The sequence below is a fragment of the Blautia sp. AM28-27 genome, assembly GCF_003480905.1.
In the GTDB taxonomy this organism is placed as follows: domain Bacteria; phylum Bacillota; class Clostridia; order Lachnospirales; family Lachnospiraceae; genus Fusicatenibacter; species Fusicatenibacter saccharivorans.
In genome coordinates this window covers 1-115,343 of the sequence record NZ_QUJK01000006.1, presented here as the reverse complement: position 1 = coordinate 115,343, position 115,343 = coordinate 1, and the positions used below count along the sequence as shown (strand labels likewise).

The window sequence follows — 115,343 nt, the reverse complement described above, 5'->3', positions numbered from 1 at the left end:
CAGACTCTGGATGACTATATCGGATCTACTTCCGTGGCAGGTATGCCTTGGACTATTCCGATCTCTGCACAGCACAAAGAAGCAGCCATGAAATTCCTGAATGAATGCTACAGCAATGCCGATGTTGCAAACCTTCTGGCATGGGGCATTGAGGGAACTCACTATAAAATTGGTGATGACGGACTTGCTACTTACGCAGACGGCGTAGACGCATCCAACTCCGGATGGAACCACTCCATGGGATGGATGATGCCGAACCAGTTCCTGACCCATGTATGGGAAGGAAATGATCCGGATCTGTGGGATAAGATGAGAGATTTCAACAACAATGCAAAAGTTTCCAAGGCAAGCGGCTTCTCCTTCGACAGCACAAACGTTGCAAACGAGATCACAGCAGTACAGAATGTATACAACGAGTATCAGACCAGCGTAGAGTACGGCTTCGTAGATCCGGAGACCGGAATTGCCGAAATGAATGACAAGATGATGGCTGCAGGACTTCAGAAGATTATCGACGAGAAAGCAGCACAGCTTGCAGCATGGCAGGAAGCAAACAAAAAGTAAAGAAAGAAAAATGCTGCGCCGTCCGAAATAAGGGCGGCGCAGAGTATAAGAAGTAAAAAAGAAGAAATCTGTCAAAACCGGAACGACAAGGACCGGCTGCGGATGAGAGAAAAGGAGAATGAAAACATGGCAAGAGTGAAAAGTCAGAAGAGCCAGAAAAGACGAAAAGCATTTGTACGCTTTCTGCCGATCTATATTCTGATGCTGCCGGGCCTCATTTATCTGTTTATCAACAATTACATGCCTCTGCCGGGCCTTGTAATTGCATTCAAACAGTACAATGCCGGAAAAGGCATCTACGGAAGTCCATGGGTAGGACTGAAAAACTTTGAATATCTGTTTACAACAAGCGATGCCTTTGTTATTACACGAAATACCATTCTCTACAATGTGGCATTTATCGTAATCAACACAACACTGGCAATCGCAGTAGCTATTATCTTGAGTGAGCTGGAAGGAAAACGGAAAAAAGTTTACCAGAGCGCCATACTTCTTCCGAACCTCCTCTCCACCGTTATCATCGGATATCTTGTTTTTGCATTCTTCAGCGTAGAAAACGGATTCATTAACAACACGATTTTAAAGGCGCTGGGAAAAGATCCGGTTTCCTGGTATTCGGAACCGAAATACTGGCCGTTTATCCTGGTTTTTGTCAGTGCATGGAAGTCGGTTGGTTACAACTGTATTGTATATCTGGCAACACTGATGGGATTTGATAAATCCTTCTATGAGTCAGCCAAAATCGATGGTGCGACGAGATGGCAGCAGATCAAATATATCACCCTGCCGCTTCTGCGTCCGACCATTATCATGCTGACCATGATGGCAATCGGAAGAATTTTCTACTCTGACTTCGGACTCTTTTATCAGGTGCCGATGAACCAGGGAGCCCTGTATTCCACAACAAACACAATTGATACCTACGTATACCGCGGACTGCTTCAGATGGGCAACGTTTCGATGTCTGCCGCAGCCGGTGTTTACCAGTCTATCGTAGGATTTATTCTGGTGCTTGGCGCAAACCTGCTGGTACGTAAAATTGACCGCGACAGCGCGCTGATCTAGGAGGAACGGTATGAAAACAAGAGAAGATAAAATTTATAGCTTTTTCGGTCATCTGGTCATGACAATCCTGACACTGCTCGCGATCATTCCGATTCTGCTGATGTTCATTTCCTCATTGACTGACAATGCAACCCTGTTACAGAATGGCTACTCTTTTCTGCCGGAAAAGTGGAGTACCTACGCTTATGAGTGGGTATTCACATCCAGCAGCTCCATGGTAATCAAAGCCTATGGAATGTCCTTTATCCTGACCGCAACCGGCGTTGTATGCAGCCTTGCATTGACAACCTGTCTGGCCTACGGCCTTTCGAAAAAGGGGCTGCCGGGACGAAATGTCCTGACTTTCCTGGTATTCTTTACCATGTTGTTCAATGGAGGCCTTGTACCGACTTATATCAATTACACGACCGTATTTCATGTGAAAGATACGTTCTTTGGACTGCTGGTTCCGTCTCTGATGATGAGCGCATTTAACGTTCTCCTGATGAAGAGCTACTTTGTCACCGGTGTGCCGGATGAAATTCTCGAGGCTGCCTACATTGACGGTGCAAACGAATTTCAGACCATGTGGAAAATCGCGATTCCGCTGTCCAAACCGATTATCACAACGGTTGCCATGTTCTCCGGTATTGCTTACTGGAACGACTGGAACAATGGTTATATCTATCTGACAAAGAGAACGGATCTCTACAGTATCCAGAACCTGCTGAACCGTCTGATGCAGAACATTCAGGCGCTGACGCAGAACGCCAACAACATGGCGCAGGCAGGCGAAGGTCTCTCCCAGATTCCATCCGGAACGGTTCGTATGGCGATGGCAGCACTTGGTATTCTGCCGATCATGATCATTTATCCGTTCATTCAGAAAAACTTTGTAAAAGGTATTACCCTTGGCGGTGTTAAGGGCTGATAAAAAAATGTGAGTGACTCCAAAAAATCCGGCTTTCCGATATGCAAAAGGAAAACCGGATTTTTTTAATTTTTAAACTGCCGTGGTGTCATGCCCGTCGATTTTTTGAACTGGCGGGAGAAGTACGAAATATTCTGGAAGCCGCAGGTGATGGCAATGTCACGGATGCTCATTTCACCTTTGGCGAGAAGCTCTTTGGAGTGCGCAATCCGGCGGTCGATGATGTAGTTGATCAGAGAACTGCCGGTATCCTTCTTAAAAAGATGGGACAGATAATCGGCGTTCAGGTACACCATGGCTGCAAGCGTATCGCGATCCAGCTCATCGGAGAGGTGCGATTCGATATATGCTTTCACGGTGGCAACAGCTGTATCCTGGGAAGCGGCTGCCTGACGGCTTTGTGTGAACAGCAGAAGGCTGTTGGAAATCCATTCTCTTAAAGCACCAAATGAGGAGAAGGTCTGTTCCGGGGAAGCAACGGTAATCTGGCGGCGGAAGGCTTCGTCTTCGCTGCCCGGATGATCCATCTGGCGGAACAGCAGCTGCAGGAACTGATAGTAAAAGCCGGTCAGAAATTCCCGTGTGGCTGTTCCGGAGCTTTTTAACTGATTCAGAAAAGCAAATACTTCAATCTGAAGCTGTTCTGTTTTTCCGGCAAGAAGAAGATCGGACCAGCGGTCGGATGGGATTGGCTGTGAAGAAGCCGGAACCGCCGTCCGGGTCTCCTGGGCAAGATCAAAAACATGGTTTTCATACGTGACATTTTTGGCAGCAAACTGTTTCAGGGCAAGAAAAGCATCCAGCAGACTTTCCGGCAGACAGATCTTCTGGAAAACAAAAAAATTGATGGAAAACGGAAAATGTGTCACAAAATCTGTCAGCGCCTGGCGGCATCGTCCCACGACAGAATCGCGGGTGTGTGTGGAGACCGGGAGAAGCAGAAGATAAAAACCATCGAGCACGCGGATCGTCAGCGGCAGCTCGCCGGGTTCAAAAAAATATTCCCGGGCAATATTTTTTAAAGCAAATTCATACAGTGTGCGGTTGTCAGATGCTGCAAAAACACTCTTTTGTCCGGTCTGGATCAGAAGCGGACAGAAGGGCTGATGAATCAGTTCGACATTCAGACGGCGATAGCGGATTTCATCCATCACTTCGGAAGGAGCAGAGGAAATACTGCCATTTAGCAGGTCGAGGAAGAACTGCTCTGCAAGCGGGAGCTCACTTTCCTTCCAGTAATTAGCATGAAGGGTGTTGACGCGGTCCTTCTGCTGCTTTTCACATTGCGCACAGGCTTTGTCAAGGGCTTCCAGAAGGGCATGGTCATCCAGCGGCTTCAACAGATAGTCACTGCTGGAAAGCTTCATGGCGCGGGAAATATATTCAAATTTTGCATAGGCGGTCAGAAAAATACAGACCGTTTCGTAGTGTGCCTGACGGATCTGGTCCAGCAGTTCGAGGCCGGAACCGCCGGGCATCTCGATATCACAAATCATCAGGTCAATCGGATGTGTGGAAAAGATTTCCAATGCCTGCGTCAGATTGTAGGCACAGAAAATCTCAAAAAAGTCCGGCCGCAGTGTGCGGATTTTGTTGGAAATGCTTTCGACGGTATAATATTCATCGTCTACGATTAACAGGTTCATGATAACCTCCCAAAATATATTTTTTTACCGTTCCGGTTATCCGTCGATGCGGAAAAAGGGAACGTAAGGAAAATCAATGGTAATCTGAGCGCCTGCGCCGGAACGGTTGCAAAAAGTAAAAGCCGCGTCGGGAAAAATCTGGCGGAGGCGGAGTACAACGTTTGTGATGCCGATGTGTTCCTGCTCGGAATTTACATAGGTATCAAGATTTTGCAGCACGGCAAGCATATCCTCCGAAAAACCGCGTCCGGTATCCCAGATACAGATATGAAGGCGGGTGCACTGATTTTTTTCTCTGGCGGTGACGTCGATATGGATGTCCAGAACTTTCCCCATAACGACCTCATATTTGACCGTGTTTTCCACAAAGTTCAGAAGCATCAGCGGCACAACCGTTGCATTGTGCAGCGATTCCTCGCAGGAAGGGAGCAGGCGCAGCGAGCCGGGATAGCGGATGGAGGAAAGCTCCACGTAGTTTTTTACAAGCTTCAGCTCTTCTAAAAGCGAAACGGTCTGACCGGAGGAAAGCGTATAGCGCAGATGCACACTCAGGTTCTGAAGCATCTGCCGTGCCAGGTCCGCGTGGTTATTTTCAGTCAGCTGATAAATGGTGTTCAGGCAGTTGATCATAAAATGCGGTGTGATCTGCTGCTTCAGGTAAAGCGCCTCCAGCTTCTGACGGGAGAGCTGTTTTTCGTAATTCTCAATTTTCAGATCATCGATCTCCTCGACCATATCGTTGAAAGCGGTCGTCATTTCCCGGAATTCATCGAGCATAGCGTCGTCGGGGATACGCACCTTGAGATCTCCGCCGCGGAGCTGCTCCAGCGCATGCGTCAGCATGTGAACCGGGTGAAGAACCCAGCGGTACAGGGAGGCAGACAGAAGCAGCCAGACTACGAACAGACCGAGCGAAACAATAAAGGCAATGATATAAAAGTTTGTCTGATATTTGGTATATTCCGAATCCTTCAGAAGCAGGGTCAGCGACAGCGGTGTTTCCTTCAGTTCATGTGAAACCGCCATCCAGGAGGTTCCGTCGATTTCGTAGGAAGGATACCGTCGCCATTTCAAGCGGGGAGCCTCCAGGCGGACATCGTTTGACGGGGTGCGCAGAAGAAGAGAACCATCGGAAAAATACAGAAGGCTGTCCTGCGTTTTTGTATCGACCAGAGTGCCGAGGAGTGTATCCGTGGAAATGTACGCGCCGAGCAGATATCCGTTTAGGTTCAGGATACGGACAAGGTAATATTTCCCGTTGATTTCGTTGAGATTCCATACAGAGGACGGAGCCTCTGTATTGGCGATTCCGCGGATATAGTTCCAGAGGAGCGGTGGCGGGTTGCTGGTCTGGTCGTAGAGAACGAGGGCATCTGTGGCTTCCTGATAACAGAAAAAGCCGTCTACGGTATAGTTCGGTGCTGCGTTTTCAAAGCTTTTTTTGATTCGGTTTAATGTGGTATACCAGCTGGTTGTCTGTGGTTCCGCTGCGCGGAGCGAAAGGAGATCGGTATCATTCAAAGCAAAAACATAGAGATAGGTTTCGGGGCGGGAAAGGTTTTCATCCAGGCTTTTCTGGTACAGAACCAGTGTATTTTCCGAGTTCTCATGGATCCGCTCCAGCATCAGACCGAAAGCGGCTGTGTTGTTGTACACGACAAGCGCGCAAAAAAAGACGATCATGACTGCAAGCAGAACAAAAATACGAAAACCAAGTGAGTGTATGGAAATTTTGGAAAACCGTTTTTTCAAAGAAACATCTCCTCTCCGATACATGTTAGATACATGCTGAATTTTGAGCCAGATAAGAAGAAAAGGCCGGAACTGTTCAGCAAAAGATCCGGCAGACTCTATGGGAAAGTTTACAATAAAAGTGAAAAAACGTCAATAAATACAAGGAAAAAAGAAACGGATACCGGCAAAAGTAATAAAAAAATAACTGAATTATTGTTTAAAAATTAAATTTAAAAAGATTGACTATTCAAAATGTATTTAGTAAAATTAAATTATCACAATACGAAGCGATACTTATTTCAGAAAGGTGGAACGTATGTTACAGTCTTATACCGAACATGTAAAACGATATGGAATCGCAGAGCTGGTTTTCCAGGGACCGTCCGAGGGAAATCCATTTGCGGAGCAGTGGGTGAAAGGAACGATGGCAGGTCAGGCAGAGGAAAAGCATGCCGAGGGCTTTTATGACGGAAACGGCGTATACAAGCTTCGCTTTATGCCATCCGGCGAAGGAACGTATGAGATCACCGCAGCAACAAGCTGGGGCGATGAGGCGAAAGTGACGGTGGAGGTCGGTGCAGCTGATGAAGGCTGTCACGGTCCGGTCCGTGTGGCAAACACCTATCATTTTGCTTACGATGACGGAAAGGAATACTACCCGTGCGGTACGACCTGTTATGTGTGGGAGCTGCAGAGTAAGGAGACACAGGAGAAAACGTATGAGAGTCTTGCGTCCTCTCCGTTTAACAAGATCCGTTTCTGTGTTTTTCCGAAACACTATGTCTACAATTTAAAAGAGCCGGCACAGTATCCGTTTGAAATTCGTGAAAATTCTCCGTGGTCTCCGTCTGACTTTGAGACAGAGAAGCTGGAAAAAGCGCCGCGCAATATGTTCGGCGGCATTGATGCCATGATCGAAAACCCGGATGAAGTATGGGATTATACCCGTCCGAATCCTTCTTATTTTGAACACATTGAAAACACGATCGCACGCCTTGGCACCATGGGAATCCAGGCCGATCTGATTCTGTTCCATCCGTACGACCGCTGGGGCTATTCCCGCATGAATCTGGAGCAGCAGAACTTTTATTTAAGATACGTTGTCAACCGTTTCAGTGCATACCACAATGTATGGTGGGCTATGGCAAATGAATTTGACCTGTTCCGCTGGAAACCGGTATCCGAGTGGGAGTCCAATGCAGAAACCGTCTGCCGTCAGGATCCGTACCGCCATCTGCGCTCCATTCACAACTGTATGACCATGTACGATCATTCCAGGGGATGGATCACGCACTGCAGTCTGCAGAGAATCGATCTGTACCGTACCGCAGAAAATGTGGAAATCTGGCGCCCGCAGTATGGAAAACCGTGCGTACTCGATGAGATTGCATATGAAGGAAATCTTCCGTTCGGCTGGGGAAATATCAGCGGCGAGGAGATGACACGCCGGTTCTGGGAGGCATATACCAGAGGTGGATATGGCCAGCACGGCGAGACGTATGAAAATGAAAACGGTGTGATCTGGTGGTCACACGGCGGAGAGCTGAGGGGCGGCAGCCCGGCGCGTATTCAGTTCCTGCTGGACATTATGGAAGAAAACGGAGGCTATATGGAGCCGCTTCCGGCATTCTTTGATGAGACTTGCTGCACGAACGGCGCAAGCCATCCGAGAAAAGACTGTATCATGTACTATTTCGGAGCCAACCGCCCATGCCGTCGCCCGTTCCACATGCCGGAAGGCCAGGAGTTTGATGTGGAAGTCATCGACACCTGGAACATGACCATCACCCCGGCAGGCCGCCACAGCGGAGAATTCACGATCGACATGCCGTCAAGACCGTATATGGCTGTGCGACTGGTGAAAGTGAAATAAAAATGTGGGAGAGGAATCTTGAAATTCGATTCGGCATATGATATAGTATATGTAGCTAATAAGAGAAATAAGTGACATGTGTTCACAAAGCGAACCCCCAGCAGCGGCAACTGCTGGGGGTTCTTCCCTATTTTACGGAAGGGCATCCGCCTGTGCTAATTGTCACCATGTTTTCCGTCTAGCCACTTGCAGATATAGTAGCTGATTACACCTGCTACAACGGAAACGATAAGAGAAATAAGTATAGACATGCGCTCACCCCCTTCCTGTTGCCAGTTTGGGAGGCGACAACAACGTAAGTATAACATGGTATAGGAAGAAACGGTTTGAAAAAATAGAACGCATATTTTGATGAAGTTGCACAAATATGAAAAAAGTCTATTTTGATCTTGACAACCCTCCTCACATATGATATCATACCACCTGTATCACGCCGAAGACAGCAGGTGCCGCAAGGCGTAAGTTTCAAACGCCTGCCGAGGAGAAGTTACACAAGGTTCATGTTATGGAATTTTGAGATCTCTTCGCCAATCTTCGCGAAGAGCTTTTTTTATACTTCCAAAGCGTAGGTACGAAATACTACAAGGAGGTGCAATCATGGCAATCAATGCAAAAATCGATCTGAAGAAGCCGGTCCTGGAAGAGATCAGCGCACAGGTAGAAGGCGCACAGTGCGTGCTGCTGGTAAACTACAGCGGATTAACCGTTGCTCAGGATACTCAGCTGCGTAAAGAGTTAAGAGAAGCAGGCGTTCATTACAAAGTATACAAAAATACAATGATGAAACGTGCATTCGCTGGTACTGCTTTCGAGTCTCTTACCAAAGACCTGGATGGCACAAACGCTATCGCAATCAGCAAGGACGATGCAACAGCTCCGGCAAGAATCATCGCTAAATTTGCAAAAACCGCTCCGAAGCTGGAGATGGTTTCTGGTGTTGTAGAAGGAAACTACTACGACAAAGCTGGAATGGAAGCACTGGCAAACGTTCCGTCAAGAGAAGAACTTCTTGGCAAACTGCTTGGAAGCATCCAGTCCCCGATCGCAAACCTGGCTCGCGTCCTCAACCAGATCGCAGAGTCCAAAGGCGGCGCAGCAGAGGCCTAAGCCTCAAGCGGGCAGCGTGAAATACGCAGCCTGAGAACATTATTCAGAAAATATCCAAGGAGGAAAATAAAATGGCAAAGTTAACAACCGCAGAGTTTATTGACGCTATCAAAGAGTTATCTGTATTAGAGTTAAACGATCTTGTAAAAGCATGTGAGGAAGAGTTCGGCGTATCCGCAGCAGCAGGCGTTGTAGTTGCAGCAGCAGCAGGCGATGCAGCAGCAGCTGAGGAGAAAGACGAGTTCGACGTAGAGCTGACAGAGGTTGGCCCGAACAAAGTTAAAGTTATCAAAGTTGTACGTGAAGCTACAGGACTTGGCCTGAAAGAAGCTAAAGAAGTAGTTGACGGTGCTCCGAAAGTCCTCAAAGAGGGTGCTTCCAAAGCAGAAGCTGAAGAGCTCAAAACTAAACTTGAGGCTGAAGGCGCTAAAGTTACTCTTAAATAATTTAAGCGTAAATCAGAATCTATGGACGCACGGCGGGATTTCCTGCCGTGCGTTTTTTTGAACTGAGTCCATACTTTGTGGCAATAAAGTTAAAAATTGCCGGAAGGTATGGTGATGCCATGTGGTATCAAAATGTAATTGCGACCGTGGAGATGAAATTGAGAATGTGATCTATTCATACAAGACATTTACGGAGGAGTATAAGGGCTAAATATCCTCATGACAGAAAGACTCCGAGAGTACAGAAAGAGAAAACGGGAGGAACGAAAAATGCAGGTACATTCCGTTCTGGAATCTTTACAGCAGGGAATCCTGATCTGCGATCAGCACAGCAGGATTGTGTTCTTCAATCAAGTCTACAGCGATTTCATCGGCGTTCCGCTTGAAACCGCGAAAGGTCATAAAATCACGGAGTACCGAAAATCTGCCATTGCTCCGGAAGTTATTTGGAGCGGCATCCCGGTCGAGGGAATGGTGCGGAGAGAGGGAACACAGGAATACTTTGCAAGTGTTTATCCGATCTGGGAAGAGCATCAGATCCGCGGAAGCATCTCAATTGTGACGAGTCTCGTACAGTTTGAAAAACGGGAATCAGAGGCTCACATGACGCTGGAAGAGCGGGTGCGCCGCTTTGAACGGCAGGAGATCAAAAATACGTTGTTGCTGTACGGACGGGATATGGAAGGGAAGCAAAAAGCGGCAAAGGAACTCGGAATTTCGCTGGCAACGTTATACAATAAAATCAAAGAATAAGACAGAAGGAGAATGAAATGCCGGAATTTCTGCAGCTTTGGAGCTTTGTGGTATTTTCTGTCTTTGCTGTAACAGAACTCACATAAAAGAGGGATCATGATTTCTAAAATTTTAGAAATTACGATCCCTTTTGTAGTATCTGCCCGGATATCGCATTACAATGATCTCAGATCAAAGAAAGCGAGGCCATAGAACATGAAAAAAATCAGAATCGGAAGCGGCGCAGGCTATGCGGGAGACCGCATTGAGCCGGCAGTGGAACTGATGGAAAAAGGAAATCTGGACTACATTATTTTCGAGTGTCTGGCGGAACGCACCGTTGCGATCGGGCAGCAGGACAAAGAGAAAGATCCGTCGAAGGGATACAACCAGCTGCTCGACTATCGAATGGAAAAAATTCTCCCGCTGATGGCGAAAAACAAAGTAAAAGTTATTACCAATATGGGAGCTGCCAACCCGGTATCTGCTGCAGAACGGACGTGTGAAATTGCCAGAAAACTGGGTGTCAGTGGATTGAAGATTGCCTGTGTGACCGGCGATGATATTACAGACGAGCTGGACAAGTATGAAAATGAAACAGTGCTGGAGGATGGCACGCTGTTAAAAGAGAAAAAAGATGTTCTGATTTCTGCGAATGTCTATATGGGTGCGGAGGGCATCACAAAAGCGTTGGAAGAGGGTGCCAATCTTGTCATTACCGGTCGCGTTTCCGATCCTGCACTGACGATCGGACCGCTGGTATATGAATTTGGATGGAACATTGACGACAACCCGGATCAGATGGGACAGGCGGTTCTGGCAGGCCATCTGCTGGAGTGTGCCGGACAGGTGACAGGCGGCTATTTTGCGGATCCGGGCTACAAGGATGTGCCGGATCTGTGGAAACTTGGATTCCCGCTCATTGAGATCGACGAGACAGGCGCATTTACCGTGACAAAAGTCGAGGGAAGTGGCGGACTGGTGAGTGTGGATACCTGTAAAGAGCAGATGATCTACGAAATCCACAACCCCAAGGCTTACCTGACCCCGGATGCAACAGCGGACTTTTCAAAGGTGACGTTCCGGCAGATCGGGGAAAACCAGGTTTGCGCCGAGCATGCGACAACGCATGGAAGACCGGAAACTTTGAAAGTGAGTGTCGGCTACAAGGACTGCTTCATCGGTGAGGGTGAAATTTCCTATGGCGGAAGCAACTGTATGGCACGGGCGGAGCTGGCGGCGGAGATTCTGGAGAAGCGGATTGAACTGACAGGCATCGAGCTGGAAGAGTACCGTACTGATTTTATCGGATGCAATTCCCTGTATCGTGATGCAATTTCCAAGGAGATCGGAAGTGGAACTCCGTGTGAAGTGCGTCTCCGCGCCGCAGGCAGAACGAAAGACCGGAAAAATGCCGTTCTGCTGGCAAACGAGGTGGAGGCTCTCTATACCAACGGTCCCGCAGGAGGCGGCGGAGCAGTGAAACGGGTGTCCGAGATTGTCTCGGTCTGCTCAATTTTTGTGCCGCGCGATGCAGTAGAAGCAAAAGTTACATTCCGGGAGGTATAAGGCGATGAAATTAAAAGAGATTGCACATGCAAGAACAGGCGATAAAGGCGAGATCTCCAATATTTCGGTGATCCCATATGATGAGAACAATTATGAAATGCTGAAAGAAAAAGTAACAGAAGCACGCGTAGCAGAATACTTCCGCGAAATCTGTCACGGAAAAGTAACCCGCTACGAACTGGACGGAATCCATGCGCTGAACTTTGTCCTCGACAAGACACTCGGCGGCGGTGTCACAAGATCGCTGGCGCTGGACAAACATGGAAAGACACTCGGTATGGCACTGCTGGAAATGGAGGTTTAGGGCAATGGCAGAAGATTTTATGACGGCTGCGGTAAAACGCGTAGAAGCACAATTTGCGAAAAGCGGCGTTTCCGAAAGCTGTGCAGCATTTGAAAGAAAAGACAGCCAGATCGAGATGCGCGATGGTGTGAAGCTGCATACAATCTATTATTTTCCAAGGGAAGGCGGATCAGGAGAAAACAAGAAATATCCCGTCATCCTGACTCGTACCTGCTATCCGGGCAACGACCGTATTCACCGTGCCTACGGCGAGGGACTGGCGCGCAGGGGTTATGTGTATGTCTACCAGTATTGCCGCGGCAGAGAGCAGTCGGAAGGAAAATGGGAGCCAAACATTAATGAGCGGAACGATGGCATTGACACCATGGATTACCTTGTGGAGCAGCCATGGTGCGAAATCTTAGGCTACTGGGGCCATTCCTACACAAGCATGACCGGCTGGGCGTTCGCTGATGCCGCGGAGGGGAAAGTTGCCACAATGTTTCTGGAGGACTATGGAACGGATCGTTTTGTATCAGCCTACGAGAAGGGCTGCTTCCGCCACGATATCCTGACCGCATGGTCGATGGAAAATGCGGAAAAACCAGTGAATGCTGACTATCGCGAAAGCTGCCGTTATCTGCCGCAGATTGAAGTGGACGAGGCGCTGTGGGGACAGCGTGTTCCGTCCTACCGCGAATACATCACAAGCCCGAGCCCGGATGCGGCACTCTGGCAGACGGGCTGGTGGAAACAGTTACGGGAAATTCCATCAAAAACGAAGGTTCCGATTTATCTTTTAAGCGGCTGGTACGATCATCACCACGGCAGCAGTATGAAAACGTGGGAGCGGCTGAACGCGGAAACAAAACAGCACAGCTGGCTCGAAATCGGCGCCTGGAACCACTTTTTCCAGATCTGCCTCGAGGGCAAAGAGGTGCTGCACCCGCAGAATGAAGAAATTCCAAAGATGCTGGAATGGTTTGAGCTGACGCTGAAACAAAAAGAAATCCCAACACAGCGGATCCGTGCCTATGAGATCGGCTCAGACCGTTGGATTGATAGCGTGTCCGACGGACTGGGAGAAGAAGAAACTGCGGGAAGCATGACGCTGTATCTGGATGAGAAAACACTGCGGGAAGACGCGCCGGAACGGGAAAAAACGAGAAACTACACGTTTGACCCGGCCACTCCCGTCGAGAGCATCGGCGGAGAAGCCCTTCTGCATACGATGCCGCAGATCGGCAGCCATCTTCAGCCGGAACCGGATTATCGTGAGGATGTCCTGAGCTTTGTATCAGAACCGCTGGAAGAAACTTTCACGCTGAACGGAAAAGCTTCCGTCCGTCTGTTCGTGGAAAGTGATTGCGAGGATACGGTATTTACCGCTAAAATCATGGAGGTAACGCCGGAAGGAAAAGCGTACAACATTCGTTCCTCGATTGCAACATTGGAGCAGGGAAAAACGGAGGCCGGAGCCTATGAGGCGGGCAGCGTGGCAGAGGTACAGATTACTATGTGGAATATTGTATACACGATTCCAAAGGGTTCCCGCATTCGTGTAGATGTTTCCTCCTCCGACTTCCCGCAGTACCATGTCCACAGCAATCAGAAAGGGCTGTGGTCGGAAAAAACGGAAAATAAAATTGCACATCAGACCATTCATATGGGCAGAAAAGCTGCTTCCTGCGTGATTTTGCCGCTGATGAAAAAACAGTGAACCGTAACGGTAAAGCGGACATCGGGAAAAATCAAAAAGAAAAAGTAGCATAATCCATTCTTTTGTGATATAGTGGAAACACTATAGGTTTTGCGGTAAACCTAAAGAACGGCCCGCATTATAAAAACAAAATGAACAGGAGAAGAGTAATGGAGAAAAAGTGGTGGCACAAAACGGTCGGATATCAGATTTACCCGAAGAGTTTTCAGGATACCAATGGAGACGGCATAGGAGATCTGAAAGGCGTGATCCGTCATCTTGACAAAATAGAAAAGCTGGGAGCCAATGTCATCTGGCTCTGTCCGGTGTTTGCATCCCCGATGGTGGATAACGGATACGATATTTCCGATTACATGGATATCGACCCGTCGTTTGGAACGATGGAGGACATGAAGGAGCTGATTGCGGAGGCAAAAAAACGCGGCATCCGCATTCTGATGGACCTTGTCGTGAATCATTCCTCTGACCGGCATGCGTGGTTTCAGGCGGCACTCAAAGATCCGTTTGGAAAGTACGGAAAGTATTATGTGTTCCGGGAAGGAAAAGACGGCAAAGAGCCGAACAACTGGCGGTCGATTTTTGGCGGCAGCGCGTGGGAGAAAGTACCGGGATATGATAAACTGTATTACCTCCACATCTTCACAAAAGAGCAGCCGGATCTCAATTGGGAGAATCCCAAATTGCGGGAAGAAATTTATGAGATGATTTTAAAATGGATGGATCTGGGACTTGGCGGATTCCGTCTTGATGCGATCAGCCATCTGAAAAAGAATTATCAGTACACCAACCTTCCGCCGGATGGACCGGACGAGTACAATATGGCGTTCGAGTATTTCAACAATGTAGACGGTCTTGCCGATATCTTGTGTGAAATGAAGGAGCGCACCTTTGCACCGACCGATGCGCTGACGATCGGAGAGTACGATCACATGGGACCGGAGGATGTGGAGGATGTGATTGGGGAAAACGGCAGTTTCTCGTCCGTTTTCGATTTTTGTCACACCCTCGACAATGTGCGTAACCCGAAATGGGGCAATACCGTGGCGCTGTTTGACGATTATCGCGATCAGCTTTTTGCGGCGCAGAAAATCGTGGATGGCCGCGGCATGCTCTGCAACTTTCTCGAAAACCATGACAAAACGCGCATCATCGACCGGTTCCTGATGCCGGAGGACCAGAACCGCTACAGCGAAAAGATGCTTCCGGTCACCAATTTCTTCCTGCCGGGTATTGTATTTCTGTATCAGGGACAGGAGATTGGCATGCGCGACAACCCGAAACAGTCTATTCAGGGATTCGTCGACAAACCGACCTTTGCTATTTACGACCGTCTGATTGCAGAAGGAAAAACGGATGCGGAAGCGCTCGAGCAGATCAACCGCGAGAGCCGCGAGCACAGCAGAACTCCGATGCAGTGGGATGCATCTGCCGAGGCGGGATTCACAACAGGTACGCCGTGGTTCCCGGTGAATAAAAACTATACGGAACTGAACTATGAGGCCGAGGAAAAAGATCCTGATTCCCTGCTGTGGTTTTACCGCAAAATGGTGGCAGTAAGACGACGTGAAGATCTGGAAGAAACCTTCCTCTACGGAACGCTGATTCCGGAATACGAGACGGTAAGCGGCGTTCTGGCGTACCGCAGGAAGGATGAGAAGAATAATATTCTGATCCTTACTACTTCTCTTGCGGATGGCATTACATTGCCATTTACAGACACAATCGAAGAAGTACTTCTGAATAACTATGACACCTGCGAGGCAGGCGAGGAAACGATCCGTCTGCAACCGTATCAGTGTCTGGTGCTGAAGGTGAAGGAATAATTGCAAAAACTAAAACAAAAACCGAAAAATTGGTCCCACAAAAGGAGAAGATCTTTTTGCGGGACCTTTTTTGTGGTACAATACAACAAAAAAATCTATCATGAGGTGTGAAATGGAAAGAGACAACAGAGACGAAGACATGATGCTGAAAGGAACAAAACAGGAAATGCCGGGATTCCGTTTTCGGCTACTCCGGCCGGAGAAGAAACGGGAACTGTGGAATCCGGATTTTGAACTTTTATTTCTGCTTCGTGGGAGTGGAAGAGTCAGCTACGAGGACGGGGAAGTTCACAATCTCCCGATGGGATCTATCTTTGCGATCAACCGGTTTCAGATCTGTGACCTGGATCTGGACGAAGACGGACTTGCTCTGTCGCTCTGCGTTTCAGCGGAGACGATTGATTCATTTCACATTAAGCTGCTGAAATGTGAAGTCAAATGTCAGTCGTTTTTTTATATGGAAGATCAGCAGGAAAAATTTGATTTGATCCGGCGGGATATGGCACGGATCTTTCTTGAGATGTACAAGAATAATGAGGAACAACCGATCTATATGAAAAGCCGTGTGACGGCGCTTCTGGAGGATCTGCTTTTTTACTTTACATCCGGGGAAAAGGTGGAACAGGGCCGGGGCGGAAGGGAACGCATTCAGCGGGCATCAGACTATATTCTGCAGCATTGCCGGGAAGAGATTACGCTGGAGGATCTGGCGGATCATCTTTATCTGAGCCGTGCCTATATTTCACGGAGCTTTCCGCAGTATTTCGGTGTATCATTTCGGGAGTACGTGACGCAGGTGCGCCTGGCGCATGCCGTACAGGAAATGCACAGCGGCGCAACGCTGACGGAGATTGCCTATCACAATGGATTTGTCAATGAGACGGCGATGATCCGCGCATTCCGCAAATACCGCGGTATGACACCGAGCGAATACCGGAAGCAGATGGAATATACAGTAAAACAGCGTGAAAAGAAAGGAAAAGAGCGGGAAGAGGCGGCGGGAGACCATGATATTTTCCAGAGTCTCCTGCAGTATGCAGCGGTCACGGAGCAGGAGATTGAGACGATAAATGAGAGTGCCGTTTCCGTGACAGCGGCAGTAAACGGACGGAAACCAAGAGTGGCAGGCCACTGGAAGCGCGTGATCAATGCTGGCTATGCGGCAAGTGTGCTGAACCGCGAGGTGCAGGATGAGCTGGAACAGCTGGTGCAGGAGCTCGGCTATGAGCTGATCCGCGTAAAAGGAATTCTTGATGATGATATGTGCGTACTTCGGCGGAATATGTGGGGCGAGATTCAGTTCTGCTGGAACTATATTGATGAGGTGATCGATTTCATCCTTTCCACGGGAGCGAAGCCGTTGCTGGAATTCGGCCATATGCCGTTGCTGCTGGCAAAAACAGACCCGGGAAGAACGATGCGTCCGGCGCTAAGCAGCTCTCCGCGAGATCTGGCTGAGTGGCGCATGCTGATCAAAAACCTGATGGAACATCTAAGGGAACGGTATGGAATCAACCAGATGCGGCGCTGGATTTTCAACCCGTGGATCAGCGGAGACGTGATCACGATTGATGGAGGAGATGAGTTCTTTGAGACGTGGAAAGCATCGTACGAGGAGATGAAACGTGTGAGCCCGGATCTTGTAACATGTCTTTCCTTTGGTCTTGGACCGGAGGAACATCTCAAAGCCTTTATCGAAACTATGAAGGAAAAGGAATGTGTGCCGGAAATTTTTGCATTCCGCTCGTTTGGCACGGTGATCTATGGAGAGGAAGAGGAGAAAATGAATCTGATCCAGAACAACGAGAGCGTCAATATGATTGTGAGCCGCGACCCGGATTTTCTGCGGAACCGCGGGGAGAAGGTAAAAGGTCTGCTGCAGAAGGCTGGGCTTGGTGCACTGCCGGTTCTGGTGGATGAGTGCAGCAGCAACATCTGGCAGAGGGATCTGTGCAACGATACCTGTTATAAAGCGGCATGGCTGTTTAAAAATCTTCTGGAAAATGAAGAGGCGCTGCAGGGAATTGCGTATTTCTCGGTCAATGACCGTTTGGATGAAGTATTTCCGGCGCGGGAAACGTATCATGGAGGTTTTGGGCTGTTCACGATGAACGGCATTCCAAAGGCGGTCTGCACTGCGCTGCGGCTGCTCGGCAGAATGGGATCTCGTCTGGTGAAGCGTGGGGACGGCTATTTTATCAGCACGGAGCCGGAGAAAAACCAAAGCCAGATTTACCTGTACAACTATGTTCACTACGATATGCTGTACCGCTACCGCCATGCCGTGAATATTTCCCGCACGGACCGTTACCGCGTATTCAATATGGGGGAAATCCGGACCTTTTCAGTGAAACTGACCGGACTGGAACCGGGAAAATATTGCCTGCGGCTGTATAAAGTGACAAAAGAGCACGGCAGCAGCTACGATGCGTGGGTGCGGATGGGAGCTCCGGAGCGGATGAACCGGATGGAGCGCGCGATGCTGTGCCACAGTGCGGACCCGGAATACCGTGTCTGGGAGCAGGAAACCGACCCGGAAGGCAGCCTCACGGTGCAGGAACGCCTGGAGCCGCACGAGACGGCGCTGATTGAGGTGGAGCAGATTCTGTAAAATCTTCAAAAAATTGCACTCGCGGTGGGAGAATACAGAGAAAGAGTGGAAAAAAAGCAACAATATAAGAAGATCTTGCGACAATTCGAGTAGAAAAGGACGAAAATATTGTTTATACTGAAAACAACATAAATGCTAAATTCTACAGAAAAGAGGTATTTCAAAATGGGGAAAATATTTGATTACGATGGCGTGCCGGTGCTGCATACCACATCCGGCGATTTAAAAGGTTATTTTTATGACGGTGTTTACATTTACAAAGGAATTCCGTATGCATACGCAGACCGTTTCCAGATGCCGGTTCCGTCCAAATGGGATGGCGTGAAGGATGCGACAAACTACGGCTTTGTATGCCCGCTTCAGAACCAAGATACACCGAACGGCGAGCTTATGGTTCCGCACCGCTACTGGCCGCAGGATGAGCACTGCCAGTCCTTAAATATCTGGACAAACAAACTTGATCCGGAAGCCAAAAAACCGGTTCTCGTATGGTTCCACGGCGGTGGATACGCAGCGGGATCTTCCATCGAGCAGGTTGCGTATGACGGCGTCAGCATCGCAAAGAAAGGTGATTCGATTCTTGTTTCTGTCAACCACAGACTGAATATTTTAGGATATCTGGATCTGTCTCCGTTTGGGGAAAAATACAAAAACTCCGCAAACGCAGGCCACGCCGATATGGTGGCAGCCCTGCAGTGGGTACATGACAATATTGCCCTGTTCGGCGGCGATCCGGAGAATGTAACCATTTTCGGCCAGTCCGGCGGCGGAATGAAGGTGATTGACCTGATGCAGATTCCATCAGCAGACGGCCTGTTCCAGAAAGGCCTTGTCATGAGCGGTGTTATGGAGGACGATCCGCTCGGCGCAGGAGAGAAAGACGGCACGGAGATTATTACGGCAATGATGAAAGCGCTCGGCTTTGACGATGTGGCTCAGCTGGAAACTGTACCGTATCCGCAGCTTGCTGCTGCATATGCAAAAGTGGCTCCGGCGATTGCACAGAGTGGCGGCTACATCGGCGGCGGCCCGAAAAAGGGCGATTACTTCTATGGAAATCCATTCGACGCAGGCTTCCGTGAGCATGCACATCAGATTCCGATGATGATCGGAACCGTATACGGCGAGTTCGCAACGTTTGCACCGGCAGCTTATGATAAGAACAAACTGACAGCGGAAGAGATTCTGGAAATCCTCAAAAAGGTTTATGGAGACAATGCCGAAAAGGTTCTGGACGCTTTCAAAGAAGCATATCCGGAGAAGAACGGCGTAGATGTTCTTGCCATCGACCGTGCAATGCGTGAGCCGACCGTAAAACTTGCCAAACTGTTCGCAAAAGGCGGCGGCAAAGCATATCTCTACAACTTCGCTCTGGAATTCCCGTTCCAGCACGGCAAGCCGGCATGGCACTGCTCCGATATCCCATATTTCTTCGGAAACGCAGATCTCGTAGAAATTTGTGGCATCCCGGATGTCAGCGATAAACTGGAAAGCGAAATCTTCGGAGCACTTCTTGCCTTCGCAAAGAACGGCACCCCGGATCATGCCGGACTCCCGCACTGGCCGGAAGTAGAAGCAGAGGATGCGGATACCATGGTGTTTGACCGCAAAACGGAAGTAAAACACAACTACGATGATAAAGTGTTTGCAGAGATCAACAAAGTTCTGAAACCATGGAGCTTTATGGACATGATGGCTGACAATATTCAGCATTAAAAAGAACGATTCGACGCGGCATAAGCGAAATCGGGATGGAGCTCTGAAATATTAAAAAATTAGAATAAAAAAACCGCCTGTTTGATTTGAAAAATAAAAAAATCAAACAGGCGGTTTTTTCTGAAAATTCGGTGCTTTCAATCACATCTAAAGTATTATTCTAACAGGGTCACGGAAGAAAAACCAGTAAAAAACAGATTGTACTGAAAAAAATACAATCTGTTTTGTTGACACACTTGAAAAAACATGATAATCTAGAAAATGCACTATTATGGCAAGATATGCCTAAAACCTTTTGTTCAGGCATGAGCGGTAATAAATATATTATAACACAAGGGGTGACAACGTCAATGGAGAAAAACAGAATACGTCCGATACCTACCGGAAAAAGTATGCGAATGAGTTACCAGAGACAAAAAGAAGTATTGGAAATGCCCAACTTGATTGAAGTCCAGAAGGATTCCTATGACTGGTTCCTGAGAAGCGGACTCAAGGAAGTCTTTGATGACATTTCACCAATCTCCGACTACGGCGGACGGCTGAGCCTTGAATTCGTAGACTTTACACTGTGTGAAGATGACGTAAAATACTCAATCGAAGAGTGTAAACAGCGTGACGCTACTTATGCGGCACCGTTAAAGGTAAAAGTAAGATTATATAATAAGGAAAAAGACGAGATCACAGAGCACGAAATTTTCATGGGTGATCTGCCGTTGATGACAGCAACAGGAACATTCGTTATCAATGGTGCAGAGCGAGTAATCGTCAGCCAGCTGGTACGTTCCCCTGGTATTTATTACGGCATCGCACATGATAAGCTCGGAAAGAGACTGTTCTCCTGTACCGTAATCCCGAACCGTGGAGCATGGCTGGAGTACGAGACCGATTCCAACGACGTCTTCTATGTCCGCGTAGACCGTACCAGAAAAGTTCCGATCACAGTCCTCATCCGTGCACTTGGAGTAAGCTCCAATGCAGAGATCGTAGAGCTGTTCGGTGAAGAGCCGAAGATTCTTGCAAGCTTCACCAAAGATACTTCCACCAACTATCAGGAAGGTCTTCTCGAGCTGTACAAGAAAATTCGTCCGGGCGAGCCTCTCGCAGTAGAAAATGCAGAGAGCCTCATCATGAGCATGTTCTTTGACCCGCGTCGCTATGACCTGGCAAAGGTAGGCCGTTATAAATTCAACAAGAAACTTGCACTGCGCAGCCGTATCCGCAACCAGATCCTCGCTGAGGATGTTGTAGATCCGTCCACCGGTGAAATCCTTGCAGAAAAAGGCACCACCGTTACTCTGGAACTCGCAGACAAGATTCAGAACGCAGCAGTACCGTATGTATGGATTCAGACAGAGGAGAGAAACGTAAAAGTTCTTTCCAACTTAATGGTAGATCTGAAAGCATGGGTAGATGTTGACGAGGAAGAACTTGGCATCAACGAGAAAGTATACTATCCGGTTCTGGAAAAGATCCTGGAGGAAAATACCGATATCGAAGAGATCAAACAGGCGATCAAACGTGACATTCACGACCTGATTCCGAAACATATCACAAAGGAAGATATTTTCGCTTCCATCAACTACAACATGCATCTGGAATACGGCGCAGGAAATGCCGATGATATCGACCACCTGGGCAACCGTAGAATCCGTGCCGTAGGTGAGCTGCTTCAGAACCAGTACCGCATCGGTCTGTCCCGTATGGAGCGTGTGGTACGTGAGCGTATGACAACACAGGACATCGACGGAATTTCTCCGCAGTCCCTGATCAATATCAAACCGGTTACAGCTGCAATCAAAGAGTTCTTCGGATCTTCCCAGCTGTCCCAGTTCATGGATCAGAATAACCCGCTTGGAGAGCTGACGCACAAGAGACGTCTTTCCGCCCTTGGACCTGGCGGTCTGTCCCGTGACCGTGCCGGATTCGAGGTTCGAGACGTACACTACTCCCATTACGGAAGAATGTGCCCGATCGAGACTCCTGAGGGACCGAACATCGGTCTTATCAACTCTCTGGCATCGTATGCGCGCATCAACGAGTATGGCTTCGTTGAGGCTCCATACAGAAGAATTGACAAATCAGATCCGAAAAATCCGCGTGTTACCGACGAAGTAGTCTACATGACCGCAGATGAAGAGGATAATTACCATGTAGCACAGGCAAATGAGCCGCTGGATGCAGAAGGACACTTCCTCAACAAGAACGTTTCCGGACGTTATCTGGATGAGACCCAGTCCTACGAGCCGCACATGTTTGATTACATGGACGTGTCTCCGAAGATGGTATTCTCCGTTGCTACGGCGCTGATCCCGTTCCTTCAGAACGACGATGCGAACCGTGCGCTGATGGGATCCAACATGCAGCGTCAGGCCGTACCGCTGATGATCACCGATGCTCCTGTTGTAGGAACCGGTATCGAAGCAAAAGCAGCCGTAGACTCCGGTGTCTGCGTTGTTGCGAAAAAAGCAGGAACCATTTCTTATTCCTGCTCCAACGAGATCCGCATGAACAACGATGACGGAACAAAAGATGTCTACCATCTGACCAAATTCATGCGAAGCAACCAGAGCAACTGCTACAACCAGAAACCGATCGTATTTAAAGGTGACCATGTAGAGGCCGGCGAAGTAATCGCAGACGGTCCGTCTACCTACCAGGGCGAGCTTGCTCTTGGTAAAAACCCGCTGATCGGATTTATGACCTGGGAAGGATATAACTACGAGGACGCCGTTCTTCTTAGCGAGCGTCTGGTACAGGATGATGTTTACACTTCCATCCACATCGAGGAGTACGAGGCAGAGGCCCGTGACACCAAGCTTGGACCGGAAGAGATCACAAAAGACGTTCCGGGCGTCGGCGATGAAGCCTTAAAAGACCTGGACGAGCGTGGAATCATCCGCATCGGTGCAGAGGTACGTGCCGGTGATATTCTGGTCGGAAAAGTAACTCCGAAGGGAGAAACCGAGCTGACCGCAGAGGAGCGTCTGCTCCGTGCCATCTTTGGCGAGAAAGCAAGAGAAGTACGTGATACTTCCCTGAAAGTACCGCACGGTGAGTATGGTATCATCGTGGACGCCAAAGTATTTACCCGTGAAAACGGCGACGAACTTTCTCCTGGAGTAAACCAGGCAGTCCGCATCTACATCGCACAGAAGAGAAAAATCTCTGTCGGCGATAAGATGGCTGGTCGTCACGGAAACAAGGGTGTCGTTTCCCGTGTACTTCCTGTAGAGGATATGCCGTTCCTGCCGAACGGACGTCCGCTGGACATCGTGCTGAACCCTCTGGGTGTGCCGTCCCGTATGAACATCGGACAGGTGCTTGAGATCCACCTGAGCCTTGCAGCAGCAGCTCTTGGATTCAACGTTTCCACTCCGATCTTCGACGGCGCAAACGAGAAAGATATTCAGGATACCCTGGAACTGGCAAACGATTATGTAAACATGGAATGGGATGCATTCTCCGAGAAATATAAAGATATTCTGCTTCCGGAAGTATATCAGTATCTGGAAGAGCATCTGGATCACAGAGAACTGTGGAAGGGTGTTGATATCGCAAGAGACGGTAAGGTACAGCTCCGCGACGGACGTACCGGTGAGCCGTTCGATGGAAGAACGACAATCGGACACATGCATTACCTGAAACTGCATCACCTGGTAGACGATAAGATTCATGCCCGTTCTACCGGCCCATACTCCCTCGTTACACAGCAGCCTCTGGGTGGTAAAGCTCAGTTCGGTGGACAGCGTTTCGGAGAGATGGAGGTTTGGGCTCTTGAGGCGTACGGTGCATCCTACACGCTGCAGGAGATCCTGACTGTGAAGTCTGACGATGTGGTTGGCCGTGTGAAGACATACGAAGCCATCATCAAGGGCGACAATATTCCGGAGCCTGGTATTCCGGAATCCTTCAAAGTATTGTTGAAAGAGCTGCAGTCCCTGGCACTCGATGTCCGCGTACTGCGTGATGACAATACCGAAGTTAAAATTATGGAATCAGTTGATTACGGTGATACCAACCTGAACCACATCATCGAGGGAGACCGTTACTCTGACAGAGAGGACGAGAGATTTGGTGACTATGGATTCTCCAAGAAAGAATTTGACGGAGAAGAAATGGTAGATGTGGAAGAGGATGAAGAAGAAGACTCTTATCTTGATCTGGATGAAAGTTCAGATGATGACATGTAACTTGTAGATCTTCGCTTTGCGAGGAAAGGGGTAATCAAATGCCAGAAACAGCAAAAAAAGAAAATTACCAGATGAGCTTTGATGCCATCAAAATAGGACTTGCCTCCCCGGAGAAAATCCGGGAGTGGTCCCATGGCGAGGTAAAAAAACCGGAGACTATCAACTACAGAACGCTGAAACCGGAAAAAGACGGTCTGTTCTGTGAAAGAATCTTCGGACCAAGCAAAGACTGGGAGTGCCATTGCGGTAAATATAAGAAAATTCGCTACAAAGGCGTAATCTGCGACCGATGCGGCGTAGAAGTAACAAAATCCAGTGTGCGCCGTGAGCGTATGGGACACATTGAGCTGGCAGCTCCGGTATCCCACATCTGGTATTTCAAAGGAATTCCGTCCCGTATGGGACTGCTCCTGGATCTGTCTCCGAGAACTCTGGAAAAGGTTCTGTATTTCGCAAACTACATCGTTCTTGATGCAGGCGATACCAAATTACAGTACAAACAGGTTCTGACCGAGAAAGAATACCAGGATGCCAGAGAGGAGTTCGGAAACAGCTTCCGTGCAGGTATGGGTGCGGAATCCATCAAAGAGCTTCTGATGGCAATCGATCTGGAAAAAGAGTCTGCTGAATTAAAGGCAGGTCTTAAAGATTCTACCGGACAGAAGAGAGCCCGCATCATCAAGAGACTTGAGGTTGTTGAGGCATTCCGTGAGTCCGGAAACCGTCCGGAGTGGATGATTCTTGATGCGGTTCCGGTTATTCCGCCGGATCTGCGTCCTATGGTACAGCTTGACGGAGGACGTTTTGCAACATCCGACCTGAATGATCTGTATCGCCGTATCATCAACCGTAACAATCGTCTGAAGAGACTGCTGGAGCTCGGTGCACCGGATATCATCGTGCGCAACGAGAAACGTATGCTCCAGGAGGCAGTTGATGCCCTGATCGACAACGGCCGCCGCGGCCGTCCGGTAACCGGTCCTGGAAACCGTCCTCTGAAATCTCTGTCCGACATGCTGAAAGGTAAATCCGGCCGTTTCCGTCAGAACCTTCTTGGTAAACGTGTTGACTACTCCGGCCGTTCTGTTATCGTCGTAGGACCGGAACTGAAGATTTACCAGTGCGGTCTGCCGAAAGAAATGGCAATCGAGCTGTTTAAACCGTTCGTTATGAAAGAGCTGGTTTCCAACGGCACTGCACATAACATCAAAAATGCAAAGAAAATGGTCGAGAAACTCGAGCCGCAGGTATGGGACGTTCTCGAGGACGTCATCAAAGAGCATCCGGTTATGCTGAACCGTGCCCCTACCCTGCATCGTCTGGGTATCCAGGCGTTCGAGCCGATTCTGGTAGAAGGTAAAGCGATTAAGCTGCACCCGCTGGTTTGTACCGCATTCAACGCCGACTTCGACGGTGACCAGATGGCTGTCCATCTGCCGCTGTCTGTAGAAGCGCAGGCAGAGTGCCGTTTCATGCTTCTTTCTCCGAACAACCTGCTGAAACCGTCCGATGGTGGTCCGGTAGCCGTTCCTTCCCAGGATATGGTTCTTGGTATCTACTATCTGACACAGGAGCGTCCGGGCGAGAAGGGCGAAGGAAGCTTCTTCCGCGATATGAACGAAGCCATCCTGGCATACGAGAACGGATACATTACCCTGCAGACCAAGATTACCATCCGCTGCGAAAAAGAGATGGAAGATGGTACTGTAATGCAGCAGAACGTAAGCTCCACACTCGGAAGATTCCTCTTCAATGAGATTCTGCCGCAGGATCTGGGATACGTAGACCGTACGGTTCCGGGTAACGAGCTTGCGCTTGAGGTTGATTTCCTCGTTGCAAAGAAACAGCTGAAACAGATTCTGGAAAAAGTCATCAATACACACGGAGCTACCAAAACCGCAGAGGTTCTGGACTATATCAAGGCAACCGGATATAAATACTCCACCCGTGCAGCCATGACCGTATCCATTTCCGATATGACCGTGCCGCCGCAGAAGCCGGAGATGCTCGCCGAAGCACAGGCAACGGTAGACAAGATTACAAGAAACTTCAAACGTGGTCTGATTACAGACGAAGAGCGTTACAAAGAGGTTGTAGATACCTGGAAGAAGACCGACGATGCGCTGACAAAAGCATTGCTCGACGGACTGGATAAATACAATAACATCTTCATGATGGCTGACTCCGGAGCCCGTGGTTCCGATAAGCAGATCAAACAGCTGGCCGGTATGCGAGGACTGATGGCCGATACAACCGGACACACCATCGAGCTGCCGATCAAGTCAAACTTCCGTGAAGGTCTTCAGGTACTGGAATACTTCATGTCCGCACATGGAGCACGAAAAGGTATGTCCGATACCGCGCTTCGTACCGCCGACTCTGGTTACCTGACCCGTCGTCTGGTAGACGTTTCTCAGGACCTGATCATCCGTGAAATCGACTGTGCCGAGGGCAAGGACGAAATTCCGGGTATGTGGGTCAGCGAGTTCACAGACGGAAAAGAGCAGATCGAGAGTCTGCAGGATCGTATCACAGGCCGTTTCTCCTGCGAGACGATCAAAGACAAGGACGGCAACGTCATTGTAAAAGCAAACCATATGATCACCCCGAAACGTGCTGCCCGTGTCATCAAAGACGGCATCAACGAGAACGGTGAGCATTATACAAAAGTAAAAATCCGTACCATTCTTACCTGCCGTTCCGGTAACGGAATCTGCGCAAAATGCTATGGTGCCAACATGGCAACCGGCGAGGCAGTACAGGTTGGTGAGTCTGTCGGAATTATCGCAGCACAGTCGATCGGTGAGCCTGGTACACAGCTGACCATGCGTACCTTCCATACCGGTGGTGTTGCCGGTGGAGATATCACACAGGGTCTTCCTCGTGTCGAGGAGCTTTTCGAGGCAAGAAAGCCGAAAGGACTTGCCATCATCACCGAAATCGCCGGTGTTGCACAGATCAAAGACACCAAGAAGAAACGCGAAATCGTTGTTACCAATCCGGAAGACGGCGTATCCAAGACATACCTGATCCCTTACGGATCCCGTATTAAGATCGCAGACGGAACAGTTCTGGAAGCCGGAGACGAGCTGACCGAGGGTTCTGTCAACCCGCATGATATCCTGAAGATCAAAGGTGTACGTGCCGTTCAGGATTACATGATCCGCGAGGTACAGCGAGTTTACCGTCTGCAGGGTGTAGAAATCAACGATAAGCATATCGAGGTTATCGTTCGCCAGATGCTGAAGAAGATCCGCATCGAGGAGAACGGAGATACCGAATTCCTTCCGGGCGACATGGTAGACTTCCTGGATTACGACGAGACCAACAAAGCTCTGATCGCAGAAGGCAAAGAGCCGGCAGAAGGAAAACAGGTACTGCTTGGTATCACCAAAGCATCCCTGGCATCCGATTCCTTCCTGTCCGCAGCATCCTTCCAGGAGACCACCAAGGTTCTGACCGACGCTGCTATCAAGGGTAAGGTTGACCATCTGGTAGGCCTGAAAGAGAACGTTATCATCGGTAAACCGATCCCGGCCGGTACCGGTATGAAGTGCTACAGCAACATTCATCTGAATACCGACAGCATGATCGAGGAAGAAGAGGACGAGGATCTGATTCTGACCGAAGATCTTGAGGACGATGCTCCGGCAGCTCCGATGGCAGAAGCTCCGGTTGAAGAGCCGTCAGCTGAAGAGGAAGAGCCGATGCTCGACTTCGACTTTGAGGAAATGATTCCGTCAAAGGATGATACCGAGGAGTAAACCCTTCAACAAATAATAGCAAGGATTCTCCCACCTCTATAGGTGGTGAGATGAATTGCAAATAAGAAAGTTAACGGCAGTGGCGGGCGGAGAGAAATCGGTATCCCCCACTGACATGAGGCAAACCACAGTCAGCATTCTGCTGACATGTCAGACTCTGTGAAATTACCGACTGTGGATTGAAACAAGGTTAAAAAATAAATATGTCATTTGTGAAAAGCAGAGAATTTTCGGTTCGCCGGGGTCTCTGCTTTCCTTGTGTTTTCGGGAGCATTTTGTTACAATGGAGACAGAAAAGAGGGAAGCCTATGTGGATAAAAAAATTACCTGGCATCGTGGCAAATGCGGCGGTACTGATTCTGGATATATTTGTGATTCTGATGATTGCAGCGCTGTTTCTCCACCAGCAAACGGCGGGAGAGCGTGTGAAAGAGACGATTACGCGTTTTTCCACGACATCGGAGGAGTATTATTCCGAGGGAGAGGCATACAGCCAGAAGAGCGACCGGGTGCATACGTATGCGGTGAAAGAACAGTCTAAATAAGAGGAAAAGATGAGGTAAACTATGCTCCAGAAGTGGAAAAGAAAAGGAAAAAGATTCCGCCATGTGGAAAAAGACGGAGAAGAGACGACGGAGCTTTCTGTGAAAATACGGGCGGCAAAATTTCGTGATCTGCCGATGAGTCTGCGGATTCTGATCGTGAATCTCAGTCTGTTTCTGATTCTGTGCGCCGTATTTTTTATGGCAGGCGCGTATCTGTATGCGCCGCAGGCGGCAGGACGGAATTACGTGGAAGCATGCCTGGCAGGAGACTGGAACAGCGCGTACGATGTATGCCAGTTCCCGGACAGCACGTTTCTGTCGCGGAAGAACTACGTCAATGCAATGACCTGGAAAGCAAAACAGGACGGCACTGACGGGCAGGAAACACCGGAGATCAAGAGCTTTTTCATGCGCAGAAAACAGAATCTTGAGACCGGGGAAAACAGGATTTATACTGTGCGGTACACGTTAAAAGGCATGAGCGACTCGCAGGAAGAAACATTGGAGATCGCCGCCGGGGATACCGTAAAATGGAACTTCAAAGAGTGGTACGTTGTGCCGAAAGACAGCTGCGTGACGGATGTCGAAATCACCGTCCCGGCGGATGCCTCGTTCTATCTGGACGGCGTGCAGGTCGGGAAAAAGTATTTAAAAGAGACGGCAGATAACGTCAGCATCTACAAAATCCCGTATCTCTTCCTCGGCGGCCACACCATTGAACTGACCGAAAAACAGAAAGACCCATACCGCGAGATCGTCCTCGTGCAGGACAACAGCAGCATGGAATTCCTGCCGGATTTAAAACTCAACGATTCCACCGGCAAAACCATCGCCGACCGCGCAGAAGAGTCCCTGGACAAGGTATTCACAGCCGCAGCCGCCGGAAAATCCTTCAGCACCATCAAAAATGAATTTTCCGCCGACACCGCCGTACAGAAAACCGCCAAAGAACAGTACCAGCAGCTCTGCGATGCCTACCTGAACAGCGACACCAACACCGGAATCACCAGCATCACTGTGAGCAGCGTCTCCACAACCGTAACCAACGAATCCAACCAGATGAAGATCGAAACCAACGTGACCGCTGCGATCGAGCGACGAACCCGTTTCCTCCATTTCTTCCGCAAAACCAAAATAGAGACCGTCACCTGGAAACTCGAGTCCGTTGTGACGCTGGAAAACGAAAAATGGGTGATGGGCAGCGATTTCCTGACTAAAATAGGACATGAGGCATAAGGTGTTTGCTTCCGTTGTTCTGGCAACGTTAAAACTTTGCAGTTACTCTTAAGCAGAGAGGATAATCAGGCTGGACAGGTGGAAGACCTGTGATTTGGTGGCAAAGCACCAGAAAGAAACCAGGTTTTTTAAAAGAGAGTGACAAAGAGTGATTTTGTATCCGCTTTTACCATGGGTGCAGAGTCACTCTTTTTTTGTGACAAGATGTTAAGAAACGATAAACATTAATTTACCAGAAGTGGAAAAATGTAAGAATTTGTGCCTTGCATCTTAGGTCAGATCACGTTATGATAGTAAGTAGAAAAATGTCGAAAAACGTTTGTGTTACGATGGAAGAAAGTTCCGCAAAGGGGCGGGACGATGGAGTATAAACAGATCATATGGAAAGAAAATCATTGAAACAGAGAAGAAAGCAGATGCGCCGCAGACAGATGATGCAGAAAGTATCACGGATTTCCCTGTGTGTGGTAATCGGCCTTCTTTTTCTTGCGCTTATCTGGAAATTTGCGGGAGCGCAGCTTGCGAAAAAAGGAATTGTACTGAGTAATGACACAGCCGCAAAGACGGTGAGCGAGACGGCGCCGGAGGCGGAGGACGGATCGGGAAATGCGGGAATTAAGAAGCTTGCGGAGACCACGCCGCCGAATGAGACGCCGGGATGGCAGTACAGCTCGTCGGGCTGGTGGTACGCAACGGATGCCACAACGTACTACGTCAACGGCTGGGCAGATATCGACGGAAACCAGTACCATTTTGATTCCAATGGTTACATGGCGACCGGCTGGAAAGCGATCGGCGGAAAAGGCTGTTACTTTGATGACCAGGGTGTTTACCAGCCAGACCGCAACGGCTCGATGATGGTAGCCCTGACCTTTGATGACGGCCCAGGCGTCTATACCAGCACGCTTCTCGATACGCTGGAGCAGTACGGGGCACAGGCGACGTTCTTTATGCTCGGCAGCAATGTGGAAAAATACGGTGCAGATGTGATCCCGCGCATGGCGGCGATCGGCTGTGAGCTTGGAAACCACTCCTATGCGCATCCGAATATGAAAGAACTGAGCACCGACGACGGCCTTGCCCAGTTCCAGATGACGGATGATCTGATCGCCCAGTACAACAACGGACAGGGTGCAACTGTCATCCGTTTCCCGTATGGAAACAGCACCGATGAACTGCTCGCATCTATCGGCCGCCCGAGCATCATGTGGGATGTCGATACCCTGGACTGGCAGACAAAAAATGTACAGGCAAACATCAGCGCCGTTCTCGACAGTGTAAGCCCGGGAGACATTATCCTGATGCATGATATCCACGAGACGACCGTAGAATCGTGTGCAACGATCGTGCCGGAGCTGATCAACCGCGGGTATGAGCTTGTCACGATTCATACTCTTGCAGCGGCAAACGGCGTGGATCTTGCAGCGGGAGAGACGTATTACGGCTTCCATGGCGGAACGACAAACGAATAGAAAACAGAATAGAAAAACGACAAAGAACCGCCGGTTTACTCTCAAATCAAGAGTGAACCGGCGGTTCTTATGTCATTTTATGAAAATTTATTTCATTGCCGCTCTCTTACGAAGTCTGGAATCCAGCTCTTTCTTACGGATACGTAAGGAAACCGGAGTAACCTCAAGAAGCTCGTCCTTGTCGATGAAGTCCAGAGCCTGCTCCAGGGAAAGGATTCTCGGCGGAGTCAGACGCAGTGCCTCGTCGGAAGAAGAAGTACGGGTGTTGGTCAGGTGCTTCGTCTTGCAGACGTTCAGCTCGATATCCTCGGCCTTACCGTTCTGTCCGATAACCATACCGGCGTAAACCTTCTCGCCAGGTCCGATGAACAGAGTACCGCGCTCCTGTGCGGAGTACAGACCGTAGGTAACGGACTCGCCTGCCTCGAAAGCAATCAGGGAACCCTGTTTGCGGTATTCAATGTCGCCCTTGTACGGTGCGTAATCTTCAAACTCGGTGTTCAGGATACCAGTTCCTTTGGTGGAGGTCATGAAGATTCCACGGAAACCAATCAGGCCTCGTGCCGGGATTTCGAACTCCAGACGGGTGGAACCATCGCTTGCGCGGCTCATGCCGTGAAGCTCGCCTTTACGCTCGCTGAGGAGCTGGATGACAGTACCGGAGAACTCGTCCGGAACGTCAACGTATGCGATTTCCATTGGCTCGAGTTTGCGTCCGCGCTCGTCCTCTTTGTAGATAACCTCTGCCTTACTTACTGCGAACTCATATCCCTCACGGCGCATGTTTTCGATCAGGACGGACAGATGCAGCTCACCACGGCCGGAAACCTTGAAGCAGTCTGCGGAATCAGTCTCCTCGACGCGGAGAGAAACGTCAGTGTTCAGCTCACGCATCAGACGGTCGCGCAGGTGGCGGGAAGTTACGTATTTACCTTCTTTACCGGCCAGCGGGCTGTCGTTTACGATGAAGTTCATGGAAATAGTCGGCTCGGAGATTTTCTGGAACGGGATGGAAACCGGGTTGTCCAGATCGCCGCAGAGAGTATCTCCGATGTGGATATCCGGGATACCGGAAACAGCAACGATAGAACCGATGCCTGCCTCAGTAACCTCTACTTTTTTCAGTCCGTCAAATTCATACAGTTTGCTGACCTTTACTTTTTTCTTCTTGGTCAGATCGTGGTGGTTGACCAGCATAACGTCCTGGTTCACGCGGATCGTTCCGTTTTCAACTTTGCCGACACCGATACGTCCAACGTATTCGTTGTAGTCGATGGTACTGATCAGAAGCTGTGTGCCAGCTTCCGGATCGCCGGTCGGAGCCGGGATGTATTTCAGAATGGTCTCGAACAGAGGTGTCATATCCTTCGGGGTGTCGTTCAGATCGAGTACGGCATGACCCAGCTTTGCGGATGCGTACAGGAACGGACAGTCAAGCTGCTCGTCGGATGCGTCGAGATCCATCAGAAGCTCAAGCACTTCGTCGATGACTTCGTCCGGGCGTGCCTCCGGGCGGTCGATTTTGTTGATGCAGACGATAACGGAAAGATTCAGCTCAAGTGCTTTTTTCAGCACGAATTTGGTCTGCGGCATAGCGCCCTCGAATGCGTCTACAACCAGAATAACGCCGTCTACCATTTTCAGAACTCGCTCAACCTCGCCGCCGAAGTCCGCATGGCCTGGGGTGTCGATGATGTTGATTTTCGTTCCTTTGTAGTAAACTGCTGTATTTTTGGAAAGAATGGTGATTCCACGCTCACGCTCGATATCGTTCGAGTCCATGACACGTTCCTGAACCTCCTGATTGGCACGGAAAACGCCACTCTGTTTCAGAAGCTCGTCTACCAGTGTAGTTTTACCATGATCGACATGGGCGATGATGGCAACGTTTCTTACATCTTCTCTCGTTGTTTTCATTTCTTCATTCCTCTTCCTATGGGTTGACCCTGCCGGGTTCAATTTTTCAAAATTTCAAGCCGGCCGGGAATGTTTATCACAGCACAAAGGCAGGTGCCTTGCCGTTTTGTCTCTGCTGGATGCCTGCCTATCTGAACTATTATAGCACAGAACAGAGAAAAAAAACAGGGAAGATGTGACATTTTTTGTATTGCAATGGTAGAAAATACGAAGCATGTGGTGCGGTTTTTACAGAAACATATACAAAAAATTGGGCAGAATGCTGATTTGAATAGAAATAAAAAAATCTGGAAAAAAGTGGTTCTGAAAAAGAAATGTGGTTCATACATTAGGATTATAGATCAGCAAAGTACCGATCAGAAATCAATATTCAGAAAGAAAAGACAAAGGAAGGGGATTTTCATTATGGCAGACAAGATGATTGAAAACAATCAGGTGGTTATCATGGGAGAGATTGTCTCCCCGTTTACATTCAGCCATCAGGTATTCGGAGAGGGCTTTTACCTCGTCGATGTGATGGTCAAGCGGTTGAGTGAATCGCAGGACATCATTCCGGTGATGGTCTCCGAGCGGCTGGTGGACGTATCACAGGATTACCAGGGTGAGTGGATCTGCATCAGCGGTCAGTTTCGGTCCTACAACCGCCACGAGGAGAAGAAGAACCGTCTGGTACTCTCCGTATTTGCGCGGGAATTAAGCTTCGTGGAGGAAGAGGACGATTCCGTCAAATCCAACCAGATTTACCTCGATGGATACATATGTAAACCGCCGGTCTACCGGAAAACACCTCTGGGAAGAGAGATCGCCGACCTTCTGATCGCGGTCAACCGTCCGTATGGAAAATCAGATTATATCCCGTGCATCTGCTGGGGACGGAATGCGCGGTATGCCTCTGCGTTTGCCGTGGGCGGCCACGTTCTCATCTGGGGACGGATCCAGAGCCGGGAATATATGAAGCGGCTGAGCGAGACGGAAATGGAAAAGCGGACCGCGTATGAGGTTTCGGTGAGCAAGCTGGAATATAGTGAGAGTTAAAGCGCGATCCGCTGTTGACAAGAAAATTTAATGATGCTATAGTAAAAGCAGAACTGAAGTGGATAGAGGTCGCATTACTTCAAGAGTACCTTTTCGGATGCCTCAGCAGCAAAAGAAGAAGAGGAAAAGGGAAGAATGCCGAAGGACATCCGGCGCTGAACCGGTATGCTCCTGGGCGCAGGTTGAAAAAATCTGCGACTGTCATCGAGAGATGGAGAGCTATCTGATCATAGATACTGCGTATGTGTGAATTTGGAGGCGATCTTATCTGGGATGAGGCGCCTCTTTTTTAAACGGAAAGTGAAATTTTCCGTGGGAGATAAGCTCCGGCGACTGATTTCTTATGGTTTTATCTGACACAACATACAGGAGGAAAAGAGAATGTCTATTTTTAAAGGTGCAGCTGTTGCAATTATCACACCGATGACCGAAACACAGGAAGTGAATTACGAAAAACTCGGAGAACTGATTGAGGAGCAGATCGCCGGCGGAACCGACGCCATCGTTATCTGCGGAACCACCGGTGAGGCTTCGACCCTGTCCCATGAGGAGCATCTGGATGCCATCAAATATACCGTGGAAAAAGTAAATCACAGAATCCCGGTAATTGCAGGAACCGGCTCCAACAGCACGGAGACAGCAATTTATCTGTCTCAGGAAGCAGAAAAATACGGCGTGGACGGACTTCTTCTCGTTTCTCCGTATTACAATAAAGCAACACAGAAGGGCCTGATTGCACACTTTACCGCAATCGCAGACAGCGTCAAAGTGCCGGTCATCCTTTACAACATTCAGGGCAGAACCGGCGTAAACATTGCACCGGAAACGATCGTCTATCTGTTCAACAACGTTGAGAATATCGTTGCAGTCAAAGAGGCTTCCGGAAACATTTCCCAGGTCGCAAAAATTATGCAGCTGACCGATGGAAAGATCGATCTGTACTCCGGAAACGACGATCAGGTTGTGCCGATCCTTTCCCTTGGCGGAAGCGGTGTAATCTCCGTTCTTTCCAACGTAGCACCGCGTGAGACCCACGACATGGTACAGAAATTCCTCGACGGCGATGTGGCCGGATCCAGAGAAATCCAGCTGAGAGCACTGCCGCTCATCGATGCGCTGTTCTGCGAAGTAAACCCGATTCCGGTAAAAGCAGCGCTGAACCTGATGGGCAAAGAGGTTGGCCCGCTTCGTCTGCCGCTGACCGAGATGGAGCCGCAGAACCAGGAGCGCCTGGCAAAGGCTATGAAAGATTTTGGAATCAAACTGGCTTAAGTTAAGAATACACGAAGTAAAGAAGGAAAAAGACAATGGTTAAAATTATTATGCATGGCTGCAACGGCCATATGGGACAGGTCATCACCGGCCTGGTAAAAGAAGATGCAAATGCAGAAATCATAGCCGGAATCGATATGAACGACAACGGCCAGAACGATTATCCGGTATTCAAAAGCCTGGCAGAATGCGATGTTCCGGCAGACGTAGTCGTTGACTTTTCTTCCTACAAGGCAGCCGACGCACTGCTCGATGCCTGCAAGGAGAAAAAACTTCCACTCGTCCTCTGCACCACAGGCCTCACCGAGGATCAGCTCAAAAAAGTGCAGGAGACCAGCAAAGAAATCCCGGTTCTCCGCTCTGCAAATATGTCCCTTGGTGTGAATACGCTGATGAAACTGGTACAGGCAGCTGCAAAAGTGCTTGCCGAAGCAGGCTTTGATATGGAAATCGTGGAGAAACACCACAAACTGAAATGCGATGCCCCGAGCGGAACCGCCATCGCCCTGGCTGACAGCCTGAATGAGGCAATGGACAACCAGTACCACTATGTTTATGACAGAAGCCAGCGCCACGAGCAGCGTGATCCGAAGGAAATCGGAATCTCTGCCGTACGCGGCGGCACGATCGTCGGAGATCACGATGTCATCTTCGCAGGACCGGACGAGGTTGTTATCCTTTCCCACAGGGCATATTCCAAAGGAGTTTTCGGAAAAGGAGCTGTAGAGGCTGCAAAATTCCTGGCTGGAAAACCGGCTGGCATGTATGACATGCAGGATGTCATTGCTGCGAAATAAGGCAGAAACAGGGAAAAAGTGAATAGAAACCAGAAAGTGCGCAACGAAAATGCGAAACGTTGCGCACTTTTTCTTTTCTTACAACGGGATTTTCGGAATTGAGGAAGTTATTTTGCAGAATATTTGGCAGAATACACAAGAAAAAATACGGAATATCAAAAGAGAACGTGAAAATCGCAAACGGTAATGGAAAAATCAATGCGCAACAAGGTAAAACGCTAAAGTTGCGCATTTTGCACAAAAAATAGTAAAACAGTATATTTCGACAAGAAATATCTTATAAAAACTGCGAATTGTAAACAATATGCCGAAATGATATGATAATGGCACAAAGAAAAATAAAGAGTTGAGCAACAAAAAAGTTGCGCAAACAAGAAAGGGAATGAGAAGATGAAAAAGAATGGTTGGAAAGGGTTTTGCAAAAAGCTCTACAAGTACCGGGTATTTCTTCTGATGCTTGCACCGGCAGTAATTTATACCCTGATTTTTTCCTACTACCCGATGACAGGAATTGTAATGGCATTCAAAAAATACTCCTACGCAGGAGGTATCTGGGGAAGCCCGTGGAACGGATTTGATAACTTCAAGTTCTTCTTTAAATCAGGACAGGCCGGACTCGTTACCAGAAATACCGTGCTGTATAATCTGGCATTTATTGCGATCAACACGACGATGCAGATTGCCGTTGCCGTGCTTCTGACCGAGATCCGCAACAAACATTACCGTAAGATCACACAGTCGCTGATGTTTCTGCCGTATTTCATTTCCTGGGTTATCGTAGGAGTTATGGCATTCAATATTTTCAGTTCCGACTACGGTTTTCTAAACCGACTGATTGAAACCTTCGGTGGAACACCAATCAAGTTTTACACGACACCAAAGGCATGGCCGTTTATCCTTGTCTTCTTTAATGTATGGAAGGGAATCGGATACGGTTCTGTTATGTACCTGGCAGCGATTATGGGAATTGACACTTCGATTTATGAAGCAGCCCGCATCGACGGAGCAAACGTGTTCCAGCGAATTTTCAAAGTAACAATCCCGATGATCATGCCGACCACAATCATCCTGCTTCTGCTATCCGTCGGAGGCATCTTCAAAGGAAACTTTGATATGTTCTACAACCTGGTTGGAAGTAACGGTCTTCTGTACAACTACACCGATGTAATTGATACCCTGACGTTCCGTGCCTTAATCAGCAGCAACGACTTCGGAATGTCCGCAGCTGTTGGTCTGTATCAGTCGGTACTGTGCTTTATCACTGTCGTAATCGTAAACAAACTGGTTGGTCTTTATGATAAAGACTACACCTTATTCTAGGAGGGATGAAAAGTGGGATCTTCCAGTCATACAAGTAAAATCAAAAGAGGAAAAGATGCGGTTGCACTTGATATCATCGCGTACGGATTCTGCGGAATCATCGCGCTGGTCTGCCTCGTTCCTTTCATCATGATCGTATCCGGCTCGTTTTCTTCGGAATCGGCCATTATCCAGAACGGTTTCAGCCTTCTGCCGCAGGATTTCAGCCTGGAGGCATACAAAACCGTATTTAAAGATCCTATGGTTGTCTTCCGCGCATACGGCACGACCATCGGTCTGACCATCGTCGGAACGGTACTTGGTCTGCTGCTGCAGACTATGACAGCTTATGTACTGTCACGTAAGGAGTTTGAGTGGAGAAATCAGTTTTCGTTTTTCTTCTACTTTACCACTTTGTTTTCCGGCGGTCTTGTTCCGTACTACGTACTGATGACACAGACCCTGAATCTGCGGGACAGCTACCTTGCACTGCTCCTTCCGCTGCTGTTCAGCGTATACAACCTTCTGATCATGAAGAGTTACATCGTGGGACTTCCGGATTCTCTGATTGAAGCGGCCAAGATTGATGGCTGCGGCGAGTTCCGTATTCTGTTCCGGATTGTAATGCCGCTGATCAAACCGGCACTTGCTACCGTGGGCCTCTTCATTGCACTGGCTTATTGGAATGACTGGTACAATGCGATGCTGTATATCAAAGACACGAACAAGTATCCGCTGCAGTATTTCCTGTATCAGCAGGTTAATGATATTGAGGCATATAAAAAGCTTCTTGCAAACAACGCCGCAGGCTCTGCCGTCAGCGCAATCTCATTGCCGACCCAGTCCCTGAAAATGGCACTTACCATTGTAGTAACCGGCCCGATCGTTCTGGCATATCCGCTGGTACAGAAATACTTTGTACAGGGTATCACAATCGGAGCAGTCAAAGGCTGATACAAATCATGTTAATTTAACTGAATCAAGTAAGTCCCCTGTTTCCATTGCGAAAAGCAATAAGCAGGCGGGTGGGGACTTGCTTGTATCAGGAGGAGTGCAAGCTCCTTCTGATAAACTGCGGAGCAGTTATTCGGTTATGAGCAAGTAGCAAAGCGGATTGCGAATATCCGCTTGAATTACACATTATATTTATGAAGGAGGTTCTTTATGAAAAAGAGCACAAAAAAACTGGTATCTGTATTACTTGCATCCGCAATGGCAGCCGGCATGCTGGCAGGATGCGGTTCCGGCAACGGAAAGGGAAGCACGGGCGACAGCAAAAGCAGCTCCGCAGCTTCCGGCACATCGGGAGACAACCTGAGTGCAGACACTTCGGAGCATGTCGATCTGACGATGTATCTGATCGGCGACCGTACCCCGGATTTTGATGAGGTTTACGCCAAAATCAATGAGATTCTGGAAGAGAAGCTGAACTGCTCTCTGAACGTAGAATTCCTTTCCTGGGGCGAGCATGACACGAAATATTCCCTGCTGTTCTCCTCACAGGAAGATTTTGACCTGATCTTTACCGCATCGAGCTGGTGCCATTACGAGCAGACCGTTTCCCTCGGCGGATTTGCACCGCTTTCTGAGGACTTTATCAAAACGTATGCACCGGATATCTGGGAGGTTGTTCCGGAAATGGCATGGGAGCAGGCAAAGATTGACGGACAAATCTACATGGTTCCGAGCTATGCCAACGAGTTTGGTCAGGAAGTTCTGGCAGTGCGCGGTGACCTGATGGAAAAATACGGTATGGATGATATTACATCCTGGGATGACCTGATGAAGTTCTACAAAGCATGTGCAGCAGACGGTATCTATGCAAGTCAGGGCGGACCGTGGTATCCATTCTTCCAGTCCCAGGGCTATTCCACAACGGGCGGAGCACCGAAGGGCGGCGAGCTGATTCTGTATCATACCCAGGATCCGAAAGATCTTGAATTCCAGTACATCGGTGAATGGGATGCGTTCCGTGAGTACTGCCAGGAGATGAAAGACCTGGTAGACGCCGGAGCATGGTCCAGCGACGTATTAAACAGCAGCGATGAGAGACAGACCGGACTTCTGACCGGAAGAACAGCAAGCATGAGCTGGAATCTCGGAACCTGTCTTACCTACGGAAAACAGGCAAATGAGGAACATCCGGATTGGAATGTAACGATGGTAGACCCGAACAAAAACCTGTCGAAAAAAGTAAACTCTTACATCAACAACGGTGTTGCCATCAACGCAAACAGTAAAAACAAAGAGAGAGCCATGATGGTATTAAATGAATTCTACACCAACCCGGATGTTTACGATCTGGCTATGCTCGGTATCGAAGGAAAGCACTGGGAAGCAGTCGGTGATGATCAGTACAAAGTTATTGATGAGAGCGGCTATGGTGTAGCAAGTAACTGCAACTGGGGATGGAACAACTGCACCATCCAGAGAGAGGAATATCTTGAGAACAGAACGGCTCTGGACGACAAGTATGAAAGCATCAAAGATGCCTTCAACAACAACATCAAAGAAGATCATGTTTACGACGGATTTAACTTTGATTCCAGCAATGTAAGTACACAGTTTGCAGCAGTAGAGGCAGCCATCGACAATTATTATAACCCGCTGATCAACGGTCTCGTTGACGATGTGGACGCTTCCATCGATGCCATGAACGCAGCTATGGACAGCGCCGGAATCCAGGATATTCTGGATGAGATGAACCGTCAGGCAGCAGAGTATGTAGCGGAGAAAGAAGAAAAATAAAACAGTAAAATAAAACAGGGAATGGACGCGCTGGTCTGCCAGAAGCTCCGGCGCGGCCGTTCCTTCTTTTAGAGATCAAGTGATGGTTCAAAAAGCTTTGAGGGATGACTTGATTTCTAACAGCATTCGTATTAAATATAAAAATATAGGAATTTTTCAAATTTAACAGAAAGTGACAGGGTATTTTTATGACACTGGAGGAAATTGCAAAAGAGATAGGGGTATCAAAAAGTACCGTTTCCCGTGCACTGTCCGGTAAGGGCAGAATCGGAGAGAAGACCAGAAACCGGATTCTCGAGGTGGCAAAACGGGGAGAAGAGCGGGAGGAGATGGCGCGGACCCGAACGGTGACGCACAACATCGGCGTGGTACTGCCTTCAGACGTTTATTATGGAAGCGGTGTTTATTTCCAGAACTGTCTGCTCGGCGTCTGCGAATCGGCATCGATGCTCGGGTACAATGTGCTGATTACGACGAGCAACGCGCATGATATTTCAGAGCTGCAGTCGCTGGTGGAGTCGAACCGGGTGGATGGTATGCTCCTGACACGTGCGCTTGAGGATGACCGTGCGCTGCAGTATTTAAGTCAGGCAAATTTCCCGACAGCACTGACGGGAACATGCCGGTATGACAACATTATCCAGGTGGATACCGACAATGAGGGTGCGGCAGAGAAAATGACAACGCTGCTGATCGGAAAGGGATTCCGCAGATTTGCGTTTCTTGTCAAGGATATGAGCTATAACGTAGACCGCAAGCGTCACGAAGGTTTCTGCCGGGCGCTGATTAAAAATGGAATTTCCGAGAAGGATCAGCTTTTCTACAATGGTTCGATCCGTATGGAGTTTCTGGATGCGATCATTGAAAATATTATATCCAAAAAAGTGGAATGCATCATCTGTGGCGACGACGAGATTTGTACGATGGTGATGTCCCGGCTCCAGGCGGAAGGCTATCGAATTCCCAAGGACGTCGCGATTGCTTCGCTCTACAACAGCACCAATCTGGACTGCTATTCCCCTGCAGTTACAGCAGTCAGTGTGGCAGCATCCCAGATGGGAGGCACAGCCGTGCGTCAGCTGATCCAGCGGCTCCGAGGGGAAAATTATGAGAAGAAGACGATGCTGGATTACGACATTTTATTCCGAAAATCGACAAACTAACGTAGCAGGGAGGACAGAACAATGGAATTTCAGAAGGGAATGGATCTATCTTTTATACCGGAGCTGGAAGATGCCGGAGTACAGGTGAAGGACTTTGACGGAACTGTTATGGATCCGCTGGATCTCGTTCAGAAATACGGGGTAAATTCCGTACGGCTCCGTATTTGGAATGCGCCGGAGCATGTCAGGGAGTCCGGCGGATACTGCAGCTATGCGCATACACTGGCGATGGCAAAACGGATCCGGGCACATGGCATGAGCTTTATGCTGGATTTCCATTATTCTGATTTCTGGGCGGATCCCGGTCAGCAGAGAAAGCCGAAAGATTGGGAAAACTTAAGCTTTAAAGAATTAAAAGAGGCTGTTTTTTCTTATACAAGAGATACGCTGACGGCATTAAAAGAGGAGGACGTTCTGCCGGATATTGTTCAGATCGGAAATGAGATCCGAAGCGGCCTTCTGTTTCCGGACGGAGAGCTGCCGGATTATACAAAAATGGTACAGCTTGTAAATGCCGGAATCCGCGGTGCGCGGGCTGCAGCCGGAAAAGATGAGATGCAGGTTATGATCCATCTCGACCAGGGCGGACGGTATTTCTATCTGAAAGAGTGGTTTGACTGTTCCTTTGAGGCAGGACTCGAGGATTTTGACCTGATCGGACTTTCCTATTATCCATTCTGGCACGGCACTTTCACGGATCTGAAAGAGACAATGACGAAGCTGATCCAGGATTGCAAAAAGCCGATTATGGTCGTTGAGACGGCGCATGCATGGAGAAAGAGTGCGCATGGGTTTATCGATGAACAGCAGGAAAAAATCGCAGGATTTCCGGCGACGCCTGCCGGACAGAAGCAGGTGCTGGATCTGGTTGCCAATATCGTTGCTTCGCTGCCGGATGAAATGGGGCAGGGTATCTATTACTGGGAACCGATCTGTGTTCCGAAAGACGGTGAGGGCGGCTGGTCGGAAAATATGGGTCTGCTGGAGGAGAAGGGAACCATCATGGAGGGCATTCGTTCTTTCCTGTTTACACGGAATGATGCCTGTCCGGAAAAACCGGCCAAGATTTACGAGCCGGAGCCAATGACCGTAGTAAAAGACGAAGCATGCGGTCTGCCGGAGATGCTCCCGGTTTTGCTGTATGACGGAATGGTGGAGCAGCGGCGGGTAAACTGGAACGAAGTGCCGGACACACGCGTGACAGGCGAATATGATGTGACAGGAAATGTGGAAGGTGTTCCGTTTGCTGCACATGCGAAGATCTGCGTGGTGGAAGAGCTGCCGGAGGCGGAGAATCTGTTGCTCGATGTCGGCTGGGAAGACGGCCTGGCGCGCTGGAACGTAGAAAAATCCGAGGATGCCGTTGCAGTACAGCTGTTTCCGGAGTTTGTCGATCCGTTCCCAGCTCCGCCGGTGAATGCGGTACGCGTAGAAGCACCGAAAAACTTTACGTTTTCGATCTGCCAGACGGTAAAGGTACAGGAGGCAGGAACGTATACATTATCTGTTGCCTTTCAGGGAACCGATACAACAAATGTGGATGTGCGGCTGTTCCTCAATACGGAAGAGGGAAAAGAAGAGACTGTGATTCATCCGACAGAACATGCATGGACCGGCTACAAAGTGACATGCGAAATCAGAAAACCGCAGGAAGTCACTGCCGGAATCCGAATTTCATCGCCGCCGATGTACGGCATGATGCGGAATTTCTGTCTGCAGACAGTAAAAAGAGAGGGACAATAAGACGATGAGAGCAGAGTACAGCTATTGCAGGGATTATCTGATTAAAAATGGAAAACCGTGGTTTCCGGTGATGGGCGAAATGCATTACAGTCGGTACCGCAAAGAGTGGTGGGAGGAATCACTGCGCAAAATAAAGGCGGGCGGAGTTTCTGTCGTCTCGGCCTATGTGATCTGGATTCACCACGAGGAAGAGGAAAATGTGTTTGATTTTGAAGGATGCCGGGATATCGGAACGTTTGTAAGACTGTGCCGGAAAGTCGGACTGTCGGTATTCTTGCGTATCGGACCGTTTGTGCACGGGGAAGTGCGGAACGGCGGATTCCCGGACTGGATCATCGAGAGAGAGAAAGAGGGCATGGCGATCCGCTGTAACAACGAGGAATATCTTGGCTATGTCAGACGGTTCTGGAAAAAGGTTTATGCGCAGGTCGATGGATGCATGGAAAAGGACGGCGGTCCGGTGATCGGTATTCAGATCGAGAATGAGTACGGCCACGTCGGCGGTCTGCAGGGACCGGAGGGCGAGGCGCATATCCGCACATTGACAGCAATGGCAAAGGAAATTGGCTTTGATGTGCCGCTGTACACGGCGACCGGTTGGGGCGGAGCCTGCATCGGCGATCTGCTTCCGGTCATGGGCGGCTACTGTGAAGCACCATGGGATCAGAGAACGTGCGAGATTGAGCCGAACGCAAACTTTGTGTTCAGCCACACAAGGAACGATGCACTGATTGCGTGTGATCATCATGTGGAAAATGCAAACAGTTACAACGAGGAGGATTTTCCGTTTTTGACGGCAGAACTTGGAGGCGGGCTTCAGGTTACCATGCACAGAAGACCGGTGGCGAAGGGATGCGATGTCGGAGCGATGTCTACCGTAAAAATGGGAAGTGGAGCAGGGCTGCTCGGCTACTATATGTACCACGGCGGCAGCAATCCGAAGGGAAAACTGTCCACCCTGCAGGAGAGCCGCGCGACAGGATATCTGAACGACCTGCCGGAGATCAATTACGATTTCAACGCGCCGATCCGGCAGTACGGAACAATCTCGGACAGCTATCGGGAGATCAAGCTGCTGGCGCTGTTTTTGAATGATTTTGGCGAGGATATGGCCTCACTTCGGTCTGAAATTCCAACGATAAGGATTCTGCCGGGAGATATGCACACGGTTCGGACAGCGTGCCGTCACGATGCGGACCATGGATACGTCTTTTTTAACAATTACCAGAGAAGATGGAAGATGGATGATCATCCACAGGTGAAACTGGAGGGACTCCTGGATGGAAAGGCGAGCGTGGGATTTCCGGCATTTGACCTGAAAGAGGGAATGTATGGATTTTTTCCGTACAATATGAAACTAAACGATGCGGTTCTTCACACGGCACTTGCCACACCGCTCTGCGTTTTACATACGAAAAAGGGAGATGCGTTCGTATTTTACGGTGATCTCGACCCGCAGATTCAGTGGGAGGGCGATGCGCGCGCAGAACTCTGCCTGATTTCCCGGCAGGAGGCGCTGAATGCATGGAAGGTGCATCTGGATCAGGATTATCTCGTTCTTTCCGAAAATTATGTCTGGGAAGAAAACGGTGAGCTTGTTGTGACAGGCAGTGGAAAAACCATGATCGCTGTGTATCCGGCAGTGGAAAAAGGCATTGTGGATTTCAAAGAGTGTGGAAAAAGAGGAAACTTTACGCTGTATGAGCGTATTTACAAAGCACAGGAGCCGGAGGCAGAGCTTGTCTGCAAAGAGCAGGATAAAGAGAAAGCAGTATACGAACTGAAGCTTGCTTATCCGGGCGAAAAAAATTATCACGATGCGTTTGCTTTTCTGACCTGGTACGGAAACCGTATGGAAGTGTTTGATGGGGAAGAGAAAATCAACGATTATTTCTATACCGGTCAGGAGGCCCTGTTAAGCCTTGGCTATTTTGAGTTTCCGGAGAAACTGAAACTCGTTGTCTATCCTCTGCATCCGGGTGATCCGATTTTTCTGGAAAAGCAGCCGGATGCAGCGGATGGATGTGCCTGCAAAATTGAGAAGCTGCACGTGGAGACGATATTTCGATGAACAGAGAAAGGAAAACGAACATGAACCAGAGTGGATTTATCTATGGAGGGGATTATAACCCGGAGCAGTGGCTTGCGATGCCGGAAATTCTGGAGCAGGATATCGAATATATGAAGGAGGCGCATATCAACGAGGTGACGCTTGGTGTCTTTTCCTGGTCTGTGCTCGAGCCGGAGGAGGGTGTATACCACCTGGAATGGCTGGAAAAGATCATGGATCAGCTGTATAAGAATGAGATTTCAGTAATTCTCTCGACACCGTCTGCAGCACGCCCGAAGTGGCTTGCAGACAAATACCCGGAGGTACTGCGCGTAAACGCGGACCGCACGAAAAATCTGTTCGGCGGACGCCATAATCACTGTTATACTTCGCCGGTTTACCGGGAAAAGGTGGGGAAAATTGATCGCCTGCTGAGCGAGAAGTTTGGAAAGCACCCGGCGGTAAAAATGTGGCACATTTCGAATGAACTGAGTGGAGAATGCCATTGCCCGCTCTGCCAGAAGGCATTTCAGGGGTGGCTGAAGAAAAAATATGAGACGATTGATGCATTGAATATGTCGTGGAATACAACGTTCTGGAGCCATTCGTATCAGAATTTTGAGCAGATTGAGAGTCCGTCCCCAAAGGGTGAGATGGGGCTTCACGGACTGAATCTTGACTGGAAACGGTTTGTGACAGATCAGACAGCAGACTTTGTTGCCTGGGAAAAAGCAGCGATCCGCGCGGGCGGTTCCGAACTTCCGGTGACAATCAACATGATGTATGATTTCCAGGGACTGAATTATCATAAGTTCAAGGATCTGATTGATGTGGTGTCATGGGATAATTATCCGACCTGGCACAAGGAAGCAGAAGAGGTGACTGCGCTTGATGCGGCACTGCAGCACGATTTTATGCGGAGTTTGATGAAAAAACCGTTCCTTCTGATGGAGTCCTGCCCGACAAGCACGAACTGGCAGAGTGTCAGCAAGCTGAAACGGCCTGGGCTTTTAAAGGCGGCATCGCTGCAGGCAGTGGCGCATGGTTCCGACAGTGTCCAGTATTTCCAGATCCGCCAGAGCCGCGGTGCGAGCGAGAAGTTCCACGGGGCGGTCATTGACCACTACGGCGGAAAGGATACGCGCGTGTTCCGTGAGGTGACAGAGACGGGCGAGGCGCTTTTGGATCTGGCGCAGATTGCGGGAAGCACGACGAAGGCACAGGCTGCAATTTTGCATGACTGCGAAAGCCGCTGGGCCATGGAGGATGCGCAGGGACCACGGAATATGGGACTGCATTACATGAATACCGTGAAGAAAGTATATGGCGGTCTTCGGAAACTGGGTGTGAATGTGGATTTCCTTGATATGGAGGAGAGTCTTTCCGGCTACCGGATTGTCTTTGCACCGATGCTGTATCTGTTTCGGGCCGGAATTGAGGAAAAAATCCGGAATTTCGTGGCAGACGGCGGCACCTTTGTGATGACATACTGGTCGGGAGTTGTGGATGAAAACGACCTCTGTTTCCTCGGCGGAACCCCGCACGGACTGATGGATGTATTCGGCCTGCGGAGCACCGAGCTGGACGCATTGTATGATCAGGATGTGAATGCGGGTGTGGGAGAAGGAAAGACATATGAAATCCGAAATTTCTGCGACCTGGTAAAAACGAACGGTGCCGAAACGCTGCTGGCATACCGTGACGATTTCTATGCGGGATATCCGGCACTGACGAAAAATGTATTTGGAGAGGGCGAGGCGTATTATGTCTGCGCAGATTTTGAACAGGCATTTTACGATGACTTCTGCCGGAAATTGGCAGAAGAAAAAGGCCTGGAACGCGCGGCAGCCGAAATCCCGGAAGGGCTCGATGTTGCAACAAGGGAGGATGAGAAATACAAGTATCTGTTTGTACAGAACTACGGAGCTGAACCGGCTGCATTTCCGATGGATACGGAAACATACCAGCCGATGACGGGAGAGTATGATGGAGTGGTCAGAAGATTTGAGACGGTTGTGTTTCGAAAAGAAAAATAGAAGTTAGGGAATAGAAACAGACGGCAGGCTGTGTGTGAGTACACAGCCTGCCGTCTTTTGAATGGACGGTTATTTCAGTTCCTGTTCCGCCTTTTTCCAGACCTCTTCGTCCAGATCGGTCAGTGCCAGTGCATCGGCGAGTTCACGCACTCGTTTTACGGTGAGATAAAAATAATTCACGCCGCAGGTCAATGTCCGTTTTAAGGAACGGGCAAGGACACTGCCATGCGTTTCCAGCCCGGCGCGGTCGAATTCGGCGAGGTAGCCTTCGAGATCGTAGGGAATCTGAAAACATTCGATCTGCCATGTGCTGTTTTCCAGCGTCAGAATCGCGAAATGGGCATGGCCGCCGACTCCATCAAGCGCAAGCCCAAGGGAACCGGGATTCAGGTATGTTTTTCCGGCATATTCTCTTTGCTCCTGCTTGTGGCTGTGCCCGCCGAGCAGGATTGCGGCATCGAGATTTTCCAGATGGGACAGCAAAAGCTCCGGATGCAGACCGAAATTCCCACGGAGTTCTCCGGGCGCGCCGTGACAGAGACGAAGTGCCGGGAAGAGAGATTCGCGGCAGGTATCCGGTATGATTTCTTCCTGCGGAACAAAAACAGGAATCAGCCGGCCTGACTCATGCATTTTTCCGATCAGAACTCCGTCTGTCGGCAGCTGTTCGAAAAATTCCAGATCCTGTCCGGTAAGATTCCGAAACGTATAATCCAAAAGTCCGCTTGTCGAGGAACCTGCCTTCCAGTTCTGCGGATGCCGGAGATTTTCCAGCAGATATTCTTCCCTGTTTCCCCGCACCAGATAGCAGGGAAACTCCTCCTGCATTTCGCGAAGCACTCTCATCATCCGTTGCGGAAAAGGCCCGTCTGTTACAAAATCTCCCAGCCCGATGATACCGTCGATCTCCTGACTGCGAAGAAATGCCAGCACCTTTGCGAGCGCATAATAATTCCCGTGAAGATCACTGATTACTGCTAATTTCATGTGTCGTCCTTTCTGTGATATTGAGTCAAAAGGTGTTTTGTCCCAACATCTCTCTATATCAAAATTATAAAATGCGAGATACTGTTTCGATTTTATCAGATGGAGAGAAAGAACGCAATTTAAAAACCTGCTGACAGAAAAAGCATGTTGTGATAAGATCAAAGGCAGAGAGTTTCGAATATCTTTACTGTCGGAGGGAATGTATGATTAATCGGGAAGACATGCTGGAGCTGACGAGGAGGATGACGCCGGCGCGGACTTCGTTTGTGCGGATGGCGGGTTGCTATACGGATTCGGATGGGGAGTATGACGGCAGTTTCAACATTCATTTTCTGAAACTGTCCGGTTCGGAAAAGGCCAGGAATCTGGCGATTGCCAAGAAAATTCCGTTTGCGGAATCGAATGAGAAGCTGCGGGAATACCGTTTTCCGGAAACATCCCAGGGGCCGGGCAGTATCTGGCAGATGCTGATGGCGCTGCGGGAATGCGGACTGAAGAACGATGCGCTGTTGGAAACGTTCTATGATATCCTGATCGAAGGATTGCAGATTCACGGGGCTTATGCCATTTACATGTTTTATGACCGGTATGATATTCCTGCAAAGGCTTCCGATAAAGAGCGCCTGGGGGAATCCGAGGAGATGTTCCCCTATCTGATCTGCGCTGTCTGCCCGCTGGTTGGAGAATACGAGCCGGGAAATCCTATCTGTGGATTCCTGTTCCCTGCCTTTGTGGACCGGAGCGGAGATCTGGAACGGGTTGATATTTATGCAGAGCGTGCAGCGTGGGGCGATCGGATGGCCAGCATTCTTGGCGCGAAGGGCAGAAAATTCAGATGCGGTCTGTAAAAGAAAAAATCAAAATTGACGGATTAAACCAGGTGCTGATGTGCCTGGCAGTAAAAAAACTTCCCGGCGAACCTGCATATATCGTTCGCCAAGGGAAGTTTTTTAGATACGGGAGCAGCAGAAGTGCATATTTACTGTGCCATCCCCGCTCCATTCTGTGTAGTTGCTCCGTTTTCCTGCGGATTCTGCGTCTCATTGTCGCCGCCGCTTACCACATCGTCCACCGCGCGGCCGACATCCTCAACGCCCTCACCGACACCACGGGTCACATCTTCAGCGGCGTCGCCGACATCATCCCCAAGGGTATTTCCATCCCCGGTATTTGTACCGTTCGTACCGTTGGCATTCCCATCGGTGCCCTCCGTCACATCATTTACATTGTCGTTTGACGGCATCTCTGTCGTATTGACATCGTTTCTGTTATCCGTCTGTCCCATGTCGCTCTCCGTGTTGGTATTGCCATTTCCGGTGTCGTTCGTGGTGTTGTTTCCACAGGCCGTCATCCCGGCCAGTAATACCGCCAATGCCAGCGTCATATACACTCTTCTGATTTTTCTCATCTTCAAAATCTCCTTTCCCTAACAGTGTCTGGACAGTTGCTAGTATTTGAAAAATGCCGGAAAATATACGGAAAAAAGAGGCTTTTGGAAATCTTGACAAAGGAAGAAAAAAACACTAAAACAAAAAGTACGAAAACGGACTAAAAACGAAAACAGGATATATCGAAATGGAAGTCAATCCGGCAAACCGGCGGGAAAAAATCATCAGTCTGACTGAAACGGGAAAACAGTATGCGAGAGAGCTGGTTCTTCCGCTGTTTCAGTCCGAGGAGGAAGCTGCGGCGCAGTTTACGGAGCAGGAGATGACAGAAGCAATCCGGATGCAGGAAAAATTTGCCGACGCACTGGCAAAGAGTATGGAGGAAAAGGTATCCATAGTTCACAATCTGTCCGCTTCGTGATATGATAACAGCAGAATTCGAAAAGGAGAGAAAGAGAATGAAAGAAGAACTGAAGAAATCCCTTCGCACCTACGGCGCCCTGCTGCTGCTCGGTGTGACCGGCGTTCCGCTCGGTGCGGCAGTCGGTCTGATTGAGGCGCTGTTCTGCCGTCTGCTTTTGAAAGTCACGGCTGTTCGCGTGGCACATCTTTTCTGGTGTCTGCCGTTTCTCGCTATGGCAGGTCTTGTGATCGTGGCAGTCAATCAGAAATTCGGTGGCAGGGGAAAAGGAGGCATGAGTCTGATTTTTGATGTAGCGTATGAAGAGGAGACAGAGCTTCCGCTTCGCATGATTCCGCTGGCAATGCTCTCAACGGCGTTGACGCATCTGTTCGGTGGAAGTGCCGGCCGCGAGGGCGTTGCCGTTCAGATCGGTGCTGTGTTTTCCTATTTTGCCGGCAAAAAATTACCGTTTAAAAACGCGCCCGGTATCTTTCTGGTAACCGGTATGGCCGCCGGCTTTGCGGGCATGTTCGGAACGCCGATTGCAGCTGTGATCTTTGCGGTAGAGGTGCTCGCTGCGGGTGAAATGCGGTACGAGGCACTGCTTCCGGCGTTTACCGCATCTTTCTCTGCGAGCGCTGTAGCTTCCCTGCTTGGAATCCGCAAAGAAAATCTGGCTGTCCACATCAGCGAAAGCCTGACACCGTTCCTGCTGGTGCGTCTGATTACACTTGGTATTATTTTTGGAATCACAGGCGGCCTCTTCGCCTGGTGCTTAAAGCACACGAAAAAATATCTCGGCGAAAAAATCAAAAATCCGCTGGTGCGTGTTTTCTCCATCGGTGTTATCCTTAGCATTCTGTTCCTGCTTCTGTACCGCGGACGGTATTGCGGCTTTGGAACGAATCTGGTGGAAGCGGTATTTCATGGGGAAAAGGTATATGCATATGACTGGGCGCTGAAATTTATCCTGACAATTCTGACGCTGTCCGCCGGGTTTCAGGGCGGCGAGGTAACACCGCTGTTTACCATCGGAGCAACCCTGGGAGCAGTCCTTGGCAATCTGTTCGGTATTCCGGTGGAGCTTTCCGCGGCGCTTGGCTATGCGGCGGTTTTTGGCGGCGGAACCAACACCTTACTGGCGGCTATTTTCATTGGCGGCGAGATTTTTGGCTACGATTATCTGCCATATTTCTTTATTGTCTGCACCGCGGCCTACGTATTCAACCGCAACAGCTCGATCTATTCCCGCCAGAAACTGACGAAATACAGCTGCTGATAACAGAAACGTCACAAAGTTATCACACACCGTTACGTGTTACAGTTCACTGGTGCCCAGCGAACTGTAACATTCGCAACCCTCATTTAAAGTTTTGCTTCGCAAAAGGAGGGTTGCTCACACCTGAAACATGTTCTTACGCAGCGAAACAGCAAGTGTTTCACTGCTGGGTGAACAGGAACGGTTACGTTACGATACGGGTTGACGCGTTTCCGGGAATGAGGTTATACTAGAGGTATCATATACGAAAAAGGAGTAACGAATTATGAAAGGTATCGTACTTGCCGGAGGTTCCGGCACACGTCTTTATCCGTTAACTATGGTAACATCGAAACAGCTTCTCCCGATCTATGACAAGCCGATGATCTATTATCCGCTGTCTGTTCTTATGAATGCAGGCATCCGCGACATCCTGATCATCTCCACCCCGCAGGACACCCCGCGTTTCGAGGCACTGCTCGGTGACGGCCATCAGTTCGGTGTACAGCTTTCCTACAAGGTACAGCCAAGCCCGGACGGACTGGCACAGGCCTTCATCATCGGCGAGGAGTTCATCGGGGATGATTCCGTTGCCATGGTGCTCGGCGACAACATCTTCTTCGGACACGGTCTGAACAAACGCCTGAAAGCAGCAGTAGAAAACGCTGAGACCGGAAAAGGCGCAACCGTATTCGGCTATTATGTAGATGATCCGGAGCGTTTCGGGATCGTAGAATTTGACTCCGAGGGAAAAGCCATCTCCATCGAAGAGAAACCGGAGAAACCGAAATCAAACTATTGTGTTACAGGTCTGTACTTCTATGACAACAAAGTCGTAGAGTATGCAAAGAACCTGAAACCGTCACCGCGCGGAGAACTTGAGATCACCGACCTGAACCGGATCTATCTGGAAGACGGCAGCCTGAACGTTGAGCTTCTCGGACAGGGCTTCACCTGGCTGGATACCGGTACACATGAGAGTCTGGTAGAGGCAACCAACTTCGTAAAAACCATCGAGACCCATCAGCACCGCAAGATTGCGTGCCTCGAGGAGATCGGTTACCTGAACGGCTGGATCGGCAAAGACCAGTTTCTGACCGACATCGAGCCGCTGAAGAAAAACCAGTACGGCCAGTACCTGATGGACGTGATGAACGGAAAATATATCGACAAATAAAAGCGAACAGCGTTGAAGAAAACTGCCCCGGAAGAAAAATCCGGGGCAGTTTTTGAAAAAAAGTGCTTGACCATGACATAACGTCATCCTTTATACTCATGGTACAAACAGAAAATCAGACTGAAAAACAAGAGACAGACAAAACATAACGATAACAAAATCAGAAAAAAGGAGAACCATTATGAGAGTATTTGTAACAGGTGTAAAAGGCCAGCTCGGCCATGACGTCATGAATGAACTTGCAAAACGCGGTCATGAAGGAATCGGCGTTGATATTGAAGAAATGGATATCACCGATGCAGAAAGCGTAAGAAAAGTCATTACCGAAGCAAACCCGGATGTCGTAATCCACTGTGCAGCATGGACCGCTGTAGACCTTGCTGAGGATGATGACAAAAAAGAAAAAGTACATCAGGTCAATGCAGTCGGAACCGAGAACATCGCAAAAGTCTGCCATGACCTTGACTGCAAAATGATCTACATCTCCACCGACTACGTATTCGACGGCCAGGGTACCCGCCCGTGGGAGCCGGATGATGAGCGTCATCCGCTGAACGTATACGGCCAGACGAAATACGAGGGAGAGCTCGCGGTAGAGAAATGGGTGAAAAAATTCTACATCGTCCGCATCGCATGGGTATTCGGCGTGAACGGAAAGAACTTCATCAAGACCATGCTGAACCTTGGAAAGACACACGATCATCTGACTGTTGTAGATGATCAGGTAGGAAGCCCGACCTACACCTACGACCTGTCCCGCCTGCTTGTTGACATGGCAGAGAAAGAGAACTACGGCCGCTACCATGCAACAAACGAGGGACTCTGCTCCTGGTATGAGTTCGCCTGCGAGATTTTCAAACAGGCCGCTGAGATCGATCCGGCTTACGGAAAAGTAAGTGTATCACCGGTAAGCTCTGACCAGTACCCGGCAAAAGCAAAACGTCCGTCCAACAGCCGCATGAGCAAAGAGAAACTGACCGAGAACGGATTCGAAAAACTGCCGACCTGGCAGGATGCGCTGCACAGATATCTGCGCGAGATCGAATTCTGATAGCAAACCCCGAAAATAATGCAAAAAAGCAGTTCTGAATTTTTTTATCCTCTTCCGGCAAGAAGACACGTTCTGCGGTGGGAGATGAATTTGGTTTCTGAGATTGCTATAAACATTTCCAATAGGCGGAGCCCCAGGTAAAACGGGGGCTCCTTTTTCTTATGCCAAACCCATGCATTCAACAGGAAGAATGCCCTTTTTTCTTTTGTGAATATTGACAGAAAATGCCGTTAAAATTCTCACATCGGATCCGGGTATTTCTGTTGACATTTGAACATGCAATTGCCATTATGAAAGCAGAATCTTTACGTATCCGGCAGGGGGCAGGAACGTGAAGATGACAAAAGAAGGCATGGGGGATGAAGCAATGAAAAAGAGTCTGTTTTACCGGGCAAAAAAGATGCCGCCATCTGCGCAGATCATGCTGCTGTTTGCCGTCGAGGGTGTATTTCTGCAATATATCACATCGATTAACGGTTTCGGTCTGAATCTGTATGCGACAAACATGGGTGCAACCGACAGTCAGATCGGCATTATCCAGATGGTGCCGAACATTGTAGCGTGTGCAGCATTGCTGCCGCTTGGAATTCTGGCGGATCGTCTGAAGTCGACAAAGACGATACCGATGCTTACGCTTCTTGTGATGTGTGCCGGCTATGCATTTCTTGGAAGTGTACCGGCACTCGGCGAGAGACGTATGGAGCTGTTTTTTGTATCACTGGCATTTACTGCGGGGGCACTTGCTATTTACAATGCGCAGTGGCAGGCAATGTTCGGTGCTGCGGTTTCACTGCGGCAGCGAAACGATGTCTATGCCTTTCGGAATCAGTTCATGTTTGTGATTGGCATTCTTGCACCGGTGATCTGCGGGATTCTGATGGGAAGATGCCACACGGCCGATGGAAAACTTCTGGTACTCCGAAGCTTCTTTTATCTGTGTGCTGTCTGCGTTTTGTTGCAGGCCGCTGCAATCAAAAAAATTCCGGTGAAACAGCAGGAGGAGGGCAAAGCTCCGGCAGAAGCGGGAAATGCATCCTCACGTTTTTCTGTTTCTGACCTGCTGGAGGCGATCACAAGTGTGGGAAAAAATAAAGCATTGCGCTGGTTCTTCGTGCCGGTGGTCTTTTTCTATATCACCTGGCAGCTTGACTGGAGCATGTGGTATTTAGGACAGGTCAAATACTGTAAAATGTCGGAGATGACACTTTCCATCTGCAACGGTGTTTTCAATATCGGTCAGCTTGCGGCAGTTGGAATGATCGCGAAGGTTGTCCGGAAAAAATCGCCGGATTTTGCACTGATTTCCGCCGGGATCGGTCTTTGCTTCTGCCCGGTTATTATGATTCTGGTTCCACATTTACCGTTGGCGTACCGCGGGGTTACTTTTATTGTTCTGATGACGGTTCTGAACGCTCCACAGTGTGCCGTTGCACTCTGCACGGTACAGATTCTCTTAAATGCCGCACCGGAAAAGAACCGTTCGCTTTTGATCAGCCTCTTTACGATGATGACGACGCTGACCAACAGTGTTCTGCCGCTGCTCGGTGTCCGGTTGTATACGGCACTTGGGGCAGACCTTACGGCACTGTACCGGTTCAATCTGATAGATCTTGGGGTTCGCATTTTATCCACACTCGGGCTGGTATGGCGTTATCAGAAGGCGAAAAAAGATGGCTTTCTGACAAAGATTTCGGATTGAGACGGGCCGTAAAAGCCGAAAATAACATTTACAACAGGAACGATATCGTGTATGATAAATGTGGTTTTCTTTGCACGTATGGAAAAGAGAAGCGCAAAAAGGAGTTTAAACAATGAAATGGAATAAATTTACATTAAAAACAAGATCGGAAGTGGAAGACATTGTGATCTCCACTCTGGCCGATGTGGGAATCGAAGGCGTGGAAATTCAGGACAAACAGCCTTTGACCGAGAGCGACAAACAGCAGATGTTCGTGGATATCATGCCGGATATTCCGGATGACGACGGCATTGCCTATCTGAATTTTTACCTTGATGTAGACGAGGACAAGGAGAAGGTTCTTGCAGATGTCCGCGCGGCACTTGCAGAAATGCAGGAGTTCCTGGACCTTGGAGAGTGCACCATCACAGAGTCTGAGACAGAGGACAAGGACTGGATCAACAACTGGAAACAGTATTTCAAACAGTTCTATGTGGACGACATTCTGATCATCCCGTCCTGGGAGGAAGTAAAGCCGGAAGACCGGGATAAAATGATCATCCATATCGATCCGGGCACAGCCTTTGGAACGGGTATGCATGAGACAACACAGCTTTGCATCCGTCAGTTAAAGAAATATGTGACAAAGGATACCGAGCTGCTTGATGTCGGAACCGGAAGCGGTATTCTTTCGATTATTGCACTGAAGCTTGGTGCGCGTCATGCGGTCGGAACAGACCTCGATCCGTGTGCGGTTCCTGCGGTTGAGGAAAACAAAGAAGTCAATGGAATTCCGGTAGAAGCTTTTGATATGATGATCGGAAATATCATTGATGACAAAGAAGTACAGGACAGAGTCGGATACGAGAAATACGATATCGTTACCGCCAATATTCTTGCAGATGTTCTCGTTCCGCTGACGCCGGTAATCGTACACCAGATGAAGCCGGGCGCTGTTTATATCACATCCGGCATTCTCGATGTGAAAGAGGACGTTGTCAAAGAGGCAGTCGTTGCAGCGGGACTTGAAGTGGTTGAAGTTACACATCAGGGCGAATGGGTTTCTGTTACAGCAAGAAAACCGATGTAAATTAAGAAAAGCGAAACACCAGAAGAGAAAGAGAACAGATTCATGTACCGTTTTTTTGTAGAAGAAAGTCAGATTTATGACGGCACTGTCCACATCACGGGCAGTGACGTTAATCACATCAAAAATGTGCTCCGCATGCGGCCGGGCGAAAAAATACTGGTCAGTACCGGAGGCGAAAAGGAATATCATTGTGCCGTTTCGGATTTTCCGGAAGGGGAGGTTCTTGCCGCAGTAGAAGAAGTCACAGCAGCAGACAGAGAACTCCCGTCCGGAATTGTACTGTTTCAGGGTCTGCCAAAAGGTGACAAAATGGAACTGATCATCCAAAAAGCAGTGGAACTTGGTGCGACGGAAATTGTTCCGGTGGAGATGAAACGCTGCGTTGTGAAGCTGGACCGGAAAAAGGCGGAAAAGAAAGCAGAGCGGTGGCAGACGATCGCGCTTGGTGCGGCAAAGCAGTCCAAACGGATGCAGATTCCGACGGTACACATGCCTGTTACATTTCAGCAGGCGCTTGCAATGATAGCAGAATCAGACGTTCGCCTGATGCCGTATGAGAACGCAGAGGGGATGGAAGGAACGAGAAGAATTCTGGAATCCATTGAACCGGGTGAATCTATTGCGATCCTGATCGGACCGGAGGGCGGCATCGACGAAGCGGAAGTGGAAATGGCCATGAAGGAAAAGGTAGAGCCGATTACGCTCGGAAAGCGTATTCTGCGCACGGAAACAGCCGGAATGACCGTACTTTCCATTCTGGTGTATCTTTTAGAAGGAAGGGAACGAACAAGATAATGGAAGCATATCTGGACAATTCCGCAACCACCTGTGTTTATCAGGAAACCGCAGATCTCGTCTGTGATCTGATGGTAAATCATTATGGAAATCCGTCTGCGATGCATCAAAAAGGGGTAGAAGCAGAACAATATATCAGAACCGCCCAGGAAACGCTGGCAAAGATTCTGAAAGTCAAAGAAAAAGAAATTTTCTTTACCTCCGGTGGCACAGAGTCCGACAACTGGGCGCTCGTCGGAACAGCAATGGCAAATAAGAGAACGGGAAACCACATCATCACAAGCGCGATCGAGCACCCGGCCGTGTCGGCACCGCTGGCATTTCTGGAGGAGCAGGGGTTCCGTATTACGCGCCTGCCGGTAAATAAAGAAGGCCTTGTGGATGTGAACGAACTCGAAGAAGCGATCACGCCGGAGACGATTCTCGTTTCGATTATGTATGTCAACAATGAGATCGGTGCTGTTGAGCCAATCGGGGAGATCGGACGCAGAATCAAGGCGAAAAATCCGAAAACGTATTTTCATGTCGATGCGATCCAGGCGTTCGGCAAATACCGGATTTATCCGAAACGGATGGGCATCGACATGCTCTCCGTGAGCGGCCACAAGATCCACGGACCGAAGGGAAGCGGCTTTTTATATATTGATGAGAAAGTAAAAATCCGTCCGCTGATCTTAGGCGGCGGCCAGCAGAACGGCATGCGTTCCGGAACCGACAATGTGCCGGGCATCGCAGGCCTTGCGAAATCCGCTGAGATCGTTTACAAGCATTTTGACGAGCAGACCGCGCAGATGCGTGCCTGCAAACACCGTCTGAACGAAGGCTTACGGGAGCTGGACGATGTGGTCATCCATGGCATGCCGGAAGAAGAGGGTGCGCCGCAGATTGTCAATGCATCATTCTTAAATGTGCGCAGTGAAGTGCTGCTGCACACGCTGGAGGACCGCCAGATCTACGTTTCCGCCGGAAGCGCCTGCTCATCACACAAGAGAGCCGGAAGCCCGACGCTGACTGCCATCGGCGCATCGAAAGCCGAGATGGAGTCTGCCGTGCGGTTCAGCTTCAGCGAATTTACGACACTGGAACAGATTGATTATACCCTGGATACGCTGCGCGAGGTACTGCCGATGCTGCGCAGATTTACCAGGAAATAATAGAAAGAGGAAAATTATGATTACAATACAGCCGGAAATTGAAATCCTGAGCACCGAATCCTACGAGGATATGCTGCGCCGGATCGAGAAAATCGGAAGAGTCTGCTACAAGAGCGAGGAGCGCATTGGAGAAGGCACTGCAGAGAAATTCATCGCAGGCATCATCAAACGCGGCCATGAATCCGTCATTGAGCACGGCTCCATCACTGTAAAAGTAACGTGCGACCGCGGCGTGACCCATGAGATCGTCCGCCACCGTATCGCAAGCTACAGCCAGGAGAGCACCCGCTACTGCAACTATTCGAAAGATAAATTTGGAAACCAGATCACCTGTATCGATCTGGCAACCGGATTTTCCTATGATCTGGACGACGAGAACGACCGTAAAAAATACGAGGTATGGCAGAAAGCAATGGAAGCTGCAGAGCAGTATTACTTCCAGATGCTCGAACTCGGAGCAAAGCCGGAGGAGGCAAGAAGCATTCTTCCGAACTCCCTGAAAACCGAGATCGTCATGACCATGAACTTAAGAGAGTGGCGCCACTTTATCCGGCTTCGAAGCGCCAACGCCGCACATCCGCAGATGCGTCAGGTATCTGACCTGATCCTGAAGAAATTTTCTGAGGAATATCCTCTGTTCTTCCGCGATCTGGCTGAGAAAAAAGGAGAATAAAAAACGATGATGTACAAAGCATTTCTGGTAAAATATGCCGAGATCGGCATTAAAGGAAAGAACCGTCATCTGTTCGAGAAAGCGCTCTGCGTACAGATGGAGCACGCGCTTGCCCCGGTAGACGGAAATTTCCAGGTCACCCGTGAGATGGGACGAATCTATGTCAACACCGAAGGAGACTTTGATTACGAGGGCGCTGTCGATGCGCTGACAAGAGTTTTCGGTATCGCCGAGATCTGCCCGGTTGTCATTTTAGAGGACACCGGCTTTGAAGATCTGGCAGAGGCAGTGGTTTCCTACGTGAAAGAGCTGTACCCGACCGAGGAGAAAACCTTTAAGGTATGCGCACGCCGTGCGAACAAAAACTATCCGATGCACACAATGGAAGTCAACTGCGAGCTGGGCGGCCGCATCCTCGATGTCTGCCCGAACCTCAAAGTAGACGTTCACGAGCCGGATATCTATCTGAACGTCGAGCTGCGTCAGAAGATTTATCTGTACTGCGAGAGCATCGCAGGCCCTGGCGGTATGCCGGTCGGCACAAACGGACAGGCCATGCTGCTGCTTTCCGGCGGTATCGACAGCCCGGTTGCCGGATACATGATCGCAAAACGCGGTGTTAAGATTGATGCCGTTTACTTCCACGCTCCGCCGTACACCAGCGAGAGAGCCAAACAGAAGGTTGTGGATCTTGCAAAACTCGTTGCACGCTACAGCGGCCCGATCCGTCTGCATGTGGTCAACTTCACCGAGATCCAGCTTGCAATCTACGAAAAATGCCCGCACGACGAGCTGACCATCATCATGCGCCGTTATATGATGAAGATCGCAGAAGCGTTTGCACGTCAGGACAAATGCCTTGGCCTGATCACCGGAGAGAGTATCGGACAGGTGGCAAGCCAGACGATGCATTCCCTCGCCGTTACCAACGAAGTCTGCACCATGCCGGTCTTCCGTCCGCTGATCGGTTTCGACAAACAGGAGATCGTCGATATTTCCGAAAAAATCGGTACGTACGAGACATCCGTTCTGCCGTATGAGGACTGCTGCACGATCTTCGTTGCAAAGCATCCGGTGACAAAACCGAACCTGAATGTCATCAAATGCTCCGAGCGCCATCTGGACGATGTGATCGACGAGATGATGGAACGCGCAGTTTCTACCGCAGAGACGATCGAGGTCTGCTAAGGAAAACTTGCTTTAAAGAACAAAAAGGCCGGATCTTGTTTTGGGGGGTCTGAAAAACAAGATCCGGTCCTGATGATAAACAAAGACAAAAAAAGAGCCGCGGCGAGTGCGCGGCCCTTATGTTCTATCGTAATTATACAATGTACGGAGCAAGAACATCAAGTACGGTCTGAAGAGCATCTCCATCAGCATGGACGTTTAGGTCGATCGGTTTGGAAAGGTCGAGGCTGAAGATTCCCATGATGGATTTTGCGTCGATTACGTATCTTCCGGATACCAGATCGAAATCAAAATCGAATTTGGAAATATCGTTGACGAAAGATTTTACTTTGTCGATAGAATTAAGAGAAATCTGTACTGTTTTCATGTTTGTAATCCTCCCTGTTATTTGGTTAACATTATTTATTACCCTCATTTAACAGCTTTATCTTACCGTCTGGAGGGGAAAAAGTCAATGCGAAAACATACAAAGATAAAGTGGAATCTTCGTGATTTTTAATAATAAAGATGAAGAAGAAAGGAGTATGGCATGAAAAAAACGGTAGCTTTGCATAATCTTGGGTGTAAAGTGAACGCATATGAGCTGGAAGCCATCCAGCAGCTCCTCGAAAACAGAGGGTACGAGATCGTGCCTTTTGCACCGGGAGCGGATGTTTACATTATCAATACGTGTACCGTGACGAACATTGCGGACCGGAAATCGCGGCAGATGCTGCACAAAGCGAAAAAGATGAATCCCGATGCGGTTGTCGTGGCCTGCGGCTGTTATGTGCAGGCGGCCGGGGAAAAACTCGAAGAGGATACAGCGATTGATCTGATCATCGGAAATAATAAGAAGAAAGATCTTGTGAATATTCTGGAAAACTTTCTGGCAGAACGTGAGGATGGTGGAAAACCATCCGACGCGGAGTGTAAGAGCTTCCTCGTGGATATGACACACAACCGTGAGTACGAGACACTCTCGATCAGCAAAACGGCGGAGCACACCCGCGCATTCCTGAAAGTACAGGATGGATGCAATCAGTTCTGTACTTATTGTATTATCCCGTACGCGCGCGGCAGAGTCAGAAGCCGCCGCCAGAGTGATGTGGTAGAAGAAGTAAAACGTCTGGCAGAGGCCGGATACCAGGAAGTCGTGCTGACCGGTATCCACCTTTCCTCCTACGGACTCGATTTCCCGGAGGGCGAAAAAGAGACACTGCTCGACCTGATCCGCGCTGTTGATGCAGTGGACGGCATCAGAAGAATCCGTCTCGGATCCCTGGAGCCGGGCATCATCACCGAAGAGTTTGCAGAGGCGATCGCCGCAATGCCGAAGGTGTGCCCGCATTTCCATCTTTCGCTGCAGAGCGGAAGCAATGGAACACTGAAGCGGATGAACCGGAAATATACCGCAGAAGAATACAAACACAAATGCGATCTGCTGCGTAAGGTATATGGAAATCCGGCGCTGACGACCGATGTGATTGTCGGTTTCCCGCAGGAGAGTGAGGAGGAGTTTGAAGAGTCGCGCGCCTTTGTCGAGGACATTCATTTCTTCGAGACTCACATCTTCAAGTATTCGAGAAGAGAAGGCACCCGCGCCGCAGCGATGGCAGGCCAGATTCCGGAGCAGGAGAAGACGAAGCGCAGCCATGTTCTGCTGGAACTGGACGAGAGACGGAGACAGGAATATATGGAAGGCTTCTTCGGAAAAGAGCTGGAAGTGCTCATGGAAGAAGAAGTCGAGATCGACGGCGTCCGTTACTGGACGGGACATACGAGAGAATATCTGCGCGTTGCCGTTCTTTCGGAAGAAAATCTCATGAATCAGATGGTGCTTGTCACCCCGTCGAGAATCCATGGAAAAGACTGTCTGATGTAGGAAATGATACTGATCCGGAAGATCTGATAGAAAAAAGAGCCGGAACGAAAAAGTTCGTTGCACTTTTTGAGGGTTCGTGGTAGAATAGCCCGTGAGCCTGCAAAAAAGGCGGGCAGACGAAGAAGAAAAACAGCGGCTGGCAGAACGAACGAAGAAGTGAGGGATGTCGGCTGCTTTCGCGTCTAAAAAAAGTATAATCTGTAATTCGTAGTAATTCATAATGAAATGTTCGGCCGCAGATGCGGCAAAGGGTAAAAATCGTGATCAAAGAAGAGATTGTCAGAGAACTTTATGCAATTGCAGGGGAAGATGCGGTACAGACCGCAGAACCGATGAAAAATCATACGACCTTCCGCGTGGGCGGTCCGGCAGATTATTTCGTCGCTCCTCATACAGAAGAAGAAATCAGAAAAATCGTGGCTCTCTGCGAAGAAAAAGAGATCCCGTGGTTCGTCACCGGAAACGGCAGCAATCTCGTTGTAAGTGACGAGGGCTACCACGGTGTGATTCTTTCGGTTTACAAAAACTTTCAGGGAATCGAAGTGGAAGGAAACAGAATCCGGGCGAAAGCCGGAAGCATGCTCGTATCCATCAGCCGGGCGGCAAGAGAAGCCGGTCTTTCCGGTATGGAGTTTGCCTCCGGAATCCCTGGAACTTTAGGCGGCGGCGTCCGTATGAACGCGGGAGCATACGGCGGAGAGATGAAGGATATTGTACAGAATGTCACTGTACTCACAAGAGAAGGTGAGATCCGGAAACTGGAAAAAGAAGAGCTCGGCTTCGGCTACCGTGCCAGCGTCATCAAAGACAGAGGCTACGTCGTACTTGGAGCAGAACTTATGCTTGTTCCGGGAGATAAAGAAGAAATTCTTGCCCGTATGCAGGAATTGAAAAACAAGCGGGTAGAGAAACAGCCGCTCGAGTATCCGAGCGCCGGCAGCGCATTCAAGCGGCCGGAAGGCTATTTCGCAGGCAAGCTTGTGATGGATGCCGGACTTTCCGGCTATGCAGTCGGCGGTGCAAAAGTATCGGAAAAACACTGCGGCTTTCTGATCAATGCAGGCGGTGCAACCGCATCGGATGTGATGGAACTGATCCGTCAGATCCAGGCAAAAGTAAAAGAACAGTTTGGCGTACAGCTTGAGCCGGAAATCCAGTTCCTCGGGGAATTCTGATTTTCGTTATCCACCAAAGGAGAAAAAACATGCGTTTTGTAATTGTGACCGGCATGTCCGGTGCGGGAAAAAGTACAGCGTTGAAAATGCTGGAGGACGCGGAATATTTCTGCGTCGATAACCTTCCGATCCCGCTGGTTGAAAAATTTGCACAGCTTACCGCCGACGGTACTTCCGGAGAAATCCAGAAAGTGGCAGTCGGAATCGATATCCGAAGCGGCCAGGCGCTCCCGGACCTGCAGAATGTTCTGGAGTGGATGAGCATCAACGGAATCTGCTATGAGATCCTGTTTCTGGACGCGTCCGATGACGTGCTGGTCAAACGATACAAAGAGACGAGAAGAACGCACCCGCTGGCAGGTCTTGGACGGGTGGATGAGGGAATTAGAAAAGAGCGCAAAGCACTTGAGTTCCTGAAAAAAGATGCGGACTACATTCTCGATACGAGCCAGCTTCTCACAAGAGAGCTGAAAGCGGAGCTCGATAAGATTTTCGTGCAGGATCAGAAATTCAAAAATCTGATGATTACTGTGCTCTCATTTGGATTCAAATACGGAATCCCGGCGGATTCGGACCTTGTTTTCGATGTGCGGTTCCTGCCGAATCCCTACTACGTAGAAGGCATGCGCCCGCTCTCCGGCAACGATGCTCCGGTGCGGGATTATGTGATGGGATTTGAGACAGCGCAGGTGTTTGCGGAAAAATTAGAGGATATGATCCGTTTTCTGATTCCGAATTATATTTCCGAGGGCAAGCATCAGCTCATTATCAGCATCGGCTGCACCGGCGGAAAACACCGTTCCGTAACCCTTGCCAACGAGCTGTACCGGCGTCTTTCCAACGCGAAGGACTATGGAATCCGGATTGAGCACCGGGATCTGGAAAAAGACGCCATCCGAAAAGGAATTTAGGGGTGGAAGGATGTCATTCTCAAGCGAGGTAAAAGAGGAATTATCGAGACATCTTCCGACGGCACGCCACTGCCAGATTGCGGAAACAGCGGCGATCCTGTCACTCTGCGGACAGATTTCCGAGAAGGACGGGACGATACGGATTCAGACAGAGAATGCGTATGTGGCAAGAAAGTACTTTACTTTATTGAAAAAAACATTTAATATAGAGGCAGAGCTTGCAGTTAAGCTGAATCAGAAGGAAAATACGTATCTGATCCGCGTAAATGACAGGGAAGAAACCTGTCAGATTCTGCAGGCAGTGAAGTTACACGAGACAGACCGGCAGTTAACAATGCCAATTCCGGCTGTTGTGGTACAGCGTCAGTGCTGCAAACGGGCATTTCTGCGGGGCGCATTTTTAGCGTCCGGTTCCATCAGCGATCCCAACCGGTTTTACCATCTCGAAATTGTCTGCCCCGATGCGCCGAGAGCAGAACAGGTGCAGGAACTTCTGAAAAACTTTGGAATTGATGCACGGATCGTTCTCCGGAAAAACCACCATGTGGTTTATATGAAAGAAGGCGCACAGATTGTGGAGATGCTTGGCATCATGGAAGCCAACATCGCACTTATGAATCTGGAAAACGTGCGGATCTTAAAAGAAATGCGCGGCAGTGTCAACCGAAAGGTGAACTGTGAAACTGCCAACATCAACAAAACGGTCAGCGCGGCGATCCGCCAGATCGAAGATATCCGGTATATCGAAGAAACCACAGGCTTTTCTTCTCTGCCGGAACCGCTGGAGCAGATGGCAAGGCTCCGCTTACAATACCCGGAAGCATCGCTTCTGGAACTGGGCAAGATGTTAACGCCGGTTGTTGGTAAATCCGGAGTTAATCATAGATTAAGGAAACTAAAAGAGATTGCAGAAGATTTGCGAAGGAAACAAGGAGGAGAAGTATTATGATTAAGAAACCAATCACAATTCGTCTTTCAAGCGGCCTGGAGGCGAGACCAGTTGCCATGCTGGTACAGGTAGCGAGCCAGTACGAAAGTGAAATCTACGTCGAGAGCGGCAGAAAAAAAGTAAATGCGAAGAGCATTATGGGTATGATGACACTTGGTCTGGACAATGGCGAGGAAGTTACCGTGACCGCAAACGGAAAAGACGAGAGCGAAGCCATGGACGGCGTTGAAAAATATTTAAGCAGTCCTTCTGCTGAATAATCTTACTGCACTTATAGCATGAACATAGAGCAAAACGGCATGTCAGAAAATTTTGACATGCCGTTTTGCTATGCTTTTTTATGTGAAATCAGACGAAAATCAGACCACGTTCTTCGCGCGGAACCAGTAGGTATAGAGATAGGAAAAACCGAGCGATTCATACAGTGTGATCGCAGGCGTGTTTCCCTCGACAACCTGAAGATATGCTTTCGTTGCACCGAGCCGGATTCCCTCGGAGAGGATTGTGCGGCAGATCGAGGAAGCGTAGTGGCGGTGGCGGTACGCAGGATGCACATGGATGGCATAGACACCGACGTAATCGCGGTCGCGGATGCCAAGGCCGGTGGCAACGATCGTTCCGGTTTCATCCTGGATGGAGGTACAGATGGTTTCTTTTGGAATAGCGCGGTACATCGAAGGAACGACCATGCGGTGCATCACGTTCGTCGTGCTCTTTAAAGCAAAGAGGCTGTCAATCCATTTCGGCGGGATAAAGCTGCTGACGGTCACGGCAACGGCAGGATCCTTTTTGGCAAAGTTCGCCAGATCCATTGTCATGACGTGCGTCGTGTGCTGGACTACATAGCCGCGGTCGGCGAGCATTGCATCAAAGCCGGGATTGACAAGCGGACTGATCTTGAAAATTGCCGGTGTACCCCAGCGACGGTAGATCTCCTCACAGTACTGCACTTTTTCCTCCACCGGAATCGTGGACGGCCCGATCTGTTCGACGCTGTTGGTCCGGTGTGTATAAAAATAAGAAAAACGAAGAATCCATCCGTCGTACAGCTCGATCTGGTGAGACGGCCATGCGTTCAGGGAAAGATCTTCGATGGTTTTGATCAGTGTATTCATATGAAAGTATTCCCCCTTTGGTTATGCATATAGTATAGAAGAAACAGGACAGATCTTCAAGAAAAAATCGAAAAATTCGACACGCGGAACCGGGCGGCCGGGACACGATGCGTAACGTTTTCTTGCATAATCGAAGAAAAGGGGTTATAATAGGGGGCAAAGACTGAGAATACAAGGAGAATTGAATATGTCAAAATTACTGAAGGTAATTGTGAATACGCTGCTTCTGCTTGCAATCCTGTCAGCAGGCGCACTGGTGATTCCGCCGTTTGCCGGCATCACGACACTTGTCTCAGACGGGATGGGAAATACCAACATTTCCCGCGGCGCTGTTACGTACGCAAAGAAGACAGATACGTCATCGGTTGCGACGGGAGACAAAATCCTGGTTGATGACAATTCCGGAAAGTATATCTATACGATACAGTCCCTCGACATCGCTGCCGGAACCGCATCCGTAAAAAATGTGATCAGTGGAGACACAACGGAAATTACCGTGAGAGCAACCGTGAGCAAAGTGATCATCACGATTCCGGTGATCGGCTTTCTGTCGATGGCGGCGCAGAGCAGAGAGGGAATCATGATCATCGGACTTGCCATTCTGTTTCTGGTCATTCTGTTCATCCTTTCCGAGGTATGGAAACGTGATGAAGAAGAGGATGAGGAAGAAGAGGAAGAAGACGAAGACGAGGACGATGAGAAAGCGTCCGAAGAGCTTCGCAGCAGAAAGAAAGCTGCTCTGGAAGAAAAAAAGAAACGGGAAGAACAGGAAATGATCGAACAGTTGAGAGCAGCCGACCAGAAAACGGCAGAAGAAGAGAAACAGGACGAATTTGAAATTCCGGATCTGGAAGAAGAAGAAACGGAGCAGGTGTCCTTTCATACCGTCGATCTGCAGAACCTTGTAAGAGGAGAAGAAACCGAAGAAATTCCGGAAGCCGTGGAAGAAACGGAAATCGTCGAAGAAGCTGCCGCAGAAGAAACAGCGGAAGAAGTGACAGAAGAAACCGAAGAAACGGAATCAGCAGAGCCGGAAACTGTGGAAGAAATCGAAGAGTTTGAAGAAACCATCGAAGAGCCGGAAGAAGAGCCGGAACCGGAACCGTCCGAACCGATCGAACTTGCCATGCCGGTTTACACGGCGGAAGAACTCCTCCAGAAGGCCCACGCAGCCGGAGATGACCCGAAAGTCATTGAAGATCCTGCAACCGGCATCACAATCTTAGATTATTCCGACATTCTGTAACTATTCAGAGCCATGCGAACGAAAAGAACGCAAATCATGCTTGCATGAATGGACGTTCTTTTCTTTTTGTTCATATGGCAAGAAGCCACATCGAGATGCATCGCAGCGGAATCGAGATGGGGCTCTGAATAGTTGGAAAACGTCAAAAAAGAGAGAGATATAGGAAAAGTGCACAACACGGCACCCCTGTATTTCTCTTTTTGCATAAAAACGGATAAATCGAAAAAAATAAAAAAAAACCTTGATTTTTCGCGTGCTTTCTTGTATACTAACAACTGTTGTGACATTGATAGCGTTGAAGCGCGAGGTTGCCGCTGAGAAACAGCGGGTTTTCCGTGGAGCGAATGTCAAGTTAAAGAAACTGGCGACAAGTCACTGTACCCACAATTAAGTCCACCTGTAAGAGTGGAAACGACCGTGTGCAAACATCAGGACACACACGGGTAAGTGTACAGTCACCGCTTGTCGTACTCGTAAAAGTGCGAAAAGGAGGCGACTTTTTTTATGGCAAGTCAAGTAATGAGAATTACACTGAAAGCGTATGATCATCAGTTAGTAGATGCATCTGCACAGAAAATTATCGAAACTGTAAAGAAGAACGGAGCAACGGTGAGCGGACCAGTACCGCTTCCAACGAAGAAAGAGGTAGTAACTATCCTTCGTGCCGTTCATAAGTACAAAGATTCCCGTGAGCAGTTCGAGCAGAGAACCCACAAGAGACTGATTGATATCATCGCACCTACCCAGAAAACAGTGGATGCATTATCAAGACTGGAAATGCCGGCTGGTGTTTACATCGACATCAAGATGAAAAACAAATAAGATCAGCTGCAAAAAGTCCGGGATCAGCCCCCGGCCATCAATTAAGTAAGCAATAGATGATATAGAAGCAACACTCATTCGAAGGAATCAACATCCCTAAGGGTCATAGTGTTCCACTTATATCAACTGTTCGCTAGAATGAACTTCTTTATAATAGGAAGTTCCGCTGTAGATAAAACAGGAGGTAAAAGGAATGAAGAAAGCAATTTTAGCTACAAAAGTCGGAATGACTCAGATCTTCGACGAAAACGGTGTTTTAGTACCGGTAACTGTATTGCAGGCAGGTCCGTGTGTTGTAACACAGGTGAAAACCGCAGACAACGACGGGTACAGTGCAATTCAGGTAGGCTTCGGCGAGAAGAAAGAAAACCGTGTGAACAAACCAATGAAAGGCCAGTTCGCAAAAGCAGGTGTTTCCTGCAAGAGATATCTGAAAGAGTTCAGATTTGAAGATGCTGAAACCTATACATTAGGACAGGAAATCAAGGCCGATATCTTTGGCGCAGGCGACAAAATCGACGCTACTGCAACAAGCAAAGGTAAAGGATTCCAGGGTGCCATCAAGAGACATGGTCAGTCCAGAGGACCTATGGCTCATGGTTCCAAATATCATCGTCACGCAGGTTCCAATGGTGCTTGCTCCGATCCGAGTAAGGTATTCAAAGGAAAAAGAATGCCAGGACAGATGGGCGGAAAGAAAATCACCGTACAGAACCTGGAAATCGTAAAAGTTGACGTAGAGAACAATTTACTGTTAGTCAAAGGTGCTGTACCAGGACCGAAGAAATCCATGGTTACCATCAAAGAGACAGTAAAATGCGGTAAATAAGTTCGTTGAAAGGAGGAACACACGTAATGGCTAACGTATCTGTATTAAATATGGAAGGCAAAGAAGTTGGCAGCATGGAGCTTAATGATGCAGTGTTCGGTGTAGAAATCAACGAGCATCTGGTACATCAGGCTGTAGTGCTTCAGCTTGCAAATAATCGTCAGGGAACTCAGAAAGCTAAAACCCGTTCCGAAGTAAGCGGTGGCGGAAGAAAACCGTGGAGACAGAAAGGAACAGGTCACGCAAGACAGGGTTCAACAAGAGCTCCTCAGTGGACAGGCGGCGGAGTTGTATTCGCTCCAGTACCAAGAGATTACTCTTTCAAAATGAACAAGAAAGAGAAAAGAGCTGCATTAAAATCCGTTCTGACAAGCAAAGTTCAGGAGAACAAATTCATCGTTCTTGATGAGCTGAAACTTGCAGAGGTTAAAACAAAAGAGATGAAGAAAGTGCTTGATAACCTCAAAGTAAACAACGCACTGGTAATCATCGGAGATGACAGCGAAAACGTAGCACTTTCCGCAAGAAATATTGCTGGCGTTCAGACTGCATCTGTTAATACCATCAATGTATTCGACATGCTGAAATACAACACCATCATCGCAACCAAGAGCAGTGTTGCATCTATCGAGGAGGTGTACGCATAATGGCAGATATCAGATATTACGACGTAATCCTGAAACCAATCGTAACTGAGAAGAGCATGAACGCTATGGGCGAGAAGAAATACACATTTATGGTTCACCCGGAAGCAAACAAATCTCAGATTAAAGAAGCAGTTGAGAAAATGTTCGAAGGAACAAAAGTAAAAAGCGTAAACACCATGAACATGGACGGAAAGAACAAACGTCGTGGAATGGTAGTTGGAAAAACTGCAAAGAGCAAGAAGGCAATCGTTGCTCTGACCGAGGACAGCAAAGACATCGAAATCTTCGAAGGACTTTAATTAGCAGCTGTTCGAAATATGCACACATAAGTGCGATACGAAATGAAAGGAGAACAAAGTAATGGGAATCAAAAGCTTTAACCCATATACACCTTCCAGAAGACACATGACCTCCTCTGATTTCAACGAAATCACGAAGAGCACACCGGAGAAATCTCTGGTAGTGTCCCTGAAGAAAAACGCTGGTCGTAACAACCAGGGTAAAATCACTGTAAGACACCGCGGAGGCGGAAGCAGAAGAAAATACAGAATCATCGACTTCAAGAGAAGAAAAGATGATGTTCCGGCAATCGTTAAATCGATCGAGTACGATCCGAACAGAACAGCAAACATCGCTCTGATCTGCTATGCAGACGGCGAGAAAGCATACATCCTGGCTCCGGAAGGACTGAAAGTTGGCATGAAGGTTATGAGCGGCGCTGCTGCAGAGGTAAGACCTGGAAACTGCCTGCCGCTGTCCGAGATTCCGGTTGGTACCATGGTTCACAACGTAGAGCTTCATGCAGGCAAAGGCGGACAGCTTGTTCGTGCAGCTGGTAATGGCGCTCAGCTGATGGCTAAAGAAGGCAAATACGCAACCCTTCGTCTTCCATCCGGAGAGATGAGAATGGTTCCGATCAACTGCCGCGCATCCATCGGTGTTGTTGGAAATGGCGAGCACAGCCTGATCAACATTGGTAAAGCAGGACGGAAACGTAACATGGGTATCCGCCCGACTGTACGTGGTTCTGTCATGAACCCGAATGACCATCCACACGGTGGTGGAGAAGGAAAGACCGGTATCGGACGTCCGGGCCCGTCTACTCCTTGGGGAAAACCGGCTCTTGGCCTGAAGACCAGAGCAAAGAACAAGCAGTCTAACAAGTACATCGTAAGAAGACGCGATGGAAAAGCTTTATCGAAATAAGGAGGTAAACGATGTCTCGTTCATTAAAAAAAGGACCATTTGCAGATGAAAGCCTGTTAAAGAAAGTTGACGCTGCAAACGCTTCAGGAGATAAAACAGTCATTAAAACCTGGTCACGTCGTTCTACAATCTTCCCGTCATTCGTTGGACACACAATCGCTGTTCATGACGGAAGAAAACATGTGCCGGTATACGTTACAGAGGATATGGTTGGACACAAACTCGGTGAGTTCGTAGCAACCAGAACCTACAGAGGTCACGGCAAGGACGAGAAGAAATCCGGCGTCCGCTAAGTAGAATGATTTGAGAGAGGAGGTTTTTTAGCAATGGCTAAAGGACATAGAAGTCAGATTAAAAGAGCAAGAAATGCTAACAAAGATACCAGACCGTCTGCAAAGTTATCCTACGCTAGAATGTCTGCGCAGAAAGCTGGATTTGTTTTAGATGCAATCCGCGGTAAAGACGTAACAACCGCACTTGGTATTGTAACTTACAACCCGAGATATGCCTCCAGCGTAGTGAAAAAACTGCTGGAGTCCGCAATCGCAAACGCTGAGAACAACAACGGTCTTTCCAGAGAGAACCTGTATGTAGCTGAGTGCTTCGCTAACAAGGCTCCGACCATGAAGAGAATTCATCCGAGAGCACAGGGCAGAGCTTACAGAATCCTGAAAAGAAACAGCCACATCACGATTGTGTTAGACGAGAAATAAGGAGGACATGTCATGGGACAGAAAGTTAATCCACACGGCCTGAGAGTCGGTGTTATTAAAGACTGGGATTCCAAATGGTATGCCGAGGGTGATTTCGCAGATAACCTCGTTGAGGACTACAACATCCGCACATACCTGAAGAAGAAACTGTACAGCGCAGGTGTTTCCAAGATCGAAATCGAAAGAGCATCTGACAGAGTAAAAGTTATCATCTACACCGCAAAACCGGGCGTTGTTATCGGTAAAGGCGGAGCAGAGATCGAGAAAGTAAAAGCTGAAGTTCAGAAACTGACTGACAAAAAGCTTATCGTAGATATCAAAGAAGTAAAAAGACCGGACCGCGATGCACAGCTCGTTGCTGAGAACATTGCATTACAGCTGGAAAACCGTATTTCCTTCCGTCGTGCTATGAAGTCTACCATGCAGCGTACGATGAGAGCTGGCGCTAAGGGAATCAAAACATCTGTATCCGGACGTCTTGGTGGAGCTGATATGGCTCGTACCGAGTTCTACAGCGAGGGAACTATTCCGCTGCAGACCCTGCGTGCCGATATCGATTATGGATTCGCTGAAGCAGATACCACTTACGGTAAAGTTGGCGTAAAAGCATGGATCTACAATGGCGAAGTACTTCCAACCAGAACTAAAAAGGAAGGGAGCGAGAATTAATTATGTTAATGCCGAAGAGAGTAAAACGTCGTAAACAGTTCCGTGGTTCCATGAAGGGTAAAGCCCTCAGAGGAAACAAAATTAACTACGGTGAATTTGGTCTCGTAGCCCTTGAGCCATGCTGGATCAAATCCAACCAGATCGAGGCAGCCCGTATCGCCATGACACGTTACATCAAACGTGGTGGTAAAGTTTGGATCAAAATTTTCCCGGACAAACCAGTAACCGCACAGCCGGCTGAAACCCGAATGGGTTCCGGAAAAGGTTCTCTGGAGTACTGGGTAGCAGTAGTAAAACCAGGCCGTGTAATGTTCGAAATCGCAGGTGTTCCAGAAGAAACAGCCCGCGAGGCATTACGTCTTGCCATGCATAAGTTACCATGTAAATGCAAAGTTGTTTCTCGTGCAGACTTAGAAGGCGGTGATAACAGTGAAAACTAACGAATTTGTAAAAGATTTAAATACAAAGAGCGCAGCTGAGCTGAATGACGAATTAGTAGCTGCTAAAAAGGAACTCTTCAATTTAAGATTCCAGAATGCAACCAACCAGCTTGACAATACAAGCCGAATCAAAGAGGTTCGCAAAAATATTGCAAGAATCCAGACTGTTATTGCCCAGAAGGCAAACGCAGCTGAGTAATTAGGAGGAAAATATCGTGGAAGAAAGAAATCTTAGAAAAACTCGCGTGGGCAAAGTTGTCAGCGATAAGATGGATAAGACTATCGTGGTTGCCATCGAAGACCATGTAAAACATCCTCTGTACAAGAAAATTGTAAAAAGCACATATAAGCTGAAAGCACACGATGCAAACAACGAGTGCCATGTAGGTGATACCGTACGAGTTATGGAAACAAGACCTTTATCCAAAGATAAGAGATGGAGACTTGTGGAGATCGTTGAGAAAGCGAAATAAATAAGAGATCAGAATGCTAAAGGAGGAATACCAGCATGATTCAGCAGGAAACTAGACTGAAAGTCGCTGACAACACCGGTGCAAAAGAAATCTTATGCATTCGTGTTATGGGCGGTTCTACAAGAAGATATGCCAACATTGGTGATGTAATCGTTGCTTCGGTCAAAGATGCAACACCAGGCGGCGTTGTTAAAAAAGGTGACGTAGTAAAAGCTGTTGTTGTAAGAAGCGTAAAAGGCGCTCGTCGTAAAGACGGTTCTTACATCAAATTTGATGAGAACGCAGCAGTTATTATCAAAGATGACAAAACTCCAAAAGGAACCCGTATTTTTGGACCAGTAGCCAGAGAGCTTCGTGAGAAACAGTTCATGAAGATTGTTTCCTTAGCTCCGGAAGTATTATAGGAGGACAGCTATGTCAATGAAGATTAAAAAAGGCGATACCGTAAAGGTAATCGCCGGCAAAGATAAAGACAAAACCGGCAAAGTAGTCAGCGTTGACGTAAAGAACAACCGTGTTGTTGTTGAAGGCGTAAACATGATTACAAAGCATGAGAAACCGTCTATGAGCAATCAGCAGGGCGGAATCGTTAACAAAGAAGCTCCTATCGATGCATCCAACGTAATGCTGGTTGTAAAAGGAGTTCCGACCCGCGTTGGAATCAAAGTTGAGATGGTTGAGAAAAACGGCAAAACAAAAGCTGTTAGAACCCGCGTTGCAAAAGCAAAAGAGCTGAACGGCGCAGTAATTGATTAAGGAAGAGAGGAGGCAAAACCGTGAGTAGACTGAAAGATCTTTACAACGAGCAGATCGTTGATGCAATGACCAAAAAATTTGGATACAAAAACGTGATGGAAGTGCCGAAGCTCTCCAAAATCGTAATCAACATGGGTGTTGGTGAAGCTAAGGAGAACGCTAAACTTCTGGACGCTGCAATCAGTGATATGGAAGCTATCACCGGACAGAAAGCAGTTACCACCAAAGCGAAAAATTCCGTAGCAAACTTTAAAATCCGTGAGGGTATGCCGATCGGATGCAAAGTTACCCTTCGTGGCGAGAAAATGTACGAGTTCGCAGACCGCCTGATCAACCTGGCACTGCCTCGTGTACGTGACTTCCGCGGCGTAAATCCGAACGCTTTCGATGGCAGAGGAAACTATGCTCTTGGTATCAAAGAGCAGCTGATTTTCCCAGAGATCGAGTATGATAAAGTTGATAAAGTCAGAGGTATGGACATTATCTTCGTTACCACTGCTAACACAGATGAAGAAGCTCGTGAATTACTGACATTATTCAACATGCCATTCGCAAAGTAATAGGAGGAATTGATTCATGGCTAAAACAGCAATGAAAATCAAACAGCAGCGCAAAGCTAAATTCTCTACAAGAGAATACAATCGTTGCAGAATTTGTGGCCGTCCACACGCATATTTAAGAAAATACGGAATCTGCAGAATCTGCTTCCGTGAATTAGCATACAAAGGCCAGATTCCTGGCGTTAAGAAAGCTAGTTGGTAAAATTTTAGAAGGAGGCAAATTCAAATGAGTATGAGTGATCCGATTGCAGATATGCTTACAAGAATCCGTAACGCTAACACTGCAAAACATGATACAGTAGATGTTCCGGCATCCAAAATGAAAATCGCAATCGCTGATATCCTGGTAAACGAGGGATACATTGCAAAATATGAACTCAGCGATGAGGGTGCATTCCAGAATATGCACATCACCCTGAAATACGGCGCTGACAAAAACGAGAAGATCATCACCGGTCTGAAGAGAATCTCCAAACCGGGTCTGAGAATCTATGTTGGCAAAGATGAGCTGCCGAGAGTACTTGGCGGACTTGGAATCGCTATTCTTTCCACAAACCAGGGTGTTATCACCGATAAAGAAGCTCGTAAGCTGCAGGTCGGCGGCGAGGTTCTGGCATTCGTTTGGTAATAGAAACGAAACAAGGCAACTGAAAACAGAGAGAGCTTAAAGCTCTCTCCGAAAATCTAAGTTAATAGGAGGAAATTGGTATGTCACGTATTGGAAGACTGCCAGTGGCAATTCCTGCAGGTGTAACAGTAGACATCCAGGAAAACAACCACGTTGTAGTAAAAGGACCAAAAGGAACATTAGAGAGAACTCTCCCGTCTGAAATGACCATCAAACTGGAAGACGGACACGTAGTAGTTACAAGACCGAACGATCTGAAGAAAATGAAAGCTCTTCATGGTCTGACCAGAACTCTGATCCACAACATGGTAATTGGTGTTAGCGAAGGCTATACCAAAACACTGGAAGTAAACGGTGTAGGTTACAGAGCTGCAAAACAGGGCAACAAATTAGTTCTGTCTCTTGGATATTCTCATCCGGTAGAGATGATCGATCCGGAAGGACTCTCCTCCGCTGTAGACGGCAACAAGATCATTGTTTCCGGTATCAGCAAAGAGAAAGTTGGCCAGTATGCCGCTGAAATCAGAGACAAGAGAAGACCTGAGCCATACAAGGGCAAGGGAATCAAGTATGCTGATGAAGTGATCAGACGTAAAGTTGGTAAGACTGGTAAGAAATAATTAAGGAGAGTGTGAACATGATTAGTAAAGTATCAAGAGCGCAGATGCGCCAGAAAAAGCATAGAAGATTACGTAATCATATCGTAGGTACTGCACAGCGTCCGCGTCTGTGTGTATTCCGCAGCAATAACCATATGTATGCTCAGATTATCGACGATACGATTGGAAATACTTTAGTTTCTGCTTCTACTCTTCAGAAAGATGTTAAAGCAGAGCTTGAGAAAACCAACAATGTAGATGCAGCAGCATATCTTGGAACCGTTCTTGGAAAGAAAGCTGTAGAAGCAGGTATTACTGAAGTTGTATTTGACCGTGGCGGATTCATCTACCAGGGAAAAATCCAGGCATTCGCAGACGCAGCTAGAGAAGCTGGGCTGGTATTCTAAGAAAGGAAGGAAAAGAACACATGAAGCATACAATTATTGATGCAAGCCAGTTCGAACTGGAAGAAAAAGTCGTATCAATTAAGCGTGTTACAAAAGTTGTTAAAGGTGGTCGTAACTTCCGTTTCACAGCTTTAGTAGTTGTCGGCGACGGCAATGGACACGTAGGCGCAGGCCTTGGAAAAGCAGCCGAGATTCCGGAAGCTATCCGCAAAGGTAAAGAAGACGCTATGAAGAAACTGGTAAGCGTAGCAATCAATGAGAACGGAAGTATCACTCATGACTACGTAGGTAAATTCGGAAGCGCAGAGGTTCTGTTAAAGAAAGCTCCTGAAGGTACTGGTGTCATCGCTGGTGGCCCAGCCCGTGCCGTAATCGAGTTAGCTGGTATTAAGAACATCCGTACAAAATCCCTTGGATCCAGAAATAAGCAGAACGTAGTTCTGGCTACCATCGCTGGTCTGTCTGAGCTGAAGACTCCAGAAGAAGTAGCAAGACTTCGCGGCAAATCTACAAACGAGATCTTTGCTTAAGGAGGATGTGAAAAATGGCAGATAAATTAAAAGTAACACTGGTGAAATCCCCGATCGGATGTGTTCCGAAACACAGAAGAACCGTGGAAGCACTGGGTCTGAAAAAAGTTAACAAGACGGTAGAACTGCCGGATAACGCAGCAGTTCGCGGCATGGTTAATCAGGTTTCTTACCTGGTTAAAGTAGAAGAAGCATAAGGAGGTACCGTAATGGACTTATCTAATTTACAGCCGGCTGAAGGTTCCAGACAGAACGATAACTTCCGCAGAGGCCGTGGACATGGTTCAGGAAATGGTAAAACAGCAGGTAAAGGCCACAAAGGACAGAAAGCACGTTCCGGAGCACCGAGACCGGGATTTGAAGGTGGTCAGATGCCTTTATACAGACGTCTTCCGAAGAGAGGTTTCAAAAACAGAAACTCCAAGGAAATCGTTGGAATCAATGTAGATGCTCTGAATCGTTATGAGGACGGAGCTGTTGTAACCGTAGAAACTATGATTGAGACTGGTCTTGTTTCCAATCCGAGAGATGGCGTAAAAATCCTTGGAAACGGTGAAGTCACCAAAAAACTCACTGTAAAAGCAAATGCTTTCAGCGAGAGCGCAAAGGCAAAAATTGAAGCGGCAGGTGGAACAGTCGAGGTGATCTAATGTTTAAGACCTTTATCAATGCATTTAAGGTCAAAGATGTTCGTCGCAAAATATTTTATGTGCTTATGATGCTTGTTGTCATCCGGTTAGGCTCTCAGATGCCTGTACCGGGTGTCAATACAAGCTTTTTTGCGAATTATTTTGCAAATAATACGAATGAGGCATTCAGCTTCCTGAATGCATTCACGGGCGGCGGTTTCGACCGTTTCTCCATCTTTGCTCTGAGTATTACACCGTACATTACTTCTTCCATCATTATTCAGCTGCTCACCATTGCAATTCCACGACTTGAGGAAATGCAGCGTGACGGCGAAGAGGGAAGAAAGAAAATGACTGCGATTACTCGTTATGTGACAGTAGGTCTTGCATTGTTTGAGTCTGTTGCCATGGCAGTAGGCTTTGGACGCCAGGGACTCCTCACCACTTTTAACGCAGTTAATGTGATTGTTGTAGTGGCAGCTCTGACAGCCGGTTCTGCCTTCCTTATGTGGGTGGGAGAACAGATCAACGACAAGGGCGTTGGAAATGGTATTTCTATGGTCCTGTTAATCAACATCCTTTCCAGAATCCCGCAGGATATGGTAACCCTTTACGAAACCTTCGTAAAAGGCAAAACCATCGCGCGTGGTCTGCTGATGTGGATTATCATCGCTGTTGTGATCATCGCTGTTGTTGTGCTGGTACTGATCCTGAATGGCGCTGAGAGAAGAATTCCGGTACAGTATTCCAAGAAAATGGCCGGAAGAAAAATGGTTGGCGGACAGTCATCCAATATTCCGCTGAAGGTAAATACAGCGGGCGTTATCCCGATCATCTTTGCATCATCCATCATGTCTTTCCCATCGATTATCCTGTCGTTTGTCGGAAAGTCGGATATCAAAGGTATCGGCGGAACGCTGATCAAGATGCTGAATTCCAACAACTGGTTTGATAAAACCAATCCAGTTGCTTCGCTGGGCCTGATTCTCTACATTGTCCTTGTTATTTTCTTCGCTTATTTCTATACCTCCATCACCTTCAACCCGATGGAAGTTGCAGATAACATGAAAAAACAGGGCGGCTTTATCCCAGGCATCCGCCCGGGTAAATCCACGGTAGATTATCTGAACAATCTGCTCAGCTATATTATTTTTATCGGTGCAGCAGGTCTTACCATTGTTGCAGTGATTCCATTTTTCTTTAATGGATTTTTCAAAGCGAATGTATCCTTTGGAGGTACTTCTCTGATCATTATTGCCAGCGTAATTCTGGAAACCTTAAAACAGATTGAATCCATGATGCTGGTACGCAATTACAAAGGATTCTTAAACGATTAAGGCATAAGAGGGACTGTCTGGATAAGACAGGCCCTTTCTTTTGTTTAAAGCGCTTTTAAAGAGGCTTTAACAGAGAAAATTTTTGCTATTGTGGTTTATTTTATGGTATAATAGGGTAAATTACACGCAGTGGATTGCTGCAAATTCAAACATGGGAGGAAAAGCGCATGAAAATTATTATGTTGGGGGCACCTGGTGCCGGAAAAGGTACACAGGCAAAACAGATCGCTGCAAAATATGAGATTCCTCATATTTCAACCGGCGATATCTTCCGCGCAAATATCAAAGAGGGAACCGAGCTTGGAAAGAAAGCGAAAGCATTCATGGACAAGGGAGAACTCGTTCCAGACGAGCTGACCTGCGATCTTGTTGTAGACCGTATTTCCAAACCGGACGCAGCAAAGGGCTACGTGCTGGATGGCTTCCCAAGAACGATTCCGCAGGCAGAGGCACTGACCAAAGCCCTGGAAGCACGCGGAGAGAAAATTGACTACGCAATCAATGTAGAAGTACCGGATGAAAATATCGTTCACCGTATGGGCGGACGCCGTGCCTGCATCGGATGCGGAGCAACCTATCATGTAGAATTTAACGCACCAAAGGTAGAAGATGTATGCGATACCTGCGGCGGCGAGCTGGTTCTCCGTGATGACGATAAACCTGAGACCGTACAGAAGAGACTGTCTGTATACCATGCTCAGACACAGCCTCTGATTGACTACTATAAGAAAGCCAATGTTCTGGTGGAAGTTGACGGAACCCAGGATATCAACGTGGTATTTCAGGATATAGTAAAGATTTTAGGAGCGTAAAGGATGTCCATATCAATTAAAACTGCCCGGGAAATTGAAAAAATGCGCCGTGCCGGTGAACTGCTGGAGAAGGTACACGATGAATTAGGCCGCGCCATCCATCCGGGAATGTCAACCTGGGAAATCAACAAGCTCGGAGAAGAGATGATCCGCAGCTTCGGATGCACTCCCAACTTTTTAAACTATAATGGGTATCCGGCTTCGATCTGCGTTTCTGTGAACGAAGAAGTGGTTCACGGAATCCCAAGTAAAAAACGGATTCTGAAAGAGGGCGACATTGTCAGCCTGGATGCGGGACTTATCTATGAAGGATACCATTCCGACGCAGCCCGCACACACGCGGTCGGTGAGATCTCGCCGGAGGCAAGAAAACTGGTGGAAGTAACACGCCAGGCCTTTTTTGAAGGAATCAAATACGCAAAAGCAGGCCATCATCTTCATGAGATTTCGGCGGCGATCGGTGCATACGCAGAGAGCTTCGGCTACGGCGTTGTCCGCGACCTGGTAGGCCACGGCATCGGAACGCACCTGCACGAAGATCCGGCAGTGCCGAACTTCGCACAGCCAAGCCGCGGCGTCCGTCTGCAGCCTGGCATGACGCTCGCCATCGAGCCGATGATCACAGCCGGAGGCTATGCAGTCAGATGGCTGGATGATGACTGGACCGTTGTGACAGAAGACGGCTCTCTTGCCGCACATTATGAGAACACGATTCTGATTACGGAGGGAGAACCGGAAATTCTGACACTTTCGCATACGGAGGAGGATTTATGAAACCGATTGTGAAAGGAATGTTTGCCAGAAGCCTGGCCGGCCACGATAAAGGAAAGCTGTATGTGATTTCGGATGTACAGGAGCCATACGTATTCCTGGTGGACGGAAAAATCCGTACCGCCAACCGGCCGAAAAAGAAGAAGCTGATTCACGTACAGCCGGATTACGAAATGACGGATGCGGTTCGTGATGAAGATATCCGTAAGGCATTAAAAGAAAAAAGTTGCAAAGAGTTGAAGGAGGATTAATCAATGTCTAAGGCAGATGTAATTGAAGTAGAGGGAACTGTCCTCGAGAAATTACCAAACGCAATGTTTAAAGTAGAACTGGAAAATAAACACGTTGTACTGGCTCATATCAGCGGAAAGCTGCGTATGAACTTTATCCGTATTCTTCCGGGAGACAAAGTAACCATCGAGCTGTCCCCATACGATCTGGACAAGGGACGTATTATCTGGAGAGATAAATAAGAAATACGATAAAAAAAGCCATCCGGCATGCCGGATGGCTTTTTCTCTGTGTGTGTTTCTCTGTATTCATCCCCAATAACAGTAACCGTTCTACAGAACAAAGATTTCGATCACCGGCCTTCAGATTTCTGACAGCCACAAAGCAAGCACCAGTCTGCAAACCCTGCAGCATCCGCGGCGGCGGGCATCTGAATTTCTTTTCAGTCCCTTTTGAAACCTTCCAGATGTATTATGCAATATTTTAATAGAAAAAGCAATGAAAAAAGTATAAAATTTTATGAAAACTTTTTGTAAAAACCAGGAGAATTTGTGCACTTTTGAAACAAAATTTTTAAACCGTCAGAAAAAAAAGAAAAAGTGAAAAGACAGGAGAAAAGAGCGGCCGGAAAACCGTGAAAATGACAGATGAGGGCTCGAAAGCGACAGAAGAATATATGTTTGTGAATTCTGTGTGAAGTTGAAATATTTGGTTGAATTCTCAAAATAATGTGATACAATGCAATAGAGAAACTTTACGGAGAAATTTTACCGGGAAGGATCTCCTGTGCGGTGCGGTAAAATCCATGTACCGGCAGAAATCAGGGAAACATTTTATGAAACAGCAGGCTGCAGTCTGAAAAAAATTCGGATCTGCAGCAATGGCATCGCTGCTCCTTACAGATAACAGGAAAGGAAAATGTGCAATGACAAAAAGGGGAAAGAAAAAAGGCCTTGTTGCAGCATTGAGCGTAGTTGCAGTGATTGTTTTACTTGCCGCTGCATATGGAATCTTCTGTCTGATCATCGAGGATGACAAAATCTGGGCAGATGCTTCTATTAACGGAGTAAACATTCAGGGAATGAGCAAAAAAGAAGCTGCGCAGACAGTAGAACAGAAGTTTGAAGAAGATTATAAAGATACAGCTGTTACCGTTGAGCTGGATGGTCAGCAGTATACGATGAACGTATTTCCAATGCTGGGGATGGATGCTTCCGCAGAAATTGAAAAAGCATATGAAAAAGGCCATGGAAATCTTCTGGTTCGCGGTCTGGAGTGGGTCGAGATGAAATGGGGAAAGGCAGAGAAGCTTTCCTATGATGTGCAGCCGACTGCGACCCATCCAGATGAGGTGGAAGGAATTGTACAGGCATCCGGCATTCAGGATTACAACTCCATGCAGGATACTACATATGAAGTAACAGATACCGGCCTGATCGTGCATAAAGGCATTTCCGGAACCAGACCGGATGTGGATGCCTTAAAACAGCAGATCCAGACGAATGTGACAGCAATGAATTTCCAGGATGTAATTTCCTGCCCGACGGCAGAAAATCAGCTGACAGAACCGGATTTTGCCGGAATTGCAAGCCAGATTTATACCGATCCCGTCAATGCGACGCTGGATCCGGATAACGGATATTCCGTTGTGGCATCGAAAAACGGAACCTCAATGAATGCGGACAATGCGAAAGCCGAGTATGAGAGTGCAGAAGAAAATACGGATATCACGATTCCGTTTACATTTACCGAGCCGGAGATTACAACCGAGAAGATGAACGCAAACCTGTTTAAAGACACGCTTGGAAGTTACAGCTCCAGCGCAGCGGGTGGAACGAGCGGAAGAATTCACAACGTCGGACTTACGGCATCTATATGCAACGGACAGATTGTTCTGCCGGGAGAAACCTTCTCTTTTAATGGTGTCGTAGGTGATACAACGGCGGAAAAAGGATATCAGGAGGCAGCAGGCTATCAGGATGGCAAAGTCGTCCAGGTACTTGGAGGAGGCGAATGTCAGGTGTCTTCCACACTGTTTTCCGCTATTTTGTATACAGACCTTGATGTGTTGGAAAGAGCCAACCATTCGATGCCGGTACATTATGTGCCGTCAGGAATGGATGCAACCGTATTCTGGGATTCACCGGATTTCAAATTTGAAAATAATCATAAGTATCCGGTGAAAATTGTGATGAATATGGACAGCAGTGATACACTGACCGTAAAAATTCTCGGAACAAAAGAAAACGACTATACCATTGAGCCAAGGGTAGAGCAGATCGATGAGATGAGTAATGTAACGTATCGTGATTATAAAGATGCAAGCGGAAATGTAGTAAAATCAGAATCCGTATGCGCAAGCAAATACAAACCGCTGAACTCAGGATCATGATGCAAAAAAGATGTTACCTGTAAAAAACAGGCGGGATAGAGAAGAGAAATCTGTCCCGCCTGTTTTTTTCTTACCGGTGGGAGAGATGAAAAAATGCACAGAAAAAGAGCAAAAAAAAATGAAAAAATATGTAAAAAATTTCTTGCATTTCCGGGAACAAAATGCTATACTATAAAACGAACTTTTGCGCGTGGACTTTTTTCTAACCCACAAAAAGAAAACGCATTCCAAAAGTTTACAACAGAAAATTCCCCTACACGGGGCGCTAAGGAGCAAAGAAAGGAGGATTCATCATGAAGGTTAGATCTTCTGTAAAACCGATCTGCGAGAAATGCAAAGTTATCAAAAGAAAAGGTAGCATCAGAATCATTTGTGAGAATCCAAAGCACAAACAGCGCCAGGGCTAATCCGTCATTAGGCTTGATCGTAATTGTGCAGATTTTAAGTGCGGCTGCAGCGAGGACGCGCGTGAATGCGTTGTTCTGCTGTTAATATTATAAAGTGAGACACCTGGCAAGTTGCAGCCAGGACACCTCCGGCGGGTGGACGCGCGGAGCGCAGACATCCCTTATAATATTGCTTAATACTCCGATCTGTCAGGTGGCAGAAGGAGAAAGGTCGTGCGAACACGGCTGGATACACGCATACCTGTATCCCAATTAGGAAAATATTAATGTTTTAGAAAAATGGAGGACAAAGTACATGGCTCGTATAGCTGGTGTAGACTTACCAAGAGACAAACGTGTTGAGATTGGTCTGACCTATATCTACGGAATCGGTAGAACAAGTGCAGATCGTATCTTAAAAGAAGCTGGAGTAAATCCGGACACACGCTGCAGAGATTTGACAGACGATGAAGTAAAGAGACTCAGCGCAGTTATCGATGAGAGTCAGGTTGTAGAAGGAGATCTTCGTAGAGAAATCGCTATGAACATCAAACGTCTGCAGGAGATCGGATGCTACAGAGGTATCCGTCATCGTAAAGGCCTTCCGGTTCGTGGTCAGAAAACAAAGACCAACGCAAGAACCCGCAAAGGTCCTAAGAGAACTGTTGCAAATAAGAAGAAATAATTTAACCAGTAGTCCAATATAAGATTAAGAAAGTGTAGGTTAGTTTTAAAATGGCAAAAGTGACAAAGAAAACGACAAAACGTCGTGTCAGAAAAAACGTTGAACACGGACAGGCACATATCCAGTCTTCCTTCAATAATACAATCGTAACACTGACTGATGCAGAAGGAAATGCTCTTTCTTGGGCAAGTGCCGGCGGTCTGGGATTTAGAGGTTCAAGAAAATCTACTCCATACGCAGCTCAGATGGCTGCAGAAACTGCTACCAAAGCAGCGCTGGTTCATGGCTTAAAGACTGTTGACGTTATGGTAAAAGGACCAGGATCAGGTCGTGAAGCTGCAATCCGTGCCCTTCAGGCATGCGGTCTTGAAGTTACAAGCATCCGCGACGTAACACCGGTTCCGCACAACGGATGCCGCCCACCAAAACGTAGAAGAGTCTGATTAGGAGGTTAAGAACATGGCAGTAAATAGAGTACCAGTCCTGAAAAGATGCAGATCCCTCGGAATGGATCCTGTATATCTTGGAATTGATAAGAAGTCCACAAGACAGCTGAAAAGAGCAAACAGAAAAATGTCTGAGTATGGTCTTCAGTTAAGAGAAAAACAGAAAGCAAAATTCATCTACGGCGTTCTGGAGAAACCTTTTGTTAACTATTACAAAAAGGCTGACAGAATGGAAGGACAGACTGGTGAGAACCTGATGATCCTTCTTGAGCTCCGTCTGGACAACGTTCTGTTCCGTATGGGAATGGCTAGAACCAGAAAAGAAGCACGTCAGATCGTTGACCACAAACACGTTCTGGTTAACGGCAAACAGGTAAATATCCCGTCTTACCTTGTAAGCGCTGGTGATACCATCGAAATCAAAGAGGGTAAAAAATCCTCTCAGAGATATAAAGACATCGTAGAGGTTACAGGCGGCCGTCTGACTCCGGAATGGATCGAGGCTGATCTTGAGGCACTCAAAGGTGTTGTAAAAGAGCGTCCTACCCGCGAAATGATCGATGTTCCGGTTGACGAAGTGCAGATCGTCGAGCTGTATTCTAAATAAAGAATCGCCATACGCGGAAGGCTTTATTCCCATGAGTAATGAGCCAACCAATTTAAAAGGAGGGGCTTTCGAGTGTTTGATTTTAACAAACCGAAAATTGAAATTACTGAGATTTCTGATGACAAGAAGTACGGCAGATTTGTGGTTGAACCTCTGGAAAGAGGCTACGGTATCACATTAGGTAATTCTCTTCGCAGAATTATGCTTTCTTCCCTCCCTGGAGCAGCAGTAAGCCAGGTTAAAATCGAGGGCGTTCTTCATGAATTCAGCTCCATCCCTGGAGTAAAAGAAGACGTTACAGAAATCATCATGAACCTGAAGAGCCTTGCAATCCGCAATAACAGCGAAACCAACGAAGCAAAAGTTGCTTATATTGAGTTCGAGGGCGAGGGAGTTGTAAGAGCATCCGATATTCAGGTAGATCAGGATATTGAGATCATGAATCCGGATCAGGTAATCGCAACCCTGAACGGCGGCCCGGACAGCAAGCTGTACATGGAGCTGACGATCACAAAAGGCCGCGGTTATATCAGTGCTGACAAAGGCAAGAGCGATGACATGCCGATCGGCGTTCTCGCTGTGGATGCTATCTATACACCGGTTGAGCGTGTAAACCTCAAAGTGGAGAACACCCGTGTAGGTCAGATTACCGATTACGATAAACTGACACTGGATGTTTACACCAGAGGAACACTGGATCCGGACGAGGCAGTCAGCCTGGCAGCTAAGGTTTTAAGCGAGCATCTGAAACTCTTCATCGATCTGTCTGAGAATGCGAAGACAGCAGAAGTTATGATCGAGAAAGAGGACAATGAGAAAGAGAAAGTTCTGGAGATGAACATCGACGAGCTTGAGCTTTCCGTGCGTTCCTATAACTGCTTGAAACGTGCCGGTATCAATACCGTAGAAGAGCTGTGCAACAAAACTTCCGAAGACATGATGAAGGTTCGTAACCTGGGCCGCAAGTCTCTGGAAGAGGTACTTGCAAAGCTGAAAGAACTGGGACTGTCACTGAGTCCTGGGGACGGAGAATAAATCACAGCGATTTATCTTTCCGTTTGATTTGTAGACGAAAACCCCCTGTCAGTAAGTCCGAGGCAGCATGACTTGCGGGTTCCACAAATGGAGGAAAATTTAAAATGGCAAAATATAGAAAACTTGGCAGAACATCTGACCAGAGAAAAGCATTATTAAGAAACCAGGTAACCAACCTTCTGTATCACGGAAAAATCGTTACCACTGAGACCAAAGCGAAAGAGATCCGCAAGATCGCTGAAAGCATGATCGCACTGGCTGTAAAAGAGAAAGATAACTTTGAGACCGTTACCGTTACTGCTAAAGTAGCTCGCAAAGATGCTGATGGCAAACGTGTGAAAGAAGTAAAAGACGGCAAAAAAGTTACCGTATACGATGAAGTTCAGAAAGAGATCAAAAAAGATCTTCCGTCCAGACTTCACGCTAGACGTCAGATGGCAAGCTTCTTCTATCCTGTAACAGAGGTTCCGACCGAAGCAGCAGGACGCAAGAAAAACACCAAGTCCATCGATATGCCACAGAAAATGTTCGATGAGATCGCTCCGAAATATGCAGACCGTAACGGCGGATATACCCGTATCATCAAGATCGGACCGCGTAAAGGTGATGCAGCTATGGAAGTTGTAATCGAGCTGGTTTAATCTGTAAATAGTTTTGAAATTCGCAGGGGCTGCCTCTTAGTAGGTGGCTCCTGTTTTGCTGTATATCATATTTTATATGACACAATTGCGAAATTGTGGCAATGTACGGGGTTGCATCTGCTTTGCGAATAAGGTACAATACAGAATACAGAACAGCTAAAATGGGATACAAAGGAGAGCATTTGCATGGAGAGCAAGAAAAAAATGTTGTTTATTTTTAATCCGTTTTCCGGAAAAGCACAGATTAAAAGTAAACTGTTTGAAATTATCGATGTTTTTGTAAAAGGCGGATATGAAGTCATTGTCCACCCGACGCAGGCAGTCGGAGATGGTTTCGAAAAGACAAAGGAGCTTGCGCCGCAGGTGGATCTCGTTGTCTGCAGCGGGGGCGACGGAACACTGGATGAAGTTGTCAGCGGTCTGATGGAAGTGGATCAGCGCGTTCCGATCGGTTATATTCCGGCCGGAAGCACCAATGACTTTGCAAACAGTCTTTCTATTTCGAAAGATATGGTACAGGCGGCAAAGGATATCATCGAGGGAAACCTGTATTCCTGTGATGTGGGAGCGTTCAACAACGACAGCTTTGTCTACATCGCTGCATTCGGCCTTTTCACGGATGTTTCCTATGAGACAGATCAGCACATGAAAAACATTCTCGGCCATCTGGCATACCTGCTGGAGGGATCCAAACGGATCTGGAATGTGCCGACGTACTGGATTAAAGTCGAGGCAAACGGGGAAACCTTTGAGGAAGAGTATATCTACGGTATGGTGACGAATGCCAAGTCCGTCGGCGGCTTCAAAAACCTGCCGGGACAGGATGTACGCCTGGATGACGGACTCTTCGAGGTAACCCTGATCAAACGCCCGAAAAACCCGCTGGAACTGAATGAGATCATTGCGTCCCTGCTGATGCAGGAGGATCACACAGACCTCATCGATTCGTTCAAGACCGACCGCATCATCATCGAGTCCAACCAGGAGATTTCCTGGACTCTGGACGGCGAATACGGCGGAGATCACGGCTATGTCTGCATCGAAGCGCGCAAACATGCCATGGAACTGGTTCTGAACAATAAGTAGGCACGGCTTTTTGATAAGTTTTTCACAAAAAAGTGCAAAAAAATGGATTTCGCTACGAAAACCATTTGGCATTTGCAGAAAGATGTTGTATAATAAAACCAGTTATGAAAGTAACAAGTATGCCGTAAGCCTGAAAACGGTACACGGCACAATTACAGACACAGGAGGTCATTTGAGCTATGTTAGTATCAGCAAAAGAAATGTTGGACAAAGCAAAAGCTGGCCACTATGCAGTTGGTCAGTTTAACATCAACAACCTGGAGTGGACAAAATCCATCCTTCTTACCGCACAGGAGATGAATTCTCCAGTTATCCTTGGTGTATCTGAGGGTGCAGGAAAATACATGACAGGTTTCAAAACTGTAGCTGCTATGGTAAAAGCTATGATCGAAGAACTGAACATCACTGTTCCGGTTGCTCTGCATCTGGACCACGGAACCTACGAAGGATGCTACAAATGCATCGAAGCAGGTTTCTCATCCATCATGTTTGACGGATCTCATTATCCGATCGAAGAGAACGTTGCAAAAACAAAAGAACTGGTAGCTGTTTGCAAAGAGAAAGGAATGTCTCTGGAAGCAGAAGTTGGTTCTATCGGTGGAGAAGAAGATGGTGTTGTAGGTATGGGCGAATGCGCTGATCCGAACGAGTGCAAGATGATTGCAGACCTCGGTGTAGATATGCTTGCAGCAGGTATCGGCAATATCCACGGTGTATACCCGGCTAACTGGCAGGGACTGAGCTTTGAGACTCTGGCAGCTGTACAGGAGCTGACAGGAACTATGCCGCTCGTTCTTCACGGTGGTACAGGTATCCCGGATGACATGATCAAGAAAGCCATTGACCTTGGCGTTTCCAAAATCAATGTAAATACAGAGTGCCAGCTTGCATTCGCAGCAGCTACACGTAAATACATCGAAGAGGGAAAAGATCAGCAGGGTAAAGGATTCGATCCTCGTAAACTGCTTGCTCCTGGCGCAGAAGCTATCAAAGCTACTGTAAGAGAAAAAATCGAACTGTTCGGTTCTGCAAACAAAGCCTGAGTTTAAGCACGAAAATGCTGTGCAGGATTCCTGGGGGACTTCCCCCTCAGGGTCCGCACAGTATTTTTTTTCGCGAGCAACGAGTCAAAGTCCGTGCTTGTACGAGACCTTGACGACTGCCGCGAAAGCTTTCATCGAATCCGCTAATTTTTTCGCCTGAATTAGGAAAGTTTTGTAAAATAATACGAAAAAGGGACTGAGTTCAAAAAAGCACTTGCGTTTTTGGGGTTTTTGAGTTATTTTAGTATCAGTTGGAAATCAAATCCATATGCGAATGTAAAACAAGGGCGTTCTACAAAAAATATAGCTTTTTTAGCTACCTTTTTGAGAACTCCTTTTTCTTGTATTAGGATCTTTTTAGAATCCGGCGGGAAGGTCGCATCGCAAAATTCACAAATGGAAAGGAAGAAAGAAAATGGGAGAATATGTAAATCCAGCCAAAATTTTTGGCGAAAATGTATTCAATGACACTGTAATGCAGGAACGTCTTCCAAAAAATGTTTACAAGAAGCTGAAAAAGATCATCGAAGAAGGCGGTGAGCTGGATCTTGCTACTGCAGATACGATTGCACATGAGATGAAAGAATGGGCAATTGAAAAAGGAGCAACACACTATACACACTGGTTCCAGCCGCTGACCGGTGCAACTGCAGAAAAGCACGATTCTTTTATCACAGCACCGATGCCGAACGGCAAAGTACTGATGAGCTTCTCCGGTAAAGAGCTGATCAAAGGCGAGCCGGATGCATCTTCTTTCCCGTCCGGTGGACTGCGTGCTACCTTTGAGGCAAGAGGATATACAGCATGGGACTGCACCTCACCGGCTTTCGTTCGTCAGGACGCAGCAGGCGCAACCCTCTGCATTCCGACTGCATTCTGCTCCTACACAGGAGAGGCGCTTGACCAGAAAACACCGCTTCTTCGTTCCATGGAAGCTCTGAATGTACAGTCCCTGCGTCTGTTAAAACTGTTCGGAAACACCACTTCCAAGAAAGTAACTCCTTCCGTAGGACCGGAGCAGGAATACTTCCTGGTAGATGCAGAGAAATTCCTGCAGAGAAAAGACCTGATCTACACCGGACGTACCCTGTTTGGCGCAATGCCTCCAAAAGGACAGGAGATGGACGATCACTATTTCGGAACCATCCGTCAGAGAATTGCTTCCTTTATGAAGGATGTCAACATTGAGCTGTGGAAGATGGGTGTTACAGCAAAGACACAGCACAATGAGGTTGCACCGGCACAGCACGAGCTGGCTTCCATTTATTCCGAGGCAAACGTAGCAGTTGACAACAACCAGCTCGTTATGCAGACTTTAAAGAGAGTTGCATGCCAGCACGGACTGAAATGCCTGCTGCATGAGAAACCGTTCGCAGGTGTCAACGGTTCCGGTAAACACGACAACTGGTCCATCACCACAGATGACGGCATCAACCTTCTTGAGCCGGGCAAAACACCGCACGAGAACATTCAGTTCCTGCTCGTATTAAGCTGCGTTCTGAAAGCCGTTGATGTTCACGCAGATCTGCTTCGTGAGTCCGCAGCCGATCCGGGAAACGATCACAGACTGGGAGCTAACGAGGCGCCGCCAGCTATTATTTCTGTATTCCTTGGAGAGCAGCTGGAGGATGTTGTAGAGCAGCTCATCAGCACCGGAAATGCAACAAAGAGCAAAAAAGAGGGCGTTCTGGAGACTGGTGTTAAGACACTTCCGGATCTCAAGAAAGATGCTACCGACCGTAACAGAACCTCACCGTTCGCCTTCACCGGAAACAAATTCGAGTTCCGTATGGTTGGTTCCCGTGATTCCGTTGCAGCTCCGAACATCGTACTGAACACCATCGTTGCAGAAGCATTCCGCGATGCATGCGATGTACTGGAAGGCGCTGAAAACTTCGAGGACGCTGTCCATGATCTGATCAAGAAGAACTTAAGTGAGCATCAGAGAATCATCTTCAATGGCGACGGATATGCAGATGAGTGGTTAGCTGAGGCAGAGAGAAGAGGACTTCCGAACATCAAATCCATGGTGTACGCAATCCCGGCACTGACCACTGATACCGCAATCAAACTGTTCGGCGATTTCAAAGTATTCACCGAGGCAGAGCTGGTATCCCGTGCAGAAGTTAAATTCGAGAACTATGCAAAGACCATCAACATCGAAGCAAAGACCATGATCGACATGGCAAGCAAACAGATCATCCCGGCAGTCATCAAATATGCGACTTCCCTGGCTGGATCTATCAACACCATCACCGCAGCAGGTGTTACAGCAGTTGGTGTACAGAAGAATCTGCTGAACGAGACAAGTGCACTGCTTGAGGAAACCCAGAAAGCACTCGACGAGCTGATCGCAATCGAGAATGCAGGATGCGAGATGGAAGACGGCGAAGCAAAAGCAAAATACTACTACGAGAAAGTTGCTCCGGCTATGGAGGCACTCCGTGCACCGGTTGACAAACTGGAGATGATCGTAGACAAAGAGATGTGGCCGATGCCGTCCTACGGCGATCTGATGTTTGAGGTTTAACCCTAGTAGACAAGAAGTCTCCCACTTCTAAAGCGGTGGGATGAATTGTTAAAAGAAACACAACGGCAGTGGCGGGCGGAGAGAAATCGGTATCCTCCACTGACATGAGGCAAGTCACAGTCGAACTATTTTCGACATGTCAGACTCCGTGAAAATACCGACTGTGAGTTGAAACAATCCGCAGACGATCCGCTAAATTGTAAAAATTCTGTGAAAACAGGGCAGAAAAAGAGGCTGTTTTTGACAACAGCCTCTTTTTTTAGTATAATGAAGATTAGCTGTTGCCAGAAGAAAAAGGCGGACAGCGCTGCCGGAAGAAACGGCAGGAAAACATGGAGGAAACGCTTCTGGATTTCGAAGGAAAACAGAAGTATACAGAACAATGAATGCAGAACTGGAAATTTTAGGTGTGAAGCTGAAACATTACCGCGTCGATGCGGCAATGGAGATTGCAGAGGAATACCTCTCGAACGATAAGCTGAACACCATCGGGATTGTTACAATGCAGATGCTGATGCAGGCGAGCAAGGAACCGACGTGGAAACAGTATATCGAAGATCTGGATCTGACGGTCATCGGGGAAACCGAGGTGCTGGAGGCAGCAGGAATTGACCCGGAGACGCCGTCCTATGAGGAAGTGGAGACGAACGAGTTCATCGCACGCTTTTTCTGGGGACTGATTCAGAAGAAAAGCCGGATTTTCGTACTGGGCGACACTGAGGAAGAACTGCAGACACTGCAGAAATATCTGACAGAAACGTATCCCGGCATTGAGATCGGAGGCGGTGCTGTTGTCGAGACGCTGGAGGAATCCGCGTTTGACAGCCTGGTCAACGAGATCAACAGCCAGACGACGGACGTGATTGTGAGCGGCCTTGCAGGAACGCGGCAGGATCGTTTCGTTCTGGAAAACAGCAGCAAAATCAGCGCGAAAATCTGGCTGAGCCTTGGCGAACACTCAACACTGCAGAACGAGGCCGGTATAAAAACGAGCTGGTGGGGAACTCTGCTAAAGAAGAATACGTTCAAGTGGATGGTAACAAAATATAACAGCGAAAAGGACGGTTGAAGTTCATGAACTGGATACGGAACAAACAGCAGTGGAGAGATTATCTGCTGATTACGCTGGGAACCGCGGTCATGGCGGTTGCGACCAGCTCGATTTACGACCCGGCGGGGCTTGTTACCGGAGGATTTTCCGGTCTTGCAATCGTCATCAAACAACTGAGCCAGATGCTGTTCGGAAAAGGAGTTCCGCTCTGGGTGACGAACCTTGTGCTGAACATTCCGCTCTTTCTTTTTGGAATCCGCATGAGCCGTGATTTTCTTGTGAAAACCATTTTTGGAACCCTGATGAACACGTTCTGGTTTGCCGTTCTCCCGGTTCTGCAGCTGGTGCCGGATGACAGGATGCTCTCCGCACTTTTTGGCGGCGTTCTGATGGGAGCCGGCATCGGCCTTGTCTTTATCGGAAACGGAACGACGGGCGGAACGGATATGATGGCGGCTCTGATCCAGAGAAAGCTGCGCCACTATTCCGTTGCACAGGTTATGCAGGTGCTTGATGGAATCATCGTCATCGCCGGTATTTTTGTCTTCGGTATCCACGCTTCGCTCTATGCGATCGTGGCAATCTACGTGACGACGAAAATGACGGATGCCCTGATGGAAGGTATGAATTATGCGAAATCCGCGTTTATCATTACCGCGCATCCGGAGCAGGTAGCCGATGAGCTCATGAAAGAACTCGACCGCGGCGCGTCCGGCATCCACATCAAGGGAATGTACACGGGCGAAGAGCGTATGATGGTATTCTGTGTTGTGGGCAAAAAACAGATCCCGCAGCTCAAACAGATCGTAGGAACGATCGATCCGGACGCGTTTGTCGTTGTGTCGGATGCAAGAGAGGTCTTAGGAGAGGGCTTCCAGACGGATTTCTCCTGACCTTTTTACGTATTTTGTGGTATAAATGTTGTGTTTTCTCTTCCTTTTTTGTCTATTTTGTATTAAAATAAGTATATCTGTGAGGTACTTTGCATCAGGCGCAGAACCATAGGGGTGTGGATATGCCTGGCAATGAAAGCGGGTGCAGCCGGAGACAAACTATAGGATGAAAGAGGGAAGAAAATATGATTTCAAATCAGATTTTACAGAGTACCATTGAGGGAATCAAAAATATTTCGCGTGTCGAACTCTGCGTGACTGATGTAGAAGGAAAGGTTCTGGTAACGACGTTTCCGGAGGTTGAGATCAGCCAGAATGATATTGTAACGTTTGCGCAGTCTCAGGCAGATTCCCAGACCATGAAAAATTATCAGTTTTTTAAAGTATACGATGAACACCAGCTGGAGTACATTCTGGTTGTAAAAGGCGGAAACGATGACATTCACCTGATCGGGAAAATGGTTACCTTCCAGATTCAGGGCCTCCTTACCGCCTACAAGGAGCGCTTCGATAAAGACAACTTTATCAAGAATCTGCTGCTCGACAACCTGCTGCTGGTCGACATCTACAACAGGGCGAAGAAGTTACATATTGAAGTGGAAGCACGCCGCCTTGTATTTATTCTTGAGACAAATCCGGATAAAAACAGCGGGGCGCTCGAGAGCGTCAAGAGTCTGCTCGGTACCAAATCCGGTGACTTTATAACTGCAGTTGATGAGAAAAACATCATCATCGTAAAAGAACTTGCTCCAGGTGAGGATTATGCCCAGATGAACAAAGTGGCAGCCACCATTCTGGAAGCAGCAGGAAGAGATGAGGAGGGGAAAACCCACGTTGCTTACGGTACCATTGTCAAGGAGATCAAAGAAGTATCGCGTTCCTACAAAGAAGCCAGAATGGCGATGGACGTCGGAAAAATCTTCTCCGCTGAGAATGATATCTATGCATACAGCTCACTGGGTATCGGCCGTCTGATTTACCAGCTTCCGATCCCACTGTGCAAAATGTTCATCAAAGAGATTTTTGGCAACAAATCGCCGGATGACTTTGATGAAGAGACACTGACAACGATCAATAAATTCTTTGAAAATTCTCTGAATGTCTCGGAAACCTCGAGACAGCTTTATATACACCGAAATACCCTTGTCTATCGGCTGGATAAGCTGCAGAAGAGCACGGGACTCGATCTTAGAGTTTTTGAAGATGCGATCACATTCAAGATTGCGCTTATGGTTGTGCAGTACATGAAATACATGGAAACGCTCGATTATTAAGCGAGAACCCTTGAAGGAGGAATTGCATGATAACATTGGATAGTGTAAGTAAGAGTTACGCGAAAGGCCAGCCGGCCGTCAACAACGTATCCTTACACATCGAGAAGGGGGAATTCGTCTTTATCGTGGGAAACAGCGGTTCTGGAAAATCGACGCTGATCAAGCTCCTTTTGAAAGAACTCGAGCCCACATCCGGTACCATTAAGGTAAACGGACAGATCTTAAATAAAATGAAACGCTGGAGAGTGCCGAAATACCGCCGCGGTGTCGGCGTCGTATTCCAGGATTTCCGCCTTTTAAAAGACCGGAATGTCTATGAAAACGTAGCATTCGCACAGCGTGTCATCGAGAAACCGAACCGCGTCATCAAAAAGCGCGTGCCGGAAGTCCTGACGCTGGTCGGACTGGCAGAGAAATACAAATCCTTCCCGAAGGAGCTTTCCGGAGGAGAGCAGCAGCGAGTTGCCGTGGCAAGAGCCATTGTCAACCGGCCTGACATTCTTCTGGCGGACGAGCCGACCGGAAACCTGGACCCGGGAAACTCCATGGAGATTATGAAGCTCCTGGAGGAAATCAACAACAGAGGAACGACCGTTCTTGTGGTAACCCACAACCGTGAGATCGTCAACTCCATGAAAAAACGCGTTATTACCATGCGAAAAGGCGTGGTAGTCAGCGATGAGAAGGAGGGCGAGTACCATGAGGTTTAGTACACTGGGCTACAGCATCAAACAGGGTGTCAAAAACATCTGGAGAAACAAGATGTTCTCGCTGGCATCCATCGCAACCATGGGAGCCTGTATCTTTCTGTTCGGTATCTTCTTTGCGGTTGTCATCAACTTTAACTACATCGTAAAAAATGCCGAGACAGACGTATCCATGACCGTTTTCTTCAACGAAGATGCGGATCAGGCGACGATCGATGAGATCGGAACGGAGATCAAGGCCAAGACCGATGTGGTCAAGGAATGTAAGTATGTTTCCGCGGATGAGACGTGGGAAAACTTTGCAAAACAGTATTTCGAAGGAAAAGAGGAATACAAGGACGGCTTTAAGCCAAACGACAACCCGCTCGCAACTTCTGCTCACTACGAGGTTTACGTATACCAGGTAGAGACGCAGGATGCACTGGCTGAGTATATCCGCTCGCTGGACGGTGTCCGTGAGGTTAAACAGGCCGAGGGCGCAACAACAACGTTGACGACGATGAACCGTGTCATTGGCTACGTTTCCATCGCGATCATCCTGATTCTTCTTGCCGTATCTGTTTTCCTGATCAGCAATACCGTCACGATCGGTATTTCGGTCCGGAAAGAGGAGATCGGTATCATGAAGCTGATCGGTGCGACGAACCTGTTTGTAAGGGCTCCGTTCCTGATCGAGGGTATCCTGATCGGTCTTGTCGGAGCAGCGATTCCGCTGGGGCTGCTGTACGTTGTATACAACAGAGTCATCAGCTACGTTATGGCGGAGTTCAGCGTACTGTCGAACTTTATGGCATTCATGCCGGTATCGGCCGTCTTCCGGATTCTGCTTCCGGTCGGACTCATTCTCGGTATGGGAATCGGTCTTGTCGGCAGTATCTTTACGATTCGAAAACACTTGAAAGTCTGATAGGATTAGACAATATAATGAAGTAAAAATAAGTCCCGGAATCCGTCAAAAGATTCCGGGATCTTTCGATTGGGAGGCATATTTTGGAAGAACTGATGAAGGAAGAAAAAGAGGGCGTAAAAGCGGCAGAGCAGGAAAAACCGAAAAAGCGCAGAAACAGAAAGAAAAACCGAAAAAATGAGATGCGGAAGAGCTACTTTGCGGGCATGATTTCCATGCTGGCGCTTGTAATGATCGTGCTTGTCGGAACAACGTTTCTTTGGCCGGGAAGCAGTGCGGACCACCCCGGCGGCTTCTGGTCGTGGCGGAAGACGGCGGCGATCAAAGCGATGATCAGCCAGCTTTACGCGGGCGATGTGGATGACACAGAGCTGTCGAATGCGATGTATAAAGGGATGATCAGCGGCCTCGGCGACAAGTATTCTACGTATTACACGAAAGAGGAATACGAAGCGATCAAGACAGCGCAGGAGGGTTACTATCAGGGCATCGGTGTTACGGTGACGCTGGACGGCGATAAGCTGCAGGTCACCGGCGTACAGGACGATACCCCGGCGGCGAAGGCCGGTATTCAGGCGGATGACCGTATTGTGAAGATTGACGGGCAGACACTCGAAGGCTTAAACCTCAACGATGCGGTCGGTCTTCTGAAAAACAGCGAGAACGACACCGTGACGCTTTCCATCGAGCGGGAAGGCGAGGCGGATCTGATTGAAACGGAAGTCAAAAAAGAGAAGCTTGCGGCGATTGTGGCAGACGGTAAAATGCTGGACGACAAGATCGGCTATCTGGCCATCAGCGAGTTTACAGGGCTTACCTCCGAGCAGTTCCAGAAAGTATACCAGTCACTGCAGGATCAGGGCATGGAGCGCCTGATCATCGATCTGCGCGGCAATCCGGGCGGCCTCGTGACGGCAGTCTGTGACACCCTGCGCCAGATCCTGCCGGAGGGACTCATCGTGTATACCGAGGATAAAAATGGAAAACGGGAAGAGTATACCTGCGACGGCGATACCCCGATCTCGATTCCACTCGTCGTGCTGGTCAATGAAAATACGGCAAGTGCGGCAGAAATCTTCACGGGAGCAGTCAAAGATTACGGCATCGGAACGATTGTCGGAACGACGACATTCGGAAAAGGCATTGTCCAGAACACATTCCAGCTCTCCGACGGCAGTGTGGTGAAGCTGACGATTGCCCATTATTACACGCCGCTCGGCAACGACATCCACAAGGTCGGTATCGCGCCGGATGTCGAGGTGGAGCTGCCGGATGACTCGACGAGCGATGTGCAGCTCGAAAAAGCGCTGGAAGTTGTCAAAGGACTGGAAGGTGCGGAATAAAATAAGAATTTTCATAGAAAAGCAGGAAAAAGGTAGGAAAAAAAGCACGAACGTGTTATCTTAGTAGAGGAGCCGAAAACAGATCTTGGCAGGCTCTAAAAGAAAGTGAGGAAAGACAGATGAACTTTACAGAAAGAAGAAAACAGGTTTTTGATAAAATGGACCAGGATTCCGCACTGCTTTTGTTTTCTGGAATCGAGCTGCATGTCAGCGCAGACGAATATCTGCCGTTTGAAGCAAACCGCAACTTTTTCTATCTGACCGGCCTTCGCAGAGATCACATGATCCTGATGATGAAAAAGACCGCAAAAGAGGAGAAATCCATTCTGTTTATCGAGAAAGCGGATCCGAGCCAGGAGAGATGGTTTGGAAGAAAAGTAACCGTATCCGAGGCACAGGAGATTACCGGAATCGACGACGTTCGTTTCCTGGATTCCTTTGAGGGTATGGTAAACCGTCTGATGGCACGCGAGGACATCGGAACCCTGTATTTCGACTGCTACCGCTATCAGTTCGAGGATCTGCCGGACTACAACATGGTAAAGGCAGAGGAGTTCGCAAAGAAATTTCCAGGCAGACCGATTAAAAACATTGCTCCTGTCATCGCAGCACTGCGGATGCAGAAAGATGAGGATGAGATCGCTCTCGTCCGCCAGGCAATCAAGATCACCGACGACGCGCTGAAATTCGTGATGAAGAATCTGAAACCGGGCTGCACCGAGTATCAGGCACAGGCTGATTTCGAGTACAAGATTTTCCACGAGGGAGCAGACGGAACCGCATTCCCGACGATCGCAGGAAGCGGTGCAAACGGAACGATGCTGCACTACGACACCAACCGTGACGTGTGCGAGGATGAAACCCTGCTTCTGATGGACCTCGGAGCAAAATTCCAGGGCTACTGCGCAGATATCACCAGAACGTATCCAGTCAACGGAAAATATACGGACCGTCAGAGACAGGTTTACGACGTTGTTCTGGCAGCAAACCGCGCCGTTGCAAAAGCAGCAAAACCGGGTATGACATTAAAAGAGCTCGACGATATCGCAAAGGATGTTCTCGGCGAGGGCTGTGTGAAACTTGGCCTGATCGAGAAGAAAGAGGATGTCGGAACCTATTACATGCACGGCGTTTCCCATCACCTCGGCATCGATGTACACGATGTGACCGCGGCATGGAACGACAAGCTGCGTCCGGGTGCCATTATTACCGACGAGCCTGGTTTGTATATTGACGAATGGGAAATCGGTATCCGGATTGAGGACGATATTCTGATTACAGAAAACGGCAGCGAGGTTCTCTCTGAAGCCGTGATGCGTGATCCGGATCAGATTGAAGCGTTTATGCAGGAAAAGTAAAAAAATGACATCGGAAGATGCCAAACCGAAACAAAGCCCAAAGAAAAGAGGCGCAAAAAATCCTGAAAATTTTCCGGAAAAGCAGGAAAAGGTCAGGAACAGATGAAAAGGAGAAAACAAGATGAAAATTGCAGTCACATACGATAACGGGAATATTTTCCAGCACTTTGGAAAAACAGAGAACTTTAAAGTTTATGAAGTAGAAGACAATAAAGTGGTTTCCAGCGAAGTGATCGGATCCAACGGAACCGGCCACGGCGCACTGGCAGGCCTTCTTTCCGAGCAGGGCGTGGATGTTCTGATCTGCGGCGGCATCGGCGGCGGTGCACAGGCAGCTCTTGCTGAGGCAGGCGTAGAGCTCTGCTCCGGAGCGGAAGGAGATGTGGATGCAGCGGTGGAAGCTTACTTAAACGGAACGCTCACATCTGCAGGTGCAACCTGCGATCACCACGATCATGAGGAAGGCCATTCCTGCGGCGACCACTGCGGAAGCCATGAGGAAGAGGAGAGCTCCTGCGGCGGTTCCTGCGGAACCTGCGGCGGCGGATGCGGTGCACCGACTCCGGTTATGGAAGGTAAGAATGTCGGAAAAACCTGCCGTACCCACTACAGAGGAACCTTCAACGATGGAACCCAGTTTGATTCTTCCTACGACCGCGGCGAACCGCTCGAGTTCATCTGCGGTGTGGGCCAGATGATCCGCGGCTTCGATGCAGCCGTTGCAGAGATGGAAGTCGGCGAAAAAGTCAACATCCATCTGATGCCGGAGGAGGCTTACGGAATGCCGGATCCGAACGCAATTTTCACCGTTGCGATCGCACAGCTTCCGGGAGCAGAGGAAGTAGAGGTCGGACAGCAGGTTTATCTGCAGAACCAGTACGGCCAGCCGTTCCCGGTAAAAGTTACCGCAAAAGACGAGACCAATATCACGTTTGATGCCAACCATGAGATGGCTGGAAAAGAGCTGAATTTTGAGATTGAGCTGGTTGAAGTGAAATAAAAAAATGCATAAAAAGAGTGTCAGGGCGAAGGAGCCAGGCACTCTTTTTTGATGCGCAGAAAAATCAACGATTCCCATTTCCGATTTCCGTTATTTTTTGTAAAAGTAAACAAAAAATGACCAAAATTCATTTTTTGCCATTTCAAATATTGACTAATAGTCATTTAAGTTGTAAGATGTGGTACTAGAAAAACAAGTTAAAAATGAATCAGAGGAGATGAATGAAAATGGTTAAAGTTGGCAAATGGATTGCCAAGCACAGGATTCTGATGCTGATCATTGGATTTCTGCTGATTATTCCGTCAGTCATCGGAATGGCAGCAACGAAAGTAAACTATGATCTGCTCAGCTATCTGCCGGAGCATCTGGAAACTGTAAAAGGACAGGACATTCTGGTAGATGAATATGGCATGGGTGCGTTCTCTATGGTTGTCGTGGAAAACATGGAAATGAAGGACGTACAGAAACTCGAAGAAAAATTCGAGCAGGTAAACCACGTAAAAGAAGTTTTATGGTATGACGATGTGGCAGACATCAGCGTGCCGGTTGAGATGATCCCGGAAAAACTCCGGAAAGCATTCTACAATGGGGATGCAACCATGATGCTCGTTCTGTTCGACAATACGACTTCTTCCGATGACTCCATGGAGGCAATCGAGGATCTTCGTAAAATTGCGAACGAGCAGTGCTTCATCGGCGGTATGACCGGTGTTGTTACCGATATCAAAAACGTAGCATTAAAAGAGCTGCCGGTTTACGTTGTCATCGCCGCAGTTTTGAGCCTCGTTGTCATCGAGCTGACATCGACTTCCTTCGTTGTTCCGATCCTGTTCCTGTTAAGTATCGGACTTGCAATCCTTTACAACCTGGGAAGCAACGTGTTCCTTGGTGAGACTTCCTACATCACAAAAGCGCTGACCGCCGTGCTGCAGCTTGGTGTTACGATGGACTACTCCATCTTCCTGCTGAACAGCTTCGAGGAGAATAAAAAGCGTTTCCCGGATGACAAAGAGCGTGCGATGGGCCATGCAATCGCCAACACATTCAAATCCGTAGCCGGAAGCTCCGTTACCACCGTAGCCGGTTTCCTGGCACTGTGTGTTATGACCTTTGCCCTTGGCCGCGACCTTGGTATCGTTATGGCAAAAGGTGTTTTGATCGGCGTTGTCTGCTGTGTCACCGTCCTGCCGGCCATGGTTCTGGTATTTGACAAGGCAATTGAGAAAACGAGACACAAACCGCTGGTAAAAAGCCTGGATAAACCGTCCGCCTTTATCACCAAACATTATAAAGTATGGGTTGTGATCTTCCTGGTTCTGCTGTTCCCGTCGATCTACGGAAACAATCATACCCAGATTTATTACAACATCGCACGTTCCCTTCCATCTACCCTGGACTGTAACGTGGCAAACGATGAAGTAAAAGCGCAGTTCAACGTCAGCAACATGCACATCGTCATGATGGACCGCGATATGGACTCCAAACAGAAAAAGAAAATGATGGATGAGATCGGCAAGGTAAAAGGTGTCAAATCAACCATCAGCATGGGCTCCCTGCTCGGCCCGACCATTCCGGAATCCATGATCCCGGAAAATCTCCGAAGCATGCTGCAGAGCGATGAGTATGAGCTTGCATTTGTGAGCTCTGAATATGAGTCCGCAACAGATGAAGTAAACGAACAGGTCAAAGCGATTGACAAAATCGTAAAATCCTACGATAAAGATGGAATGGTCATCGGTGAAGCACCGTTGATGAAAGACCTGCAGGATGTTACCGATGCTGACCTTGTCAACGTAAACGTGCTTTCCATTGGTGCAATCTTTATTATCATTCTGCTGATCTTCAAATCGATTTCTCTGCCGATTATTCTGGTAGCAGTCATCGAGTTTGCAATTATGCTGAATATGGCAATCCCGTATTATCAGGGAACCAGCCTTCCATTCGTGGCCAGCATCGTAATCGGAGCGATTCAGCTCGGTGCAACCGTGGACTACGCGATCTTGATGACAACCCGTTATCAGAAAGAGCGCCAGAATGGAAAAGACAAAAAAGAAGCTATCAGTATTGCGCATAAGACCAGTATGCCGTCCATCATCAGCAGTGGCCTGAGTTTCTTTGCCGCAACCTTCGGTGTAGCCTGCTACTCTCAGGTTGAGATGATCGGTTCCATCTGTACCCTGCTTGCGCGGGGCGCGATCATCAGTATGGTCGTTGTTATCCTGATTCTGCCGGCAATGTTTATGATTTTCGATAAACTGATCTGTAAGACATCGATTGGATTTTTAAAGAAGAAAACAAAATAAAGTATGACAAATCCCCTGTACCGGAAGTAGCTGGTGCGGGGGAATTTTTTTGCTTTGCGTTCAAATTCCTGATGTGACGGATAAGATTCTGCCACGGATTGAAGACTGGCAGAACCGGCCACTGGACGAGGTCTATCCTATTCTCTACATCGATGCAATCCATTATTCTGTAAGGGATAATGGCGTGATCCGAAAGCTTGCTGCTTATGCATCAGAAAAACTATTTCGAAGTGACAAGTCTTATCTTGGAAATAAAAGCATGCGGGTCTGTTCAGAGGAAGCACTTTCTTCCAAGATATTCATTCAGTTTATTGCTCTGATTCTGCGAAGCAGGATCTATACTGCGTTAAAAGATAAATGTGAAAAGATGCTGAAAAAACCGAATTATATGACGGTACCGGCAGCACTGAAAGAACTGGAAAAGATTGTAATGATAAGGCATTTGGACGGCTTTTATAGGCTGGATCATGCCGTCACAGCAACACAGAAGACCATCCTGGACGCATTCGGGTTAAGTGAAGGAAGTGTACGGAATCAGGCAAAAGAAATCGGAAAGACACTGCAAGATAGGACGGACAAGGACTAAAGGAGAAGAAAAAATGGCAAGAATACGTAGAAACAGTGAGCAGACATTGGAATTTAAGATCGAACAGGCTGAAGCAAAAGTAGCAAGAACAAGAGAAGCCCATGAAAAAGCGGTGGATGAACTGAAAAAGTTATACGATATCCGAAAAGCATATCAGAGAGATGAACTTCTAAAAGCATTAGAATCCAGCCATCGCTCGTATGATGAGATCCTGGCATTTATCACGTCATCCGCAGAGGAGAAATCATGATGATCAAGGAAAAGAATTTAACCAACGCAGAGAAAAAACGAATCGAATCACTGGATAAGCGAATCGAAAAAATCCAGAATAAAATTGCGGTCAACCGCAAAGAGTATGATGCCATGACAAAAGAACTTCAAAAGCTGCTCGAAGAGAGATATCCCGAGAGAAGGTCTGAAAAGATAAAACATTCTTAGCAAAAGACATAGGATCACCTCACAAATAATCTGAGATCATTATACCATTTCCTGACATAAATTTGTTGTTTTATATGAAATTTTTAAGGTTCGCACGGGTGTACCTTTTTTTACAAAAATGATTAGTCAATATTTCTAAATTTAAAGGTTAATTTTCCTATATCTTCCAATATACTATCCATGATATCTTTCAGATAAGTAAAAACGCGCGTGAAAATCTAAAATAATCTTGGAGAGTTATTGCAATGAGAGACAAATAATAGAGGTATTGTAAAATCTCAAATGTTTGGCCTTATAGTAGGACTTTCTAAGAATATAGGGAGGAATAACATGAAAAGGAAGAAAATTTTAGCTCTGCTTATGGTAGCAGCACTCTGCGTTGGAACAGTGGCAGGATGTGGCTCCAAGGATACGGAAAGCAGTAAGAGCGAAAGCGGCAAGAATGAAAACAGCGAGAGCAGTACTGGGGACAGTAAGGATGATTTGTCACCTATAACTTTCAAGTACTACAATGCAGACGGAAAAAATGGTAACTGGGAAAATCCTGTTGCTCAGGCGATTACTGAAGCCACCCACACTGATGTATCAGGGTCTTCAGGTTGGATACGGACTGGCAATCACAAAGGACTGTGAGGATCCGGTTCGTGCAATTAAATTCCTTGATTATCTCTGCTCCGATGAGGGTGCAGTACTTTACAAATGGGGTGTTGAAGGAGAAAACTATTTTGTAGATGAGAATGGAATGAGATATCGTACGGAAGAAGAGATTGCAAAAGCAAGTTCTGATCCGGATTACGGAAAAAATACTGGTATTGGCAATTATACGGGATTTCCGATTTATGGAGACGGTGCAGTGGATGAAAATGGTAATCCTTACACACCTGTTACGAGAGAATCTGTAATTGCAGAGTATAACGAGGAGCAGAAGGCAGCTTGTGAAGCATGGAATGTAGAGATGCTGACCGATATCTTCCCGCAGCCAGATGAATTCGAAACACCGCCGTATTCCCCACTTTGGGCATATGCGACACCGCAGGAGATTACGAGCAATGTGGAAATTCTGAATGAGATTGCATGGCCGGGACTGATTAAGTGCGTGACAGAAAGTGTAGATAATTTTGATGCAAACTGGGATCAGCTGATTGCGGATTATGAGGCTAATGGATTGGAAGAAACAGAACAGATGATGACAGATTTCCTGGCAGAAAAAATTTCATAAACAAAAATATGGAAACTGATAAAGGGACCTGATTCGTAAGGAGTCAGGTTCTTTTCATAAATGGATAAGAGGGGAATAGAAATGAAAGGCAGGGAAAAAATATGAAAAGTAATACGATATATCCGCCGATGTCCGAACGTGAGATCAGCGGTGCTGCAATATCGAGAGAAGCGGCGACGCAGGGAATGGTACTTTTAAAAAACATAAATGGGGTTCTTCCGTTAAAGGGCAGGGGAAAGATTGCCTTGTTTGGAAACGGAGCTGCCAGAACAATCCGCGGCGGAACGGGATCGGGAGATCCTTTTAACGGCGGTCTTTCCGGCGGTGGTGATCAGGATGTGGATCAGTCTCTGCGTTATCATATTAATATTCTGAATGCTATGGAAACAGAAGGTTTTGAGATTGTGAACCGGGAACAGCAGATGGCGTGGGCCAGATGCTATGATCTGGCCAAAAGAGAGATGAAGGACCAGGTCATGAGTGTTTTTGCGTTTCCGGAGGAACCGCTGACAACAGAAAAACTGGAAGAATATGCAAAAGAAACAGAAACTGCTATTTGTGTCATTTCGAGAAATTCCGGTGAGGGAAATGATCGTTTCATGAAAAAAGAAGTATCCATTGGGGATAAAAGGTATGAAATTGGAGATTACAGGCTTTCTGCAGTGGAGATGGATAATCTTAAAAAGCTGCGGTCAGCTTTTTCTTCATTGATACTGGTGCTGAATGTTCCGGGCTCCATATCGGTGCAGGATCTGGAGGCGGCTTGTGCGGATGCTATTCTTCTCATGGGGCAGGCAGGACAGGAGGGAGGAGCCGCCGTTACCGATATTCTCACAGGTAAGGCAACACCGTCAGGAAAGCTGACCGCAACCTGGGCAAAAAAATATGAAGATTATCCTACGGCAGGCAATTTCCTTCAGGATTTTAATAAGGCAGTATATACGGAAGGAATTTATGTAGGTTATCGTTACTTTGATACATTTAATGTTGAGCCGGGTTATCCTTTTGGTTATGGACTCTCCTATACGACATTTGCACTGGGAAATCTGGAGGCATCGCTGGATGAGGATACACTGGTTCTTGGCGTAACAGTAGAAAATACAGGAGCGTTTGCTGGACGTGAAGTTGTGCAGATATATGTTTCTGCACCGGTATCGGAGATGGATATGCCGGAACAGGAGCTGAAAGGTTTCCAAAAAACGATGTTACTGGCACCGGGCGAAAAGGAAGATATCAAAATCCGCATACCGCTGCGTAATCTTGCATCTTATAGTGAAAATGCAGGAGGTTATATTCTGTCAAAAGGAGATTATGGAGTGCGTATCGGTACTTCTTCCAGAGATACAAAACCGGTGTGCAAGATTCGGCTGGAACAAACTGCTTTGACAGAACAGGTATTGGTGGAGCTTCCGTTAACGGAAACTTTGGAGGAAAAGAAGGGGTTAACTGACCGAAAGGATGAAACTATATGGAAGGATGTACCGGTTCTTCTGGCTGTGCAGATACCGGAAACGCTGGATTCGCGTTCAGCCTATAGCGATGAAAAGGTGGTTACATATGCGACAGATACCAGCTATCAGCCGGTTATGCCTTACGAAACAGTACGGTATGTGGAAAAGAAAGAATGGAAGCTGAATGATGTGGCTTCGGGCAGAGTGTCAATGGAAGAATTTGCCGCACAGCTTGATGCTGCACAATTGGCGGATCTTTGCTGTGGTACAGGCTGGGGTGTGCAGGATGAGAACAATCCTGTGATTGGAGCCAGTTCGGAATCTGTACCTGGAGCGGCAGGGGAAACAACACACGCACTGGAAAGTTATGGTGTTTCTTCTATTGTATTGGCAGACGGTCCGGGCGGTGTGCGTATCACACAGCAGTTTGAGGCAACCGATCTGGAATCGGGGGAAAAGAGGCAGGTATACCATTACTGTACGGCATGGCCGGTGGGTACGCTTCTTGCTCAGTCTTTTGATCCGGAAATTTTGGAACAGGTAGGATGCGGAATGGCAGCAGATATGCAGGCAATGCGGATTGATTTGCTTCTGGGACCAGGAATGAATATTCAGCGTGATCCTATGTGTGGACGAAATTTTGAATATTTTTCTGAAGATCCTCTCATATCTGGAAAGATGGCGTCAGCAATGGTACGCGGTCTTCAGAGCCTGCCAGGAGGAGGTGGATGCATTAAGCATTATGCAGCTAATAATCAGGAGACGAATCGGAATGCTGTGGATTCTGTGATTGGTCAGCGGGCACTGAGGGAGATTTATCTGGAACCCTATAAAATTGCTATTCAGGAATCTCAGCCGTTGTCTATCATGAGTTCCTACAATCTGATCAACGGTGTTCCTACAGCAGATAGTTATGACTTATGTACGGATCTTGCCCGCGGAGAATGGGGATTTGAAGGTCTGATCATGACTGATTGGAACGGAGGCAGCAGTACACCCTGGAAATCCATGCATGCCGGAAATGATTTGATTATGCCGGGAGGAAAAGGAAGGGCCATGAATATTCTTCAGGCTGTGAGAACAGTTATGCCGGAGTTTGATGAACGTGGGCAGGTAATTATGGTGCAGGAAGTACCATTTGCACCGGTTTTCGCAGCCCGCTGGAATTCCTTTACGGTTGATCCGGAAGGACCGGATACAGTCATGGCACCTCTGGGTGAAGGACATACTGCCGAGATGAAGGATGGAGAGATTTTGGTTGATGGGGAAAAAGTCTACATGCAGGCAAATGATATGAAAACATTTTTCAATGATCCGGCAAGCTTTGTGCCAAAGATATGCCCGGCCAATGAGGAAGTTGCTTTTATTTTAGATGATGGCAGAGCAATCGGGTACAAAGGACATTTAGATAAGAAACCTCGTCTGTGTCTCGGAGATGTGCAAAGATGTGCAGTCCATAATCTTCGGATCATTCTGAAATGTATGGGATTATAGTAGATGGGTATCAACAATTATTGCATAATGAGGTGAAAAAGTTTAGAAAATGAGAGGATGACTGAAGTCGGAAAAGAGATTGGATATGAAAATACGGAAAACTTTTTTCGTGCGTTTAAAAAGCATTATCATATGACTCCCTCTCAGTATCGGGCTACAATACAGGAAGAGACCAATATGCAAACTGTATGTGGAGATAGAGATGTAATAAAACGGTAACAAAAAAATGACAAAATGGTAATGAAATAAGATATACATAAAATTACTAAAGAAAGGTGGAATACAAAATGGGAGATTGTTTTTACTGTAGTAAGGCAGAACCGGTAGTTCAGACTAAGGCGGGTAAGATACGGGGATTTAAGATGAATTCTACATACACTTTCCATGGCATCAAGTATGCTGATGCTGATCGCTTTCAAATGCCCAGAGAGGTAAAACCATGGAAAGGTATTAAAAATGCTCTGGCCTATGGTTATGTGTGCCCTATGCTGATGCAGGATCATCCGTTGATGGAGGTTATGATCCCACATCGTTACTGGCCAATGGATGAGAATTGCCAGTATCTGAATATTTGGACACAGAGTCTGGATCCGGAAGCAAAAAAACCGGTTATGGTATGGTTGCACGGAGGTGGATTCTTTGCAGGCTCATCCATTGAACAGGTGGCGTATGAAGGAGATCATCTGAGTGAGTACGGAGATGTGGTTGTCGTGTCATTGAACCATCGTCTGAATATTTTGGGATATCTTGATTTATCTGCTTATGGGGAAAAATACTACAATTCTGCTAATGTGGGAAATGCAGATATGGTCGCAGCCCTTCATTGGATTCAGGACAATATTGCTGGTTTTGGCGGAGATCCAGGTAATGTAACCCTGTTTGGTCAGTCCGGTGGTGGAATGAAAGTTTATTCCCTGATGAATACACCGGCTGCAGAAGGTTTATTCCATAAGGGGATTATCCAGAGCGGCGTAATAGAAGAAGGTAAAAAAGAGGCAGAGGATGACGGTACCGCAATTGTGGAGGCCCTTCTGACGGAATTGAAGTTGGAATCCGTTGAGGATTTGGAAACGATTCCTTACTATTTCCTTGCGGAAGCATATAATAAGGTGTCACCCAAGCTGCAGGAGAAAGGACTCTACGTGGGAGGAGAGCCGAGAGCAAATTCATGGTATGCCGGTGATCCGCGCAGAGTAGGATTTACCGATGGAGCAAAAAAGATTCCGGTGATAGTGGGTAGCGTTTTTGGAGAATTTGATTTCAAGCCGGTTCTGGAGAATAGGGATGAACTGACCCGTGAGGAAACGATGAAACTTCTGGAAAAATGCTTTCAGGAGGATGCAGAAGAGATTGCAGCAGAATTCGAAAAAGCATATCCAAATAATCGCCTTGTAGATGTTCTGTCGCTGGATTATATTTTCCGTTATGCATCGAAAGATTTCATTGCGAAGAAGTCAGTACATAAGGAAGCTCCCGTATATTCCTACATGTTTAATTATGAATTCCCATATGAGGGAGGAAAACTGGCATGGCATTGCTCTGAAATCCCGTTTGTTTTCCATAATATTGACCGAATTCCTATCTGCAATGTGCCGGGAGAAACAGACCGCCTGCAGGAGAGAATATGTGGTGCCTGGATAAACTTTGCGAGATACGGAAATCCTTCCGTTCCTTCTCTTCCGCAGTGGCCGGTATGTGAGCCAGGTAAAGAGGCAATTATGATTTTTGACAATATCTGCGAAGTTAAAGATAATTATGACCACAGGCTGATGGAGCTTCTTGTTAAACATGCTCCGGCATTTACTGTACCATTAGATGAGGATGCAGAAAATGTATTTATGCACTGATGCGGAAAGGATGGAATGCATATGGCAAAGCTGACTACATATCAGGTGACGGAGATTGCAAAAGACACCTGGGTTATCAATGAGGCTGGTATGACAGCCATGTTTTTGTTAAAAGGTACGGAACGTGCATTACTCATCGATACGGGTGTCGGAATGACAGACCTGAAAAAGCTGATTTCCTGGCTGACTCCGCTTCCCTATGATGTAGTGCTGACACATGGACATCCGGATCATATCGGAGGAGCTGCTCAGTTTGAAGAGGTATATATTCACGAAAAAGATGAGGATAGTCTTAAACCGATAAATTATGATAGCATCGCAGATTATGTGGAACTTTTGGGAAATATGGGAGCTTACGATGTGTATGACTGTAGCCCTGCGGATATCCGGCGGATACAAAAGATGCCAAAATGTCTTCCTTTGAAGGAGGGAATGGTGTTTGAGCTGGGGGGACGCAGTATCGAGGTAATTGAGACACCGGGTCATACATCGGGAGGCTGTTGTTTCCTTGATCGGAAAGAGCGAATCCTGTTTTCTGGAGATGCCTGCAATGGTAATCTGCTCTGCAGAGACAGTATTAATACACTATTGGGAGCTCTGGATAAAATCAAGTCCTATGAAAGTGAATTTGACCGCAATTTTAATGGCCATGTGGGATATGCGGGAATGCCTTTCGTTGGTTCCATGGATCATAGCATCATGAATACAGCGATACGCATCTGTGAGAATATCCTTTCAGGAACTGCGAAAATCGAGGATGGCGGTAAGAATGCGTTTGACGGAGATTGCAAGGTTGCGACAGACGGAAGAATCCGTATTGTATTTTCCCCAGACAGACTGATAGATGAAGGTGAAATTCCAGTAAGATAAACACAACAGACTCCGCTGGGGTTAACTTAAGCCTGAAAGCCTTGAAATCAAGACCTTTGGGCTTTTTATAAGTGTGCCATCAAGGCAGAATCTCCGGTTCTGGTGGCTTACAGTACCATAGAAATGATGAGGTAATAAGAATGAAAAAATATTTTATATATTTTCTTGGTTTGAATTTAATAGCTTTTGCTGTTGTATTAAATGTTCGCTTTGATTTAGGAGTTGCTGCTTTTAGTTCTGTGATGTATTCAATATCACAAATCTATAACATTTCTTTAGGAACAGCTTCTATTATCTGTTACTTAATATTTGTTATTATTCAATGTATTTTATCCAAAAAGATCACAGTTACTTTTATTTTAGAAATTCCGTTATCGTTTGCTTTTGGTTGGTTGACTGATTTATATGATTTTATAATTCCTACATTATCGTTAAGTTTATACTTAAGGGTTATTTGTTTTATTATGACGATGTTCATTACTGCAATGGGCGTATTTTTAAGCGTGAAAACAAATCTTATTTTAACACCAACTGATGGTATTGTAAAAACTATTTCAGAAGTCTTCTCTTTTCCTTTTTCAATAGTGAAAAATACTTTTGATATTACACTTGTGTTTGTCACTATTATTTTATGTTTAATTAATCATACCCATTTTTATGGTCTTGGTATAGGAACCATACTGACAGCCTTATTTATAGGAAGAATTATTAATATTTATGAAAAAAAGATACAGTTATCTTTTTAAAGGTGACAATTGGGTATTACGATGCTAAACTGTTGCTGGAAGCATCGAAGGAGACACGGATCCATATGCAGATGGTCTTTGCCTTGTTAATGGGGCTTAGCCAACCTTGATCATAGCGCACAATAAAACACTTGCAGCACAGCTGTATGGTGAGTTTAAGGAATTCTTCCCGGAAAACGCAGTGGAATACTTTGTCTCCTAGTATCTTGATATTAATTTGCATACCATATATTGATTTGGAAAGGTAAAATAATACTATATAAAGCATAATAAACGATGCGTTAAAAGTAAATGGACATGATGGATTGGCTATAACGGTGAACAAAATTCGTCGAAGAAAGTAGTAAAATTGATACATGGAAAATACTGATTGAGAAACGAAGGTAAACTGGTTATAATAAAATCAAGAAGAAAGATTTGTGAATCGAGAAACTTATAGTATTATCAGCAGAAAATGAGGTGATGATGTATGCCAAGGATTATGCAGGATTTAATTAAACAGTATGTGGAAGAGGTCAAGAAGATTTATGGTTCCCATGTACGTCAGATAATCCTTTATGGTTCTTATGCAAGGGGTGACTTCCGTCCGGATTCTGATGTGGACATTATGATTCTGGTAGATATGTCAGATCTGGAATTAAAGGCATATGCACAACAGCTCTCGTACATGACCTATGACTTTAATATGGATCATGACACGGATATTAAGCCTATTGCAAAAAGTGAAGCACATTTTAACAAGTGGATTGTGAACTATCCATTTTATTCCAATATTCATAAAGAAGGGGTAGTTTTGTATGGAGCAGCATAATCAGGAAATCGGTACTAGACGGGATCTGGTGTTATATCGTCTGGAAACAGCCCGAAATGATCTGAAATCAGCAAGAGCATTATTTTCTATTGAAGATTATAAAGGAGCCAATAACAGGGCATACTATTCTATTTTTCATGCAATTAATGCAGTACATGCTGTAAGCGGTAAAGCATATAAAAGGCATAAGGATGCTGTGGCTAACTTCAATAAGGATTATGTGAAAACATCAGTGTTTCCAAGAGAAATGGGAAGGAAAATCGGACAGGCAGAAGCGATTCGCCATGCCAGCGATTATGATATATTGCAAGTAAAGAAGAATCAGAACGGCAGATTTCGGTTGCAGATGAATTTATAATTCTGGCAGAAAAATATTGTATGGAACAGCTTGAAAAACAAAAGGAAAATTGAAATGAACGAGGATGCCCCTCAGGGTTTGAAGCCCTGAGGGATATTTTTATGTAAAAGTATATTATTCTAATAAGCACAACGGATGCTCCCCATACCACAATGGAAATATTATAGCTGAGGAGATTCCGCCGGAATTGCTTTCTTATATGGAAGAAGTATTACCGGAAAAGAAGGAGCTGGATACGGAAATTGTTCTGGATACAATGATAAATGTAAATGAATTTTTAAAGAACTAATGTTCGCATCATATATACAATTTTAAATTTCCATGATATAATATCTCTTACATTTGAGTGTTAATTCGTCCACGTTAGTTTTACTACTTTTTATCAGTCTATAAAATATCGGGTGGTGAACAGAATTCGTCGAGAGGCATATTCGGCTAAAATCAGAGAATGTGCTTCGACGAATTTCTGACTGATAGACGAACTTTTTTGATATAAAAACTTACTAAATTTCTGATTATCTTTTCATAAGTTGGTAAATGCCGATATATCCCGTATTTTAGGGCTTTATCGGTATTTTCTTTTTGGAAGATACCTTGCATAAGCTGGCATTTACCAGCATGAAAATGCAACCAAAAGTAGTAAATGAGTAGTAAATATAAGCTCCGATATTAACAAGCCAGTCTTTCCAGTTCTGCTTTTGCAGATTGAAATGTACCGTGTGCATAATAGCCAAGTGTCATGGTTATGTTAGCGTGTCCCATAAGATATTGCAGGGTGTTTGGGTTCATTCCTCTGTTTGCCATATTCGTACAGTAAGTATGTCGGAATGAATGTGGTGTGATGTTCGGTAACTTGTCCGTGTGATACTTGTTATACTTCTTAATTAGTCCTCGCACCATGCCCTCATAGTTTCCTGCAACTTTAGGTAAGCCCTCACGGTTCAAGAATAGGAAATTGCTATAACCACCTACAATCAACGGTTGTGCCTTTCCTCTGTTCTTTAGTATTCTTTGGATTGCTTGATAAGCCCGTTCTGTCAATGGAAGTTCTCGTTTTCCGTTTTTGGTCTTTGGCGTTTCAATATAGTAGCCGATTTCGCTGTCTTTCAATAACTGGTGGTCTATATTGAGTATTCTGTTCTGCATATCAATATGCGTCGTTAGTCCGCAAAATTCAGAAATACGAAGTCCCGTTTCCAGCAGAAGCACAACCTCATCATAATACTTGCTGTAAATCTTATCCTTTTCCATAAAGGCAAGCAGGCGTTCTTCCTGCTCTGGTGTAAGGATAACTTTCTACTCCGTATCATCTTCCAGAACATCACTTAGCTTAAATTCAAACGGGTTCTTTCTGATACAGTCGTCTTGTATCGCCATGTAAAATGACGCTTTCAAGGAACGCTTGTAGTTATCAATCGTTTTATAGGCGTATCCTTTTTCGCTCATTCTGATAGCCCATTCTTTAGCGTCCGACTGCTTAACAGTATCAATCGCCCTCATACCCAATGGGTCATTTTTCAGAGCGTTCATAAGATACTGTCGTCCTTTTTCAGTAGCCCTCTTGATGTTCTTTCTTTGGCTGTTCTTCTTGTCGTAGAGCTGGCAGACTGTCATTTTACCGCCTGCTGTATCGATACCGTCGTTAAGGTCTTTTTTAATCTGTGTTTCTTTTTCCCTCAACGATATATCATCACGCTTTCCAGCAGGTGTCTTGTCTGTCGGTACAAGTTTCCAAGAATAGATAAATTGTGGCTTTCCGTATATATCGGTATATTTATAAACGTATCTTCCGTCTTTTCGCTGGCTCTCTCCATTACGCAAATTGCGATTTTTACTGTCTTTTCGTTTTACATTAGACATAGTGTAAAGCTCCTTTCCGTCATGGAACGAGCCGTGATACGCTATATTTATTATACCATATCTACGGCTCAATGACATTAGATTTCGTCCAATGTATCTATGATTTTTTCAAATTGTTTTCGCTTAATCTGAATACGGTTGCCGTTCACGATAACCCAGCCAGCGTCAAGATTTTCTTCGGCTAATTTACGCAATTTCTTTTCGCCAATGCGGAAGTATTTGGACGCTTCTTCAACCGTCAGCGTATATTTTTCCCAAATAGGCACATCAGTATTGTTCATAATCTATGCACCCCCCTTTACTGTGTGTCGTTTTTTACAAGCAGGCAGACGGCTTTGGAAAGCTCCATTAGTATCTCAACTATTCCCATTCTTGTGGGCAGAACCGCACCATGCGGACGTATCATTATTCTGTGAGGATAGGTCGTGGCAAAACAACTTTTCCAACAGTCGCTCTCGGATCACTGCGTGGGTCGCTCGCTTTCTTTTGAAAAGGTCGTGGCGTACAGTCCCCGTGGCTCGCCATCTCACAAACGTATCTGTCTGCTTTATTCAGTTGTCAAAGAGCTGTGGTGAAAGCGTGTTGCTTTCATATAAAAGCAGGTGGCAGAGCAGGAAAGAGGGGGATATTAAATCATGCTCCGCTAAAAACTGCTTATTCTTCTGGTTCTAAGTCCATATCTTCAATATCAAAACCTAAAATCATTTTGATAAGTGCTTCTCTGATACGTCCTTTTAATTCCATATCTACAACGATATAAACATTGCCGTATTCATCATAAAGTGAACGCAAACAGCACTTTGATATGTAAGGGTCATAAAATGCCAGTAATTTTTCAATCGCTTTTTCGTTTCCGTCCATAGCTGATGAAATCAAGTAATAAGACGGTTTCTTAAATAACTGTTTCATTTTCTAATGTTCCTCCTTGAGTATTTTTTTCATAGTTTCCAAAGCGTGATGTCGGTTTCTAAATACACCGCTTTGCGTGATTTTCTGCAAGTTGGCAATTTCACTTTCTGTCATTTCCAAGAAGTAATACATCAACAGAGTATTGCGTTTTCTTTCTGGAAGTTTCTTCAAGGCTTCTGCCAATTCATCATCAAGGACACGAATATCAATGCCACATACTGAAAAGATTGTATAATCTGTTTCGTAGTCGTCCCAAACAGCCATTTTATCAACAAGGACATCTGGCAATTCGCTGAAAGATATTTCTTTATTCTTACGACGGTTTAATTCCTTGTAATAATCTTTCACGACACTACGGACAACTTTCTTTAAACAACTTTCAAAACGACATTGAACTGTTTTCTGGAAGTCAGACGGTTTCATCAATCTCACCTCCTTTCCTTTATGATTTGAAAAGTGTTTATCCCTCTTTCCGCACCATATAAGGACAGCTAGGTGGTAAGTGCAAAATAATTCGACGGATTGTGTTGCCCTAAAAAATATCCCATAATAATCAATAGAGAATGCAAGCATTTTACTTCATCTTTTCTTGCTAGAAATGATAGATGCGAGCATTTTACTCTATTCAAGTTATGGAGGTGTGCTCATGAAAAGCAAAAGAATACCTGTCGAAGAACAATACCGTCTCATCATGGAATGCCGTCAAAGTGGATTGACAGATCATCAATGGTGTGTGGAACATGATATCAAGCCAGGAACTTTTTACAACTGGGTAAAAAGACTGCGTCAGAAAGGTTGTGTGGATTTGCCGGCGTCAACTGGACGCACCTATCGCGCACC

At 47.4% G+C, this 115,343-nt stretch carries 113 protein-coding genes, 4 pseudogenes, 1 riboswitch and 1 other annotated feature (1 of these 119 running past the window's edge); of the genes and pseudogenes, 106 read left to right on the top strand and 11 right to left on the bottom strand.

What is annotated here, in order from left to right; all coding sequences use genetic code 11:
• The 3 genes from DW743_RS10435 to DW743_RS10425 all read left to right on the top strand — a co-directional run.
• Positions 1-564, top strand: partial view of an ABC transporter substrate-binding protein gene (locus tag DW743_RS10435; protein ID WP_117761445.1) — the final stretch only. It extends 990 nt beyond the left edge of the window; only the last 564 of its 1,554 coding nucleotides appear in the window; its start codon lies beyond the left edge, outside the window; its stop codon occupies positions 562-564.
• A 126-nt stretch (positions 565-690) separates the two neighbouring features.
• A complete protein-coding gene (locus DW743_RS10430; protein ID WP_117761444.1) occupies positions 691-1,629 on the top strand; it encodes an ABC transporter permease in 939 nt (312 codons plus the stop codon).
• A 10-nt stretch (positions 1,630-1,639) separates the two neighbouring features.
• The gene (locus tag DW743_RS10425) at positions 1,640-2,539 is read left to right on the top strand and encodes a carbohydrate ABC transporter permease (RefSeq protein ID WP_117761443.1); all 900 of its coding nucleotides are present in this window, start codon (positions 1,640-1,642) and stop codon (positions 2,537-2,539) included.
• Between the two features lie 65 nt (positions 2,540-2,604).
• Here DW743_RS10425 and DW743_RS10420 read toward each other — a convergent pair whose 3' ends face one another.
• Positions 2,605-4,185: a response regulator transcription factor gene (locus tag DW743_RS10420; protein ID WP_117761442.1), complete on the bottom strand. Its 1,581-nt coding sequence runs from the start codon at positions 4,183-4,185 to the stop codon at positions 2,605-2,607.
• A 36-nt stretch (positions 4,186-4,221) separates the two neighbouring features.
• Entirely contained in the window at positions 4,222-5,937 is a 1,716-nt protein-coding gene (locus DW743_RS10415; RefSeq protein WP_158568557.1) for a sensor histidine kinase, read from the bottom strand.
• A gap of 298 nt (positions 5,938-6,235) precedes the next feature.
• Between DW743_RS10415 and DW743_RS10410 the strand changes: the two genes are divergently transcribed.
• From DW743_RS10410 to DW743_RS10340, 15 genes are all read left to right on the top strand, one after another.
• The gene (locus DW743_RS10410; RefSeq protein WP_117761440.1) at positions 6,236-7,792 is read left to right on the top strand and encodes a DUF5605 domain-containing protein; all 1,557 of its coding nucleotides are present in this window, start codon (positions 6,236-6,238) and stop codon (positions 7,790-7,792) included.
• 415 nt (positions 7,793-8,207) lie between these two features.
• Positions 8,208-8,352: a sequence feature (ribosomal protein L10 leader region), on the top strand.
• A gap of 37 nt (positions 8,353-8,389) precedes the next feature.
• Positions 8,390-8,899, top strand: a complete 510-nt coding sequence (gene rplJ, locus DW743_RS10405) for a 50S ribosomal protein L10 (RefSeq protein WP_055227784.1) — start codon at positions 8,390-8,392, stop codon at positions 8,897-8,899.
• A 71-nt stretch (positions 8,900-8,970) separates the two neighbouring features.
• A complete protein-coding gene (gene rplL / locus DW743_RS10400) occupies positions 8,971-9,345 on the top strand; it encodes a 50S ribosomal protein L7/L12 (protein ID WP_022462823.1) in 375 nt (124 codons plus the stop codon).
• A gap of 270 nt (positions 9,346-9,615) precedes the next feature.
• Positions 9,616-10,098, top strand: a complete 483-nt coding sequence (locus DW743_RS10395) for a helix-turn-helix domain-containing protein (RefSeq protein WP_173841386.1) — start codon at positions 9,616-9,618, stop codon at positions 10,096-10,098.
• Between the two features lie 195 nt (positions 10,099-10,293).
• Positions 10,294-11,646 (top strand): acyclic terpene utilization AtuA family protein, encoded by a 1,353-nt coding sequence (locus DW743_RS10390; protein WP_117761438.1) that lies wholly within the window; start codon positions 10,294-10,296, stop codon positions 11,644-11,646.
• 4 nt (positions 11,647-11,650) lie between these two features.
• Positions 11,651-11,950 carry an AtuA-related protein gene (locus tag DW743_RS10385; protein WP_022462826.1) on the top strand — a complete coding sequence of 100 codons (300 nt, stop codon included), beginning with the start codon at positions 11,651-11,653 and terminating at the stop codon, positions 11,948-11,950.
• A 4-nt stretch (positions 11,951-11,954) separates the two neighbouring features.
• Positions 11,955-13,649, top strand: coding sequence for a CocE/NonD family hydrolase (locus DW743_RS10380; protein ID WP_158568556.1), 1,695 nt, complete (start codon positions 11,955-11,957; stop codon positions 13,647-13,649).
• Positions 13,650-13,798: 149 nt separating this feature from the next.
• Positions 13,799-15,472 carry an alpha-glucosidase gene (locus DW743_RS10375; RefSeq protein ID WP_117761436.1) on the top strand — a complete coding sequence of 558 codons (1,674 nt, stop codon included), beginning with the start codon at positions 13,799-13,801 and terminating at the stop codon, positions 15,470-15,472.
• 112 nt (positions 15,473-15,584) lie between these two features.
• The gene (locus DW743_RS10370) at positions 15,585-18,083 is read left to right on the top strand and encodes a GH39 family glycosyl hydrolase (protein WP_158568555.1); all 2,499 of its coding nucleotides are present in this window, start codon (positions 15,585-15,587) and stop codon (positions 18,081-18,083) included.
• 165 nt (positions 18,084-18,248) lie between these two features.
• On the top strand, positions 18,249-19,799 hold the full coding sequence (locus DW743_RS10365) for a carboxylesterase/lipase family protein (RefSeq protein WP_117761434.1): 1,551 nt from the start codon (positions 18,249-18,251) through the stop codon (positions 19,797-19,799).
• A 350-nt stretch (positions 19,800-20,149) separates the two neighbouring features.
• Positions 20,150-23,989, top strand: a complete 3,840-nt coding sequence (gene rpoB / locus DW743_RS10360; RefSeq protein WP_117510452.1) for a DNA-directed RNA polymerase subunit beta — start codon at positions 20,150-20,152, stop codon at positions 23,987-23,989.
• A 38-nt stretch (positions 23,990-24,027) separates the two neighbouring features.
• Entirely contained in the window at positions 24,028-27,753 is a 3,726-nt protein-coding gene (rpoC, locus tag DW743_RS10355; RefSeq protein ID WP_117761433.1) for a DNA-directed RNA polymerase subunit beta', read from the top strand.
• A gap of 308 nt (positions 27,754-28,061) precedes the next feature.
• On the top strand, positions 28,062-28,298 hold the full coding sequence (locus DW743_RS10350) for a hypothetical protein (RefSeq protein WP_055266947.1): 237 nt from the start codon (positions 28,062-28,064) through the stop codon (positions 28,296-28,298).
• Between the two features lie 21 nt (positions 28,299-28,319).
• Positions 28,320-29,534 carry a hypothetical protein gene (locus DW743_RS10345; RefSeq protein ID WP_117761432.1) on the top strand — a complete coding sequence of 405 codons (1,215 nt, stop codon included), beginning with the start codon at positions 28,320-28,322 and terminating at the stop codon, positions 29,532-29,534.
• A gap of 395 nt (positions 29,535-29,929) precedes the next feature.
• Positions 29,930-31,006, top strand: coding sequence for a polysaccharide deacetylase family protein (locus DW743_RS10340; protein WP_158568314.1), 1,077 nt, complete (start codon positions 29,930-29,932; stop codon positions 31,004-31,006).
• Positions 31,007-31,093: 87 nt separating this feature from the next.
• Here DW743_RS10340 and typA read toward each other — a convergent pair whose 3' ends face one another.
• Positions 31,094-32,923, bottom strand: coding sequence for a translational GTPase TypA (gene typA / locus DW743_RS10335; protein WP_055266953.1), 1,830 nt, complete (start codon positions 32,921-32,923; stop codon positions 31,094-31,096).
• A 405-nt stretch (positions 32,924-33,328) separates the two neighbouring features.
• Between typA and DW743_RS10330 the strand changes: the two genes are divergently transcribed.
• The 10 genes from DW743_RS10330 (at position 33,329) to DW743_RS10285 (ending at position 47,066) form a co-directional block, all read left to right on the top strand.
• The gene (locus tag DW743_RS10330; RefSeq protein WP_055220802.1) at positions 33,329-33,958 is read left to right on the top strand and encodes a single-stranded DNA-binding protein; all 630 of its coding nucleotides are present in this window, start codon (positions 33,329-33,331) and stop codon (positions 33,956-33,958) included.
• Between the two features lie 55 nt (positions 33,959-34,013).
• Positions 34,014-34,188, top strand: a riboswitch (Lysine riboswitch).
• Between the two features lie 151 nt (positions 34,189-34,339).
• Positions 34,340-35,230: a 4-hydroxy-tetrahydrodipicolinate synthase gene (gene dapA, locus DW743_RS10325; RefSeq protein WP_022461866.1), complete on the top strand. Its 891-nt coding sequence runs from the start codon at positions 34,340-34,342 to the stop codon at positions 35,228-35,230.
• 35 nt (positions 35,231-35,265) lie between these two features.
• Positions 35,266-36,027 (top strand): 4-hydroxy-tetrahydrodipicolinate reductase, encoded by a 762-nt coding sequence (dapB, locus tag DW743_RS10320; RefSeq protein WP_022461865.1) that lies wholly within the window; start codon positions 35,266-35,268, stop codon positions 36,025-36,027.
• A gap of 390 nt (positions 36,028-36,417) precedes the next feature.
• A complete protein-coding gene (locus tag DW743_RS10315) occupies positions 36,418-37,347 on the top strand; it encodes an ABC transporter permease (protein WP_022461864.1) in 930 nt (309 codons plus the stop codon).
• A gap of 12 nt (positions 37,348-37,359) precedes the next feature.
• Complete coding sequence (locus DW743_RS10310) at positions 37,360-38,280, top strand: carbohydrate ABC transporter permease (protein ID WP_022461863.1); 921 nt, start codon at positions 37,360-37,362, stop codon at positions 38,278-38,280.
• Between the two features lie 210 nt (positions 38,281-38,490).
• Positions 38,491-40,074, top strand: coding sequence for an ABC transporter substrate-binding protein (locus DW743_RS10305; protein ID WP_022461862.1), 1,584 nt, complete (start codon positions 38,491-38,493; stop codon positions 40,072-40,074).
• A gap of 188 nt (positions 40,075-40,262) precedes the next feature.
• Positions 40,263-41,237: a LacI family DNA-binding transcriptional regulator gene (locus tag DW743_RS10300; RefSeq protein WP_055227760.1), complete on the top strand. Its 975-nt coding sequence runs from the start codon at positions 40,263-40,265 to the stop codon at positions 41,235-41,237.
• A gap of 21 nt (positions 41,238-41,258) precedes the next feature.
• A complete protein-coding gene (locus DW743_RS10295) occupies positions 41,259-42,980 on the top strand; it encodes a glycosyl hydrolase 53 family protein (RefSeq protein WP_117761430.1) in 1,722 nt (573 codons plus the stop codon).
• A 4-nt stretch (positions 42,981-42,984) separates the two neighbouring features.
• A complete protein-coding gene (locus DW743_RS10290) occupies positions 42,985-45,051 on the top strand; it encodes a beta-galactosidase (RefSeq protein ID WP_022461859.1) in 2,067 nt (688 codons plus the stop codon).
• Entirely contained in the window at positions 45,048-47,066 is a 2,019-nt protein-coding gene (locus tag DW743_RS10285; RefSeq protein WP_055266955.1) for a beta-galactosidase, read from the top strand. The genes DW743_RS10290 and DW743_RS10285 overlap by 4 nt, the downstream gene beginning before the upstream one ends.
• 69 nt (positions 47,067-47,135) lie before the next feature.
• Here DW743_RS10285 and DW743_RS10280 read toward each other — a convergent pair whose 3' ends face one another.
• Positions 47,136-48,053, bottom strand: coding sequence for a metallophosphoesterase family protein (locus tag DW743_RS10280; RefSeq protein WP_117761429.1), 918 nt, complete (start codon positions 48,051-48,053; stop codon positions 47,136-47,138).
• Between the two features lie 203 nt (positions 48,054-48,256).
• On the opposite strand from DW743_RS10280, the gene DW743_RS10275 reads away from it, so the two are divergent.
• A complete protein-coding gene (locus DW743_RS10275; RefSeq protein WP_117761428.1) occupies positions 48,257-48,901 on the top strand; it encodes a DUF4317 family protein in 645 nt (214 codons plus the stop codon).
• A 131-nt stretch (positions 48,902-49,032) separates the two neighbouring features.
• Here the strand turns inward: DW743_RS10275 and DW743_RS10270 are convergent, their stop codons facing one another.
• Positions 49,033-49,461, bottom strand: a complete 429-nt coding sequence (locus DW743_RS10270) for a hypothetical protein (protein WP_117761427.1) — start codon at positions 49,459-49,461, stop codon at positions 49,033-49,035.
• Between the two features lie 167 nt (positions 49,462-49,628).
• Between DW743_RS10270 and DW743_RS10265 the strand changes: the two genes are divergently transcribed.
• From DW743_RS10265 to thiI, 10 genes are all read left to right on the top strand, one after another.
• The gene (locus DW743_RS10265; RefSeq protein ID WP_022461854.1) at positions 49,629-49,862 is read left to right on the top strand and encodes a MarR family transcriptional regulator; all 234 of its coding nucleotides are present in this window, start codon (positions 49,629-49,631) and stop codon (positions 49,860-49,862) included.
• Positions 49,863-49,899: 37 nt separating this feature from the next.
• Complete coding sequence (locus DW743_RS10260; protein WP_055227751.1) at positions 49,900-51,123, top strand: chloride channel protein; 1,224 nt, start codon at positions 49,900-49,902, stop codon at positions 51,121-51,123.
• Positions 51,124-51,388: 265 nt separating this feature from the next.
• Positions 51,389-52,279 carry a glucose-1-phosphate thymidylyltransferase RfbA gene (gene rfbA / locus DW743_RS10255; protein WP_117761426.1) on the top strand — a complete coding sequence of 297 codons (891 nt, stop codon included), beginning with the start codon at positions 51,389-51,391 and terminating at the stop codon, positions 52,277-52,279.
• A gap of 181 nt (positions 52,280-52,460) precedes the next feature.
• Entirely contained in the window at positions 52,461-53,330 is an 870-nt protein-coding gene (rfbD, locus tag DW743_RS10250; RefSeq protein ID WP_022461851.1) for a dTDP-4-dehydrorhamnose reductase, read from the top strand.
• A 337-nt stretch (positions 53,331-53,667) separates the two neighbouring features.
• On the top strand, positions 53,668-55,029 hold the full coding sequence (locus DW743_RS10245) for an MFS transporter (RefSeq protein WP_117761425.1): 1,362 nt from the start codon (positions 53,668-53,670) through the stop codon (positions 55,027-55,029).
• 112 nt (positions 55,030-55,141) lie between these two features.
• Complete coding sequence (prmA, locus tag DW743_RS10240; RefSeq protein ID WP_117761424.1) at positions 55,142-56,098, top strand: 50S ribosomal protein L11 methyltransferase; 957 nt, start codon at positions 55,142-55,144, stop codon at positions 56,096-56,098.
• Between the two features lie 42 nt (positions 56,099-56,140).
• Positions 56,141-56,893 (top strand): 16S rRNA (uracil(1498)-N(3))-methyltransferase, encoded by a 753-nt coding sequence (locus tag DW743_RS10235; protein ID WP_117761423.1) that lies wholly within the window; start codon positions 56,141-56,143, stop codon positions 56,891-56,893.
• Positions 56,893-58,047, top strand: coding sequence for a cysteine desulfurase family protein (locus tag DW743_RS10230; RefSeq protein WP_117761422.1), 1,155 nt, complete (start codon positions 56,893-56,895; stop codon positions 58,045-58,047). Before DW743_RS10235 ends, DW743_RS10230 begins: the two co-directional genes overlap by 1 nt.
• A gap of 16 nt (positions 58,048-58,063) precedes the next feature.
• Positions 58,064-58,720 (top strand): FAD-dependent thymidylate synthase, encoded by a 657-nt coding sequence (thyX, locus tag DW743_RS10225; protein ID WP_022461846.1) that lies wholly within the window; start codon positions 58,064-58,066, stop codon positions 58,718-58,720.
• 9 nt (positions 58,721-58,729) lie between these two features.
• Positions 58,730-59,908 carry a tRNA uracil 4-sulfurtransferase ThiI gene (gene thiI / locus DW743_RS10220; protein WP_082424694.1) on the top strand — a complete coding sequence of 393 codons (1,179 nt, stop codon included), beginning with the start codon at positions 58,730-58,732 and terminating at the stop codon, positions 59,906-59,908.
• 133 nt (positions 59,909-60,041) lie between these two features.
• Here the strand turns inward: thiI and DW743_RS10215 are convergent, their stop codons facing one another.
• Positions 60,042-60,275 carry an HPr family phosphocarrier protein gene (locus tag DW743_RS10215; protein WP_022461844.1) on the bottom strand — a complete coding sequence of 78 codons (234 nt, stop codon included), beginning with the start codon at positions 60,273-60,275 and terminating at the stop codon, positions 60,042-60,044.
• Between the two features lie 162 nt (positions 60,276-60,437).
• Between DW743_RS10215 and mtaB the strand changes: the two genes are divergently transcribed.
• From mtaB to DW743_RS10190, 5 genes are all read left to right on the top strand, one after another.
• Entirely contained in the window at positions 60,438-61,772 is a 1,335-nt protein-coding gene (gene mtaB / locus DW743_RS10210; RefSeq protein ID WP_117761421.1) for a tRNA (N(6)-L-threonylcarbamoyladenosine(37)-C(2))-methylthiotransferase MtaB, read from the top strand.
• A gap of 263 nt (positions 61,773-62,035) precedes the next feature.
• A complete protein-coding gene (gene murB / locus DW743_RS10205) occupies positions 62,036-62,947 on the top strand; it encodes a UDP-N-acetylmuramate dehydrogenase (RefSeq protein WP_416388107.1) in 912 nt (303 codons plus the stop codon).
• 29 nt (positions 62,948-62,976) lie between these two features.
• Positions 62,977-63,858: an RNase adapter RapZ gene (gene rapZ, locus DW743_RS10200; RefSeq protein ID WP_022461841.1), complete on the top strand. Its 882-nt coding sequence runs from the start codon at positions 62,977-62,979 to the stop codon at positions 63,856-63,858.
• Positions 63,859-63,868: 10 nt separating this feature from the next.
• Positions 63,869-64,807 carry a DNA-binding protein WhiA gene (gene whiA, locus DW743_RS10195; RefSeq protein ID WP_117761419.1) on the top strand — a complete coding sequence of 313 codons (939 nt, stop codon included), beginning with the start codon at positions 63,869-63,871 and terminating at the stop codon, positions 64,805-64,807.
• Complete coding sequence (locus tag DW743_RS10190; RefSeq protein ID WP_055227733.1) at positions 64,804-65,067, top strand: HPr family phosphocarrier protein; 264 nt, start codon at positions 64,804-64,806, stop codon at positions 65,065-65,067. The genes whiA and DW743_RS10190 overlap by 4 nt, the downstream gene beginning before the upstream one ends.
• Positions 65,068-65,166: 99 nt before the next feature.
• Here the strand turns inward: DW743_RS10190 and DW743_RS10185 are convergent, their stop codons facing one another.
• A complete protein-coding gene (locus DW743_RS10185) occupies positions 65,167-65,922 on the bottom strand; it encodes a GNAT family N-acetyltransferase (protein WP_055220765.1) in 756 nt (251 codons plus the stop codon).
• A gap of 187 nt (positions 65,923-66,109) precedes the next feature.
• On the opposite strand from DW743_RS10185, the gene DW743_RS10180 reads away from it, so the two are divergent.
• From DW743_RS10180 to DW743_RS09890, 61 genes and pseudogenes are all read left to right on the top strand, one after another.
• Positions 66,110-67,168, top strand: coding sequence for a hypothetical protein (locus DW743_RS10180; RefSeq protein ID WP_117761418.1), 1,059 nt, complete (start codon positions 66,110-66,112; stop codon positions 67,166-67,168).
• A gap of 504 nt (positions 67,169-67,672) precedes the next feature.
• On the top strand, positions 67,673-67,990 hold the full coding sequence (gene rpsJ / locus DW743_RS10175) for a 30S ribosomal protein S10 (RefSeq protein WP_117510469.1): 318 nt from the start codon (positions 67,673-67,675) through the stop codon (positions 67,988-67,990).
• Positions 67,991-68,183: 193 nt separating this feature from the next.
• Positions 68,184-68,819 carry a 50S ribosomal protein L3 gene (gene rplC / locus DW743_RS10170; RefSeq protein WP_022461666.1) on the top strand — a complete coding sequence of 212 codons (636 nt, stop codon included), beginning with the start codon at positions 68,184-68,186 and terminating at the stop codon, positions 68,817-68,819.
• A 26-nt stretch (positions 68,820-68,845) separates the two neighbouring features.
• The gene (gene rplD, locus DW743_RS10165; RefSeq protein WP_022461665.1) at positions 68,846-69,466 is read left to right on the top strand and encodes a 50S ribosomal protein L4; all 621 of its coding nucleotides are present in this window, start codon (positions 68,846-68,848) and stop codon (positions 69,464-69,466) included.
• A complete protein-coding gene (rplW, locus tag DW743_RS10160; protein WP_022461664.1) occupies positions 69,466-69,765 on the top strand; it encodes a 50S ribosomal protein L23 in 300 nt (99 codons plus the stop codon). Before rplD ends, rplW begins: the two co-directional genes overlap by 1 nt.
• A gap of 61 nt (positions 69,766-69,826) precedes the next feature.
• Positions 69,827-70,672 (top strand): 50S ribosomal protein L2, encoded by an 846-nt coding sequence (gene rplB / locus DW743_RS10155; protein ID WP_055266980.1) that lies wholly within the window; start codon positions 69,827-69,829, stop codon positions 70,670-70,672.
• Between the two features lie 11 nt (positions 70,673-70,683).
• Entirely contained in the window at positions 70,684-70,965 is a 282-nt protein-coding gene (gene rpsS / locus DW743_RS10150) for a 30S ribosomal protein S19 (protein ID WP_022461662.1), read from the top strand.
• A gap of 33 nt (positions 70,966-70,998) precedes the next feature.
• Positions 70,999-71,385, top strand: a complete 387-nt coding sequence (gene rplV, locus DW743_RS10145) for a 50S ribosomal protein L22 (RefSeq protein ID WP_022461661.1) — start codon at positions 70,999-71,001, stop codon at positions 71,383-71,385.
• 12 nt (positions 71,386-71,397) lie between these two features.
• The gene (gene rpsC / locus DW743_RS10140; protein WP_022461660.1) at positions 71,398-72,054 is read left to right on the top strand and encodes a 30S ribosomal protein S3; all 657 of its coding nucleotides are present in this window, start codon (positions 71,398-71,400) and stop codon (positions 72,052-72,054) included.
• Between the two features lie 2 nt (positions 72,055-72,056).
• Entirely contained in the window at positions 72,057-72,494 is a 438-nt protein-coding gene (rplP, locus tag DW743_RS10135) for a 50S ribosomal protein L16 (RefSeq protein WP_022461659.1), read from the top strand.
• On the top strand, positions 72,484-72,693 hold the full coding sequence (gene rpmC / locus DW743_RS10130) for a 50S ribosomal protein L29 (RefSeq protein WP_022461658.1): 210 nt from the start codon (positions 72,484-72,486) through the stop codon (positions 72,691-72,693). The genes rplP and rpmC overlap by 11 nt, the downstream gene beginning before the upstream one ends.
• Positions 72,694-72,709: 16 nt before the next feature.
• Complete coding sequence (gene rpsQ, locus DW743_RS10125; RefSeq protein WP_022461657.1) at positions 72,710-72,967, top strand: 30S ribosomal protein S17; 258 nt, start codon at positions 72,710-72,712, stop codon at positions 72,965-72,967.
• A gap of 35 nt (positions 72,968-73,002) precedes the next feature.
• On the top strand, positions 73,003-73,371 hold the full coding sequence (gene rplN / locus DW743_RS10120; RefSeq protein ID WP_022461656.1) for a 50S ribosomal protein L14: 369 nt from the start codon (positions 73,003-73,005) through the stop codon (positions 73,369-73,371).
• A 10-nt stretch (positions 73,372-73,381) separates the two neighbouring features.
• Positions 73,382-73,723 (top strand): 50S ribosomal protein L24, encoded by a 342-nt coding sequence (gene rplX, locus DW743_RS10115; RefSeq protein ID WP_022461655.1) that lies wholly within the window; start codon positions 73,382-73,384, stop codon positions 73,721-73,723.
• Positions 73,724-73,743: 20 nt separating this feature from the next.
• A complete protein-coding gene (gene rplE, locus DW743_RS10110) occupies positions 73,744-74,283 on the top strand; it encodes a 50S ribosomal protein L5 (RefSeq protein WP_022461654.1) in 540 nt (179 codons plus the stop codon).
• 16 nt (positions 74,284-74,299) lie between these two features.
• On the top strand, positions 74,300-74,485 hold the full coding sequence (locus tag DW743_RS10105; protein WP_022461653.1) for a type Z 30S ribosomal protein S14: 186 nt from the start codon (positions 74,300-74,302) through the stop codon (positions 74,483-74,485).
• 24 nt (positions 74,486-74,509) lie between these two features.
• Complete coding sequence (gene rpsH / locus DW743_RS10100) at positions 74,510-74,911, top strand: 30S ribosomal protein S8 (protein ID WP_022461652.1); 402 nt, start codon at positions 74,510-74,512, stop codon at positions 74,909-74,911.
• Between the two features lie 80 nt (positions 74,912-74,991).
• Positions 74,992-75,531, top strand: coding sequence for a 50S ribosomal protein L6 (rplF, locus tag DW743_RS10095; RefSeq protein ID WP_022461651.1), 540 nt, complete (start codon positions 74,992-74,994; stop codon positions 75,529-75,531).
• A gap of 17 nt (positions 75,532-75,548) precedes the next feature.
• The gene (rplR, locus tag DW743_RS10090) at positions 75,549-75,917 is read left to right on the top strand and encodes a 50S ribosomal protein L18 (protein WP_022461650.1); all 369 of its coding nucleotides are present in this window, start codon (positions 75,549-75,551) and stop codon (positions 75,915-75,917) included.
• Positions 75,918-75,937: 20 nt separating this feature from the next.
• Positions 75,938-76,447 carry a 30S ribosomal protein S5 gene (rpsE, locus tag DW743_RS10085; protein WP_022461649.1) on the top strand — a complete coding sequence of 170 codons (510 nt, stop codon included), beginning with the start codon at positions 75,938-75,940 and terminating at the stop codon, positions 76,445-76,447.
• Between the two features lie 14 nt (positions 76,448-76,461).
• A complete protein-coding gene (gene rpmD / locus DW743_RS10080; protein ID WP_022461648.1) occupies positions 76,462-76,644 on the top strand; it encodes a 50S ribosomal protein L30 in 183 nt (60 codons plus the stop codon).
• Between the two features lie 12 nt (positions 76,645-76,656).
• A complete protein-coding gene (rplO, locus tag DW743_RS10075; protein ID WP_022461647.1) occupies positions 76,657-77,097 on the top strand; it encodes a 50S ribosomal protein L15 in 441 nt (146 codons plus the stop codon).
• Positions 77,097-78,413 carry a preprotein translocase subunit SecY gene (secY, locus tag DW743_RS10070; protein ID WP_022461646.1) on the top strand — a complete coding sequence of 439 codons (1,317 nt, stop codon included), beginning with the start codon at positions 77,097-77,099 and terminating at the stop codon, positions 78,411-78,413. Before rplO ends, secY begins: the two co-directional genes overlap by 1 nt.
• Before the next feature lie 167 nt (positions 78,414-78,580).
• Positions 78,581-79,225, top strand: coding sequence for an adenylate kinase (locus tag DW743_RS10065; protein ID WP_022461645.1), 645 nt, complete (start codon positions 78,581-78,583; stop codon positions 79,223-79,225).
• Between the two features lie 3 nt (positions 79,226-79,228).
• Positions 79,229-79,999: a type I methionyl aminopeptidase gene (gene map / locus DW743_RS10060; RefSeq protein ID WP_022461644.1), complete on the top strand. Its 771-nt coding sequence runs from the start codon at positions 79,229-79,231 to the stop codon at positions 79,997-79,999.
• Positions 79,996-80,247, top strand: coding sequence for a KOW domain-containing RNA-binding protein (locus tag DW743_RS10055; RefSeq protein ID WP_022461643.1), 252 nt, complete (start codon positions 79,996-79,998; stop codon positions 80,245-80,247). The genes map and DW743_RS10055 overlap by 4 nt, the downstream gene beginning before the upstream one ends.
• 3 nt (positions 80,248-80,250) lie before the next feature.
• Entirely contained in the window at positions 80,251-80,469 is a 219-nt protein-coding gene (gene infA / locus DW743_RS10050; RefSeq protein WP_022461642.1) for a translation initiation factor IF-1, read from the top strand.
• Between the two features lie 683 nt (positions 80,470-81,152).
• Positions 81,153-82,619 carry a VanW family protein gene (locus DW743_RS10045; protein WP_158568554.1) on the top strand — a complete coding sequence of 489 codons (1,467 nt, stop codon included), beginning with the start codon at positions 81,153-81,155 and terminating at the stop codon, positions 82,617-82,619.
• 93 nt (positions 82,620-82,712) lie between these two features.
• On the top strand, positions 82,713-82,916 hold the full coding sequence (locus DW743_RS10040) for a hypothetical protein (RefSeq protein WP_055220743.1): 204 nt from the start codon (positions 82,713-82,715) through the stop codon (positions 82,914-82,916).
• Positions 82,913-83,026 carry a 50S ribosomal protein L36 gene (gene rpmJ, locus DW743_RS10035; RefSeq protein WP_003022746.1) on the top strand — a complete coding sequence of 38 codons (114 nt, stop codon included), beginning with the start codon at positions 82,913-82,915 and terminating at the stop codon, positions 83,024-83,026. Before DW743_RS10040 ends, rpmJ begins: the two co-directional genes overlap by 4 nt.
• A gap of 295 nt (positions 83,027-83,321) precedes the next feature.
• Positions 83,322-83,690 (top strand): 30S ribosomal protein S13, encoded by a 369-nt coding sequence (rpsM, locus tag DW743_RS10030; protein ID WP_022461573.1) that lies wholly within the window; start codon positions 83,322-83,324, stop codon positions 83,688-83,690.
• Between the two features lie 50 nt (positions 83,691-83,740).
• Positions 83,741-84,133, top strand: coding sequence for a 30S ribosomal protein S11 (rpsK, locus tag DW743_RS10025; RefSeq protein WP_022461574.1), 393 nt, complete (start codon positions 83,741-83,743; stop codon positions 84,131-84,133).
• Between the two features lie 16 nt (positions 84,134-84,149).
• A complete protein-coding gene (gene rpsD, locus DW743_RS10020) occupies positions 84,150-84,743 on the top strand; it encodes a 30S ribosomal protein S4 (protein ID WP_022461575.1) in 594 nt (197 codons plus the stop codon).
• A 72-nt stretch (positions 84,744-84,815) separates the two neighbouring features.
• Positions 84,816-85,778, top strand: a complete 963-nt coding sequence (locus DW743_RS10015; protein ID WP_022461576.1) for a DNA-directed RNA polymerase subunit alpha — start codon at positions 84,816-84,818, stop codon at positions 85,776-85,778.
• 104 nt (positions 85,779-85,882) lie between these two features.
• Positions 85,883-86,419, top strand: coding sequence for a bL17 family ribosomal protein (locus DW743_RS10010; protein WP_022461577.1), 537 nt, complete (start codon positions 85,883-85,885; stop codon positions 86,417-86,419).
• A 186-nt stretch (positions 86,420-86,605) separates the two neighbouring features.
• Positions 86,606-87,505, top strand: coding sequence for a diacylglycerol/lipid kinase family protein (locus DW743_RS10005; protein WP_117761416.1), 900 nt, complete (start codon positions 86,606-86,608; stop codon positions 87,503-87,505).
• 179 nt (positions 87,506-87,684) lie between these two features.
• On the top strand, positions 87,685-88,548 hold the full coding sequence (gene fba, locus DW743_RS10000; RefSeq protein WP_022461579.1) for a class II fructose-1,6-bisphosphate aldolase: 864 nt from the start codon (positions 87,685-87,687) through the stop codon (positions 88,546-88,548).
• A gap of 415 nt (positions 88,549-88,963) precedes the next feature.
• The gene (locus DW743_RS09995; protein ID WP_117761415.1) at positions 88,964-91,078 is read left to right on the top strand and encodes a glutamine synthetase III family protein; all 2,115 of its coding nucleotides are present in this window, start codon (positions 88,964-88,966) and stop codon (positions 91,076-91,078) included.
• 382 nt (positions 91,079-91,460) lie between these two features.
• Entirely contained in the window at positions 91,461-92,147 is a 687-nt protein-coding gene (locus DW743_RS09990) for a WecB/TagA/CpsF family glycosyltransferase (protein WP_117761414.1), read from the top strand.
• A 5-nt stretch (positions 92,148-92,152) separates the two neighbouring features.
• Positions 92,153-93,022, top strand: a complete 870-nt coding sequence (locus tag DW743_RS09985; protein ID WP_117761413.1) for a YitT family protein — start codon at positions 92,153-92,155, stop codon at positions 93,020-93,022.
• Between the two features lie 185 nt (positions 93,023-93,207).
• A complete protein-coding gene (locus tag DW743_RS09980; RefSeq protein WP_117510479.1) occupies positions 93,208-94,296 on the top strand; it encodes a PucR family transcriptional regulator in 1,089 nt (362 codons plus the stop codon).
• Positions 94,297-94,322: 26 nt separating this feature from the next.
• Positions 94,323-95,006, top strand: a complete 684-nt coding sequence (ftsE, locus tag DW743_RS09975; RefSeq protein ID WP_022461638.1) for a cell division ATP-binding protein FtsE — start codon at positions 94,323-94,325, stop codon at positions 95,004-95,006.
• Complete coding sequence (ftsX, locus tag DW743_RS09970) at positions 94,996-95,910, top strand: permease-like cell division protein FtsX (protein ID WP_117761412.1); 915 nt, start codon at positions 94,996-94,998, stop codon at positions 95,908-95,910. Before ftsE ends, ftsX begins: the two co-directional genes overlap by 11 nt.
• 83 nt (positions 95,911-95,993) lie before the next feature.
• The gene (locus DW743_RS09965) at positions 95,994-97,253 is read left to right on the top strand and encodes a S41 family peptidase (RefSeq protein ID WP_117761411.1); all 1,260 of its coding nucleotides are present in this window, start codon (positions 95,994-95,996) and stop codon (positions 97,251-97,253) included.
• Between the two features lie 119 nt (positions 97,254-97,372).
• A complete protein-coding gene (locus tag DW743_RS09960; protein ID WP_117761410.1) occupies positions 97,373-98,611 on the top strand; it encodes an aminopeptidase P N-terminal domain-containing protein in 1,239 nt (412 codons plus the stop codon).
• A 121-nt stretch (positions 98,612-98,732) separates the two neighbouring features.
• Positions 98,733-99,611 (top strand): NifB/NifX family molybdenum-iron cluster-binding protein, encoded by an 879-nt coding sequence (locus DW743_RS09955; RefSeq protein WP_055227718.1) that lies wholly within the window; start codon positions 98,733-98,735, stop codon positions 99,609-99,611.
• Between the two features lie 227 nt (positions 99,612-99,838).
• The gene (locus DW743_RS09950; protein ID WP_117761409.1) at positions 99,839-101,914 is read left to right on the top strand and encodes an efflux RND transporter permease subunit; all 2,076 of its coding nucleotides are present in this window, start codon (positions 99,839-99,841) and stop codon (positions 101,912-101,914) included.
• 64 nt (positions 101,915-101,978) lie between these two features.
• Positions 101,979-102,122 (top strand): annotated as a pseudogene (locus DW743_RS09945) (transposase); the annotation flags it as partial.
• Positions 102,123-102,500, top strand: a pseudogene (locus tag DW743_RS19065) (IS1634 family transposase); the annotation flags it as partial.
• Positions 102,501-102,513: 13 nt separating this feature from the next.
• Positions 102,514-102,750 carry a hypothetical protein gene (locus DW743_RS09940; protein ID WP_117761408.1) on the top strand — a complete coding sequence of 79 codons (237 nt, stop codon included), beginning with the start codon at positions 102,514-102,516 and terminating at the stop codon, positions 102,748-102,750.
• On the top strand, positions 102,747-102,938 hold the full coding sequence (locus DW743_RS09935) for a hypothetical protein (RefSeq protein WP_147345097.1): 192 nt from the start codon (positions 102,747-102,749) through the stop codon (positions 102,936-102,938). The genes DW743_RS09940 and DW743_RS09935 overlap by 4 nt, the downstream gene beginning before the upstream one ends.
• Positions 102,939-103,268: 330 nt before the next feature.
• Positions 103,269-103,571, top strand: a complete 303-nt coding sequence (locus DW743_RS09930; protein WP_117761406.1) for a hypothetical protein — start codon at positions 103,269-103,271, stop codon at positions 103,569-103,571.
• Entirely contained in the window at positions 103,519-104,157 is a 639-nt protein-coding gene (locus DW743_RS09925; protein ID WP_117761405.1) for a hypothetical protein, read from the top strand. The genes DW743_RS09930 and DW743_RS09925 overlap by 53 nt, the downstream gene beginning before the upstream one ends.
• A gap of 101 nt (positions 104,158-104,258) precedes the next feature.
• Entirely contained in the window at positions 104,259-107,102 is a 2,844-nt protein-coding gene (locus DW743_RS09920; protein ID WP_117761404.1) for a beta-glucosidase, read from the top strand.
• 57 nt (positions 107,103-107,159) lie between these two features.
• Positions 107,160-107,321: a helix-turn-helix domain-containing protein gene (locus DW743_RS19060; protein WP_117761403.1), complete on the top strand. Its 162-nt coding sequence runs from the start codon at positions 107,160-107,162 to the stop codon at positions 107,319-107,321.
• Positions 107,322-107,389: 68 nt separating this feature from the next.
• Entirely contained in the window at positions 107,390-108,949 is a 1,560-nt protein-coding gene (locus tag DW743_RS09910) for a carboxylesterase/lipase family protein (RefSeq protein ID WP_117761402.1), read from the top strand.
• A 21-nt stretch (positions 108,950-108,970) separates the two neighbouring features.
• The gene (locus tag DW743_RS09905; protein ID WP_158555036.1) at positions 108,971-109,819 is read left to right on the top strand and encodes an MBL fold metallo-hydrolase; all 849 of its coding nucleotides are present in this window, start codon (positions 108,971-108,973) and stop codon (positions 109,817-109,819) included.
• Between the two features lie 140 nt (positions 109,820-109,959).
• Positions 109,960-110,565: a YczE/YyaS/YitT family protein gene (locus DW743_RS09900; protein WP_117761401.1), complete on the top strand. Its 606-nt coding sequence runs from the start codon at positions 109,960-109,962 to the stop codon at positions 110,563-110,565.
• 100 nt (positions 110,566-110,665) lie between these two features.
• Positions 110,666-110,764: pseudogene (locus DW743_RS18945) on the top strand (DEAD/DEAH box helicase family protein); the annotation flags it as partial.
• 270 nt (positions 110,765-111,034) lie between these two features.
• Positions 111,035-111,376 carry a nucleotidyltransferase domain-containing protein gene (locus DW743_RS09895; protein ID WP_117761400.1) on the top strand — a complete coding sequence of 114 codons (342 nt, stop codon included), beginning with the start codon at positions 111,035-111,037 and terminating at the stop codon, positions 111,374-111,376.
• Complete coding sequence (locus tag DW743_RS09890; protein WP_330418090.1) at positions 111,363-111,734, top strand: HEPN domain-containing protein; 372 nt, start codon at positions 111,363-111,365, stop codon at positions 111,732-111,734. The genes DW743_RS09895 and DW743_RS09890 overlap by 14 nt, the downstream gene beginning before the upstream one ends.
• Positions 111,735-112,403: 669 nt before the next feature.
• Here DW743_RS09890 and DW743_RS09880 read toward each other — a convergent pair.
• The 4 genes and pseudogenes from DW743_RS09880 to DW743_RS09860 form a co-directional block, all read right to left on the bottom strand.
• A pseudogene (locus tag DW743_RS09880) lies at positions 112,404-113,594 on the bottom strand (tyrosine-type recombinase/integrase).
• A gap of 77 nt (positions 113,595-113,671) precedes the next feature.
• The gene (locus tag DW743_RS09875) at positions 113,672-113,875 is read right to left on the bottom strand and encodes an excisionase (protein WP_002322728.1); all 204 of its coding nucleotides are present in this window, start codon (positions 113,873-113,875) and stop codon (positions 113,672-113,674) included.
• Positions 113,876-114,248: 373 nt separating this feature from the next.
• Positions 114,249-114,503, bottom strand: a complete 255-nt coding sequence (locus tag DW743_RS09865; RefSeq protein ID WP_002322727.1) for a helix-turn-helix domain-containing protein — start codon at positions 114,501-114,503, stop codon at positions 114,249-114,251.
• A 3-nt stretch (positions 114,504-114,506) separates the two neighbouring features.
• Positions 114,507-114,926 (bottom strand): RNA polymerase sigma factor, encoded by a 420-nt coding sequence (locus DW743_RS09860; RefSeq protein ID WP_003061815.1) that lies wholly within the window; start codon positions 114,924-114,926, stop codon positions 114,507-114,509.
• A 223-nt stretch (positions 114,927-115,149) separates the two neighbouring features.
• Between DW743_RS09860 and tnpA the strand changes: the two genes are divergently transcribed.
• A partial coding sequence (tnpA, locus tag DW743_RS09855) for an IS66 family insertion sequence element accessory protein TnpA (protein WP_199692488.1) occupies positions 115,150-115,343 on the top strand: 194 nt, incomplete at its 3' end.

Coding starts and splice junctions, on each gene's coding strand:
- DW743_RS10430 (WP_117761444.1), top strand. CDS start 691: ATGGCAAGAGTGAAAAGTCAGAAGAGCCAGAAAAGACGAAAAGCATTT.
- DW743_RS10425 (WP_117761443.1), top strand. CDS start 1,640: ATGAAAACAAGAGAAGATAAAATTTATAGCTTTTTCGGTCATCTGGTC.
- DW743_RS10420 (WP_117761442.1), bottom strand. CDS start 4,185: ATGAACCTGTTAATCGTAGACGATGAATATTATACCGTCGAAAGCATT.
- DW743_RS10410 (WP_117761440.1), top strand. CDS start 6,236: ATGTTACAGTCTTATACCGAACATGTAAAACGATATGGAATCGCAGAG.
- rplJ (WP_055227784.1), top strand. CDS start 8,390: ATGGCAATCAATGCAAAAATCGATCTGAAGAAGCCGGTCCTGGAAGAG.
- rplL (WP_022462823.1), top strand. CDS start 8,971: ATGGCAAAGTTAACAACCGCAGAGTTTATTGACGCTATCAAAGAGTTA.
- DW743_RS10395 (WP_173841386.1), top strand. CDS start 9,616: ATGCAGGTACATTCCGTTCTGGAATCTTTACAGCAGGGAATCCTGATC.
- DW743_RS10390 (WP_117761438.1), top strand. CDS start 10,294: ATGAAAAAAATCAGAATCGGAAGCGGCGCAGGCTATGCGGGAGACCGC.
- DW743_RS10385 (WP_022462826.1), top strand. CDS start 11,651: ATGAAATTAAAAGAGATTGCACATGCAAGAACAGGCGATAAAGGCGAG.
- DW743_RS10380 (WP_158568556.1), top strand. CDS start 11,955: ATGGCAGAAGATTTTATGACGGCTGCGGTAAAACGCGTAGAAGCACAA.
- DW743_RS10375 (WP_117761436.1), top strand. CDS start 13,799: ATGGAGAAAAAGTGGTGGCACAAAACGGTCGGATATCAGATTTACCCG.
- DW743_RS10370 (WP_158568555.1), top strand. CDS start 15,585: ATGGAAAGAGACAACAGAGACGAAGACATGATGCTGAAAGGAACAAAA.
- DW743_RS10365 (WP_117761434.1), top strand. CDS start 18,249: ATGGGGAAAATATTTGATTACGATGGCGTGCCGGTGCTGCATACCACA.
- rpoB (WP_117510452.1), top strand. CDS start 20,150: ATGGAGAAAAACAGAATACGTCCGATACCTACCGGAAAAAGTATGCGA.
- rpoC (WP_117761433.1), top strand. CDS start 24,028: ATGCCAGAAACAGCAAAAAAAGAAAATTACCAGATGAGCTTTGATGCC.
- DW743_RS10350 (WP_055266947.1), top strand. CDS start 28,062: ATGTGGATAAAAAAATTACCTGGCATCGTGGCAAATGCGGCGGTACTG.
- DW743_RS10345 (WP_117761432.1), top strand. CDS start 28,320: ATGCTCCAGAAGTGGAAAAGAAAAGGAAAAAGATTCCGCCATGTGGAA.
- typA (WP_055266953.1), bottom strand. CDS start 32,923: ATGAAAACAACGAGAGAAGATGTAAGAAACGTTGCCATCATCGCCCAT.
- DW743_RS10330 (WP_055220802.1), top strand. CDS start 33,329: ATGGCAGACAAGATGATTGAAAACAATCAGGTGGTTATCATGGGAGAG.
- dapA (WP_022461866.1), top strand. CDS start 34,340: ATGTCTATTTTTAAAGGTGCAGCTGTTGCAATTATCACACCGATGACC.
- dapB (WP_022461865.1), top strand. CDS start 35,266: ATGGTTAAAATTATTATGCATGGCTGCAACGGCCATATGGGACAGGTC.
- DW743_RS10315 (WP_022461864.1), top strand. CDS start 36,418: ATGAAAAAGAATGGTTGGAAAGGGTTTTGCAAAAAGCTCTACAAGTAC.
- DW743_RS10305 (WP_022461862.1), top strand. CDS start 38,491: ATGAAAAAGAGCACAAAAAAACTGGTATCTGTATTACTTGCATCCGCA.
- DW743_RS10300 (WP_055227760.1), top strand. CDS start 40,263: ATGACACTGGAGGAAATTGCAAAAGAGATAGGGGTATCAAAAAGTACC.
- DW743_RS10295 (WP_117761430.1), top strand. CDS start 41,259: ATGGAATTTCAGAAGGGAATGGATCTATCTTTTATACCGGAGCTGGAA.
- DW743_RS10290 (WP_022461859.1), top strand. CDS start 42,985: ATGAGAGCAGAGTACAGCTATTGCAGGGATTATCTGATTAAAAATGGA.
- DW743_RS10285 (WP_055266955.1), top strand. CDS start 45,048: ATGAACAGAGAAAGGAAAACGAACATGAACCAGAGTGGATTTATCTAT.
- DW743_RS10280 (WP_117761429.1), bottom strand. CDS start 48,053: ATGAAATTAGCAGTAATCAGTGATCTTCACGGGAATTATTATGCGCTC.
- DW743_RS10275 (WP_117761428.1), top strand. CDS start 48,257: ATGATTAATCGGGAAGACATGCTGGAGCTGACGAGGAGGATGACGCCG.
- DW743_RS10270 (WP_117761427.1), bottom strand. CDS start 49,461: ATGAGAAAAATCAGAAGAGTGTATATGACGCTGGCATTGGCGGTATTA.
- DW743_RS10265 (WP_022461854.1), top strand. CDS start 49,629: ATGGAAGTCAATCCGGCAAACCGGCGGGAAAAAATCATCAGTCTGACT.
- DW743_RS10260 (WP_055227751.1), top strand. CDS start 49,900: ATGAAAGAAGAACTGAAGAAATCCCTTCGCACCTACGGCGCCCTGCTG.
- rfbA (WP_117761426.1), top strand. CDS start 51,389: ATGAAAGGTATCGTACTTGCCGGAGGTTCCGGCACACGTCTTTATCCG.
- rfbD (WP_022461851.1), top strand. CDS start 52,461: ATGAGAGTATTTGTAACAGGTGTAAAAGGCCAGCTCGGCCATGACGTC.
- DW743_RS10245 (WP_117761425.1), top strand. CDS start 53,668: ATGACAAAAGAAGGCATGGGGGATGAAGCAATGAAAAAGAGTCTGTTT.
- prmA (WP_117761424.1), top strand. CDS start 55,142: ATGAAATGGAATAAATTTACATTAAAAACAAGATCGGAAGTGGAAGAC.
- DW743_RS10235 (WP_117761423.1), top strand. CDS start 56,141: ATGTACCGTTTTTTTGTAGAAGAAAGTCAGATTTATGACGGCACTGTC.
- DW743_RS10230 (WP_117761422.1), top strand. CDS start 56,893: ATGGAAGCATATCTGGACAATTCCGCAACCACCTGTGTTTATCAGGAA.
- thyX (WP_022461846.1), top strand. CDS start 58,064: ATGATTACAATACAGCCGGAAATTGAAATCCTGAGCACCGAATCCTAC.
- thiI (WP_082424694.1), top strand. CDS start 58,730: ATGTACAAAGCATTTCTGGTAAAATATGCCGAGATCGGCATTAAAGGA.
- DW743_RS10215 (WP_022461844.1), bottom strand. CDS start 60,275: ATGAAAACAGTACAGATTTCTCTTAATTCTATCGACAAAGTAAAATCT.
- mtaB (WP_117761421.1), top strand. CDS start 60,438: ATGAAAAAAACGGTAGCTTTGCATAATCTTGGGTGTAAAGTGAACGCA.
- rapZ (WP_022461841.1), top strand. CDS start 62,977: ATGCGTTTTGTAATTGTGACCGGCATGTCCGGTGCGGGAAAAAGTACA.
- whiA (WP_117761419.1), top strand. CDS start 63,869: ATGTCATTCTCAAGCGAGGTAAAAGAGGAATTATCGAGACATCTTCCG.
- DW743_RS10190 (WP_055227733.1), top strand. CDS start 64,804: ATGATTAAGAAACCAATCACAATTCGTCTTTCAAGCGGCCTGGAGGCG.
- DW743_RS10185 (WP_055220765.1), bottom strand. CDS start 65,922: ATGAATACACTGATCAAAACCATCGAAGATCTTTCCCTGAACGCATGG.
- DW743_RS10180 (WP_117761418.1), top strand. CDS start 66,110: ATGTCAAAATTACTGAAGGTAATTGTGAATACGCTGCTTCTGCTTGCA.
- rpsJ (WP_117510469.1), top strand. CDS start 67,673: ATGGCAAGTCAAGTAATGAGAATTACACTGAAAGCGTATGATCATCAG.
- rplC (WP_022461666.1), top strand. CDS start 68,184: ATGAAGAAAGCAATTTTAGCTACAAAAGTCGGAATGACTCAGATCTTC.
- rplD (WP_022461665.1), top strand. CDS start 68,846: ATGGCTAACGTATCTGTATTAAATATGGAAGGCAAAGAAGTTGGCAGC.
- rplW (WP_022461664.1), top strand. CDS start 69,466: ATGGCAGATATCAGATATTACGACGTAATCCTGAAACCAATCGTAACT.
- rplB (WP_055266980.1), top strand. CDS start 69,827: ATGGGAATCAAAAGCTTTAACCCATATACACCTTCCAGAAGACACATG.
- rpsS (WP_022461662.1), top strand. CDS start 70,684: ATGTCTCGTTCATTAAAAAAAGGACCATTTGCAGATGAAAGCCTGTTA.
- rplV (WP_022461661.1), top strand. CDS start 70,999: ATGGCTAAAGGACATAGAAGTCAGATTAAAAGAGCAAGAAATGCTAAC.
- rpsC (WP_022461660.1), top strand. CDS start 71,398: ATGGGACAGAAAGTTAATCCACACGGCCTGAGAGTCGGTGTTATTAAA.
- rplP (WP_022461659.1), top strand. CDS start 72,057: ATGTTAATGCCGAAGAGAGTAAAACGTCGTAAACAGTTCCGTGGTTCC.
- rplN (WP_022461656.1), top strand. CDS start 73,003: ATGATTCAGCAGGAAACTAGACTGAAAGTCGCTGACAACACCGGTGCA.
- rplX (WP_022461655.1), top strand. CDS start 73,382: ATGTCAATGAAGATTAAAAAAGGCGATACCGTAAAGGTAATCGCCGGC.
- DW743_RS10105 (WP_022461653.1), top strand. CDS start 74,300: ATGGCTAAAACAGCAATGAAAATCAAACAGCAGCGCAAAGCTAAATTC.
- rpsH (WP_022461652.1), top strand. CDS start 74,510: ATGAGTATGAGTGATCCGATTGCAGATATGCTTACAAGAATCCGTAAC.
- rplF (WP_022461651.1), top strand. CDS start 74,992: ATGTCACGTATTGGAAGACTGCCAGTGGCAATTCCTGCAGGTGTAACA.
- rplR (WP_022461650.1), top strand. CDS start 75,549: ATGATTAGTAAAGTATCAAGAGCGCAGATGCGCCAGAAAAAGCATAGA.
- rpsE (WP_022461649.1), top strand. CDS start 75,938: ATGAAGCATACAATTATTGATGCAAGCCAGTTCGAACTGGAAGAAAAA.
- rpmD (WP_022461648.1), top strand. CDS start 76,462: ATGGCAGATAAATTAAAAGTAACACTGGTGAAATCCCCGATCGGATGT.
- rplO (WP_022461647.1), top strand. CDS start 76,657: ATGGACTTATCTAATTTACAGCCGGCTGAAGGTTCCAGACAGAACGAT.
- secY (WP_022461646.1), top strand. CDS start 77,097: ATGTTTAAGACCTTTATCAATGCATTTAAGGTCAAAGATGTTCGTCGC.
- DW743_RS10065 (WP_022461645.1), top strand. CDS start 78,581: ATGAAAATTATTATGTTGGGGGCACCTGGTGCCGGAAAAGGTACACAG.
- map (WP_022461644.1), top strand. CDS start 79,229: ATGTCCATATCAATTAAAACTGCCCGGGAAATTGAAAAAATGCGCCGT.
- DW743_RS10055 (WP_022461643.1), top strand. CDS start 79,996: ATGAAACCGATTGTGAAAGGAATGTTTGCCAGAAGCCTGGCCGGCCAC.
- infA (WP_022461642.1), top strand. CDS start 80,251: ATGTCTAAGGCAGATGTAATTGAAGTAGAGGGAACTGTCCTCGAGAAA.
- DW743_RS10045 (WP_158568554.1), top strand. CDS start 81,153: ATGACAAAAAGGGGAAAGAAAAAAGGCCTTGTTGCAGCATTGAGCGTA.
- DW743_RS10040 (WP_055220743.1), top strand. CDS start 82,713: ATGCACAGAAAAAGAGCAAAAAAAAATGAAAAAATATGTAAAAAATTT.
- rpmJ (WP_003022746.1), top strand. CDS start 82,913: ATGAAGGTTAGATCTTCTGTAAAACCGATCTGCGAGAAATGCAAAGTT.
- rpsM (WP_022461573.1), top strand. CDS start 83,322: ATGGCTCGTATAGCTGGTGTAGACTTACCAAGAGACAAACGTGTTGAG.
- rpsK (WP_022461574.1), top strand. CDS start 83,741: ATGGCAAAAGTGACAAAGAAAACGACAAAACGTCGTGTCAGAAAAAAC.
- rpsD (WP_022461575.1), top strand. CDS start 84,150: ATGGCAGTAAATAGAGTACCAGTCCTGAAAAGATGCAGATCCCTCGGA.
- DW743_RS10010 (WP_022461577.1), top strand. CDS start 85,883: ATGGCAAAATATAGAAAACTTGGCAGAACATCTGACCAGAGAAAAGCA.
- DW743_RS10005 (WP_117761416.1), top strand. CDS start 86,606: ATGGAGAGCAAGAAAAAAATGTTGTTTATTTTTAATCCGTTTTCCGGA.
- fba (WP_022461579.1), top strand. CDS start 87,685: ATGTTAGTATCAGCAAAAGAAATGTTGGACAAAGCAAAAGCTGGCCAC.
- DW743_RS09995 (WP_117761415.1), top strand. CDS start 88,964: ATGGGAGAATATGTAAATCCAGCCAAAATTTTTGGCGAAAATGTATTC.
- DW743_RS09990 (WP_117761414.1), top strand. CDS start 91,461: ATGAATGCAGAACTGGAAATTTTAGGTGTGAAGCTGAAACATTACCGC.
- DW743_RS09985 (WP_117761413.1), top strand. CDS start 92,153: ATGAACTGGATACGGAACAAACAGCAGTGGAGAGATTATCTGCTGATT.
- DW743_RS09980 (WP_117510479.1), top strand. CDS start 93,208: ATGATTTCAAATCAGATTTTACAGAGTACCATTGAGGGAATCAAAAAT.
- ftsE (WP_022461638.1), top strand. CDS start 94,323: ATGATAACATTGGATAGTGTAAGTAAGAGTTACGCGAAAGGCCAGCCG.
- ftsX (WP_117761412.1), top strand. CDS start 94,996: ATGAGGTTTAGTACACTGGGCTACAGCATCAAACAGGGTGTCAAAAAC.
- DW743_RS09960 (WP_117761410.1), top strand. CDS start 97,373: ATGAACTTTACAGAAAGAAGAAAACAGGTTTTTGATAAAATGGACCAG.
- DW743_RS09955 (WP_055227718.1), top strand. CDS start 98,733: ATGAAAATTGCAGTCACATACGATAACGGGAATATTTTCCAGCACTTT.
- DW743_RS09950 (WP_117761409.1), top strand. CDS start 99,839: ATGGTTAAAGTTGGCAAATGGATTGCCAAGCACAGGATTCTGATGCTG.
- DW743_RS09940 (WP_117761408.1), top strand. CDS start 102,514: ATGGCAAGAATACGTAGAAACAGTGAGCAGACATTGGAATTTAAGATC.
- DW743_RS09935 (WP_147345097.1), top strand. CDS start 102,747: ATGATGATCAAGGAAAAGAATTTAACCAACGCAGAGAAAAAACGAATC.
- DW743_RS09930 (WP_117761406.1), top strand. CDS start 103,269: ATGAAAAGGAAGAAAATTTTAGCTCTGCTTATGGTAGCAGCACTCTGC.
- DW743_RS09925 (WP_117761405.1), top strand. CDS start 103,519: ATGTATCAGGGTCTTCAGGTTGGATACGGACTGGCAATCACAAAGGAC.
- DW743_RS09920 (WP_117761404.1), top strand. CDS start 104,259: ATGAAAAGTAATACGATATATCCGCCGATGTCCGAACGTGAGATCAGC.
- DW743_RS19060 (WP_117761403.1), top strand. CDS start 107,160: ATGACTGAAGTCGGAAAAGAGATTGGATATGAAAATACGGAAAACTTT.
- DW743_RS09910 (WP_117761402.1), top strand. CDS start 107,390: ATGGGAGATTGTTTTTACTGTAGTAAGGCAGAACCGGTAGTTCAGACT.
- DW743_RS09905 (WP_158555036.1), top strand. CDS start 108,971: ATGGCAAAGCTGACTACATATCAGGTGACGGAGATTGCAAAAGACACC.
- DW743_RS09900 (WP_117761401.1), top strand. CDS start 109,960: ATGAAAAAATATTTTATATATTTTCTTGGTTTGAATTTAATAGCTTTT.
- DW743_RS09895 (WP_117761400.1), top strand. CDS start 111,035: ATGCCAAGGATTATGCAGGATTTAATTAAACAGTATGTGGAAGAGGTC.
- DW743_RS09890 (WP_330418090.1), top strand. CDS start 111,363: ATGGAGCAGCATAATCAGGAAATCGGTACTAGACGGGATCTGGTGTTA.
- DW743_RS09875 (WP_002322728.1), bottom strand. CDS start 113,875: ATGAACAATACTGATGTGCCTATTTGGGAAAAATATACGCTGACGGTT.
- DW743_RS09865 (WP_002322727.1), bottom strand. CDS start 114,503: ATGAAACAGTTATTTAAGAAACCGTCTTATTACTTGATTTCATCAGCT.
- DW743_RS09860 (WP_003061815.1), bottom strand. CDS start 114,926: ATGAAACCGTCTGACTTCCAGAAAACAGTTCAATGTCGTTTTGAAAGT.